Source organism: Sphingomonas sp. BT-65 (genome assembly GCF_026107375.2).
In the GTDB taxonomy this organism is placed as follows: domain Bacteria; phylum Pseudomonadota; class Alphaproteobacteria; order Sphingomonadales; family Sphingomonadaceae; genus Sphingomonas.
Genome location: NZ_JAPCIA010000003.1, coordinates 56,100 through 164,932, shown reverse-complemented (window position 1 = coordinate 164,932; position 108,833 = coordinate 56,100). Strand labels below are relative to the sequence as shown.

The 108,833-nt window shown below is 67.0% G+C and carries 122 protein-coding genes, 1 tRNA gene and 1 other RNA gene (1 of these 124 only partly in view); 36 read left to right on the top strand and 88 right to left on the bottom strand.

Annotation, left to right across the window (positions count from 1 at the left end; all coding sequences use genetic code 11):
- The 5 genes from OK349_RS18930 to OK349_RS18910 form a co-directional block, all read right to left on the bottom strand.
- On the bottom strand, positions 1-702 hold the 5' portion of the coding sequence (locus OK349_RS18930; protein ID WP_265119475.1) for a flagellar hook-basal body protein. It extends 69 nt beyond the left edge of the window; only the first 702 of its 771 coding nucleotides appear in the window; it begins with the start codon at positions 700-702; the stop codon falls past the left edge of the window.
- Complete coding sequence (locus tag OK349_RS18925) at positions 702-1,409, bottom strand: flagellar hook basal-body protein (protein ID WP_265119474.1); 708 nt, start codon at positions 1,407-1,409, stop codon at positions 702-704. Before OK349_RS18925 ends, OK349_RS18930 begins: the two co-directional genes overlap by 1 nt.
- 759 nt (positions 1,410-2,168) lie before the next feature.
- The gene (locus OK349_RS18920; protein ID WP_265119473.1) at positions 2,169-2,405 is read right to left on the bottom strand and encodes a hypothetical protein; all 237 of its coding nucleotides are present in this window, start codon (positions 2,403-2,405) and stop codon (positions 2,169-2,171) included.
- Positions 2,374-2,448 (bottom strand) — tRNA-Gln (locus OK349_RS18915). Before OK349_RS18915 ends, OK349_RS18920 begins: the two co-directional genes overlap by 32 nt.
- Positions 2,449-2,500: 52 nt before the next feature.
- Positions 2,501-3,619 (bottom strand): branched-chain amino acid aminotransferase, encoded by a 1,119-nt coding sequence (locus tag OK349_RS18910; RefSeq protein WP_372340586.1) that lies wholly within the window; start codon positions 3,617-3,619, stop codon positions 2,501-2,503.
- 42 nt (positions 3,620-3,661) lie between these two features.
- On the opposite strand from OK349_RS18910, the gene OK349_RS18905 reads away from it, so the two are divergent.
- The gene (locus tag OK349_RS18905; RefSeq protein WP_265119471.1) at positions 3,662-4,144 is read left to right on the top strand and encodes a MarR family winged helix-turn-helix transcriptional regulator; all 483 of its coding nucleotides are present in this window, start codon (positions 3,662-3,664) and stop codon (positions 4,142-4,144) included.
- Positions 4,145-4,283: 139 nt separating this feature from the next.
- On the opposite strand, the gene OK349_RS18900 is transcribed toward OK349_RS18905, so the two are convergent.
- Together OK349_RS18900 and OK349_RS18895 are read right to left on the bottom strand one after the other, a co-directional pair.
- Positions 4,284-4,889 (bottom strand): hemerythrin domain-containing protein, encoded by a 606-nt coding sequence (locus tag OK349_RS18900; protein ID WP_265119470.1) that lies wholly within the window; start codon positions 4,887-4,889, stop codon positions 4,284-4,286.
- A gap of 58 nt (positions 4,890-4,947) precedes the next feature.
- Positions 4,948-5,751: a pyrroline-5-carboxylate reductase family protein gene (locus OK349_RS18895; protein ID WP_265119469.1), complete on the bottom strand. Its 804-nt coding sequence runs from the start codon at positions 5,749-5,751 to the stop codon at positions 4,948-4,950.
- Between the two features lie 166 nt (positions 5,752-5,917).
- On the opposite strand from OK349_RS18895, the gene OK349_RS18890 reads away from it, so the two are divergent.
- Positions 5,918-6,577, top strand: a complete 660-nt coding sequence (locus OK349_RS18890) for an FMN-binding negative transcriptional regulator (RefSeq protein WP_306310672.1) — start codon at positions 5,918-5,920, stop codon at positions 6,575-6,577.
- Positions 6,578-6,582: 5 nt separating this feature from the next.
- Here OK349_RS18890 and OK349_RS18885 read toward each other — a convergent pair whose 3' ends face one another.
- From OK349_RS18885 to OK349_RS18865, 5 genes are all read right to left on the bottom strand, one after another.
- The gene (locus OK349_RS18885) at positions 6,583-7,086 is read right to left on the bottom strand and encodes a type III secretion system chaperone family protein (RefSeq protein ID WP_265119577.1); all 504 of its coding nucleotides are present in this window, start codon (positions 7,084-7,086) and stop codon (positions 6,583-6,585) included.
- A gap of 112 nt (positions 7,087-7,198) precedes the next feature.
- Positions 7,199-7,543 (bottom strand): accessory factor UbiK family protein, encoded by a 345-nt coding sequence (locus OK349_RS18880; protein WP_265119467.1) that lies wholly within the window; start codon positions 7,541-7,543, stop codon positions 7,199-7,201.
- A 27-nt stretch (positions 7,544-7,570) separates the two neighbouring features.
- Positions 7,571-8,122, bottom strand: coding sequence for a TspO/MBR family protein (locus OK349_RS18875; protein WP_265119466.1), 552 nt, complete (start codon positions 8,120-8,122; stop codon positions 7,571-7,573).
- Between the two features lie 62 nt (positions 8,123-8,184).
- On the bottom strand, positions 8,185-11,292 hold the full coding sequence (locus tag OK349_RS18870; protein ID WP_265119465.1) for an efflux RND transporter permease subunit: 3,108 nt from the start codon (positions 11,290-11,292) through the stop codon (positions 8,185-8,187).
- The gene (locus OK349_RS18865) at positions 11,292-12,392 is read right to left on the bottom strand and encodes an efflux RND transporter periplasmic adaptor subunit (protein WP_265119464.1); all 1,101 of its coding nucleotides are present in this window, start codon (positions 12,390-12,392) and stop codon (positions 11,292-11,294) included. Before OK349_RS18865 ends, OK349_RS18870 begins: the two co-directional genes overlap by 1 nt.
- 180 nt (positions 12,393-12,572) lie before the next feature.
- Between OK349_RS18865 and OK349_RS18860 the strand changes: the two genes are divergently transcribed.
- Positions 12,573-13,790: a GGDEF domain-containing protein gene (locus OK349_RS18860; protein WP_265119463.1), complete on the top strand. Its 1,218-nt coding sequence runs from the start codon at positions 12,573-12,575 to the stop codon at positions 13,788-13,790.
- A 3-nt stretch (positions 13,791-13,793) separates the two neighbouring features.
- On the opposite strand, the gene OK349_RS18855 is transcribed toward OK349_RS18860, so the two are convergent.
- Genes OK349_RS18855 through OK349_RS18845 form a run of 3 tightly spaced genes read right to left on the bottom strand, consistent with a single transcriptional unit; the run spans position 13,794 to position 16,918 of the window.
- Positions 13,794-14,942 (bottom strand): lipase family protein, encoded by a 1,149-nt coding sequence (locus OK349_RS18855; RefSeq protein WP_265119462.1) that lies wholly within the window; start codon positions 14,940-14,942, stop codon positions 13,794-13,796.
- A gap of 44 nt (positions 14,943-14,986) precedes the next feature.
- Entirely contained in the window at positions 14,987-15,532 is a 546-nt protein-coding gene (locus tag OK349_RS18850; protein ID WP_265119461.1) for a pseudouridine synthase, read from the bottom strand.
- A 3-nt stretch (positions 15,533-15,535) separates the two neighbouring features.
- Positions 15,536-16,918, bottom strand: coding sequence for a helix-turn-helix domain-containing protein (locus OK349_RS18845; RefSeq protein ID WP_265119460.1), 1,383 nt, complete (start codon positions 16,916-16,918; stop codon positions 15,536-15,538).
- A gap of 190 nt (positions 16,919-17,108) precedes the next feature.
- On the opposite strand from OK349_RS18845, the gene OK349_RS18840 reads away from it, so the two are divergent.
- Entirely contained in the window at positions 17,109-17,267 is a 159-nt protein-coding gene (locus tag OK349_RS18840) for a hypothetical protein (RefSeq protein WP_164513740.1), read from the top strand.
- 56 nt (positions 17,268-17,323) lie between these two features.
- On the opposite strand, the gene OK349_RS18835 is transcribed toward OK349_RS18840, so the two are convergent.
- From OK349_RS18835 to OK349_RS18825, 3 genes are read right to left on the bottom strand one after another with little or no spacing between them, the layout of a single operon-like run.
- Positions 17,324-17,710 carry a type II toxin-antitoxin system death-on-curing family toxin gene (locus tag OK349_RS18835; protein WP_265119459.1) on the bottom strand — a complete coding sequence of 129 codons (387 nt, stop codon included), beginning with the start codon at positions 17,708-17,710 and terminating at the stop codon, positions 17,324-17,326.
- 6 nt (positions 17,711-17,716) lie between these two features.
- Entirely contained in the window at positions 17,717-17,944 is a 228-nt protein-coding gene (locus OK349_RS18830) for an AbrB/MazE/SpoVT family DNA-binding domain-containing protein (protein WP_265119458.1), read from the bottom strand.
- 45 nt (positions 17,945-17,989) lie between these two features.
- The gene (locus OK349_RS18825) at positions 17,990-19,435 is read right to left on the bottom strand and encodes an MFS transporter (RefSeq protein ID WP_265119457.1); all 1,446 of its coding nucleotides are present in this window, start codon (positions 19,433-19,435) and stop codon (positions 17,990-17,992) included.
- A 168-nt stretch (positions 19,436-19,603) separates the two neighbouring features.
- On the opposite strand from OK349_RS18825, the gene OK349_RS18820 reads away from it, so the two are divergent.
- Together OK349_RS18820 and OK349_RS18815 are read left to right on the top strand one after the other, a co-directional pair.
- The gene (locus OK349_RS18820; RefSeq protein WP_265119456.1) at positions 19,604-20,749 is read left to right on the top strand and encodes an acyl-CoA dehydrogenase family protein; all 1,146 of its coding nucleotides are present in this window, start codon (positions 19,604-19,606) and stop codon (positions 20,747-20,749) included.
- 17 nt (positions 20,750-20,766) lie between these two features.
- Entirely contained in the window at positions 20,767-21,555 is a 789-nt protein-coding gene (locus OK349_RS18815; protein WP_265119455.1) for an SDR family oxidoreductase, read from the top strand.
- Here the strand turns inward: OK349_RS18815 and OK349_RS18810 are convergent.
- From OK349_RS18810 to OK349_RS18795, 4 genes are all read right to left on the bottom strand, one after another.
- A complete protein-coding gene (locus OK349_RS18810; RefSeq protein ID WP_265119454.1) occupies positions 21,552-21,878 on the bottom strand; it encodes a UrcA family protein in 327 nt (108 codons plus the stop codon). The two genes, OK349_RS18815 and OK349_RS18810, sit on opposite strands and share 4 nt — an antisense overlap.
- A gap of 99 nt (positions 21,879-21,977) precedes the next feature.
- The gene (locus OK349_RS18805) at positions 21,978-23,522 is read right to left on the bottom strand and encodes a M56 family metallopeptidase (RefSeq protein WP_265119453.1); all 1,545 of its coding nucleotides are present in this window, start codon (positions 23,520-23,522) and stop codon (positions 21,978-21,980) included.
- The gene (locus OK349_RS18800; protein ID WP_265119452.1) at positions 23,519-23,893 is read right to left on the bottom strand and encodes a BlaI/MecI/CopY family transcriptional regulator; all 375 of its coding nucleotides are present in this window, start codon (positions 23,891-23,893) and stop codon (positions 23,519-23,521) included. Before OK349_RS18800 ends, OK349_RS18805 begins: the two co-directional genes overlap by 4 nt.
- A 58-nt stretch (positions 23,894-23,951) precedes the next feature.
- Positions 23,952-24,389 carry a helix-turn-helix domain-containing protein gene (locus tag OK349_RS18795; protein WP_265119451.1) on the bottom strand — a complete coding sequence of 146 codons (438 nt, stop codon included), beginning with the start codon at positions 24,387-24,389 and terminating at the stop codon, positions 23,952-23,954.
- 74 nt (positions 24,390-24,463) lie between these two features.
- On the opposite strand from OK349_RS18795, the gene OK349_RS18790 reads away from it, so the two are divergent.
- Positions 24,464-25,309: a class I SAM-dependent methyltransferase gene (locus OK349_RS18790; protein WP_265119450.1), complete on the top strand. Its 846-nt coding sequence runs from the start codon at positions 24,464-24,466 to the stop codon at positions 25,307-25,309.
- A 10-nt stretch (positions 25,310-25,319) separates the two neighbouring features.
- Here OK349_RS18790 and OK349_RS18785 read toward each other — a convergent pair whose 3' ends face one another.
- On the bottom strand, positions 25,320-27,578 hold the full coding sequence (locus OK349_RS18785) for an NADP-dependent malic enzyme (protein ID WP_265119449.1): 2,259 nt from the start codon (positions 27,576-27,578) through the stop codon (positions 25,320-25,322).
- A 187-nt stretch (positions 27,579-27,765) separates the two neighbouring features.
- Between OK349_RS18785 and OK349_RS18780 the strand changes: the two genes are divergently transcribed.
- The 3 genes from OK349_RS18780 (at position 27,766) to OK349_RS18770 (ending at position 31,409) form a co-directional block, all read left to right on the top strand.
- Positions 27,766-28,443, top strand: a complete 678-nt coding sequence (locus tag OK349_RS18780) for a hypothetical protein (protein WP_265119448.1) — start codon at positions 27,766-27,768, stop codon at positions 28,441-28,443.
- A gap of 234 nt (positions 28,444-28,677) precedes the next feature.
- Positions 28,678-31,251: a DNA mismatch repair protein MutS gene (mutS, locus tag OK349_RS18775; RefSeq protein WP_265119576.1), complete on the top strand. Its 2,574-nt coding sequence runs from the start codon at positions 28,678-28,680 to the stop codon at positions 31,249-31,251.
- A complete protein-coding gene (locus OK349_RS18770; protein WP_265119447.1) occupies positions 31,251-31,409 on the top strand; it encodes a hypothetical protein in 159 nt (52 codons plus the stop codon). Before mutS ends, OK349_RS18770 begins: the two co-directional genes overlap by 1 nt.
- A 476-nt stretch (positions 31,410-31,885) precedes the next feature.
- On the opposite strand, the gene OK349_RS18765 is transcribed toward OK349_RS18770, so the two are convergent.
- The 4 genes from OK349_RS18765 to OK349_RS18750 all read right to left on the bottom strand — a co-directional run bounded on the left by OK349_RS18765 (position 31,886) and on the right by OK349_RS18750 (position 36,346).
- Positions 31,886-32,476, bottom strand: coding sequence for an NADPH-dependent FMN reductase (locus OK349_RS18765; RefSeq protein WP_265119446.1), 591 nt, complete (start codon positions 32,474-32,476; stop codon positions 31,886-31,888).
- 418 nt (positions 32,477-32,894) lie between these two features.
- Positions 32,895-33,413, bottom strand: coding sequence for a hypothetical protein (locus OK349_RS18760; protein ID WP_265119445.1), 519 nt, complete (start codon positions 33,411-33,413; stop codon positions 32,895-32,897).
- A gap of 49 nt (positions 33,414-33,462) precedes the next feature.
- Complete coding sequence (uvrB, locus tag OK349_RS18755; RefSeq protein ID WP_265119444.1) at positions 33,463-35,652, bottom strand: excinuclease ABC subunit UvrB; 2,190 nt, start codon at positions 35,650-35,652, stop codon at positions 33,463-33,465.
- A gap of 148 nt (positions 35,653-35,800) precedes the next feature.
- Positions 35,801-36,346, bottom strand: a complete 546-nt coding sequence (locus tag OK349_RS18750; RefSeq protein ID WP_265119443.1) for a DNA/RNA non-specific endonuclease — start codon at positions 36,344-36,346, stop codon at positions 35,801-35,803.
- Positions 36,347-36,527: 181 nt separating this feature from the next.
- Here OK349_RS18750 and OK349_RS18745 point away from each other — a divergent pair, with 181 nt between their 5' ends.
- Entirely contained in the window at positions 36,528-37,094 is a 567-nt protein-coding gene (locus tag OK349_RS18745) for a DUF3617 domain-containing protein (RefSeq protein WP_265119442.1), read from the top strand.
- A 2-nt stretch (positions 37,095-37,096) separates the two neighbouring features.
- On the opposite strand, the gene OK349_RS18740 is transcribed toward OK349_RS18745, so the two are convergent.
- Complete coding sequence (locus OK349_RS18740; protein WP_265119441.1) at positions 37,097-37,561, bottom strand: hypothetical protein; 465 nt, start codon at positions 37,559-37,561, stop codon at positions 37,097-37,099.
- A 137-nt stretch (positions 37,562-37,698) separates the two neighbouring features.
- Here OK349_RS18740 and OK349_RS18735 point away from each other — a divergent pair, with 137 nt between their 5' ends.
- From OK349_RS18735 to OK349_RS18720, 4 genes are all read left to right on the top strand, one after another.
- Positions 37,699-39,816, top strand: a complete 2,118-nt coding sequence (locus OK349_RS18735; protein ID WP_265119440.1) for a S9 family peptidase — start codon at positions 37,699-37,701, stop codon at positions 39,814-39,816.
- A gap of 20 nt (positions 39,817-39,836) precedes the next feature.
- Positions 39,837-41,981 carry an NAD-dependent DNA ligase LigA gene (ligA, locus tag OK349_RS18730; protein WP_265119439.1) on the top strand — a complete coding sequence of 715 codons (2,145 nt, stop codon included), beginning with the start codon at positions 39,837-39,839 and terminating at the stop codon, positions 41,979-41,981.
- Positions 41,982-42,114: 133 nt separating this feature from the next.
- Complete coding sequence (locus OK349_RS18725; RefSeq protein WP_265119438.1) at positions 42,115-45,597, top strand: TonB-dependent receptor; 3,483 nt, start codon at positions 42,115-42,117, stop codon at positions 45,595-45,597.
- A 135-nt stretch (positions 45,598-45,732) separates the two neighbouring features.
- Positions 45,733-46,137: an NIPSNAP family protein gene (locus OK349_RS18720; protein WP_265119437.1), complete on the top strand. Its 405-nt coding sequence runs from the start codon at positions 45,733-45,735 to the stop codon at positions 46,135-46,137.
- On the opposite strand, the gene ffs is transcribed toward OK349_RS18720, so the two are convergent.
- The 5 genes from ffs to OK349_RS18695 form a co-directional block, all read right to left on the bottom strand.
- Positions 46,138-46,236, bottom strand: an RNA gene (ffs, locus tag OK349_RS18715) — signal recognition particle sRNA small type.
- A 52-nt stretch (positions 46,237-46,288) separates the two neighbouring features.
- Positions 46,289-47,152 carry a class A beta-lactamase gene (gene bla, locus OK349_RS18710; RefSeq protein WP_265119436.1) on the bottom strand — a complete coding sequence of 288 codons (864 nt, stop codon included), beginning with the start codon at positions 47,150-47,152 and terminating at the stop codon, positions 46,289-46,291.
- Positions 47,149-47,484, bottom strand: coding sequence for a 2Fe-2S iron-sulfur cluster-binding protein (locus tag OK349_RS18705; protein WP_265119435.1), 336 nt, complete (start codon positions 47,482-47,484; stop codon positions 47,149-47,151). Before OK349_RS18705 ends, bla begins: the two co-directional genes overlap by 4 nt.
- Positions 47,481-48,575 carry a cysteine desulfurase family protein gene (locus OK349_RS18700; protein WP_265119434.1) on the bottom strand — a complete coding sequence of 365 codons (1,095 nt, stop codon included), beginning with the start codon at positions 48,573-48,575 and terminating at the stop codon, positions 47,481-47,483. Before OK349_RS18700 ends, OK349_RS18705 begins: the two co-directional genes overlap by 4 nt.
- The gene (locus tag OK349_RS18695) at positions 48,572-49,639 is read right to left on the bottom strand and encodes a cysteine desulfurase family protein (RefSeq protein WP_306310673.1); all 1,068 of its coding nucleotides are present in this window, start codon (positions 49,637-49,639) and stop codon (positions 48,572-48,574) included. Before OK349_RS18695 ends, OK349_RS18700 begins: the two co-directional genes overlap by 4 nt.
- Before the next feature lie 117 nt (positions 49,640-49,756).
- Here OK349_RS18695 and OK349_RS18690 point away from each other — a divergent pair, with 117 nt between their 5' ends.
- A complete protein-coding gene (locus OK349_RS18690) occupies positions 49,757-50,413 on the top strand; it encodes an alpha/beta hydrolase (protein ID WP_265119433.1) in 657 nt (218 codons plus the stop codon).
- 77 nt (positions 50,414-50,490) lie between these two features.
- Positions 50,491-50,763, top strand: a complete 273-nt coding sequence (locus tag OK349_RS18685) for a hypothetical protein (RefSeq protein WP_265119583.1) — start codon at positions 50,491-50,493, stop codon at positions 50,761-50,763.
- Between the two features lie 74 nt (positions 50,764-50,837).
- Here the strand turns inward: OK349_RS18685 and OK349_RS18680 are convergent, their stop codons facing one another.
- The gene (locus OK349_RS18680; protein WP_306310671.1) at positions 50,838-51,095 is read right to left on the bottom strand and encodes a hypothetical protein; all 258 of its coding nucleotides are present in this window, start codon (positions 51,093-51,095) and stop codon (positions 50,838-50,840) included.
- 20 nt (positions 51,096-51,115) lie between these two features.
- On the opposite strand from OK349_RS18680, the gene OK349_RS18675 reads away from it, so the two are divergent.
- Together OK349_RS18675 and OK349_RS18670 are read left to right on the top strand one after the other, a co-directional pair.
- Positions 51,116-51,583 (top strand): GFA family protein, encoded by a 468-nt coding sequence (locus tag OK349_RS18675; RefSeq protein WP_265119432.1) that lies wholly within the window; start codon positions 51,116-51,118, stop codon positions 51,581-51,583.
- Between the two features lie 105 nt (positions 51,584-51,688).
- Positions 51,689-52,144, top strand: coding sequence for a hypothetical protein (locus tag OK349_RS18670; RefSeq protein WP_265119431.1), 456 nt, complete (start codon positions 51,689-51,691; stop codon positions 52,142-52,144).
- A gap of 24 nt (positions 52,145-52,168) precedes the next feature.
- On the opposite strand, the gene OK349_RS18665 is transcribed toward OK349_RS18670, so the two are convergent.
- The gene (locus OK349_RS18665) at positions 52,169-52,342 is read right to left on the bottom strand and encodes a hypothetical protein (protein ID WP_265119430.1); all 174 of its coding nucleotides are present in this window, start codon (positions 52,340-52,342) and stop codon (positions 52,169-52,171) included.
- Positions 52,343-52,443: 101 nt separating this feature from the next.
- Between OK349_RS18665 and OK349_RS18660 the strand changes: the two genes are divergently transcribed.
- Together OK349_RS18660 and OK349_RS18655 are read left to right on the top strand one after the other, a co-directional pair.
- Positions 52,444-52,875: a hypothetical protein gene (locus OK349_RS18660; protein WP_265119429.1), complete on the top strand. Its 432-nt coding sequence runs from the start codon at positions 52,444-52,446 to the stop codon at positions 52,873-52,875.
- 4 nt (positions 52,876-52,879) lie between these two features.
- The gene (locus OK349_RS18655) at positions 52,880-53,689 is read left to right on the top strand and encodes a ferredoxin--NADP reductase (RefSeq protein ID WP_265119428.1); all 810 of its coding nucleotides are present in this window, start codon (positions 52,880-52,882) and stop codon (positions 53,687-53,689) included.
- Positions 53,690-53,896: 207 nt separating this feature from the next.
- Here OK349_RS18655 and OK349_RS18650 read toward each other — a convergent pair whose 3' ends face one another.
- Together OK349_RS18650 and OK349_RS18645 are read right to left on the bottom strand one after the other, a co-directional pair.
- On the bottom strand, positions 53,897-55,537 hold the full coding sequence (locus OK349_RS18650) for a PQQ-dependent sugar dehydrogenase (protein ID WP_265119427.1): 1,641 nt from the start codon (positions 55,535-55,537) through the stop codon (positions 53,897-53,899).
- Between the two features lie 473 nt (positions 55,538-56,010).
- Positions 56,011-56,979: a threonine ammonia-lyase gene (locus OK349_RS18645; protein ID WP_265119426.1), complete on the bottom strand. Its 969-nt coding sequence runs from the start codon at positions 56,977-56,979 to the stop codon at positions 56,011-56,013.
- Between the two features lie 149 nt (positions 56,980-57,128).
- Between OK349_RS18645 and OK349_RS18640 the strand changes: the two genes are divergently transcribed.
- Positions 57,129-58,337, top strand: coding sequence for a type III PLP-dependent enzyme (locus OK349_RS18640; RefSeq protein ID WP_265119425.1), 1,209 nt, complete (start codon positions 57,129-57,131; stop codon positions 58,335-58,337).
- 166 nt (positions 58,338-58,503) lie between these two features.
- Positions 58,504-58,947: a VOC family protein gene (locus OK349_RS18635; RefSeq protein WP_265119424.1), complete on the top strand. Its 444-nt coding sequence runs from the start codon at positions 58,504-58,506 to the stop codon at positions 58,945-58,947.
- Positions 58,948-58,978: 31 nt separating this feature from the next.
- Here OK349_RS18635 and OK349_RS18630 read toward each other — a convergent pair whose 3' ends face one another.
- The 28 genes from OK349_RS18630 to OK349_RS18495 all read right to left on the bottom strand — a co-directional run bounded on the left by OK349_RS18630 (position 58,979) and on the right by OK349_RS18495 (position 76,722).
- Positions 58,979-59,629 carry an adenylate kinase gene (locus tag OK349_RS18630; protein ID WP_265119423.1) on the bottom strand — a complete coding sequence of 217 codons (651 nt, stop codon included), beginning with the start codon at positions 59,627-59,629 and terminating at the stop codon, positions 58,979-58,981.
- Between the two features lie 27 nt (positions 59,630-59,656).
- On the bottom strand, positions 59,657-61,021 hold the full coding sequence (gene secY / locus OK349_RS18625) for a preprotein translocase subunit SecY (RefSeq protein WP_265119422.1): 1,365 nt from the start codon (positions 61,019-61,021) through the stop codon (positions 59,657-59,659).
- Positions 61,022-61,137: 116 nt separating this feature from the next.
- Complete coding sequence (gene rplO, locus OK349_RS18620) at positions 61,138-61,674, bottom strand: 50S ribosomal protein L15 (protein ID WP_265119421.1); 537 nt, start codon at positions 61,672-61,674, stop codon at positions 61,138-61,140.
- A gap of 178 nt (positions 61,675-61,852) precedes the next feature.
- On the bottom strand, positions 61,853-62,056 hold the full coding sequence (gene rpmD, locus OK349_RS18615) for a 50S ribosomal protein L30 (RefSeq protein ID WP_265119420.1): 204 nt from the start codon (positions 62,054-62,056) through the stop codon (positions 61,853-61,855).
- Between the two features lie 5 nt (positions 62,057-62,061).
- A complete protein-coding gene (gene rpsE / locus OK349_RS18610) occupies positions 62,062-62,781 on the bottom strand; it encodes a 30S ribosomal protein S5 (RefSeq protein ID WP_265119419.1) in 720 nt (239 codons plus the stop codon).
- Between the two features lies 1 nt (position 62,782).
- Positions 62,783-63,139, bottom strand: a complete 357-nt coding sequence (rplR, locus tag OK349_RS18605) for a 50S ribosomal protein L18 (protein WP_265119418.1) — start codon at positions 63,137-63,139, stop codon at positions 62,783-62,785.
- Entirely contained in the window at positions 63,139-63,672 is a 534-nt protein-coding gene (gene rplF, locus OK349_RS18600) for a 50S ribosomal protein L6 (RefSeq protein ID WP_265119417.1), read from the bottom strand. The genes rplR and rplF overlap by 1 nt, the downstream gene beginning before the upstream one ends.
- Complete coding sequence (rpsH, locus tag OK349_RS18595; RefSeq protein WP_265119416.1) at positions 63,672-64,067, bottom strand: 30S ribosomal protein S8; 396 nt, start codon at positions 64,065-64,067, stop codon at positions 63,672-63,674. The genes rplF and rpsH overlap by 1 nt, the downstream gene beginning before the upstream one ends.
- Before the next feature lie 10 nt (positions 64,068-64,077).
- Positions 64,078-64,383 (bottom strand): 30S ribosomal protein S14, encoded by a 306-nt coding sequence (rpsN, locus tag OK349_RS18590; RefSeq protein WP_265119415.1) that lies wholly within the window; start codon positions 64,381-64,383, stop codon positions 64,078-64,080.
- A gap of 19 nt (positions 64,384-64,402) precedes the next feature.
- Positions 64,403-64,987, bottom strand: a complete 585-nt coding sequence (gene rplE / locus OK349_RS18585) for a 50S ribosomal protein L5 (protein ID WP_265119414.1) — start codon at positions 64,985-64,987, stop codon at positions 64,403-64,405.
- The gene (gene rplX, locus OK349_RS18580; protein WP_265119413.1) at positions 64,980-65,297 is read right to left on the bottom strand and encodes a 50S ribosomal protein L24; all 318 of its coding nucleotides are present in this window, start codon (positions 65,295-65,297) and stop codon (positions 64,980-64,982) included. The genes rplE and rplX overlap by 8 nt, the downstream gene beginning before the upstream one ends.
- The gene (rplN, locus tag OK349_RS18575; RefSeq protein ID WP_066574426.1) at positions 65,297-65,665 is read right to left on the bottom strand and encodes a 50S ribosomal protein L14; all 369 of its coding nucleotides are present in this window, start codon (positions 65,663-65,665) and stop codon (positions 65,297-65,299) included. The genes rplX and rplN overlap by 1 nt, the downstream gene beginning before the upstream one ends.
- Before the next feature lie 76 nt (positions 65,666-65,741).
- Positions 65,742-66,011, bottom strand: a complete 270-nt coding sequence (gene rpsQ, locus OK349_RS18570) for a 30S ribosomal protein S17 (protein WP_265119412.1) — start codon at positions 66,009-66,011, stop codon at positions 65,742-65,744.
- A 13-nt stretch (positions 66,012-66,024) separates the two neighbouring features.
- Positions 66,025-66,228 (bottom strand): 50S ribosomal protein L29, encoded by a 204-nt coding sequence (gene rpmC, locus OK349_RS18565; protein ID WP_265119411.1) that lies wholly within the window; start codon positions 66,226-66,228, stop codon positions 66,025-66,027.
- Positions 66,229-66,233: 5 nt separating this feature from the next.
- Positions 66,234-66,665, bottom strand: a complete 432-nt coding sequence (rplP, locus tag OK349_RS18560; protein WP_265119410.1) for a 50S ribosomal protein L16 — start codon at positions 66,663-66,665, stop codon at positions 66,234-66,236.
- A gap of 12 nt (positions 66,666-66,677) precedes the next feature.
- Positions 66,678-67,385, bottom strand: a complete 708-nt coding sequence (gene rpsC, locus OK349_RS18555) for a 30S ribosomal protein S3 (protein WP_265119409.1) — start codon at positions 67,383-67,385, stop codon at positions 66,678-66,680.
- Positions 67,385-67,765, bottom strand: coding sequence for a 50S ribosomal protein L22 (gene rplV / locus OK349_RS18550; RefSeq protein ID WP_265119408.1), 381 nt, complete (start codon positions 67,763-67,765; stop codon positions 67,385-67,387). Before rplV ends, rpsC begins: the two co-directional genes overlap by 1 nt.
- 1 nt (position 67,766) lies before the next feature.
- The gene (rpsS, locus tag OK349_RS18545; RefSeq protein ID WP_265119407.1) at positions 67,767-68,045 is read right to left on the bottom strand and encodes a 30S ribosomal protein S19; all 279 of its coding nucleotides are present in this window, start codon (positions 68,043-68,045) and stop codon (positions 67,767-67,769) included.
- 3 nt (positions 68,046-68,048) lie between these two features.
- Positions 68,049-68,900, bottom strand: a complete 852-nt coding sequence (gene rplB / locus OK349_RS18540) for a 50S ribosomal protein L2 (protein ID WP_265119406.1) — start codon at positions 68,898-68,900, stop codon at positions 68,049-68,051.
- A gap of 2 nt (positions 68,901-68,902) precedes the next feature.
- The gene (locus OK349_RS18535; protein WP_265119405.1) at positions 68,903-69,217 is read right to left on the bottom strand and encodes a 50S ribosomal protein L23; all 315 of its coding nucleotides are present in this window, start codon (positions 69,215-69,217) and stop codon (positions 68,903-68,905) included.
- A complete protein-coding gene (gene rplD, locus OK349_RS18530; RefSeq protein ID WP_265119404.1) occupies positions 69,210-69,824 on the bottom strand; it encodes a 50S ribosomal protein L4 in 615 nt (204 codons plus the stop codon). The genes OK349_RS18535 and rplD overlap by 8 nt, the downstream gene beginning before the upstream one ends.
- A gap of 2 nt (positions 69,825-69,826) precedes the next feature.
- Positions 69,827-70,585: a 50S ribosomal protein L3 gene (gene rplC, locus OK349_RS18525; protein WP_265119403.1), complete on the bottom strand. Its 759-nt coding sequence runs from the start codon at positions 70,583-70,585 to the stop codon at positions 69,827-69,829.
- 419 nt (positions 70,586-71,004) lie between these two features.
- Positions 71,005-71,313 carry a 30S ribosomal protein S10 gene (rpsJ, locus tag OK349_RS18520; RefSeq protein ID WP_066574470.1) on the bottom strand — a complete coding sequence of 103 codons (309 nt, stop codon included), beginning with the start codon at positions 71,311-71,313 and terminating at the stop codon, positions 71,005-71,007.
- A 146-nt stretch (positions 71,314-71,459) separates the two neighbouring features.
- Entirely contained in the window at positions 71,460-72,653 is a 1,194-nt protein-coding gene (gene tuf / locus OK349_RS18515) for an elongation factor Tu (RefSeq protein WP_265119402.1), read from the bottom strand.
- Between the two features lie 100 nt (positions 72,654-72,753).
- On the bottom strand, positions 72,754-74,850 hold the full coding sequence (gene fusA, locus OK349_RS18510; protein ID WP_265119401.1) for an elongation factor G: 2,097 nt from the start codon (positions 74,848-74,850) through the stop codon (positions 72,754-72,756).
- 106 nt (positions 74,851-74,956) lie between these two features.
- Positions 74,957-75,427, bottom strand: coding sequence for a 30S ribosomal protein S7 (gene rpsG / locus OK349_RS18505; RefSeq protein WP_265119400.1), 471 nt, complete (start codon positions 75,425-75,427; stop codon positions 74,957-74,959).
- A gap of 63 nt (positions 75,428-75,490) precedes the next feature.
- Positions 75,491-75,862, bottom strand: a complete 372-nt coding sequence (gene rpsL / locus OK349_RS18500) for a 30S ribosomal protein S12 (protein WP_022691828.1) — start codon at positions 75,860-75,862, stop codon at positions 75,491-75,493.
- Between the two features lie 227 nt (positions 75,863-76,089).
- Positions 76,090-76,722: an SAM-dependent methyltransferase gene (locus OK349_RS18495; RefSeq protein ID WP_265119399.1), complete on the bottom strand. Its 633-nt coding sequence runs from the start codon at positions 76,720-76,722 to the stop codon at positions 76,090-76,092.
- A gap of 86 nt (positions 76,723-76,808) precedes the next feature.
- On the opposite strand from OK349_RS18495, the gene OK349_RS18490 reads away from it, so the two are divergent.
- Both OK349_RS18490 and OK349_RS18485 read left to right on the top strand, forming a co-directional pair.
- Positions 76,809-78,047: an MptA/MptB family glycosyltransferase gene (locus tag OK349_RS18490; RefSeq protein ID WP_265119398.1), complete on the top strand. Its 1,239-nt coding sequence runs from the start codon at positions 76,809-76,811 to the stop codon at positions 78,045-78,047.
- 6 nt (positions 78,048-78,053) lie between these two features.
- A complete protein-coding gene (locus OK349_RS18485; RefSeq protein ID WP_265119397.1) occupies positions 78,054-78,536 on the top strand; it encodes a bactofilin family protein in 483 nt (160 codons plus the stop codon).
- A 6-nt stretch (positions 78,537-78,542) separates the two neighbouring features.
- Here the strand turns inward: OK349_RS18485 and OK349_RS18480 are convergent, their stop codons facing one another.
- From OK349_RS18480 to OK349_RS18445, 8 genes are all read right to left on the bottom strand, one after another.
- Positions 78,543-79,823: a Xaa-Pro dipeptidase gene (locus OK349_RS18480; RefSeq protein WP_265119396.1), complete on the bottom strand. Its 1,281-nt coding sequence runs from the start codon at positions 79,821-79,823 to the stop codon at positions 78,543-78,545.
- An 80-nt stretch (positions 79,824-79,903) separates the two neighbouring features.
- Entirely contained in the window at positions 79,904-80,287 is a 384-nt protein-coding gene (locus OK349_RS18475; RefSeq protein ID WP_265119395.1) for a hypothetical protein, read from the bottom strand.
- Between the two features lie 79 nt (positions 80,288-80,366).
- The gene (locus OK349_RS18470; protein ID WP_265119394.1) at positions 80,367-80,759 is read right to left on the bottom strand and encodes a hypothetical protein; all 393 of its coding nucleotides are present in this window, start codon (positions 80,757-80,759) and stop codon (positions 80,367-80,369) included.
- A gap of 26 nt (positions 80,760-80,785) precedes the next feature.
- Positions 80,786-82,186: a dihydrolipoyl dehydrogenase gene (gene lpdA, locus OK349_RS18465; protein WP_265119393.1), complete on the bottom strand. Its 1,401-nt coding sequence runs from the start codon at positions 82,184-82,186 to the stop codon at positions 80,786-80,788.
- On the bottom strand, positions 82,179-82,601 hold the full coding sequence (locus OK349_RS18460; RefSeq protein WP_265119392.1) for a hypothetical protein: 423 nt from the start codon (positions 82,599-82,601) through the stop codon (positions 82,179-82,181). Before OK349_RS18460 ends, lpdA begins: the two co-directional genes overlap by 8 nt.
- Entirely contained in the window at positions 82,598-82,987 is a 390-nt protein-coding gene (locus tag OK349_RS18455) for an acyl-CoA thioesterase (RefSeq protein WP_265119391.1), read from the bottom strand. The genes OK349_RS18460 and OK349_RS18455 overlap by 4 nt, the downstream gene beginning before the upstream one ends.
- The gene (locus OK349_RS18450; protein WP_265119390.1) at positions 82,980-83,192 is read right to left on the bottom strand and encodes a hypothetical protein; all 213 of its coding nucleotides are present in this window, start codon (positions 83,190-83,192) and stop codon (positions 82,980-82,982) included. Before OK349_RS18450 ends, OK349_RS18455 begins: the two co-directional genes overlap by 8 nt.
- A 16-nt stretch (positions 83,193-83,208) precedes the next feature.
- Positions 83,209-84,504 carry a pyruvate dehydrogenase complex dihydrolipoamide acetyltransferase gene (locus OK349_RS18445; protein WP_265119389.1) on the bottom strand — a complete coding sequence of 432 codons (1,296 nt, stop codon included), beginning with the start codon at positions 84,502-84,504 and terminating at the stop codon, positions 83,209-83,211.
- 156 nt (positions 84,505-84,660) lie between these two features.
- On the opposite strand from OK349_RS18445, the gene OK349_RS18440 reads away from it, so the two are divergent.
- A complete protein-coding gene (locus OK349_RS18440; protein ID WP_265119388.1) occupies positions 84,661-85,116 on the top strand; it encodes a universal stress protein in 456 nt (151 codons plus the stop codon).
- A gap of 5 nt (positions 85,117-85,121) precedes the next feature.
- Positions 85,122-86,420 carry a M20/M25/M40 family metallo-hydrolase gene (locus OK349_RS18435; protein WP_265119387.1) on the top strand — a complete coding sequence of 433 codons (1,299 nt, stop codon included), beginning with the start codon at positions 85,122-85,124 and terminating at the stop codon, positions 86,418-86,420.
- A gap of 52 nt (positions 86,421-86,472) precedes the next feature.
- Here the strand turns inward: OK349_RS18435 and OK349_RS18430 are convergent, their stop codons facing one another.
- From OK349_RS18430 to OK349_RS18380, 11 genes are all read right to left on the bottom strand, one after another.
- Entirely contained in the window at positions 86,473-87,495 is a 1,023-nt protein-coding gene (locus OK349_RS18430) for an RcnB family protein (protein ID WP_265119386.1), read from the bottom strand.
- Positions 87,496-87,687: 192 nt separating this feature from the next.
- On the bottom strand, positions 87,688-88,173 hold the full coding sequence (locus OK349_RS18425) for a GAF domain-containing protein (RefSeq protein ID WP_265119385.1): 486 nt from the start codon (positions 88,171-88,173) through the stop codon (positions 87,688-87,690).
- Positions 88,174-88,213: 40 nt separating this feature from the next.
- Complete coding sequence (locus OK349_RS18420) at positions 88,214-88,642, bottom strand: hypothetical protein (RefSeq protein ID WP_265119384.1); 429 nt, start codon at positions 88,640-88,642, stop codon at positions 88,214-88,216.
- A gap of 19 nt (positions 88,643-88,661) precedes the next feature.
- Complete coding sequence (locus tag OK349_RS18415; protein ID WP_265119383.1) at positions 88,662-89,342, bottom strand: DNA alkylation repair protein; 681 nt, start codon at positions 89,340-89,342, stop codon at positions 88,662-88,664.
- A complete protein-coding gene (gene arfB / locus OK349_RS18410) occupies positions 89,339-89,743 on the bottom strand; it encodes an alternative ribosome rescue aminoacyl-tRNA hydrolase ArfB (RefSeq protein WP_265119382.1) in 405 nt (134 codons plus the stop codon). The genes OK349_RS18415 and arfB overlap by 4 nt, the downstream gene beginning before the upstream one ends.
- On the bottom strand, positions 89,733-90,407 hold the full coding sequence (locus OK349_RS18405) for an RluA family pseudouridine synthase (protein WP_265119381.1): 675 nt from the start codon (positions 90,405-90,407) through the stop codon (positions 89,733-89,735). Before OK349_RS18405 ends, arfB begins: the two co-directional genes overlap by 11 nt.
- 35 nt (positions 90,408-90,442) lie before the next feature.
- Positions 90,443-91,354 (bottom strand): CHAD domain-containing protein, encoded by a 912-nt coding sequence (locus OK349_RS18400; RefSeq protein WP_265119380.1) that lies wholly within the window; start codon positions 91,352-91,354, stop codon positions 90,443-90,445.
- 140 nt (positions 91,355-91,494) lie between these two features.
- Complete coding sequence (locus tag OK349_RS18395; protein WP_265119379.1) at positions 91,495-92,526, bottom strand: glycoside hydrolase family protein; 1,032 nt, start codon at positions 92,524-92,526, stop codon at positions 91,495-91,497.
- A gap of 59 nt (positions 92,527-92,585) precedes the next feature.
- The gene (locus OK349_RS18390; protein WP_265119378.1) at positions 92,586-93,380 is read right to left on the bottom strand and encodes a DODA-type extradiol aromatic ring-opening family dioxygenase; all 795 of its coding nucleotides are present in this window, start codon (positions 93,378-93,380) and stop codon (positions 92,586-92,588) included.
- 7 nt (positions 93,381-93,387) lie between these two features.
- Complete coding sequence (wrbA, locus tag OK349_RS18385) at positions 93,388-93,990, bottom strand: NAD(P)H:quinone oxidoreductase (RefSeq protein ID WP_265119377.1); 603 nt, start codon at positions 93,988-93,990, stop codon at positions 93,388-93,390.
- A 78-nt stretch (positions 93,991-94,068) separates the two neighbouring features.
- On the bottom strand, positions 94,069-94,767 hold the full coding sequence (locus OK349_RS18380) for a pirin family protein (protein WP_265119376.1): 699 nt from the start codon (positions 94,765-94,767) through the stop codon (positions 94,069-94,071).
- Between the two features lie 124 nt (positions 94,768-94,891).
- On the opposite strand from OK349_RS18380, the gene OK349_RS18375 reads away from it, so the two are divergent.
- Together OK349_RS18375 and OK349_RS18370 are read left to right on the top strand one after the other, a co-directional pair.
- Positions 94,892-95,473: a hypothetical protein gene (locus OK349_RS18375; RefSeq protein WP_265119375.1), complete on the top strand. Its 582-nt coding sequence runs from the start codon at positions 94,892-94,894 to the stop codon at positions 95,471-95,473.
- A complete protein-coding gene (locus tag OK349_RS18370) occupies positions 95,473-96,390 on the top strand; it encodes a LysR family transcriptional regulator (RefSeq protein ID WP_265119374.1) in 918 nt (305 codons plus the stop codon). The genes OK349_RS18375 and OK349_RS18370 overlap by 1 nt, the downstream gene beginning before the upstream one ends.
- Before the next feature lie 51 nt (positions 96,391-96,441).
- Here OK349_RS18370 and OK349_RS18365 read toward each other — a convergent pair whose 3' ends face one another.
- Positions 96,442-99,450, bottom strand: a complete 3,009-nt coding sequence (locus OK349_RS18365) for a TonB-dependent receptor plug domain-containing protein (protein WP_265119373.1) — start codon at positions 99,448-99,450, stop codon at positions 96,442-96,444.
- A 330-nt stretch (positions 99,451-99,780) separates the two neighbouring features.
- Between OK349_RS18365 and ctrA the strand changes: the two genes are divergently transcribed.
- The 5 genes from ctrA (at position 99,781) to OK349_RS18340 (ending at position 102,484) form a co-directional block, all read left to right on the top strand.
- Positions 99,781-100,488 (top strand): response regulator transcription factor CtrA, encoded by a 708-nt coding sequence (gene ctrA, locus OK349_RS18360; RefSeq protein WP_265119372.1) that lies wholly within the window; start codon positions 99,781-99,783, stop codon positions 100,486-100,488.
- 146 nt (positions 100,489-100,634) lie between these two features.
- A complete protein-coding gene (locus tag OK349_RS18355) occupies positions 100,635-101,075 on the top strand; it encodes an ArsI/CadI family heavy metal resistance metalloenzyme (RefSeq protein WP_265119371.1) in 441 nt (146 codons plus the stop codon).
- Entirely contained in the window at positions 101,075-101,416 is a 342-nt protein-coding gene (locus OK349_RS18350) for an ArsR/SmtB family transcription factor (RefSeq protein ID WP_265119370.1), read from the top strand. The genes OK349_RS18355 and OK349_RS18350 overlap by 1 nt, the downstream gene beginning before the upstream one ends.
- A gap of 2 nt (positions 101,417-101,418) precedes the next feature.
- Positions 101,419-102,114 (top strand): MIP/aquaporin family protein, encoded by a 696-nt coding sequence (locus tag OK349_RS18345; RefSeq protein WP_372340589.1) that lies wholly within the window; start codon positions 101,419-101,421, stop codon positions 102,112-102,114.
- Positions 102,115-102,142: 28 nt separating this feature from the next.
- On the top strand, positions 102,143-102,484 hold the full coding sequence (locus OK349_RS18340) for an arsenate reductase family protein (protein WP_265119574.1): 342 nt from the start codon (positions 102,143-102,145) through the stop codon (positions 102,482-102,484).
- A gap of 7 nt (positions 102,485-102,491) precedes the next feature.
- Here OK349_RS18340 and OK349_RS18335 read toward each other — a convergent pair whose 3' ends face one another.
- Positions 102,492-104,186, bottom strand: coding sequence for an amidohydrolase (locus OK349_RS18335; protein WP_265119368.1), 1,695 nt, complete (start codon positions 104,184-104,186; stop codon positions 102,492-102,494).
- Between the two features lie 350 nt (positions 104,187-104,536).
- On the opposite strand from OK349_RS18335, the gene OK349_RS18330 reads away from it, so the two are divergent.
- Entirely contained in the window at positions 104,537-105,781 is a 1,245-nt protein-coding gene (locus OK349_RS18330; RefSeq protein ID WP_265119367.1) for a threonine ammonia-lyase, read from the top strand.
- Positions 105,782-106,051: 270 nt separating this feature from the next.
- Complete coding sequence (locus OK349_RS18325) at positions 106,052-106,828, top strand: arginyltransferase (RefSeq protein WP_265119366.1); 777 nt, start codon at positions 106,052-106,054, stop codon at positions 106,826-106,828.
- Positions 106,829-106,981: 153 nt separating this feature from the next.
- Here OK349_RS18325 and OK349_RS18320 read toward each other — a convergent pair whose 3' ends face one another.
- Positions 106,982-107,791, bottom strand: coding sequence for a transglutaminase family protein (locus OK349_RS18320; RefSeq protein WP_265119365.1), 810 nt, complete (start codon positions 107,789-107,791; stop codon positions 106,982-106,984).
- 9 nt (positions 107,792-107,800) lie between these two features.
- Positions 107,801-108,736, bottom strand: a complete 936-nt coding sequence (locus OK349_RS18315) for an alpha-E domain-containing protein (RefSeq protein ID WP_265119573.1) — start codon at positions 108,734-108,736, stop codon at positions 107,801-107,803.
- Positions 108,737-108,833: the final 97 nt, after the last annotated feature.

Sequence of the window (108,833 nt, the reverse complement as noted above, 5' to 3'; positions counted from 1 at the left end):
ATAGGCGCGCTGGACCATGATCAGCTGGACCATCTCGTCGGTAAGCTGGACGTTGGAGCGCTCGAGCGCACCCTGCACGAGCAGCCCCGCACCGTCGTCGCCAGGCTCCGCCTCGGTCAGCACATGCGCCTCGTCGACCCGATAGAGGCCGCCATCGAGCCGCGTGACCCCGCTCACATCTTCGAGCCGGACCAGTCGGATCTGACCGATCTCGACTGCATCGGCCTCGTCTCCCAGCTTGGCGCTGACCGTGCCGTTCTTGTCGATCGAAAGCTCGGTGGCATCGCGCGGGAGCGAGATCGCCGCCTTGAGCGCAAGACCGCCCTCGGTCGCCAGCATCCCATCGTCGAGGATCTTTAGCCCGCCGCCGCGCCAGAGCAGCGTCTGCCCGGCCGGCCCCATCAGCTCGATGAAGCCGGCGCCCTCGATCGCCAGGTCCATCGCGCGGCCGGTGCGCTGGATCTCGCCTTGCGTATCGAGCGCGAGCCGGACGTCCATCGTCACGCCCGCAACGCTCGGGTCGTCGATGGGGACATTAGTGAGAGGCTGCGCGTCGGTCCGGTTTGACACTAGGTCCGCATAACGCACTTGCGCGCGCTTGAATCCCTGGGTGTTGACGTTGGCGATGTTGCTCGCGAGCACTTCGAGCGCCCGCTGTTGCGCGCGCATCGCGATCGCGCCGACTTCGAAAGCCTCGCTCATCAGCCGCGCTGTCCCAGCGTAGTGAAGGCGCGGCCCATGAGCTCGTCATAGACCTGGACGAGGCGCGCCCCGGCTTCGGCCTGGCGGGTCGCGGTCATCAAGCTCAGCATCTCGTCTCCCAGGGATGTGTTGGCACCCTCGAGCATCCCTTGCCGGACGCTCGCCACGGCGGTCTCGTTCATGCCGCTCGGCGGCGCGGCAAAGGTGCTGCCGCTGACCGGCACGAGCTCGACGCCCGCCTCCGGCACTGCGAGCGCCACCTGCCCGATCGGCTGGCCCGCATCGAGGGCGGTCCCGTCCTGCGTGATCTCGATCCGGTCGTGCGCGACGACAAGGTCGCCGCCGCCTGCCTGCTGAAGGGTATAGCCGCCGGGGCTCAGGAGCCGCCCGTCCTCGGCGCGATCGAACTGTCCCTGCCGCGTATAGTAGAGTTCGCCATTTGGCGCGGCGACCACGAAGAAGCCCTCGCCCTGCAGCGCGAGATCGTATTTGTTACCGGTCGCGCGCAACGGGCCCTGGGCGAAATCGAGCTGCGGCGCGGCCGGCTCAGCTTCGCCGCCGCCCACCGTCCGTTCGACGATGGCGGCCTGGAAGCGCCGTGCCTTGTAGCCCGGCGTCGTCATATTACCGATATTTTCCGAGGCCAGACGGGTACGATCCCCCGCGCCCGCAAGAATGGCCAACGCCGACTCGACTAACCCCGACATCCCGAACCCCCCGGACTGTGCCATTATGGGACACAACCTTCGGGCTACGTCAACGGGGTCTCTGCAGGGCCTCGCAATTATTAGGGGGGGAATTGAAATTATATATGAATATCAAAATCTTACGACGCCAGCATCCGACAGACCTCGGCCGAGTCGGGTCGATGTCTTTGTATTTGACATAAATGTCAAGTGATTCTCTTGGGGTAATCCATTAACTCATTCCACCTGCCCTTTCGGCCAGGGCCGCTAATGAGAAAGATTCGGGGCGCCAGCACCACACCGGGCCGTAAGAGCCTCACGCGCAGCATATTTAGTAAATATACCCGTACTATGAAGTCAGTTAGTAAAAAAACTCCATAGCTTGTCTGAAATTACATTTCTACGAACAACTTCGGTCATCGAATCATTTCGATCGCTGATCCACAGGAATTTATCGTTCTTCTTTGAAAGTAAATTCTACGACGTGACCCCTATAGTTAATCACCTCAATGAATCCGTTGATGACACCGGATAGATTACCTACCTTGTTCAAAACTTGTTCAAATCTAGCAAATACGTATCCGTCGCCGGTGCCACCGCCCGTTGCCCCATTGTCGAATCTCAAAGAAATCTTCGGTATTATTTCACGATTCCAAGAATATGTTTGTATGATTTTCCTTCTTAGTTCGATAAATTCCTCAGGAGATTCCGATCCGGAAATTCAGAATTATATTGGGATACAGAGGATGGTGCTTGATCTGTCCGAGTCGGGCCTTCCTTTCAGTTCTGAATGATACTGGTACGGAACATAGAGCAGATGCGTGAACCCGCGGCGCTGTCGGCGTTGAACGCATGAGTAACCAGTGCCTCGCTCCCGTCATGACCAGTGCCCGCCAGAAGAGCGCGCGCCAGTGTATTGCCGTTGGCATCGACGGTCTTCGATACAGTTTTCAACGCGTTAGAGCCGAATCCCGAGGGATTCGATTGGCTGGGGCGGCTGGATTCGAACCAGCGCATGGCGGTACCAAAAACCGCTGCCTTACCGCTTGGCTACGCCCCAGCATTCGCGGAAGGCACGCCCTTAGTGTGCCCTTCCGCGGATTGGAAGAGGTTCAGGCGAAGCGGTGGACCCAAGCGTGCGGGTCGGGTGCCTGGCCGCGCTGGATCGCGGTGAGCTTGGCCTTGAGCGCCTGCGTCACCTGCCCCGGGCCGCCGCCGCCGATCGTGAATTCGCCGTCGCGGCCCTTCACCTTGCCCACCGGGGTCACCACCGCCGCGGTGCCGCAGGCGAAGGTCTCAACCAGCCTGCCGCTCGCCGCATCCGCCCGCCACTGGTCGATCGCATAGGGCGCCTCGCGCACCGCGATGCCCTGGTCGCGCGCCAGCGTCAGGATCGATTCGCGGGTGATGCCGGGCAGGATCGTGCCGCCGAGCGGCGGGGTGGCGATGCTGCCGTCGTCGAACACGAAGAACAGGTTCATGCCGCCCAGCTCCTCGACCCAGCGGCGCTCGGCCGCGTCGAGGAACACCACCTGGTCGCAACCCTCGCGGATCGCCTCGGCCTGCGCCACCAGGCTCGCGGCATAGTTGCCGCCGCACTTGGCCGCGCCAGTGCCGCCGGGTGCGGCGCGGGTATAGTGATCCGAAACCCAGATCGACACCGCCGGCGCGCCGCTCTTGAAATAGGCGCCCGCGGGCGATGCGATGACGAGATAGAGATATTCCGCCGCGGGCTTCACCCCCAGGAACACCTCGCTCGCGAACATGAAGGGGCGCAGGTAGAGCGAGCCGCCCTCAAGTCTCGGGATCCACTCGCGATCGGCCTTCACCAGCGCCTCGATCGAGCCGAGGAAGAGGTCGTCGGGCAGCTCGGGCATCGCCATGCGCTGCGCGGATTCGCGGAAGCGGCGCGCATTCTCGAGCGGGCGGAACAGCGCGATGCCGCCATTCTCCAAGCGATAGGCCTTGAGCCCCTCGAAGATCTCCTGCGCATAGTGCAGCACCGCGGTCGCCGGATCGAGCGTCAGCGGCCCGCGCGCGGTGATCTTCGCATCGTGCCAGCCCTTCGCGTCCGACCAGCGCACCATCGCCATGTGATCGGTGAACAGCTTGCCGAAACCGGGATTCTCCAGCAATGCCGCGCGCTCGCTGGCGGCGACCGGGCTGGGATTGGCTTCGAACTGGAACGTCGCGCTGCTCACTCCACTCTCCTGCTTTTCAGGCTCGAACATGCCGGTTGCGCACGCCTAAGCCCGATGGCAAAACAGGTCAACATGGCTGTCCCAACTGCCTCTCCCCTGTTCCTGCGCGAAGCCGAGATACGGCGCGGGGTCGAATTGCTCTATTTCGGCTACAGCCATCTGACGCGCTCGATCGACGAGCGGCTGGCGGCGCAGGGCCTCGGCCGCGCACACCATCGCGCGCTCTATTTCATCGCGCGTCAGCCCGATCTGACGGTGGGCGAGCTGATCGCGCTGCTCGCGATCACCAAGCAGTCGCTCGGCCGCGTGCTGGGCGACCTCGCCGAGCGCAGCCTGATCGAGACGCGCCCGGGCCGCGAGGACCGACGCCAGCGCCTGCTGCGGCTCACCGATGAAGGGACGAGGCTCGAGGCCGAGCTGTTCGATGCGCTGCGCGACAAGATGTCGGCCGCCTATTCGAGCGCCGGCCAAGGCGCGGTCGGCGGCTTCTGGGCCGTGCTGGAGGGCCTGATCCCCGAGGCCGAGCGCAAGCGGGTCTCGGCGCTGGGGCGGTAGGCGCGCCCTCCCCACTTACCTCCGTATGCTGAACTTGTTTCAGCATCCATCGTGCCACCAGCGGCTTGGTCGCCTGTGGAGAGATGGACCCTGAAACAAGTTCAGGGTGACGGCAGTGGAAGGAGAGCGCTCTACTCGCTCACGCCACCTTGAACCCTTCCTTGTTCATCGCGGTCGTCAGCGTCTTGTTCTTCTCCTCCGACAGCTGCGTGCGCAGCGCCGGGAACAGCCGCTCCTCTTCCTCGTCGATATGCTCCTCGAGGTCGGCGCGGAACTTGCGCACCTTCTCCAGGAACCCAGGGCCGGTATTGGGCATGTTCTCCAGCTCGTAGAGATACTGTTTCACATAGCCATGCTCGCGGGTGAGCTCGTCGGCCTCCTCGATCTTCCCCGCCTCGCGCAGCGCGGGGTAGATCACATTCTCCTCCTCGATCGCATGCTTGGCGAGCGCGTGCTTGATCTGCATCAGCAGCATCGCGCGCCGGCCCGAGGCCTTGTCCTCGGTCGCCTCGATCGCGTCGAACAGCTTGAGCACCGCCTGATGCTCGGCGATCAGCCCGTCCATCCAGTCGCCCGCCAGCGCGGTCGCCGACTGCACCGCGGCCTTGCGCCCGAGCATCGCCAGCACGCCCAGCGCAGCGCCGCCGGCCACCGCCCCGGCGATCGCGCCGAAGCCGCCGATGCGGCTGCCATTCTCTTCCTTGAAGCGGCCCTTGCTGTCGCGGGCCTGAGTCGTCGTCGCCATCGCCTGCCTCCGTCAAAAGCGTGTGGCGCTTCAACCAATCGGCGGCGACGACGTTCCGCTAACCCCGCGCTGCGGCAGCCATTTCCGCGTCGCGCCGCACCGACGCCGCGAGCGTCTCGGCCAGCAGCCGCTTGATCGCATCCTCCGCGTCGAGCACGTTCAACCCCGCGCGCGTCGAGCCGCCCGGGCTCGCGACCTTGTCCGCCAGCGCAGCGGGCGTGTCGCTCGATGCGGCCGCGAGCAGCGCCCCGCCCTCGACCGTCGCCAGCGCCAGCCGCAGCGCCTGATCGGCTGGAAGTCCGAGCTGCACCCCCGCCGCCGCGAGCGCATCGATGAAGCGATAGGCATAAGCCGGCCCGCATCCGCTAAGGCAGCCCATGACGTTGAATTGCTCGGCCCCGGCCCATTCGACCAGCCCGAGCGGCGCCATCAGCGCCTCGACCGATGCGCGTGCGTCGGGCCCGGCACTGTCCGATTGCAGGATCACCACGCCCTTGCCGAGCTCGACCGGCAGATTGGGCATCGCCCGCACGATCGCCCGCGCGTCGAACCGCGCCGCGACCGCCGCCTCGTCCGCCCCGGCGAGGATCGACACCAGCAGCGGCACGCCGGCGATCCGGTCAGCCACCTGCTCCGCCACCTCGTCGATCTGCTGCGGCTTCACCCCCAGCATCACCGCATCGGGCAACGGCCCCTCGGGCAGCACCCGTCCCTGCCGCACGCCGTCGGGCAGCTCCTGCTCCCGCCGGTTGAGCACGAACACCTCCGCGCCCAGCACCGTCCCCGCCGCGATCCACCGCCGCAGCATCGCCCCGGCCATATTGCCGCAGCCGATCAGCCAGAGGGTCTTGGGAACTGCCACCTCTCACTCCCAACCGTCACCCCAGCCCTGTGCCGGGGTCCACCGCGCGGTCGGCAATGCCGCCGGAACCGCAAGCAAAGCCCTTGCGGCAAGCTGGAGCCCGGCACAAGGCCGGGGACGAGTGCGGCGGTTTGTAACCCGGTAGCCGAACGACGGCTTTCCAAATATGAGACCCGACCAGGGAGTCAGCGAAGCCATGTACCGTCCTCCAGCTTTCCGCGAAGACCGCTTGGACATCCTGCATGATGCCATCCGGGCACACCCGCTCGGCACGCTCATCACTGGCGGCCCATCGGGCCTGATCGCCAATGTCCTGCCGTTCAGCCTTCGCGCCGACCCCGGCGGCGACGTGCTGCGCGCCCATCTCGCCAAGGCGAACGAGCAGATCGTGGACTTGCGAGCCGGGACGCCCGCGCTGGTGATGTTCCAGGGCCCCCAAGCCTATGTCAGTCCTTCATGGTACCCGACCAAGCAGGACCATGGGAAAGTCGTACCAACCTGGAACTACGTCATCGTGCAGGCTTGGGGTACGCCGGCCATCATCGATGATTCGAAATGGGTGCTGGACCAGATTGGCGAGCTTACGGCCGCGCATGAAAGCGAACGGCCTGAACCATGGAACGTCACCGACGCGCCCGAGACCTTCATTGCCGCGCAGTTAAAGGGGATCGTCGGCCTGGAGCTGCCGATCGAACGCATCAAAGGCAAATGGAAGACCAGCCAGAACCAGCCGGAGCCGAACCGGCTTGGCGTTATCGACGGGCTGCGCCGTGACGGCCACCACGCGCTTGCGGATGCGGTGTCGGCGCAAGCAACCGGCCGCTAGCCGCCCTACGCCTCGCCCTGTGTCTCGATCAGCGCCGCCGCCAGCGCTTCCTTGGGCGACTTCCCGCCCCACAGCACGAACTGGAATACGGGGTAGAAGCGCTCGCACTCGTCGATCGCGCTCTCGATCAGCAGCTCGGCTTGGGCGAGCGTCATCGATCCGCCGTCCTCGCCCGCGATCATCGCGGCGTGGCGGAACAGCAGGATGCCGCTCGACGACCACAGCTCGAAATGACCGATCCACAGCTGCTCGTTGACCAGCCCGATCGCCTCGTAGATGTCGCTGCGCCGCTCATCGGGCACGCGCACGTCGGGGAACGCCAGGAACTGGAGCACCCCGTCGTCCTCGCGCCAGATCGCACGCAGCTCATATTCGGTCCAGCTGCCCTTTACGCGGGCGACGATCTCGTCGTCCTCGCGCTCATGGCTCCAGCCATGCGCCGCGTAATAGTTTTCCAGCATGTCGATCGGCGCGGCATCGTCGCGCTCATATTCGCTCTCGTCGAGCATCCGGTCGTCCTCCGCCCGGCCCTTGCCTGAGCGCATGGGTGCCTTGCCTCGTTGCGCTGCACAAGCGCTGATGGTGAACAAAGCGTAAATAGGTGTGGAAAAATGCGGGCCGTTACAGCGCCGGATCGGCATCGCCCTTCTTGGTCCGCACCTTCTTCGGCGCCGCGGCCTTGGGGGCTTTCGCCGCCTTGGCAGCGGGCGCCGCAGCCGCGCCGCCCAGCTTCGCTTCGAGCGCCTCGATCCGCGCCTTGAGCACTTCATTCTCGTCGCGCGCCGCCGCGGCCATCGCCTTCACCGCCTCGAACTCGTCGCGCGCGACGAAGTCCATGCCGCCGACAAAGCCCTTGAAGCGCTCGCGTGCCGCCGCCTCGCCCTCGCGCGCCATCCCCGCAAAGGTTCCGGCCGCGCCGTTGATGACCTTCACGAAGTCGTCGAAAATGCGGTTATCGCTCTGCATGTAACTCGAACCTAATACTGGAATATTTCAAATTGCCATTTGGGGTGCGGATTGGCCCGGCACAAGAGTTTCGGCGTTGGGGTTCAGCTGGTCGATCTTGTAGTTGAGCACGCCCGCGAAGCACAGCCACGCCAGATAAGGCACCATCAGCCACGCTGCGCCCTTGCGGATCCGCGCGAACAGGATCGTGGTGGCGAGCGCCAACACGAAGATCACACCAAGCAGCACCTGCGCCGCCGACACCTGGTGAAAGCCGAAGAACAACGGCGACCAGGCAAGGTTCGCCGCCAGCTGCACCGCGAACAGCGCCAGCGCCGGCCCGCGCAGCCGCGATCCGCGCGCGTTGACGATCATCGCCAGCGCGAGGCCGAGCAGCACGTAGAGCGTGGTCCACGCCACCGGGAACACCCAGCCCGGCGGGGTCTCGGCGGGCTTCTGCAGCATCTGGTACCATAGATTCGCCTCCCCGCTCGGGAACAGCCGTCCCGAGGCGAAGCCGAGCAGCAGGATGAACGGTACCGTGACGATCGCCCAGCGCAGAAAGGCGAGGCGCAACTGACCCTTGGACGCAATCTCCATCGAACCTCTCTTCAGGGCGATGCTTACGCGGGCATTACTCGGCCGCCATTACTCTGCCACCATTACTCCGCCGGCTGCGGCGCCCCCATCGCCGCGTCCAGCTCACGGCTCACTGCTTGGGGCGAACCGGTCCACTTCGCAAGCCTGCTGTAGAGGATCGGGATCAGGAACAATGTGATCAGCGTCGCCAGGATCACGCCGAACACGATCACCACGCCGATCGCCTGGCGCGCGGCGGCGCCCGCGCCGCTCGCGATCATCAGCGGCACGGCGCCGGCCGCGGTCGCGATCGAGGTCATCAGGATCGCGCGCAGGCGGCGGGCGGAGGCCATGCGGATCGCCTCGGCGATCGACTTGCCCTCGTCGCGCAGCTGGTTGGCGAATTCGACGATCAGGATGCCGTTCTTCGCCGCCAGCCCCACCAGCATGACGATGCCCACCTGGCTGTAGAGGTTGAGCGTCTTGCCCATCAGCGCGAGCCCGAGCATGCCGCCCGCCACCGCCAGCGGCACGGTCATGATGATCACCCCGGGATGCACGAAGCTCTCGAACTGCGCGGCGAGCACCAGATAGACGATCACGATGGTCAGCGCGAAGACGAGCAGGATCGATCCGCCGGTCTCGACGAACGCCTGGCTCTCGCCGCGATAGCCCACCGCGATCACCTCGGGCGACGCCGCCGCCTGGTTCTGCAGGAAGGTCAGCGCCTCGCCCAGCGAATAGCCTGGCGCCAGGCCGCCCGACAGCGTGATCGCGCGCAGCTTGTTGAACCGGCCAAGGTCGCGCGGGCCGGACATTTCGCGCGTCGTCACCAGATTGGACAGCGGCACCAACCCGCCGTCGCGCGCGCGGACATAGATGCTGGCGAGGTTGGCGAGCGTCGAGCGCCCTGCCGCATCCGCCTGCACGATCACGCGATATTCCTCGCCGCGATCGACATAGGTCGAGACGCGGCGCGAGCCGAGCAGCGTCTGCAGCGCCTGGCTGACGTCGTTGACCGATACGCCCAGGTCGCCCGCGCGCGTCGTGTCGACCTCGACGCGCAGCTGCGGCTTGGTTTCCTTGTAGTCGGAATCGAGGTTGACGATCCCCGGATTGTTCGCCGCCGCCGCCAGGATGCGGTCGCGCGCGACGGCCAGGTCCTCATAGGTGTTGCCCGCGATCACGAAGCCGATCGGCTGGCCGCGTCCGCGGCCCAGCGCCGAGCGCACCTGCGCGTTGCCGCGCACCGCCGGCTCGTCGGCGAGGATGCGGTTGATTTGCTGCGCCACTTGCTGGGTGGTCGTCTCGCGATCCTCCCAGGGCTTCAGGAACACGACGAACGCGCCGTTGTTGAAATCGTCGCTCGCGCCGAACCCGCCCGGGGTGCGCGTGATGATCGACCGCACCGCGCCGTTGCCGCCATCGATCATCGGCAGCAGCTTGGCCTGCGTGTCGGTCATGTAGCGGTCCATCTGGTCGAAGCCGGTGCCCTCGGGCGCGGTCAGCTGGACTTGTGCGACGCCCTGGTCCTCGGCCGGCACCAGCTCGGCCTGGAGCGTCAGGAATCCCGCCACCGCGACACCCAGGAACAGCACGACGCCGATCAGCGGGATCAGCGGCCGGTTGATCGCCCTGTCGAGCCAGCGCCCGTAGAATCGCTCCAGTTTCTGGAACTGGTCATCGATCCAACCGGTGAAGCGCCCGCGCTCCTGCTTCTTGAGCATCTTCGAGCACAGCATCGGCGTCAGGCTCAGCGCGAGAAAGCCGGAGAAGGCGACCGCGCCGATCATCGCCACCGCCAGTTCGCGGAACAACAGGCCGGTCTGGCCGGCGAGGAAGCAGATCGGCACGAACACCGCGCAAACCACCAACGTGGTCGAGATCACGGCAAAGCCCACCTGCCGCGTGCCCTTGAACGCGGCGACGAGCGGCGGCTCGCCTTCCTCGATGCGGTGATAGACATTCTCGAGCACCACGATCGCGTCGTCGACGACCAGGCCGATCGCCAGCACCAGCGCGAGCAAGGTCAGCAGGTTGATCGAGAAGCCGAACAGCCACAGCACCGCGAACGCGCCGAGCAGGCAGATCGGCACCGTCACCGCCGGGATCAACGTCGCGCGCCACGATCCCAGGAACAGGAAGATCACCGCGACCACCAGCACCGCCGCCTCGATCAGCGTGTGCCACACGCCGTCGATCGCACGGCCGATGAACTGCGAATCGTCCGATCCGACGGTGATCGTCATCCCCTCGGGCAGGCTCGGGCGAATCTCCTCGGCGGTCCTTTTCGCCGCGTCGGCCACTGCCAGCGTGTTGGCGCCCGACTGGCGCACCACGCCCAGGCCCACCGCCGGCTGCCCGTTGAGTCGGAACGAGCTGTACGGATTCTCCGCCTCCTGCTCGACCTTCGCGACGTCGCCCAGCCGCACCAGATAACCATCGGGCCCGCGCCCGACGACCAGCCCGGTGAAGCTCTCGGGCGATCCGAACGGCCGGTCGACGCGTAGCGTCACATTCTGCTGCTGCGATTCGATCCGCCCGGCGGGCAGCTCGACATTCTGGTTGCGCAGCGCAGTCTCGACGTCGGCCGGGGTCAGCGCGAATGCCGCGAGCTTGGTGGCGTCGAGCCACACGCGCATCGAGGGCCGCGCCTCGCCGCCCACGAACACCCGCGCCACGCCGTCGATCGTGCTGAACCGGTCGACCAGGTTGCGGTCGACATAGTCGGACAGCTGGAGCCGGGTCCAGCCCGGCCGCGAGATGACGAGGAACAGGATCGGGTTCGAATCCGCATCGACCTTGCGCACCTCGGGCGCCAGCGCCTCCTCGGGCAGGTCCTCGGTCACGCTGCCGATGCGGTCGCGCACGTCGTTGGCGGCGGAATCGATGTCGCGGCCCGGGCGGAACTCGATCGAGATGTCCGATGAGCCGTCGCGCGAGCGCGAGGTGATCGTCTCGATCCCCTCGATGCCCGACAGCACTTCCTCGATCGGCTGGGTGATGCGCGCCTCGACCACGCTCGCCGCGGCGCCGGTATAGACGGTCTCGACCGACACCACCGGCGGGTCGGTGTCCGGATATTCGCGCACCGACAGGCTCATGAACCCGACCGCGCCGACGATCGTCAGCAGGATCGCCAGCACCGCCGCGAAGACGGGCCGCCGGACCGAGACGTCGGAAAGCTGCATCAGCCGGCCTTGCCCGTTGCCGCCGGCTTGGGCGCGGCCCGCGTCGTACCAGTGGCGACCGCCTTGGGCTGCGCATCACCCGCGCCGCCGGTGCGCACGTCCTGGCCCTCGGCGATCTTGACCACGCCCTCGGTCACCACGCGCTGCCCGGCGCGCAGGCCTTCGACGATCTCGACCACGCCGTTCTGTCGCAGCCCGGTGCGCACCTTGAGGCGCTTGGCCTTGCCGTTCTCGACGGTGAAGACATAGCTCTGCTCGCCCTCGCCGACGATCGCCAGCTCGGGCACCGCGGGCGAGGTGCGCGCCTGCGCCTCGATCGCCACCGTCAGCAGCATCCCAGGCTTGAGCCGGCGGTCGCCATTGGGCAGCACCGCGCGCACCGTCGCCGCGCGCGTCTGCGGGTTGAGCACCGGGTCGACCGTGTCGATCGTGCCGCGGAAGGGCTGGTCGGGATAGGCGGCGGCGACCGCCACGATCGGCTGGCCCGGCCGCACCTGCGCCAGCAGCGTCTCGGGCACCGCAAAGTCGAGCTTGATGCGGCTGACGTCGCTCACCGTGACGATCTCGGTGCCCGCGGTCACCACCGCGCCAGCGGAGATGTTGCGCAGCGACACCCAGCCGCCGAACGGCGCGCGCACAACGCGGTCGGCGATCCCCGCGCGCGCCTCGGCCGCCTCGCCACGCGCCGCGCCCGCCAGCGCGACCTGCGCGTCGACCGCGCTGCGCGTCGCGAAGCCGCGCGCCTTCAGCTCTTCGAGCCGCTCGAGCTGCTGATGTGCCTCGCGCGCCCGAGCCTGCGCCTGGGCGAGCTGCGCATTCTGCGTGCCCGCTTCGAGCACCGCGATCACTTGGCCCTTGCTGACATAGGCGCCGTCGTCGAAATTGAGCCGCACGATGCGCTGCGTCACCGGCGCGGTCAGCGTCACCTGCTCGTTCGCGCGCGCCGTCCCCACCGCATCGATCCGCTCGACGAAGCGCGCCGGCTGCACCGGTGCCACGGTCACCAGCGGCGCCGTGCGCCCCTTCTTCTCGGCGGCGTCGCCACCACCACAAGCTGAAAGCATCGCCGCAGCGGCGAAGAGGGTGAGGATCGTTCGCATGAACCCAGTGCGCTATGGACACCAAAGGAGGAAGGCAAGCTTGTCACACGTATTTGTCGCAAAAGTGTGTCAGTTGTTTCGCAGTGCAGCATGAAACCGGGGACACCGTTATACCCGTTCCGGTGACTCGTTGACACAATCCCAACCTTTGCCTGCGATCGGCGCTTTACGGCGCACGCGATGCTGCCGCCGGATTCAGGGGCAGGAAGCGCGGCACTCGGCATGTTCCACCGCAACGATTTCGCCAGCACGCCCGACGACCGCTACGCGCGCCAGCTGCGCCGCGGCTTCCGGCGGCTGCGCTTCGAGCCGGTGGTCGAGGCCGAGTATCGCCGCACGCTGATCGAGACGGAGCGGCTCTCCGCGGCGATCTGCGCAGGCGTCGGGGCATGCGTGTGGTTCGCCTTCGCGCTGCTCGATCTCCACCGCATCTCGGCGCTCGGCCTGTGGCAGCGCATGGATCCCGCGGTGTGGTTCTGGCTCGGCGCGCGCTGGTCGGTGCTGGTCATCCTGATCGGCGGCGCGCTGATCATCCGCAACCGCCGCGGCGACTATGGCTGGCTGTCCTGGACGATGTACACCGCGATGGGTCTGGCCATCTCCTTCACTGCATGGATCATCCACGCCGAGGGCGGGTTCGCCGCGGACAGCGCGCAGATCGTCGTGGTGATGGCGGCCTTCCTGCCGCTCGGCCTCACCTTCCGCCGCGCGCTCGCCGCGGCATTGGTCGTGGCGGCGGTCTCGATCCTGGTCCTGCTCGTGCTCGATGCGCACCACGAGCTCCCGCATCGCGTGCAGATCGCCGCGATATTGGTGCTGGCGGTGCCGGTCGCGGCAATGGGCGGCTATCTGCGCGAACATTCGCAGCGCCGGCAGTTCCTGCTCACCGCGATCCTCGACCGTCAGGCGCATACCGATCCGCTCACCGACCTCGCCAATCGCCGCAGTCTGTTCGCGCATGCCGAGCGCGTCGCGCAGCTCGCCGCGCGCGATGGCTGCGGCGTCGCGCTGGCGATCATCGACGTCGATCACTTCAAGCATTTCAACGACAGCTATGGCCATGGCGCCGGCGACCTCGCGCTCCAGCGCGTCGCCGAGGCGCTGGGCGCGGACCTGCGCACCCCGTTCGACACGGCCGCGCGGCTCGGCGGCGAGGAGTTCTGCGTCCTGCTCTATGGCGTCACGCGCGACGCGGCGCAGGCGCGATTCGACGATCTGCTCGAACGTGTCCGGCAGCTCGGCATCCCGCACGTCGGATCGCCCGCCGGTTTCCTGACGCTGAGCGGAGGCGCAGCGATGCTCGGCCCCCACGGGCGTTTCGACGTCCTCGCCAACCGCGCCGACGCCGCGCTCTACCGCGCCAAGCGCGAGGGACGCGACCGGCTGCGCTGGGCCTAACCCCTAGAAATCCCGGCAGTTGCTCGGCGCTGGCCGTCCGGCGAAGCGCGCGTCGATCCAGTCGAGCGCCGCGGTCGCTTCGGTCCGCGCGACTGTGGCGTGCTCGCCGCCCTGGATCGACTGGAAGCGCACCGTCTTGCCTTGTCTGCAGGCGCGCTGCGCGAAATCGCGCACCACTGCGGGTGCCACGATCACGTCGCCGGTGCCGGTCGCGATGAAGGCCGGGACCGGAATCGCGGCGGGCGACGGGCTGTTCTCGCGCATCAGCCGGCCCCATGGCTGCTTCTTGCTGAGGTCGAGGTTACGGATCGCCCGCTGCGCGACGGCGATGCCGATGATCGTGCCGAGCTTGGGTTTGGCATTGAACTGAACGCAGTTGTTGTCGGCCAGCCGGGTCATCACATTCTGCACCGAGCGCGAGCCCAGGTCCGACATCGGCGCGCCATAGTGACGCGACCAGCTCGTCGCGGTGTAGGCGGTGAGCATCGCCCGCACGCGCAAATCGCTGCCCTCGGCGAAGTTGCGGGCAAGATCGGTCGGCGGGACGATCGCGACGATCCCGGTGAGCTGAAGGTCGGGGGCATAATTCGACCAGATCTGGCCGGTCCACAGCGCGGCATGCCCGCCCTGCGATTCACCCCACACCGCGAAGCGCGTCCCGGCATTGGCTTGCGGGATGCCGCGCGCCGATCGCACCGCGTCGAGCGCCGAGCGGCCCTCGCTCTGTCCGACCAGCGCGGGGTGCACGCCTTCCGAGCCCAGTCCCGGATAATCGGGCGCGACCACGGTGTAGCCGCGCCGGATCGCGTCCTGCAGCCCGGGGATGACGGTGAAGTTGCCGTCGCCGATCGACGGCGCGCAACGGTCCGAGATGCCGACCAGGCCGTGCGTCCAGGCAATGACCCGGCGCGGCGGATCTCCCCGGCGGCCGTCGGGCGCGATCACCATGCCGGTCACCTGGATCGGCTGGTTGCGGTCGCTCGTCGTCCAATAGGTCACGCGCCACGCGCGCATGCCTGCGGGCGCAGTGCTCACCGGCTGGGCGGAAATCAGCGTTCCAGGACGCGGCGCGCGCTGCGCCGACCCGATGCCCGGCACGACCAACAATGCCGCCGCCGATACGTGCGTCAGGATACCGAACCTACCACGCATGCCGCCCCTCCTGTCAGATTTCGCGAGCGAAACGGTCAGAAGCCCTAGTCGGTTCCGCGCCACGTCCCCGGCGCCAGCCCGTCGAGCGTCCACTCCCCCACCCGCCAGCGCACCAGCCGCAATGTCGGATGCCCCACCGCCGCGGTCATCCGCCGCACCTGGCGGTTGCGCCCCTCGCGCAGCGTCAGCGCGATCCAGCAGTCGGGCACGCTCTTGCGGAAGCGCACCGGCGGATCGCGCGGCCATAGCTCGGGCGGATCGATCCGCTCGGCCTGCGCCGGCCGCGTCATCCCGTCGTTGAGCTTCACCCCGCGCCGCAACGCCTCCAGCGCCGCCGCATCGGGCTCGCCCTCGACCTGCACCCAATAGGTCTTGTCGAGCTTGAAGCGCGGGTCGGCGATCCGCGCCTGCAGCCGCCCGTCATCGGTCAGCAACACCAGCCCCTCGCTGTCGCGGTCGAGCCGTCCGGCCGGATACACCCCTGGCACATCGATGAAATCCGACAGCGTCGCGCGTGGCGTCTCCGCGCCCTTGTCGGTGAACTGGCACAGCACATCATAGGGCTTGTTGAACAGGATCAGCCGGGCCACGCGCTAGTCCCCCGCGAACCCAAACGGCGACACCCCCGCCTCGCGCTCATTGACCAGCATCGCCCGGCCCACCGGCGCCGCACTGCGCTGCGGACATTCCCGCATGCACGCCCGGCACCCCAGCCCCACCGGGGTCGCCTCGCCGCCGAAGTCGAGCCCGCGCGCCGCCGCTAGCCCCTTGGCCGCCTCAGCTGCGAGCCCCAACGTCACCACGAACCGCGCCTTGACCGCCCCGGCCCAGCCGCCCGGCGGCGACACGCAGCGCGAGCTCGTGAACCAGCGCGACCCATCCTCCAGCTCGACCAGCTGCACCACCCGCTCGTCGGCGCGCTGGAACGCGGCATAGGCGTCGAGCAACGGGCACGGTACCAGCGATTCCACCAACGGCGATCCGCTCGCCCCGGCGAAGCGCTTCGACACCTGCCCCGCCCGGTCGATGCGCAGCATGAAGAAGGGCAGCCCGCGCGCGCCGACCCGCTGCAGCGTGGTCAGCCGATGCGCGACCTGCTCCGCGCTCGCCCCGAAGCGGCGGCGGAGCAGCTCGAGGTCGTATCCGGTCGCCTCGCACGCGCGCAGAAACCGCGCATAGGGCATCATCACCGCCGCTGCGAAATAGCTTACCAGGTGCCGGCGATAGAGCCGCTCGGCCACGCGGTCGGCGAATCCCGCGCCGCGCACCAGCGCATCGATCTCCGCCCGCGCCTCGACCGCCAGCTGCCGCGCCAGCGCGAACACCCGGCTCGGCGGATCGAGCGCCTCGCTCAACTGCAACTGCCGCGCATGCAGGTCGAGCCGCGTACGCAGCCCGGAGAGCACCTCGATCGGCAGCACCCGGATCGACAGCTGGTGCTTGACCCGCAGCCGCTCGGCCATCGCCCCGAAGCCGTCGCTCGATGCGATGCGCAGCTCGTCGGCCAGCGCCTCGGCCGCGGCGTCGAGGTCGGCGAAATGGTTGCGCCAGCGCTCGACCTCGCGCCGCACCGCCGCGCCGGGATCCTCGCCCTCGCCCGGCAGCGCCACACCGCCGCCCGCGCCGCGGTCATAGGCGCGCGCAAACGCCTCCGCCCCGCCCGGCGCGCCCGCCAGCCATTCGGTCAGCTCGGTGCGGTCGATCTCGATATCGGCGAACAGCGGATCGGCCAGCCGCCGCCGCATCGCCTCCTCGCCCCCGCCCGGCTCGCCCGCCGCCAGCGCGCGCGGATCGAAGTCGAAGGTCTGCGCGAGGCCCAGCAGAAGCGTCGCCGACAGCGGCCGCTGGTTGCGTTCGACCAGGTTGAGATAGCTCGCCGAGACCCCCAGCATCTCGGCCATCGCCGCCTGCGTCAGCCCCTGCGCGCGCCGCAATCGCCGCACCGCATGCCCCGCGAACAGCTTGCGCTCCGCCATTTTCCTACACGCCCCGTTCTTGCTATGTTCGACGCATGATGCCAACGAACCAATCTGTCAATTATTTACAATGTTTCGGAATAGCTGTCGCGTGTCAACCACAGCGTGACCGCGTTTGAGACCCATCTAGTCTGTCAAGCTTGTCAATCACGAGTCACACAGGATGCACGAACTTTACAGGAGTGTACCGATGAAGACCCCCGAACCCGCCAGCGCCCGCCCGGTCTTCTCGACCGCCGATTTCGCGCTGCTCAAGGAAGCCGTCGCGGATTACACGCGCAAGATCGCCGACGATCCGCGCTCGGTCCAGTTCGCGAACCTCTACCATCGCCTCGGCCGCCTCGGCTGACGCCAATAGTCCTGGGGAGGACGATGCCCGCCGGGGAAACCCGGCGGGCATTTGCGTCATTGGGGATTATGATGATCGCGAAGCCAGACCGCGAATGCGTCCTCGGTCATCTCGCCCGCCGCCAATGCGAGCATGGTGCGGATCGCATCCGCCTTGTCGAAGGCGATCGGGATGTCGTTCAGTCGAAGGAACAGGCGCCCCAACACCCATACCGTGCGCTTGTTACCGTCCGCGAACGGGTGGTTGCGGGCAACGCCATAGGCATATGCGGCAGCCAGCACGAATGGATCGTCCTCGCCATAGGCCAGCTTGTTCAGGGGCCGCGCCAACGCGGATTCGAGCAGCCCGGCATCCTTGACGCCGGCCAGTCCGCCATGCTCGGCGAGCTGGCGGTCATGGATCGCCATCGCGATCTCCGCATCGAGGAATCTGTACTCGGCCACAAAAGCTCAGCGAGCCAGAACAGCCAGAATATCGCGGTCCTCGCGCATGATCTCTTCCGCCGCCGCCATCGCCGCGGCAAAATCGGCATTATGCGCCGAGAGCGTGAACCCGCTCGGAGATTCCGAAAGGAACACCTCATCCCCCTGCCCCACCCGCAGGCGCGCGAGCACCTCCTTGGGCAGGATGACTCCGGTGGAATTCCCGATCTTGATGAGCTTCAGCGGCTTGTTCATACGAATGTTATAACGCGATTTGCGTCATTCGTCCAAGCCAATCCGTCATCCAGCCGCGCCGGCGCCCGCCGCGATCCGCGCGTCATGCTCGGCCTTGCCGAACGGGAAGCGCGAATAGAACCACGCCGCACCCCAGGCGAGCGCGAGGTAGCAGAGCGTGAAGATGATCGTCAGCCGGTCCACCGTCGCCTCGGGCACCTGCCCCGGCGTCGCCCCATCGGGGAAGCCCGCGATCCACAGGACCAGCCCGGCGAGCCCGATGCCGATCCCGCTGGTGCATTTCTGAACGAAGAAGGATCCGGCGAAGAACACCCCTTCGGACCGCCGCCCGGTCTGGGCTTCGGACTGCTCCACCACGTCGGCCATCATCGAGGCGCCGAGCATGAAGACCGAGACGCTGCACGCGGTGTTGACGGCATAGATGCTGAACAGCACCGGCAGCATCGCCGGGTCGCCCGGCGCGGGGAACATGCCCGCGAGCCGCAGCCAATAGGGCAGCCCGAGCAGCACCGGCGCCGCGATCATGAACATCGCCGCCGCCTTGCGCTTGCCCAGGCGCACGGCGACCCGCGGCGCGATGAAGAACGCCGCGAGCACCCCGGCGAACAGCACCCCGCCCAGCGCCATGAAGGCCGAGGTCGGGAACAGCCACACGAAGGTGTAGAGATAGTTGGACAGCGCGAACCCGATACCCTGCGCCGAATAGGCGCACAGCCCGGCGAGCATCAGCACCGCGAAGGCGCGGTTGCGCACCGTCTCGACCAGCTCGCGGAACGCCTGCCCGACCGTCGTCTTCTCGATCGCGGGGCGCGGCAGCCGCGCAATCTCATGGTGCGTGCCCAGCGCCGAGATCAGGATCGCCCCCGCCATCGCCGCCGCGCCCACCGCTGCAAACAACCCATAGCCCTCGCGGTTGAGCAGTCCGTTGGGCTGCCCCTCCCCCGGCACCAGGAACAGCGTATAGGCCGCGACCAGCATCGCCAGCCCGCCGGCCCAGCCGAACAGGTAGCGATACGCCATGATCCGCGTCCGCTCATTGTAATCGGCGGTCAGCTCCGGCGTCAGCGCGACCGAGGGCACCTCATAGGCCGACACCGCGGTGCGCACGATCACTGCGGTCGCGAACACCCAGCCGAGCATCGCCGCGTTCGGCAGCTCCGGCGGGTTCCACAGCAGCAGCCAGCCGACCGCGATCGGGATCGCCGATGCGTACATCCACGGGTGCCGCCGTCCCCAGCGGCTGCGCGTGCGGTCCGATGCGGCGCCGATCGCCGGGTCGATCATCGCGTCGAGGATCAACGCGGCCATGATCGCCGCCCCCACCTGCACCGCGGGCAGCCCGATCACTTGGTTGTAGAACAGCAGCAGGAAGGTCTGGAATCCGGCGTCCTTGACGCCATAGGCGACCGCCCCGAAGCCATAGGCGAGCATCGACTGCTTGCCGATCCGCCGCGCCTGCGGGGTCGCCGCGCCTTGCGCCATGCCGCTCATCGATTGCTCTCCCCCGCTGCCGGTTCGCATCGTGCACGCCGTATTTTGCGGTTTCGGGTCAGCATATGGCGGCCCGCCGCTGCGTCAATCCGTCGATTTTCAAAATCAGGGTATGTTGCGAACCCGCGTCCACCCGCTATAGCTGCGCCATATTCAGGGGAGGATCGCATGGCGCTCGACGCCGAAACCTTCGACGCTTTGATCGATACGGTACGCCGCTTCGTGACCGAGCGCCTGCGCCCGCTCGAGGCCGAGGTGGAGGCCGCCGACGCGATCCCCGAGCATATCGTCGAGGAGATGAAGGCGCTCGGCCTGTTCGGCCTGTCGATCGCGGAGGACTATGGCGGGCTTGGCCTGACGATGCTCGAGGAGTGCCGCGTGGCGATCGAGATGGGGCGCACCACCCCCGCCTTCCGCTCGACCTTCGGCACCAATGTCGGCATCGGGTCGCAGGGCCTGGTCATGGCCGGCACCCCCGAGCAGAAGGCGGCCTGGCTCCCGCGCATCGCCAGCGGCGAGATCATCACCAGCTTTGCGCTAACCGAGCCCGACGTCGGATCGGACAGCGGCGCGGTGAAGGCCCGCGCGGTGAAGGATGGCGACGTCTACCGCCTCTCGGGCACCAAGCGCTTCATCACCAATGCCGACAAGGCGCAGCTGTTCACCGTGATGGCCCGCACCGGCGACGAACCCGGCGCGCGCGGCGTCTCCGCCTTCCTCGTTCCCCGCGACCTGCCGGGCGTGTCGATCGGCGAGCCCGAGAAGAAGATGGGGCAGAGGGGCGCCAAGGTCGCCGACGTGATCTTCGACGACGTCCCCGTCCCCGCCGCCAACCGGCTCGGCGAAGAGGGCGAAGGCTTCAAGATCGCGATGCGCGTGCTCGATCGCGGCCGGCTCCATATCAGCGCGGTCAGCGTCGGCGTCGCCGAGCGCCTCATCGCCGATTGCGTCGCCTACGCATCCGAACGCAAGCAGTTCGGCAAGCCGATCGCCGAGCACCAGCTGATCCAGGCGATGCTCGCCGACAGCAAGACCGAAAGCCTCGCCGCCCGCGCGCTCGTCCTCGAGACCGCCACGGCCAAAGACGCCGGCAAGGACGTCGTCATGGAGAGCGCCGCCGCCAAGCTGTTCGCGACCGAGATGGTCGGCCGCGTCGCCGATCGCGCGGTGCAGATCTTCGGCGGCGCGGGCTATATCGCCGACTACGGAATCGAGCGGCTCTATCGCGACGTCCGCCTGTTCCGCATCTACGAAGGCACCAGCCAGATCCAGCAACTCATCATCGCCCGCGAGACGCTCAAGCGCGGCGGCTGAAGACACGGGAGAGAGACATGGACACCAGCAACTTCTTCAGCCTCGCGGGCCGCACCGCGCTCGTCACCGGCGGCAGCCGCGGCATCGGCAAGATGATCGCCGCCGGCTTCATCGCGCAGGGCGCCAAGGTCTATATCTCCTCGCGCAAGGCCCCGGCGTGCGAAGAGACCGCCGCCGAGCTCGGCCCGAACTGCATCCCGCTCCCGATGGATGTCTCGACGGTCGAGGGCTGCAAGGCGCTCGCCGCCGAGCTCGCCACCCGCGAGGACCATCTCGACATCCTCGTCAACAATGCCGGCGCCGCCTGGGGCGTGGCGTTCGAGGAATTCCCCGAGAGCGGCTGGGACAAGGTCATGGACTTGAACGTCAAGTCACCCTTCTTCCTGACGCAGGCGCTGCACGGCCTGCTCAAGGCGCGCGCCAGCTTCGACGCGCCGTCGAAGGTGATCAACATCACCTCGATCGATGGGCTGCGGCTCAATCCGTGGGAGACGTACAGCTACCACGCGTCCAAGGCCGCGTTGATCTACCTGACCAAGCGCATGGCCGCGCGGCTGATCCGCGACGGCATCATCGTCACCAGCCTCGCCCCCGGCGCCTTCGCCAGCGAGATGAACAAGGCCGCGCGCGACCATGGCGACGAAGTGGCCAAGCGCATCCCGATGCGCCGCATCGGCACGCCCGAGGACATGGCCGGCGCCGCGATCTTCCTCGCCAGCCGCGCCTCGGACTATGTCGTCGGCGACACGCTGGTGGTCGACGGCGGGCTGGTCAACGCCGCGCTGGGGAGCAGCATCGACGCCTAGAGCCGCCGCCCCTTCACCCCAGCCTCGTGCCGCGCGAGGAAATAGGCGCGGCGGATCTCGGGCCGCATCTCGCCGATGATCCAGGAGCGCAGCATGTCGGTGCAGTAATAGGGGTCGGCGCGCGAGGCATGCGGCGTCATCTCGGCGCCATATACCGCGCAATAGCTCCGCGCCGCGCCGGCCACGCGCTGGCGCAGCATCGCCCGCCCCTCGCGGCTGTCGAGGCTGAGGTCGCCATAAGCCACTCGCGCGGTCACCGCCTCGGCTCGCCCGTCGACGCAGCCAATGAGCAGCAGGGCCGGGATCAGGATCATCAGTCGCATCGTCGCTCTCCCTTTCGAAGTCGCCGGACAAGCCGGTCCCGTGGCGCGGAACCCGCGCTTTTTTGACGGTCTTGATGAAGTCCCTGGGCTAGCGGGCGATCAGCCGCCCCGCCCTCTCAATGCGCGCGCCCGCGCGTCGAATTCGTCCGCGGTGGCGCGCATTTGCTGGACCCGGCCGCGAATCTCCGCGCGCTTCGCCGCGGTCACACCAGGCAATTCCGCGGTCAGCTCGACGTCCCTCGCGCCTTTTCGCATCTCGACGGCCGCTTGGCTGATCTCGTCGGCGGCGTGCTTCGCCCATTGGGGAGTCTCCTCCGCCACGGGTGCTGGCGGCGGGACGCGGGCTGCGGTGATCGTCACGCTGTCCGCGGTTCGCACCACCTCCGCACCACCCTGCCCGACGATGCGCATCTCTTGCTGCACGGGCTGCGGTGCGCTCACCACCTGGGGTTGGGGAACTGCCACTTGCACCGGCGTGGAGATCGATCCCGGCAACACGCGCACCGGACCGCGATCGGACGCGCCCGGCGGGGTGACCGCTTGGGGCGCCACCACAGGTGCGGTCGTCACCTCGCTGTCCGCAACGCCGGCCGCCACCGGGCGTCCGGCCGTGGGCGTGCGGGCCGGAGACGTAACCGCGGGACGCGATACGGGTGCGGCCTGAGCTGGCGAAACCGCGCCGCTTGGCGCAGCAGCAGGCATCGCCGGCACCAGCCTGGCGGCCGCCAGCGGCGGCGCGGAGAGCGCCACACAAACGAGCGACGCCACGGGAACGATACGGCTCCCGCGCCGCTGCCGGTGCATCGCGATGTGCGCGATCCGCTCGGCCAGTGCGTTGGGCCACAGCGCCATGCCGGTCGCCGCAGTACGCGTCGTCCGCGCCGCGGCGAAGGTCAGCAGCGCCTCGGCATAGTCGGCGCGCTCGATCCCGCGCACCGCGGCTTCGTCCGCGGCGGTCTCGCCACGGCGGGCGAGCACCCGGCCGAGCAGCCACACCAGCGGGTTGAACCAGAACAGCGCAACCGCGATCCGCGCCGCGACCAGCATCGGCCAGTCGAACCGGCGGATATGCGCCGCCTCGTGCGCCAGCACCGCATCGGCCTGGCCCGTCCGCTCGAGCGTCGCCGGGTCGATCAGGATCCACGCCGGCAGGATGCCCCAACTGATCGGTGTCACGACGTCGGGCGAGACCAGCAGCCGCACCGGCCGCCGCAGGCGCGCCGTGGCCCGCCCAAGCGCAGCATGCCACTCGGGGCCAGCGACCGGGGTGCCGTGCCGCGTCCACCGCATCAGGATCACGAGTCCCATCGCCAGATGCAGCACCACCGCACCGGCACCCGCCGCATAGAACAGCCCGGCAAGGTCGATTTCGCTCTGCGGCGGCAAGGCAACGGCCGGCGCGGCGCTCACCGCAACGGCCCGCGCCGCTTCGGCCGGCGCTTCCGGTGCCGGAAGCCAGGCCAGGTCGAGCGGCGGCAGCAGCAATACCGCAGCGGGCAACGCCAGCAGCAACAGGACCGCCATGCGCAGCACGAACACGCGCTCCGCCGCCGGCCTCCCGCGCAGCATCCGGTCGGCGAGCAGCGCGGCTCCCGCGATCAGCGTCGATTTCCAGCCGAGTTCAATCAGCAATGGCAGCATCATTCCGCCTCCCTGCGCGCCTGGTCGATCACACGTTGCAACGCTTCGATCTCGTCGGGCTTGAGCCGCGGCTGCATGCCGAGCAGCGCCGTGGCGGCGCTTGCCGCGGAGCCCTGGAAGAAAGTCTGCACCAGCTTCTGCAGCGCAGTCTCCGCCACCGCTTCGGTGCGCGGGGCGGGCGAATAGACATAGGCCTGGTTGACCGCCTTGTGCGCGACCAGTCCCTTGGCGACCAGCCGGGCGAGCAAGGTGCGCACCGCCGAATCCGACGGCGCATCGCTCATCGCGTTGCGCACCGCCGCAGCGGTCGCTTCCTCCAGCCCGCACAGGATCTCGAACACCTCGCGCTCGCGGCGCGGCAACGACTCGATCATCTCGGCCTCCTGCTACGTTTGTAGCATGTTACAAATGTAGCAGCAACCGGTTACATGATCACGATCGAGCGAGGCGCGGGACCGCTCGCGCCCGCCGCGCCAGCACGCCGCTCGCCGCAGCACGGACGATGCGCTGGAAGGTCGGGCACTCCATATGGCTGGGCGCCGGGCACGCCGCCGCGTGCCGCAGCCCGTCGCGCATCGCACTCAGCCGCCGGATCAGCGTGTCGAGCTCGTCCGCCTTGGCGCGCAGCATGCCGCGGTCGATCACCGCCATGCCGCGCGCGTCGAACATCGCGGCGATCTCATCGAGCGAGAATCCGGCCTGCCGCCCCAGCGCGATCAGCGCCAGCCGCTCGATTATCCCCGGCTCGAACACGCGCTTGAGCCCGCGCCGCCCGATCGAGGCGATCAGCCCCCGCTCCTCATAATAGCGCAGCGTCGAGGCCGGGATTCCGGAGCGCTGCGCCACGGTGGTAATATCGAGCGCACCCATGGGCTTGACCTCAAGTCGACTTGAAGTGGCACGGTGCCGTTCCAGCACCCCCGAATCAAGCGAAAGGACGATCGATGACAGAGACGAAGATCGAGGCGATGGATCAGGCCCAATTGTGGAACGGCCCGGCGGGCGATGCCTGGACGGCGCTACAACCGCAGCTCGACGAGTTGTACGCGCCGTTCGAGGCGCTGCTCGTCAGCGCCGTGCGCTGGCACCAGCCCGCTCGTGTGCTCGACATCGGCTGCGGCACCGGCGCGACCACGCTCGCCATCGCGCGCGAGCTGGCCGGGCGCGGAAGCTGCACCGGCGCCGACCTGTCGCAGATCATGATCGACCGCGCCCGCGAACGCGCCGCCGCCGAGCCCGCGGGCGTCGAGGCGCGTTTCGTCCGCGGCGACGCCTCGCGGATCGATGCCGCGACACCTTTCGACATGGCAGTCTCGCGCTTCGGCGTGATGTTCTTCGACGACCCGGCCGCAGCCTTCGCCCGCCTGCACGGCGCGATGTCGCCCGGCGCGCCGCTGGCCGCGATCGCCTGGCGCGCGCCGGCCGAGAACGCGTTCATGACCGCAGCCGAGCGCGCCGCCGCGCCGCTGCTGCCGCCGCTCCCGCCGATGGCGCCCGGCGCGCCCGGCCAGTTCGCCTTCGCCGACGCCGACCACGTCCGCGCGATCCTCGGCGACAGCGACTGGCAGGGTATCGAGCTCAATCCCGTGGACGTCGAATGCACGATGCCCGAAAGCGACCTGCTCCCCTACCTCTCGCATCTCGGCCGGATCGGCATCTTCCTGCGCCAGTTCGATGCGGACACGCGCAATCGCGTGCTCGCCACGGTCCGCGCCGCGTTCGAGCCCTTCGTCGACGGCAACACCGTCCGCTTCACCGCCGCCTGCTGGATGATCGAAGCGAAAGCCTGAACGCTAGGACCTAGCGCGCGATCCCGCCCGCGGCGAGCACCGCCAGCGTCACCAGCTCGCTCGCCGTGCTCGTCATCGGCGCGACCTGCACCGGCTTCTCCATCCCCACCAGCATCGGCCCGATCATCGAATCCCCGCCCAGCTCGCGCAGCAGCTTCGCCGAGATATGCGCCGACTGGAGCCCCGGCATGATCAGAATGTTCGCCGGCCCCGAAAGCCGCGCGAACGGATAGTTCGCCAGCTGGCGCGGGTTGAGCGCGACGTCGGGCGCCATCTCGCCCTCATACTCGAAGCTCACCTTGCGCGCGTCGAGCACCTTCACCGCTTCGCGGATATTCTCGAGGAACGCGCCCTTGGGATTGCCGAAGTTGGAATAGCTCAGGAACGCGACGCGCGGCTCGTGGCCCATGCGCCGCGCGACCTGCGCGGTCTCCTCGGCGATGTCGGCCAGCTCCTCGGCATCGGGGCGCTCGTTCACCGTGGTGTCGGCGATGAACACGGTGTGGCTCTGCCCGACCATGATGTGCACGCCGAACGCGGTCTTGCCATCGGCGACGTCGATCACGCGCCGCACCTCGCGCAGGCTCTGCGCATAGGTGCGCGTGATGCCGGTGATCATCGCATCGCCCTCGCCCAGCTGGAGCAGCAGCGAGCCGAAGATGTTGCGATCCTGGTTGACCATCCGCTCGCAGTCGCGGCGCAGATAGCCGCGGCGCTGCAGCCGCGCGTAGAGGAAGTCGACCATCGCCGGCACCAGCGGCGAGTGGCGGCTGTTGTGCAGCTCGAAGCTCTCGGGATCGGTCACCCCCAGCGCCTTGAGCCGGTCGACCACATCGTCGCGCCCGACCAGCACCGGCGTGCCATAGCCGCCCTCGCGGAACGCGATCGCCGCGCGCAGCACCACTTCCTCCTCGCCCTCGGCGAAGATCACGCGCTTGGGATGCGCACGCGCGCCCTCATAGGCGAGCGTCAGCACCGAGGTGGTCGGGTTGAGGCGCCCACGCAGCGTGTGGCGATAAGCCGCCATGTCGAGGATCGGCTTGGTCGCCACCCCCGAATCCATCGCCGCCTTGGCCACCGCCGCGGGGACGTTCTCCATCAGCCGCGGGTCGAACGGCGCCGGGATGATATAGTCGGGGCCGAAGCTGTGCGCGCGGCCATAGGCCAGCGCTACTTCCTCGGGCACCTGCTCGCGCGCCAGCTCGGCGATCGCCTGCGCCGCGGCGATCTTCATCTCCTCGTTGATCCCCGTCGCGCGCACGTCGAGCGCGCCGCGGAAGATGAACGGGAAGCCGAGCACGTTGTTGACCTGGTTGGGATAGTCCGAGCGCCCGGTCGCGACGATCGCGTCGGGGCGCACGTTCTTGGCCAGCTCGGGGCGGATCTCGGGCTCGGGATTGGCCATCGCGAAGATGATCGGCGCGGGCGCCATGTCCTTGACCATCTCGGGCTTGAGCGCCCCCGCCGCCGACAGGCCGAGGAACACGTCGGCCCCCACCAGCGCCTCGGTCAGCGTGGTGCGGTCGGTGGCGACGGCGTGCGCCGACTGCCACTGATTGACGCCCTCGCGGTCGGGCGTGATCACGCCCTTGCGGTCGCACATCAGCACATGGTCGTGCCGCACGCCCAGCGCCTTGATCAGCTCGGTGCAGGCGATCGCCGCCGCGCCCGCGCCGTTCACCACCACCTTGATCTCGCTCAGCCGGCGGCCGGTGAGCAGGCAGGCGTTGATCAGCCCGGCCGCGGTGATGATCGCGGTGCCGTGCTGGTCGTCATGGAAGACCGGGATGTTCATCCGCTCGCGCAGCGTCTGCTCGATGATGAAGCATTCGGGCGCCTTGATGTCCTCGAGGTTGATCCCGCCGAAGCTCGGCTCGAGCAGCTCGACGCAGTTGATGAAGGCGTCGACATCCTCGGTCTTCACTTCGAGATCGATCGAATCGACATCGGCGAAGCGCTTGAACAGCACCGCCTTGCCTTCCATCACCGGCTTGGAGGCGAGCGCGCCGAGATTGCCCATGCCCAGGATCGCGGTGCCGTTGGAGATCACCGCGACCAGATTGCCCTTGGCGGTATAGTCGTAGGCGGTGGCGGGATCGTCGGCGATCGCCTGCACCGGCACCGCGACGCCGGGCGAATAGGCCAGCGCCAGGTCGCGCTGCGTGGTCAGCGGCTTGGAGGCGATGATCTCGATCTTGCCGGGCCGGCCTTCCGAGTGGAACAGCAGCGCCTCGCGCTCGGAGAACTGGACATTGGCTTCTTCTGACATTCTTCTCTCCCGGTTCCGCTCCCTTTAGGCACCGCTCCGCGGCACCGCAATCTGGCGCTTTGCAAGGGATTGGCGGCAATGCCGTTACGGCACGCACGATCACCGCCGTCATTCTGTGCGAAAATCCGCACAAGTTGCGCGTATCGGCGCGATTGTCGGCACCCGGCGCCTTCGCTATCCAGCTGAAATGACCTCGCCACAGCCTGAGCAGGACCGGATCGCCCAACTCGAAGCGAAGGTCGCCGAGCTTTCCACACGCGACGGCGGGGTCGGCTCACGGCTGACCAGGCTGCTGAAGCTGATGCCCTGGCTGATGGCGAGCCATTTCCTGATCGGCGCGCCCGCTTTGCTCATCTCGCTCGGCGTCGCCTACGCCACCTTCGTCCAGGCCGAGGCGACCAAGAAGATGCAGCAGGCCGATGCCTGGCCGTTCGTCTCCTACGGTACCAGCAATGTGAACGAGAAGGGCGAGCGGGTGATCTCGCTCGTGCTGTCCAACAACGGCGTCGGCCCTGCGCTGCTCGGTCCGATCGAGATCAGCTATCAGGGGAAACCGGTGCGCGATCCGCGCGACCTGCTGCTCAAATGCTGCGGGCCGGATGGACTGCGCGGGCTCAGCCTTTCCACCTCGCCTTCGTCCGATATCGTTGCCCGCCCCGGCGAGTCGATCAACTTCATGCAGATCGTCGAAACGCCCGAAAACAAGGCGGTGTGGGATCGGTTCGAGAAGGAGCGGTGGAAGCTGCAGGTCCGCTCCTGCTACTGCTCGATCTTCGACGAATGCTGGACGATCGAGGGCGCGCAGTCCAAGCCAAAGGCGGTGGCGCAATGCCCGGCGGACTGGGTGCGGTTCCGCGAGCGCTGATCCATCCATTCTTCCAAAGTCCCGTCATGCTGAACTTGTTTCAGCATCCATGGTGCCACCAGCGGCTGCGTCGCCTGGGGAGAAATGGACCCTGAAACAAGTTCAGGGTGACGGAAGTGGAGGATAGGGCGTCCGCAACCGACACCCTTCCACAATTTTACGCCGCCCAGCCCCTTGCCGCCCGCGCGTGAAACCCTATCGAGAGCCGTGATGGCCGACGCCGCCCCCACTCCGATGATGGCGCAGTACCACGCCCTGAAGGCGGAGGCGGACGACTGCCTGCTCTTCTATCGCATGGGCGATTTCTACGAGCTGTTCTTCGACGATGCCAAGCTCGCCAGCGGCGTGCTCGATATCGCGCTGACGGCACGCGGCGAGCATGGCGGCGAGCGCATCCCGATGTGCGGCGTGCCCGCGCATGCGATGGACGGCTATCTCGCGCGGCTGATCAAGGCGGGGCACCGTGTCGCGATCGCCGACCAGATCGAGACGCCCGAGCAGGCCAAGAAGCGCGGCGGCTCCAAGGCGCTGGTCGCGCGCGCGATCATCCGCGTCGTCACCGCAGGAACGCTGACCGAGGAAACCTTGCTCGACAGCCGCAGCGCCAACTGGTGCGCCGCGGTCGGCGAGGCCGCGGGCGAGACCGCGATCGCCGCCGCCGACATCTCGACCGGCCGCTTCGAGATCCTCGAATGCGCTGCCGACGCCGTGGGCGCCGCACTCGCCCGGCTCAACGCGGCCGAAGTGATCGCCGCCGAGGGCAGCGACAGCTTCGACGCAACCAGCTTCCGCCCCCGCGCCGAGTTCGACAGCAGCCGGGGCGAGGCGCGCCTCAAGCAGCTCTACGGGGTCGCCACGCTCGACGGTTTCGGCCAGCTCGGCCGCGCCGCTTTGTCCGCCGCGGGCGGGCTCGTCGCCTATCTCGAGCACACCGCCAAGGGGTCGCTTCCCTTCCTCCGCCCGCCGCGCGTCACCCGCTCCGACGCGTGCATGGCGATCGACGCGGCAACGCGCGAGAGCCTCGAACTCACGCAGAGCCAGGCGGGCACGCGCAAGGGCAGCCTGCTTGACGCAATCGACCGCACCGTCACCGGCGCCGGGGCGCGCCTGCTCGGCGCCGATATCGCTGCGCCGCTGATGGACCGCGCGGCGATCGAGGCGCGGCTCGACCTCGTCCAGCGCTTCCATGACGAGCCCGGCCTGCGCGAGGATCTCCGCGCCTCGCTCCGCGCGCTCCCCGATATCGGCCGCGCGATCGGCCGCCTCGCCGCGGGCCGCGGCTCCCCGCGCGATCTCGGCCAGCTGCGCGACGGGCTCGACGGCGCGTGGCGGCTCGGCGAGCAGCTCGGCAAGCTCAACGATCCGCCCGCGCTGCTGGAAACCCTCGCGCCCGACCTGCGCGGCCATGGCGCCCTCATCGACCTGCTCCAGCGCGCGCTCGTCCCCGCCCCGCCGATCGACGCCGCGAACGGCGGCTATATCGCCGAGGGCTATGACGCCGCGCTCGATGATCTGCGCGACGCAGGCGCGGGCGGCCGCCGCGCCATCGCCGCGCTCGAGGCCGATTTCAAACAGCGCACCGGCATCGCCGCACTCAAGATCAAGCACAACGGCGTGCTCGGCTATCATATCGAAGTCGCCGCCAAGCATGCCGACGAGCTGATGCGCCCCGACAGCGGCTTCACCCATCGCCAGACGCTGGCGGGCGTCGTCCGCTTCAACGCGCCCGAGCTGCACGAGATCGCGGTCAAGGTGACCCAGGCCGGCGCCCACGCCCTCGCCGCCGAGGCCGCGCATCTCGAGGACTTGACCGCCGCCGCGCTCGACCGGCGCGAGGCCATCGCCGCCACCGCCGACGCCCTCGCCCGGCTCGACGTCGCGAGCGCGCTCGCCGAGCGCGCGGCCGAGGGCGGCTGGACTCGCCCCGCGCTGGTCGACCACGCCTGTTTCGAGGTGGAGGGCGGCCGCCATCCCGTGGTCGAGGCCGCGCTGGGCCGCAGCGGCGAGCGCTTCGTCGCCAACGACTGCGTGCTGTCCGAGAGCGACCGGCTGTGGCTCGTCACCGGCCCCAACATGGGCGGCAAGTCGACCTTCCTGCGCCAGAACGCGCTGATCGCCGTCCTCGCCCAGGCCGGCGCCTATGTCCCCGCGGTTCGCGCGAAGCTCGGCCTCGTCGACCGCCTGTTCAGCCGCGTCGGCGCGTCGGACAATCTCGCGCGCGGCCGCTCGACCTTCATGGTCGAGATGGTCGAGACCGCCGCGATCCTGGCGCAGGCGACCGCGCGCAGCTTCGTGATCCTCGACGAGGTCGGGCGCGGCACCTCGACCTATGACGGCCTCGCCATCGCCTGGGCGGTGGTCGAGGCGATCCACGAGGACAATCGCTGCCGCTGCCTGTTCGCAACGCATTATCACGAGCTGACCCGCCTCGCCGAGCGCTGCGATGCGCTGTCGCTCCACCACGTCCGCGCGCGCGAGTGGAAGGGCGACCTCGTCCTGCTCCACGAGGTGACCGAGGGCCCGGCCGACCGCAGCTACGGCCTCGCCGTCGCCCGCCTTGCCGGCCTACCCCCCGTCACCATCTCGCGCGCCAAAGCGGTGCTTGCCAAGCTCGAAGCCGGGCGCGAGAAGACCGGCGGGATCGCCGCCGGGCTCGACGACCTGCCGCTGTTCGCCGCGGCGGCCGAGCAGGAAGAAGAAGCCGTCGACGCGCTGCGCGCCGAGCTCGCCGGACTCGACATCGACAGCCTGACTCCGCGTGAGGCGCTCGACACGCTATATCGGCTCAAGGGATTGATGGACGGCTGATGCGCGAATCCGGTTTTGTCGGCCTGCTGCAGGTCATTTTCGGTTGCGTCCGCGACGGCTTCGGCGCGCGTCGCGCCTGGGCGTTCATACTCGTCGTCGCCTTGCTCTTCGCCATCCCCGTCGCGCTGGTCGCCCTGCTTGTGACGCTGCTCGTCTAGCGCGGGCGGATCGGCATTCGAGTTTCCGGGCGTCGCTGGTTTTTCCCACCATCACCGCTTCCATCCCGTCACCCCGGCCCTGTGCCGGGGCCCACCGGGAGGCAAGCGCTGGAAAAGAGGCTCAAGCTCAGCTGGGCGGCTCGGTGGACCCCGGCACAGGGCCGGGGTGACGAAAAACCTGAACGTCCATCCGCCAGCCCGTTCTGCTTTGGAACTCGCCTTCGTCTCAAAGCCATGGAAGGGCATCGCACGACCCGCCGCCTTGCGCGTCGCAATATTCGACATTCCTTCACCGCAAAGGTGAAAACTCCCAAAGCCGAAAACCAAACATCGGCATCGACTTGTTCTCCATCCCCACCTTGCCACGCCCTCCTCGCCGTCACCTGACAGGGGCGACAACCCGCGCATTTCCGCGCTTCTTCGTGCGTTCCACGTGAAACCCATTTGGTTATAAATGACGGACAGCGCGGTCCAATTCAGAACGGCGGCGCCACCCGCGCACGATGCGCCTTCGCCGCCTCGACCCACCACAGCAAGTCGTCCGCGAACCGCTCGAACCCGCGCTCCAGCGCCGCGCCGCTCTCGCTCTGCGGCACATCGTCGGCGTCGAGCGTCTGGCCGATCTGCGCGACGGTCAGCGTCGAGGGTACGACCACCATCCCCATCTCGGTCAGCGTCGGGTGCCACATCGAATTGCTCCGAGCCCCGCCCAGCCGCCCGCCCGAATAGCTCGCGATCGCCGCGGGCCGCCAGAACCATTCATGGAAGAAGTGATCGGTCAGGTTCTTGAGCCCCGGCTGCATGCCCCAATTATATTCGCCCGCGACGAACACGAACCCGTCCGCCGCGCGCAGCTTGCCCGCCAGATCCTCGATCACCGCCGGCGCCTCGCCCGGCGCATAATCCATGTAGCGCCTGTCGAGCATCGGCAGCCCGACCTCCCTGGCGTCGATCAGCTCGACGTCGCACCCGCGCCCGGCCAGCCGCGCGGTCAGCCAGCGCGCCAGCCGGATCCCCATCCGCGCCTCGCGATACGAGCCGTAGAAGACAAGAATCCTGTGCGACATGACGATATCCTCACCGCGCTCCGACAGCGCTCAAAATGAAAGAGGCCACCGGGGCCATCTCTGGCACCCGGTGACCTCCGACATGGTCAGCGGCCGGAAGCTCCAGCCCGGGAGACCATGCGGGCCGCTTGTCCGCTGCTGGCGCCGTTGGTTGGGGGAGGATACCCCCCGTGCGCCGTGCCGGTGGAGGGCTTCCACCGGGTGCAGTTGGACTTAGCGGCGCGTCTCCCGAACGAACTGAACCGACCCCATTGCTGAACCATGAGACATCGGATCACCTCCTTTCGCTTGTTAAGACGTTGCGCCCGGCCTGGGCACGACTCACTTTTGAATCATCCTGAATCGCAGAACAAGTCTTGTATTGCATTGCGAAATCGGCGATTCATGGAGGTCTGGGCGTCGCGGATCGGGCCGCGCCTCAGCCCCGGCAATCCTCAGCGACGCGCAGCACCTCGGCCCAGGCCGGCACCACCAGCGGCGGCAGCGGCGCGGTCTCGACGATGAAGCGCCCGCGGCTGTAACCCATCGCATCGACCAGCGGATCGCTGGCGGGCAGCGACGCCGATGCGCCGTCGGTGGTGCCGCCCGCCGTCAGGCTGCGAGCGGTCGAGCTCGTCCGTACCGTCATCGTGCCACTCGCGGCCCCCCGCCGGGTCAGCTGCAATTGGCGCGCCGAACGGTCGCAGCGCAGCGTGAACGCCGGATCGCCCTCCCGCCCGAACAGCGCGACCGAGCCGCGCGAATCCTGGCGATAGCTCCACCCTCCCGGCGCCAGCGGCCAGTCGCGCCAGTCGCTGCTCGCGGCAGGCGGCGGAGGGGCAGGAGCCGGTGCGGGCGCCGGAACCGGTGCCGGCGGAGCGGGCCGCGGCGGGGGGGCCGAAGGCGCTACGCAACCAGCGAGGATGGCGAGCGAAGCGAAAGCAAGGATTACACGCATGCCGAGCCTTATGGGCGAAGGATTCCGGCGGCTCAACCGCGTGTTCCGGTCAACGCCGTCCTCCACTCCATTTGCGCTGTACCTTGCCGAACCTTCCCTTGCGCGTCCCCGGCTTGCCCTCGTTGCTGCGGCCCATCACCGGCGCGCGGCGCTGCTCGTGGGGGAGGCCCAGCTCTTCAGCCTCCAGAGATCTAATCTCATCGCGCAGGCGTCCGGCCTCTTCGAATTCGAGGTTGGCGGCGGCGTCGCGCATCTTCTTCTCGAGCTCCTCGATGTACGCGCGCAGGTTGTGCCCGACCATGTGTGCCGGACCATCCTCGATCTCGACCGTCACCTGATCCTTGCTCGCGACATGCGCGATGATGTCGCCGATGTTGCGCTTGATCGTGGTCGGCGTGATGCCGTGCTCGATATTGTATGCGGTCTGCTTCTCACGCCGCCGGCTGGTCTCGTTGAGCGCGCGCTCCATGCTGCCGGTGATGCGGTCGGCATAGAGGATCACGCGGCCCTCCACGTTGCGCGCCGCGCGGCCGATCGTCTGGATCAGCGAAGTCTCCGAACGCAGAAAGCCCTCTTTGTCCGCGTCGAGGATCGCGACCAGCCCGCACTCAGGGATATCAAGGCCTTCGCGCAGCAAGTTGATCCCGATCAGCACGTCGTACACGCCGAGCCGCAGGTCGCGGATCAGCTCGATACGCTCGAGCGTCTCGACGTCCGAATGCATGTAGCGGACCTTGATCCCCGCCTCGTGCATATATTCGGTCAAGTCCTCTGCCATGCGCTTGGTCAGCGTGGTGACGAGCGTGCGATAGCCCATCTCGGCGGTCTTGCGGCATTCGACGATCAGGTCCTGCACCTGCTCCTCGACCGGCTTGATCTCGACCGGCGGGTCGATCAGGCCGGTGGGGCGGATCACCTGCTCGCTGAACACGCCGCCGGTCTGCTCCATCTCCCACCCGCCCGGCGTCGCCGAGACGCAGACGGTCTGCGGGCGCATCGCATCCCATTCGTTGAAACGCAGCGGGCGGTTGTCGATGCAGCTCGGCAGGCGGAAGCCGTATTCGGCGAGCGTGATCTTGCGTCGGTGGTCGCCCCGCGCCATCGCGCCGATCTGCGGCACGGTCTGGTGGCTCTCGTCGACGAACAGCAGCGCGTTCTCGGGCAGATATTCGAACAAGGTCGGCGGCGGCTCGCCGGGCAGGCGTCCGGTGAGGAAGCGGCTGTAATTCTCGATCCCCGCGCAACTGCCGGTCGCGGCGATCATCTCGAGGTCGAAATGGGTGCGCTGTTCGAGCCGCTGATGCTCGATCAGCTTGCCCTCGGCCTGCAGCTCCTTGAGCCGCTCGGCGAGCTCATGCTTGATCGCCTCCATCGCCTGCTTGAGCGTCGGCCCCGGCGTGACGTGGTGCGAATTGGCGTAGACGCGGATGTAATCGAGGTTCGCGACCTTGGCCCCGGTCAGGGGGTCGAACTCGGTGATCTCCTCGATATCGTCGCCGAAGAAGCTGATCCGCCAAGCGGTATCCTCATAGTGCGACGGGAAGATCTCCAGGCTGTCGCCGCGCACCCGGAAATTGCCGCGGGCGAAGGCGGCGTCGTTGCGCTTGTACTGAAGCGCGACGAGCTTGCGGATGATCTCGCGCTGGTCGGCGACCTGACCTTTTTTGAGGTCGAAGATCATCGCCGAATAGGTCTCGACCGAACCGATGCCGTAGAGGCACGAGACCGAGGCGACGATGATGACGTCGTCGCGCTCGAGCAGCGAGCGGGTCGCGGAGTGGCGCATCCGGTCGATCGCCTCGTTCACCGAGCTTTCCTTCTCGATGTAGGTGTCCGACCGCGGCACATAGGCTTCGGGCTGGTAATAGTCGTAATAGCTGACGAAATACTCGACCGCGTTCTCCGGGAAGAAGCTCTTGAACTCGCCATAGAGCTGCGCGGCGAGGATCTTGTTGGGCGCGAGGATCAGCGCGGGGCGCTGCAGCGCCTCGATCACCTTGGCCATGGTGAAGGTCTTGCCCGATCCGGTGACGCCGAGCAGCACCTGGTCGCGCTCGCCCGCCAGCGCCGCCTCGGTCAGCTCGGCGATCGCAGTCGGCTGGTCGCCCGAGGGCGTATATTCGCTGACCAGCTTGAACGCCTTGCCGCCCTCGCTCTTCTCGGGGCGATTGGGGCGGTGCGGGACGAAGCCGGGACCGGTCTCAGGCTCGGCAAGGCTGGTGCGGATCTGGATGGCCATGGCGGGAATATGGGGCCTTCAGGCTGCGAGGCAATCGGGGTTGGTTGACGGGTCGGTTGACAAAGCTGACGGAAATGAGGGGTTCTTCACGGCCCGTCAGCCTTTCCACTCGTGCATCCCTTCCATAGGCGGATAGACGACCTGCTTGTCACCGATAAGGGCGCTTGGAAGTGCCGCGATAGAACAGCTTGATGCTGCCAAAAACCTTTCGCCCTGCAAGCAGGTCTTTATCCCACTCTTGCTCCATGGCACGATAGGCGCCGCGGTTGAAATTTGCGTCCTGAGCGAAGTGATTGAAGCTGTCGAGGGGACCGTTAAACCGAGCAGCCCAAAGATGGCCGCCATCGTCAGTCGGCCGACGATCCGCCCCACCCGCACGCGCCTGATTGCGCCCGGATCGCTGTGGTTTCGACGTTCTGGATAGATAGCCATCGCTATATCGCGTTCGATCGATGATATCGATATGATAGCTATAGCCATTCGCCTTCAGCCGCCTCCAATTAGTGTCGAGAATCTGGCTCTGCAGCGATGGCGGATTCGCCGGGTCTGGCGGCAGCCGCCCACCATGCGTCCACATATAGTAGTCGAGCGCCAGGAACTTGTTCTTGGCCTCACGCCCAGCATCCAGGAATCGCTGGTGCGGCAGTTTGATCTGCTGCCCGATCCGAAGGGGTTGTCGCTGTAGATTTGCCATGCCCCGCTCCCGCGGATCATATAGCAAAATATTTTGGAACATATCAAGAACAAATGACCGAGCGCACAAGAATGAATACGGCAAAAATATGGCACACATCGCCACATTCTTGACAAAATCTGTTCCGCATGCGTTATGCGCAACGGGCCGTGCCCGATGCGTAACGAAACAGGAGCCATTTATGTCCCGTTTTACTCCGCTGATGCTGCTTTCACCTCTCGCCCTCGCCGCGTGCGGCGGATCCGAGCCCGCCGTGAAGGCGGAGAATGCGTCGATCGATCAGGTCGCCAAGGCCACCCAGGATGCCGTGAAGATGGAGCCCGGCCAGTGGCAGACCCAGATCAAGTTCGTCTCGGTCGACGTGCCCGGCATGCCCAAGGCGCAGGCCGACATGATGGGCCAGCAGATGGCGAAGATGTCGGAGCAGACCGCCGAGACCTGTGTCACGCCCGAGATGGTCAGCAAGCCGCCCAGCGAGATGTTCGGCGGCAAGGCCGGCAACGGCTGCACCTATGAGAAGTTCGAGCTGGCCGGCGGCAAGGTGGACGCGGTGATGACCTGCAAGCCGCAGACCGGCGGCGAGATGAAGGCGACCACCACCGGCACGCTCAGCAGCACCTCCTACGAGCTCGCCAGCGACACGACGATGTCGGGCATGCCGGGGATGCCCGGCAATGGCGGCATGACGATGAAGACCCAGATCATCGGCAAGCGCATCGGCGACTGCCCGGCCGCGACGAAGGGCTGAGATCAGCGCGCCGGGCGATAGGCCACGCGCCACATCGCCACGGCGATCCCGGCCGCGACCAGCGCGATCAGCGCGCTGGTCGCGGCCGCGCTGAGCCAGCGGAACAGCGCGGTGCGGGCGTCGCTAGGTGGCGCGTCGAGCAGGCCGAAACCATAGGTCTGGCCGGCGACGAACACGATCATCGCCAGCCCGGCGCCAAGCGCCGCGGCGTGCCACGCCTGTCGCCGGCCGAGAAGATGAAGCACGAACCACAACGGCGCGGCCACGGTGGCGATCCCCAGCGTCACGAACAATGCGCCAAGCGCCCAGGCTGCGAGCAAGGATGCGGGATCGGATTGCCCGCCGGCGAGGACGAGCAGGAGGACCAGGACTCCGCCGAGCCCGCCGCCCGTCGCGAACGCGAAGCCGGCGCGGTCGAGCGTCGTTTCATAATGGCGCGGCGGCGCACGCATCGCGGTATCGTCCACGAATCCCCTCCCCAGGAGGCGCGCTGCATATCACCGGCGCGCGGCGGTGCTCAAGCGGAACCCGGTATCCCCAGTAACCGCTTGCACCGTGTATCAGCTTTGCGCCACACCTCCCGCCATATTACTGGGAGAATCGCATGTCCCGCTGGCTCCGCCGCGCGTTGATCTTGAGCCTCACCACCACCGGTCCCGCGTTCGCCCAAGAAACTCCCAAGCCTCCGGTCGCCGCCAAGAAGCCGCACCAGGTGAAGGCGCCGTTCGGCGCGAGCCGGGAGGACGAATATTACTGGCTGCGCGACGACACGCGGAAGAACGCGGAGATGCTGGCCTATCTCAAGGCCGAGAACGCCTATGCCGACGCAGTGATGGCGCCGACCAAGCCGGTGCAGGAGGCGCTGTACAAGGAGATTGTCGGCCGCATCAAACAGGACGACAGCACCGTCCCCTATCTCGACAATGGCTACTGGTACTACACGCGCTTCGAGACCGGCGGAAACTACCCGATCGTCGCGCGGCGCAAGGGCCAGATGGACGCGGCGGAGGAGATCATCCTCAACCAGCCGGAGATGGCCAAGGGCGCGAACTTCTTCTCGATCGGCGGGCGCCAGGTCAGCCGCGACAACCGCCTGCTCGCCTATGCCGAGGACAAGATCGGCCGCCGCCAGTACGTGCTCAAGATCAAGGACCTGACCAGCGGCCAGGCGCTGGCCGACGAGATCCCCAATGCACAGCCCGGCTTCGCCTGGGCGGGCGACAACAAGACGATCTTCTACATCGAGAAGGACCCGGTGACTTTGCTCGGCAAGCGGGTGAAGGCGCATGTGCTGGGCACGCCGGTGAGCCAGGACCGGCTGGTCTATGAGGAGAAGGACGACACCTTCTCGCTCGGCATCGGCACGACGAGCTCGGAGAAATTCGTTTGCATCTACATCGGCAAGACCGTCAGCGATGAGCAGCGCTGTGCCCCGGTGGACAATCCCGCGACCTTCACCGTGCTCGCGCCGCGCGAACGCGACTTCCTCTATGGCGCGGACCATGTCGGCGACCGCTGGGTGATCCGCACCAACTGGCAGGCGCCCAACTACCGGCTGATGACCGTGCCCGACAGTGCGACGGGCGCGGGCAAAGGTGCGTGGAAGGATCTGGTGCCGCATAGCGCGGAGACGTTCATCGAAGGGTTCCAGCCCTTCGCCTCCTACCTCGCGATCGAGGAGCGCTCGGGCGGCAACAAGCGCCTGCGGCTGCTCGGCAATGACGGCAAGTCGAACTTCGTCGAAGCCGACGAGCCGGCCTATTCGATGGCGCTGAGCACCAATGCCGAGACCGCGACCGACTGGGTCCGCTACACCTACAACTCGCTCACCACCCCTGCGACGGTGATCGAGGCGAATATGAAGACCGGCGAGCGCAAGACGCTCAAGGTCACGCCGGTGCCCGGCTACGACAAGGCCAAATATGTGACCGAACGCGTATGGGCGACCGCGCGCGACGGGACCAAGGTTCCGGTGAGCCTGGTCTATGCCAAGGGCTTCAGGAAGGACGGCAGCGCCGCGCTGTTCCAGTACGCCTATGGCAGCTACGGCTATTCGACCGATCCGGGCTTCTCGCCGATGCTGCCGAGCCTGCTCGACCGCGGCATGGTCTATGCCATCGCGCATATCCGCGGCGGGCAGGAAATGGGCCGCAAATGGTATGACGACGGGCGGATGTTCAACAAGAAGAACAGCTTCACCGACTTCATCGACGTCACCGAATATCTGGTGAAGGCGGGCTATGCCAAGCAGGGCCGAGTCGCCGCGATGGGCGGCAGCGCGGGCGGGCTGCTGATGGGCGGCGTCACCAACATGGCGCCGCAGGATTATGGCGCGATCATCAGCCTGGTCCCGTTCGTCGACGTCGTGACGACGATGCTCGATCCGACCATCCCGCTCACCACCGGCGAGTATGACGAGTGGGGCAATCCGGAGAACAAGGCGAGCTACGACTATATGCTCAGCTACTCGCCCTACGACCAGCTGGCGCGGAAGGCCTATCCGCCGATCTTCGTCGGCACCGGGCTGTGGGACAGCCAGGTGCAATATTACGAGCCGGCCAAGTACGTCGCGCGGCTGCGCACGCTGAAGACCGATACCCACCCGCTGCTGTTCCGCGTCAATATGGAAGCAGGGCATGGCGGCAAGTCGGGGCGCTTCGAGCGCTTCCGCGAGCAGGCCGAATATCTCGCCTTCGCGCTGGACCAGTTGAAGGTGCAGTGACGGCGCGGTAGCGGGGAGCGATGAGCACGCTCCCCGCCCCTGAAGAAATGGGCCCGGCCGAAGCCGCCGCCGAACTCGAAATGCTGGCGAGCGAGATCGCGCGCCACAACCGGCTCTACCATACCGACGACGCGCCCGAGATCAGCGACGCCGACTATGACGCGCTGATGCGGCGCAATGCGGCGATCGAGGCGGCCTTTCCCGACCTCGTCCGCGACGACTCGCCCTCGAAGCTGGTCGGCGCCACCCCCGCCGGACATCTCGCCAAGGTGCGGCATGCCCAGGCGATGATGAGCCTCGACAACGCATTCTCCGACGACGAGGTGGTCGAGTTCGTCGCGCGCGCGCGGCGCTTCCTCAAGCTCGGCGAGGAGGACCGCGTCGCGCTCACCGCCGAGCCCAAGATCGACGGCCTGTCCTGCTCGCTGCGCTACGAGAAGCGCAAGCTGGTGCTCGCCGCGACGCGTGGCGACGGACAGACCGGCGAGAATGTCACGCCCAACGCGCTGACGATCGACGATATCCCGACCGAGCTGCCCGCCGATGCCCCGGACGTGTTCGAGGTGCGCGGCGAGGTCTATATGGCGAAGGACGACTTCCTCGCGCTCAACGCCCGGCTGCTCGCCGAGGCCGAGGAAGCGGGCAAGGAAGCACGCCAGTTCGCCAACCCGCGTAACGCCGCCGCCGGATCACTGCGCCAGAAGGACGCCGCGGTTACCGAGTCGCGCCCGTTGCGTTTTCTCGCGCATGGCTGGGGCGAGGCTTCGGCGGTGCCAGGCGCCACCCAATATGAAGTGATGAAGACGATCGAGCGCTGGGGCTTCCCGGTCCACCCGCTGCTCGTCCATTGCGCGCAGGTCGAACCCGCGCTGGCGCAGTACCGCAAGATCGAAAAGCAGCGCGCCGATCTGCCCTTCGACATCGACGGCGTGGTCTACAAGGTCGACCGGCTCGACTGGCAGGCGCGGCTGGGCAGTGTCGGGCGCGCGCCGCGCTGGGCGATCGCGCACAAATTCCCGGCCGAGCGGGCCGAGACCACGCTCAACGCGATCGACATCCAGGTCGGCCGCACCGGCAAGCTCACCCCTGTCGCGCGGCTCGAACCGGTGACGGTGGGCGGCGTCACCGTCACCAACGCGACGCTGCACAATGCCGACGAGATCGCCCGCCTAGGCGTGCGCCCCGGCGACCGCGTCGTGCTGCAGCGCGCCGGCGACGTGATCCCGCAGATCGTCGATAACCTCACGCGGGAGGAGGCGCGCGACGCCTGGCTGTTCCCGACTCACTGCCCGATCTGTGAGTCCGAGGCGACGCGCGAGGAGGGCGAGGTCGACTATCGCTGCACCGGCGGGCTGATCTGCCCCGCCCAACGCCACGAGCGCCTGCGCCACTTCGTCAGCCGCGGCGCGCTCGACATCGAGGGGCTGGGCGACAAGACGATCGCCGAGTTCCTCGAGCTCGGCTGGATCGCCGAGCCGGCCGACATCTTCCGCCTCGCCGCGCATCGCGATGAGCTGCTCGGGCGCGAGGGATGGAAGGACAAGTCGGTCGACAACCTGCTCGCCGCGATCGAGGCCAAGCGGTCGCCCGATGCCGTGCGGCTGCTGTTCGGCCTGGGCATCCGTCATATCGGGTCGGTCACCGCGCGCGACCTGCTCAAGCGCTATTCCACCCTGCCCGCGATCCAGGCGCTGGCCGACGAGGTGATCGCGCTGCGCGACGCGATGGCACCGAACGAAGGCGAGGAGCCGGGCAAGTTCCAGGGCCGGCTCGACAAGGCGATCGCCGAGCATATCGGGGTCGAGAATGTCGGCGCCGCGGTGGGCCATGCGCTCGCCGATTTCTTCCACGAGCCGCACAATCGCGCAGTGTGGGACGATCTGCTCGCCGAGGTTACCCCCCCGCCCTTCGTGATCGAGGCGCGCGACTCGGAAGTGAGCGGCCAGACGATCGTGTTCACCGGCAGCCTCGAGACGCTGAGTCGCGACGAGGCGAAGGCGCAGGCTGAGTCGCTCGGCGCACGAGTCGCCGGATCGGTGTCGGCGAAAACCGATCTCGTCGTCGCCGGACCGGGGGCCGGATCGAAGCTCAAAAAGGCCGCGGAACTGGGGATTCGCGTGATCGACGAGGCGCAATGGGGGGCGATTGTCGCCGCCGCCAGGTGATGCTTTTTTGCAACGCACAACGGGCTTGAATCAATTGTAACAATCCCGCAAAGAATCCTCCCCATGGGCGGGCGCAAGACGGCGAATATCGCCGCATGCGCAGGCTTTCAGAGCCGATCCTAAGGGGACAATAATGCGAAACCATCTGCTTTTCGGTGCGGCCGTCGCCGCGCTCGTGATTCCTGCCGCCGCGAGCGCGCAACAGATCACCTCGGGCATCGTCGGCACCGTGACCGACGAGAACGGCGCACCGCTCGCCGGCGCGAACGTGACGATCACCGACACCCGCACCGGCGCCGAGCGCACGCTGACCACGGGCAGCGAAGGCACCTTCGCCGCGACCGGCCTGGTCACCGGCGGTCCCTACACCGTCGTGGCGGCCGCCGCCGGCCATGAAGGCCAGACGGTCAACGACATCACCACCACCCTGCAGGGTAACACCAGCCTGACCTTCGCGCTCGCCTCGGGCGGCGGCGAGATCGTCGTGACCGGCAGTCGCGTTCGCGCGACCACGCTCGCGGTCGGCCCCGGCACCTCGTTCGGCGCCGAAGTCCTTGCGGCGGCGCCCAGCTTCAACCGCGACGTACGCGACGTGATCCGCATCGATCCGCGCGTCAGCCTCGACCGCGACGACGGCGGCTCGGGCCAGGACCGCATCTCGTGCCTCGGCGGCAACGACCGCGGCAACACCTTCACCGTCGACGGCATTCCGCAGAGCGACATCTACGGCCTCAACGACACCGGCTTCTCGTCGCGTTCGTCGACCCCGTTGCCCTATGACGCGATCCGCGAGACCCAGGTCCAGTTCGCGCCGTTCGACGTCGACTATGGCCAGTTCACCGGCTGCGCGATCAACGTGATCACCAAGTCGGGCACCAACGAATATACCGCCAGCGCCTTCTACGAATATTCGGACTCGGACCTGCGCGGCACTACCGTCGACGGCCGTCCGGTCGCCAGGATCAACCCGGAGCGGCGCTGGGGCGTGGCGCTCGGCGGCCCGATCATCAAGGACCGCCTGTTCATCTACGGCGCCTATGAGCATCACGAGGCCGGCCAGTCGCAGGACGACGGCCCCACCGGCGCAGGCTATGCCAACCAGCAGAACGGCATCAGCCTGGCGCAGTTCAACGAGATCCGCCAAGTGCTGCAGAGCACCTACGGCATCGACACCGGCGACCTGGTCTACAGCCGCGACTATACCAACGACCGCTACTTCGTCCGCGCCGACCTCCAGATCAACGACCAGCATCGTCTCGAGGCGACCTATCAGCGCCTTGAGGAATCGACGGTGCGTCCGGACGACCTGTTCACCGGCAACTCGCCCCAGGCGATCGGCGCGAACACCTTCTACAAGAGCGGCACGGTCTCCGATTATTATTCGGGCCGTCTCTACTCGCAGTGGACCGACCAGTTCTCGACCGAGCTGCGCTATTCGCGTTCGGAGATCCAGGATCTGCAGGATCCGATCGGCGGCGGCGAGGCGCAGTCGGGCAACCCGATCCCGCGCATCATCGTCGGCATCGACAACGCCACCGGCAACGACGGCGCGGTGCTCGCCGGCCCGGGCATCTCGCGCTCGGCCAACGACCTGCGCACCACGGTCGAGCAGTATCGCGCGGTCGCCAAGCTCTCGGCTGGCAACCACAACTTCAAGCTCGGCTTCGAGCTGAACAAGGCCGACCTGTTCAACCTGTTCGTGCAGAACGCGACGGGCACGCTGGTCTTCCGCAACATCAACGACCTGCGCGCCGGCCTGCTCTCGCCGGGCCTGGGCAACAACCAGACCAGCACCACGCCGGCCAACGTCGTATCGGGCCAGACCGAGGGCGCGTTCGGCAACTTCACCTCGACCGGCGACGTCACCAGCGCGGCGGCGGCGTTCGACCGCAGCATCTACTCGGCCTATCTGCAGGACGAGTGGCGCGCGACCGACGCGCTGAAGGTCACCGGCGGCGTTCGCATCGACTGGTATGACGGCGGCGCGCCCCGGCACAATCCGGTGTTCGCGCAGCGTTACGGCTTCAGCAACGGCAACGGCTTCAGCAAGCTCGAGCCGATGGTCCTGCCGCGCGTGGGCTTCACCTATGACTTCAACAACGAGGGGCTGTTCAGCCGCTCGCAGCTGGTCGGCGGCGTCGGCATCTTCTCGGGCGGCGACCCGCTGGTGTGGTTCGGCAACGCGTTCCAGAACGACGGCCGCGGCTTCGCCACCGGCAACAGCCAGGCGGCGGGCTGCCCGGCGGGCCAGATCTCGGTGCTCTCGGGCGGCCAGTTCACCGGCGTGCCGACCTGCATCCGGCAAAATGCGATCGATCTGGCCGCTGCCGGCCGCGGCAACACCCAGTCGATCGACCCGGATCTCAAGATGTCGACGGTGATCCGCGCCAACCTCGGCTTCCGCACCCAGCTGAACTTCGGCGAGAGCGGGTTCTTCAGCCGCTGGAACGCGAACCTCGACTATATCTACTCGGAGTATCGCAACCCGTTCACGCTGGTTGACCTCGCCCAGACGATCGATACCCGCAAGGGCCTGAACGGCTACACGATCGACGGCCGTCCGATCTACTCGGCGGTGGACCTGCTGCAGACGGGCTGCACCGGCCGCCTGGTCAATCCGGGCTCGCCGCCGGTCTATGCGAACGTCAACGCGGCGTGCTTCACCAACACCGCGAACCGCTTCGACGAGCTGATGCTCACCAACTCGAAGGGCTTCCGCAGCCATGTCGCGTCGTTCCTGCTTTCGAAGAACTTCGAGGGTGGCCTGATCGTCGAGAACGGCTCGACCTGGGTGTCGTTCGGCTATGCGTACACCAACTCGCATGACCGCCGGAACATGTACAACTCGACCGCCGGCTCGAACTACGACCAGACTGCGGCGTTCGACCGTCAGAACCCCGACTCCTCGCCGGGCTTCTACCAGAGCAAGCACAACTTCACCTTCGCGACGAACTTCAAGAACGAGTTCGTGGCGGACCTGGCGACCTCGTTCGGCTTCACCTTCGTGGCGCGTTCGGGCCGTCCGTACAGCCTGACTTGGACCGGCGGCGGCGCGTTCAACAACACCAACTCGGGCAACGACAACGCACTTGTCTACATCCCGACCGGTGCGAACGACCCGAACATCTCGCCGCTGTCGAACGCGACGGCGGTGGCGGACCTGGTGAAGTTCGCGAACAGCCTGGATTGCGCGAAGAAGTTCATCGGCCGCACGGTGACGCGCAACAGCTGCACCAATGACTGGTACTTCGATCTTGATCTCACGATCTCGCAGGAGCTGCCCGGACCGGGCCGCCTCTTCGGGCGCAACGACAAGATCAAGCTCTACGGGATGTTCGACAACTTCCTGAACTTCATTGACGACAGCTGGAACGTCCAGCGCCGCCGCAACTTCTACGGCGTGCAGGACATCGCCTCGCTCGGCACCACCACGGTGAACGGCGTGTCGAGCGTGGTCGATGCGCAGGGCCGCTACATCATCAACGGCTTCACCGGCGGCAGCTACCCCAACAACGGGGACACCTTGGCTGCCAACTCGTCGTTCATCACGGACAACGCGATCAACGTCTCCTCGTCGGTGTGGCGCTTCAAGATCGGCGTCAGCTACGAGTTCTGATCCCCGCGATCAGGATCGAAACGAAGCCGCCGCTCCGGAAACGGGGCGGCGGTTTTCGTTTGGGGCCGACCGATTGGCTGGCCGTTGACGGCTCATCCCGCGCCCACCACCTTCGCGGCAGCTAAGGAGAGCAGGATGCCGCGAGAAATCATCGTGCTTGCCGCACTCGCAGTTGCAGCGCCGGCCCCGGCGCAGAACCACGTTGTCCCTGCGCCGGTCTATCAGCTGCGCATCTACGAGCTTTATCCGCAGACCAAGGCGGCATTCCACGACCGCTTCCGCGACCACGCCATGCGGATCATGAAGCGGCACGGGTTCAAGATCGTGTCGATGTGGGAGACGGGCACGGCGGACAAGCCGCAATTCGCCTATCTGCTGCGCTGGCCGAGCGAAGACCGGATGAAGGCGGCCTGGGCCGCGTTCATGGCAGACGAGGAATGGGCACGGATCAAGCGCGAGACCCCGGCCGCGCACCGCCCGATCGTCGGCGAGATCCAGGATCGCACGATGCGCCTGACCGACTATTCCCCGCCGATGTGAGAAGGTGGGAGCCGGGACGACCCGACACGAAAATCGTTACGGCTGCTTCCTTCCGGACCTGACCGGGTTGGCGACGGCATCGTCCGCCCGACTCCCGCGGCGCATATGGGGGAAACCTCCCCCGATTGCAACGTTCGGGCAAATGCAGGTGTCAGGCGAACAGCAGCCCCACCAGCTCGCCAACCTTGACATGCGCCGCGTTGGCCTGGGCCAGCGGCAGCATCGGCGCGTCCATGTAGCAGGTGATCAGGATCGGCTTGCGCCCCGGCGGCACGGCGATCGCGACGTCGTTGACATAGCCCTCGCCGCTGGTGCCGGTCTTGTCGCCGACGCGCCAACTCTTGGGCAGGCCCGCGCGAAGGCGCTCCTTGCCGGTGGGCGAGGCTTCCATCCAGCCGATGAGCTTGGTGCGGGAAGCGGGCGACAGCGTCTCGCCGAGCAGCAGCGCGTTGAGCAGCCACAGCATCGCCTGCGGCGTGGTGGTGTCGCGCACCTCGCCGTTGCGGACGATGTTGAGCGTCGGCTCGTCGCGGTCGGAACGCGTGATCACATCGCCTGTCGAGCGGATGAACTTGGTGAGCCCGCGCGGGCCCGAGATCTGGCCGAAGACGAGGTTCGCCGCGCTGTTGTCGCTCACCTCGACCGCCGCCTGGAGCAGCGTCTCGATCGGCAGCGCGCCCTTGGCGAGGTTCGCCTTCACCACCGGCGCATGACTGAGCACGTCCGCCTCGCTGAAGCGAATCTCGCGCGCGAGGTCGATCTCGCCGCGGTCGGCGCGCGCCAGCACCGCCGCGGCGAGCGGCACCTTGAAGGTCGAGCACATCGCGTATCGCGCTTCCGCACCGTCGAAGAAGCGCCGCCCGGTACCGCTGTCATAGACCGCGAGGCCGAGCCGCCCGCCGGTCTCCTCGCGGATGCGCTCCAGCGCGCTCTTCTTCTGCGCGAGCGCGGTGGCGGGGAAAGCAGCGAGCGCGGCGGCGCCCGCGATCATGTCGCGGCGAGTCGGTGTCATCATCGTCCCTGCATATCGCGATGTTCTGACGGGAGCCTGACCGTCAATCCGTCGAGCGACGGATCGAGCACGATCTGGCACGAAAGCCGGCTGGTGCGCGTCGCGCCCACCGCGAGGTCGAGCATGTCTTCTTCCTCCTCGCTGGCGCGCGGCAGCCGGTCGAAATCTTCCGGGTCGACGATGACGTGGCAGGTCGAACAGGCCATCTGCCCCTCGCACGTCCCCTCGAGCGGCATGCCCTTGGCCTGCCCCAACTCGAGCAGCCGGTCACCCGGCGCCGCCTCGGCCTCGCAGGCGAGGTCGCCGTCGGGGGTGAGGAAGCGCACGCGGATCATGCGGCGAACCTCTGCTCGCGCGCCGCGGCGTCGATCCGTTCGACCGCGCCGAGCAGTTCCTCCTCGGTGGTGTAGCGGCCGAAGCCGAGCCGGATGCTCGACCGCGCGTCGGCGTCGGACAGGCCGATCGCCTTGAGCACATGGCTCGGCCGCCCCGATCCGCTGGCGCAGGCCGAGCCGGCCGAGAAGGCGATGTCGCGCAAATCGGACATCAGCCGCGCGACGTCGAGGCCGGGGTAACGCATGTTGAGATTGCCGGGGTAACGCTCGCCCTGCGAGCCGTTGAGCGCCCAGCCAGCCCCGCCCAGCGCCTGATAGGCCTTGCGATGCAGCTGCGCGACATGCCCGCGGTCGGCGCCGAAGCGCTGCTTGGCGAGCGTGGCGGCCGCGCCGAACCCCGCGCACAGCGCCGGCGAGAGCGTGCCCGAACGCCCGCCCGGCTCCTGTCCGCCGCCGTGGAGCAATGGCTCCAGCGTCACGCCGTCGCGGACCCACAACGCGCCGACGCCCTTGGGTCCGTGGATCTTGTGCGCCGATACCGCGACCAGATCGCATGTCTCGGGGATGATCTCGCGGCCATAGCCCTGCACCGCGTCGCACAGCAGCAGCGCGCCGGCCTGCTTGGCCAGCGTCGCCAGTTCCTCGAGCGGCTGGATCGTGCCGATCTCGTTGTTGACCAGCATCACCGCGACGAGGCCCGTGCCCGGCCTGATCGCGGTGCGCGCCGCGGTCAGATCGACCAGCCCGTCGCTGCCCACCGACAGCACCGTCACCTCGCGCCCGCGCCACGCTTCGGCCGCGACGGTATCGAGCACCGCGGCATGCTCGGTGGCGATCGTCACGATCGGGCCGGTGCTGCCCTTGATCGCCCAGTTCAATGCCTCGGTCGCGCCGCTGGTGAAGCTGACGGTGCCATTGTCGGGCATCAGGTCGGCGACCGCCTCGCGCGCAACCTCGACCGCGGCCTTGGCCTTGCGCCCGGGCGCGTGCGCCGAATGCGGGTTGGCGAAGTCGTCGCTCAGCCAGCTGCGCATCGCCTCCAGCGCCTCGGGCGCGAGCGGGGTGGTTGCCTGATAGTCGAGATAGGTCATCCTGCCTTCGCCGCTGCCCCCATAGCGATGTCGATCCACGTATCGGTGAACCGCCTAATCTCCTCAGCCGTGGTCGACCAGCCGGTGCTCACCCGGATCGTCCGCGCCGCCACCTCGGGCTCTACCCCGAATGCCTCGAGCACCCGGCTCTGCTTGAGCGTGCCGGAGGCACAGGCGCTGCCCGCCGACACGGCGAAGCCCTTCAAGTCGAAGCGCACCAGCTGCGCCGCGGCGCTAAGATTCGGCATCGCGATCGCGCTGATCGCGCTCACCGTTTCGCCATAGCCGGTTAGACGCTGCGCGCCATAGGTTTCGAGCGTGCGGAACATGTCCATCAGCGCCTGGTGCCGGTCCGCATCAGCCGCGTCGCACTTCGCCGCCCATGCCTCGACCGCCGCGGCGAAGCCGAGCACCGCCGGAAGGTTCTCGGTGCCACCGCGATAGCCGAACTCCTGACCGCCCGACGGCTCGAGCAGCCCGAGATCGCCGACCAGCAGCGCGCCGACGCCGATCGGCCCGCCGAGCTTGTGCGCGGAGATCACGAGCATCTGCCCCCGCCGCGGGAAGCGGTTCAGCCCCCAGAGCTGCGAGGCATCGGTCACGAACACCCCTCCGCCCGCCTCGATCATCGGGGCATAAAGCTCGATCGGCTGGACCTTGCCCGTCTCGGGATTGACCCACTGGATCGCGATCACCGGCCGGTCTTCCGCGGCCAGCGCATCCTCGATCGCATCGGGATCGACATCCCATTCGCGGTTGACCGGCAGCACCCCGGCACCCGGCGCCGCGCGCAGCACCGCGTCATGCTCGACCGAGCTGTGCCAGCGCCGTCCCCCCTTCGCGCGCCGCAGCGCGATCCGCAGCGCCTCGCTCGCCCCGCTGGTGAAGATGACGTGTCCTTCCCAGCCCAGCGCCGCCTTGATCCGCTCGCGCGCCTCCTCCAGCGCGGCGCGCGCGGCGCGCCCCTCGGCATGCGGCGAGGACGGATTGGCCCAGCGCAGCATGCCCTCGATCATCGCCTCTCGCGCCTCCGGGCGCATCTGCGAAGTCGCGGCATGGTCCAGATAAATGCGCTCGGTCAGGGCGGGACTCGTTTGAAATTGCGTGCGGGGGCTTCCCGACTATATAGCCAGCATCACTTTCCGCGCCACCGCGCGTCCCACATTCTAAGCAGGTAGCTCTTGCCCGAAGTCATCATCCCCGGTCCCGAAGGCCGTCTCGAAGGCCGTTTCTCCCCCGCACCGCGCCCGCGCGCGCCCGTCGCGATGATCCTCCACCCGCATCCCAATGCGGGCGGGACGATGAACAACCGCATGGTGCAGGAGCTCTACAAGACCTTTCAGCGCCGCGGCTTCGCGACGCTGCGCTTCAACTTCCGTGGCGTCGGCAAGAGCCAGGGCACGTTCGACAACGGCATCGGCGAGCTGTCCGACGCCGCGAGCGCGCTCGACTGGGTACAGAGCTTCCATCCCGAGGCCTCGACCACCTGGATCGCGGGCGTCAGCTTCGGCGCATGGATCGGCATGCAGCTGCTGATGCGCCGCCCGGAGATCCGCGGTTTCATCTCGGTCGCACCGCCAGCGAACATGTACGACTTCACCTTCCTCGCCCCCTGCCCCTCCTCGGGCATCATCATTCAGGGCGAGGCGGACGAGGTGGTGACGCCGAGCGCGGTCCAGAAGCTGGTCGACAAGCTGCGCACCCAGAAGCACATCACCATCCATCACGACACCATCCCGGGCGCGAACCATTTCTTCGAGCACGAGATGGATCAGCTGATGGGCAGCGTGGACAAGTATCTGGACATGCGGCTCGACCCCAACTCGCCGATTCGGTGAGGGCGTTCCGCGCTAGGACCAAATGTTTGAAGGCCGGAGCCGATTGCTCCGGCCTTTTGCTTTCCGGGGTTTGATCCATGAGCCATGAAGCGACCGACATCATCGTCACCTGGGGCCGGGAATTCTGCCAGGCGATCGCGGAGATCGTTCCCGCAACCGGCCAGGATGCGCTGGAAGTCTATGATTCGGTATTCGACGAGGATCCGACCCTCGAACGGCTCCGGCGGATCGGGCCGGACCAGATCACGCAACTCCGTGATGCGGCCAACGAATTGTTCGAGTTCGATCAGATCGAGGACCGGCACATTGCCGACGCGGTACGAAACACCGCCTGGCATTGGGCCGACTGACCCGTTGATCCCCGGCCCTTCCCCCGATTGCGCGGGCACCTCATAGGCTGCGCTGTCGAGCAGGATGACGCCTTTCAGCTGCGCCATGCCGACCCCTGCACGCGCGAGATATATGGATCGGTGCCGATCAGCGCGGCGAGATGCGCCCCCGCGCTATGCTCGGCGAGCACGATCCGCGAGGGATCGACGCCCAGCACGCGGGCGTCGCGGATCAGCCGTGCGGCGAGATCAGCGGCGGCAGGATCGATCGGATACGCACAGCTCGCACCTGTCGGTTGGTCGAAAAAAGCTACCCCGCGCCGCGCCGTGCGGCCATCAAAACAGTGTATCAATTTGTCGCGAGGGAAGACCCATGAAGCGCATCGACGTCACGGTAACGGGCGGCTGCCAGTGCGGCGCGGTCCGCTACCGGGCGAGCGCGATGCTCGACAATGCGCATCTCTGCCATTGCCGGATGTGCCAGAAGGCGGTGGGCAACCTCTTCGCCGCGCTAGTCGCCGCACCCAACGATGCGCTTGAATGGACCCGCGGCACGCCCGCCGCATTCCGCAGCTCCGAACATGTCGATCGCGGCTTCTGCGCAGCGTGCGGGACCCCGCTCTATTATCGCAACCTCAAGGGCAGCCGCACCAACCTCACCATCGGCTCGCTCGACGATCCCGCCGCCTTCCCGCCCAAGACGCAGATGGGCACCGAGGCGCGGATGCCGTGGTTCGGCGACTTGCCCGCGCTGGAGGATATCGGCGCAACCGAGGCGCAGGATGCGGACTGGGCCGCGGCCATCGCCGCGAGCAACCGGCAGGCGCCGGATCTGGATTGATCGGTCGAACCGGGCGACTTGCACGGTGACGCGTGTGGCAGGCGTTGGCTTCCGCAATGCCCCTGTCGCATCATTCCGGCAGCTCATGCTCCAGGGAGCGCGCGCATGGCGTACGCCACATCGAAGATGATCCTGTTCGCCGGCTTGGCGAGTCTGGCGCTGGAGGCGCAGGCTGGGGCGCCGGGCATGGGCGGTGCCGCGCAGCCGGTGGCTCAGAAAACCTCCCGCCCCTGCTCCCCGGACAGCCTTTCGCAGGCCGAGCAGCAGCGGCTGATGAACGGATATCGCCAGCGGCTGCGGACCAGCGGCAAGGCAGCGGCGCAGGCCTGGGCAAGAGTCGAGTCGGACCGCGCATATCGGCAGCTCGTCGCCGAGGGCGTCTGCCCGGGACCAAGCCCCCAGAACCGGCAGACCGCCCAGGCGACCCGCCGTGCCGCACCCAAACGCCTCCTCAACAAGCAGGGCAAGCCGTGCAAGCGGATCGAAGTGGAGAACCAGGTCTTTCCGAATTTCGGCGGGGCGCCAATGACGATGGGGCTGGTGAGCGTCTGCAAGGACTAAGGTCCCGTCACGATCGGCGCCGCCCTAAATCGTCCAGATCAGCACATTCCCCAGCGCCACCAGCGCGCAGACGATCATCAGCACACCCTTTTGCCGCTCACCCTTACGGATGAACCACACACCGCCCCACGCCAACGCGAAGGCGGCGAGCATGAGCAGCGCGAGGACGGTGGCGCCGGCGGTGGGAAGTTCCTGCATGGCCAAACCCATGCCCAAAGCGGGCCTTCGCGTCGAGCCAAGATATAATTGCGATTGACTCGCAATAGCCGATCGTTAGGAAGGCGCGGAAGGGAGCGCCCGTGTATCATTATCTCGACCGCAGCGTCTCGTCGCTCGATCTCGGCGGACGGTTCCTCGTCTGGGCGCTGCGCGGTTGGGTGCAGGCGGTCGGCCATCGCATCTGCCCGTGCAACGCATTGATCGAGGGGTTCACGCGCTGGAGCGCGGCGGAGGCATTGCAGCCCTTTTCGATGGCCATGGCAATTCTTCATTGCGAAGCGCGCGAACCGCTCTATTTCCGCGCCCCGGGCCATAGCCGCGTCAGCGACGACGAGGCGCTGCTGCTCGACCTGTTCGAGCAGGCGCCGCGCCGGCCCCAAGGCGAGATGCGGGAGATGCTGGGGATGATCGTGCCCCCGGAGAGTGCGCCCGCGCTCCACCTCGCGATCGAAACCGCGGCGGCGGCGCTGGAGGCAATCGGCCTCAGCCCGTCGGCGCAAACTGGAACCTGAAGTGATGAGTGACCGCAACCACATCCCCCTCGCCCCCTCGGCGGCGCTGACGGTCGAGACCGTGACCAGCGTGCGTCACTGGAACGAGCATCTGTTCAGCTTCACCATCACGCGCCCGCAGAGCTTCCGCTTCCGTTCGGGCGAGTTCGTCATGCTCGGCCTGCCGGGTGAGGGCCGCCCGCTGCTGCGCGCCTATTCGATCTCGAGCCCTGCCTATGCCGAGGAACTCGAATTCCTGTCGATCAAGGTGCCCGACGGCCCGCTGACCTCGCGGCTCCAGCTCGTCCAGCCCGGCGACCAGGTCTTCCTCGGCCGCAAGCCCACCGGCACGCTCGTCACCGACGCGCTGCTGCCCGGCAAGCGGCTGTTCTTCCTGTCGACCGGCACCGGCCTCGCACCGTTCCTGAGCCTCGCGCGCGATCCCGACGTGTACGACCTGTTCGGCCAGGTGCTGCTGGTCCATTCGGTGCGCCGCGTCAGCGACCTCGCTTTCCGCACCGAGCTCGAGGCGCAACTCGCCGGCGACCCGCTGGTGCAGGACCAGGCGCTGCTCCAGTTCGGCTATCTCCCCACCGTGACGCGCGAGCCCTTCCCGACCAACCAGCGCATCGGCACGCTGATCGAGAATGGCGCGCTGTTCGGCCCGCAGATGGGCGGCCCCAAACATCTCGACCCGGAGACCGACCGCATCATGCTGTGCGGCAGCATGGAGATGATCAAGGACCTCTCCGCGATGCTCGATGGCCTCGGGTTCGAGGAGGGCTCGAACGCCAAGCCGGGCCACTATGTGATCGAGCGCGCGTTCGTGGGGTGAGGACGGCATGCCGTCGTCGATTTCCGCTATTGGGTGGGAAGCGGACGTTAAACGTCCGCAAGTGTGCACCGGACGTCATTCAGATCATGAGAGGGAACGGGTAGCGCGCCCCGCCCGCGCGTGTGACTTGCTTGCAAAAAAAGCCCGTGTTCCTTCGCCGTGCGGGCTTTTGCGTCTGGACCAGAAGATTTTCTCTGGGCCTTGCCGTCAAGGCGCGGCGGCTACCCGGTGGATTTCCCCGAAGGGCCCATCGCCGGCGCGTGCCTTGAAATCCAGCAGGTAGAGATCGCCGCTGAGTGTCAGCCCGAAGCTGGAAATCTCCTCGAGGAAATAGGGAGCTTCCGTGCTTTGCTGTGGAATTGCAAAGTCCAACGTGCGGTTCTCCACGCTGGTGAACGGCAAAGTCTGACCCAGCACCAATTGGCTTGCCGGAATGCTGTAGACGTTTCCGAGCAGATAGTCGGCGAACACGTAATGCCCGTTCAACGAGGCGATGGGCCCGCGATAGACGACGCCGCCCAAGATTGAACCTAGGATCGAATTGGCGCGGCGGCCGGCGGTGTGGGGATACAGCAGGACGGGTGCCGTCAGGCCGGTGGGAGCGACGCCCTTGTAAGGGGTGGTCCCTTGCAGAAAGGGCCAGCCGAAATTCATGCCCGGCTGGTCGATCGGCATGACATTGATCTCATCAGCTACGCTTTCGCTGACTTCGGCGATAATCAGCCGGTTGCCATCGAAGCTGGCGCGGCGTGGGTTGCGGAGCCCCATGGCGAAGACATAGGGATTGCCGCCCCCGCCGATGAACGGATTGCCGGGCGCGGGCGCGAAGACCGTGGTCCCGCTCGACCTATCGACCTGGATACGCAGGATCTTGCCCAGCAGACTGTTCGGATTCTGGGCGTTGTCGAAGGGATCGCCGGTGCCGCCGCCGTCGCCCGTCCCGACATAGAGATATCCGTCAGGTCCGAACGCCATCCAGCCGGCGTAATTGATCGGGCTTTGCAACTGGCGCGGGATCAGCATCAGCCGGCGAGGCGCACGGCCATCCCGGTTGACCTCGACGATCTCGGACGAATGGTCCGGCAGCGTTCTGTGCTGGAGCGCGAAGCCCGACGTTGCATAGTTGAAAAGCGGGACGAACCCCAGCTGACCCATCTCCTCCTCGCCGTCACCAGACCCGCCGGCAGGCAGGAAGCTGCCGCCACCTTCATCGCTATTAGTGCGGTGCTGCCAGACCGTGCCGTCCTTTCCGCCGATAAAAAATGCGTTGTTGGCAGCGGGATGCGAGACAAGCAGAAGTGGCTTTCGGTGGAAAAATGCCCAGTTATTGTTGACGACGACGATACCCTCGGTGCTGTTGGCGACGGCGATCCGCACGTCCAGCGTACTCGCGAGCGTGCCGTCGCTGGCGCGGACCTGCACTTCGTAGATATTGTCGCGATTGGAATCGCCTGGCAGGTCGTAATTAGGCGCGGCGACGAAGTTGACACCGCCCCCCGGCGTGATGCTGAAGCGCGCCGCATCGTTGCCGCCGGAAATCGTATAGGTGATCGGATCGCCATTCGGGTCGGTTGCGACGGCCGCGTAGGTACCGGTGTTGTTCTCGAGAATGCTGGCGGTCGTCGCGGAAGTGAAAATGGGCGCTGAATTGGGTGTGGGGGTCGGTGTCGGGGTGGGCGTGCCACCGCCGCCACCGCTTCCGGGGCTGTCGCAGGCCGCGAGGCTGAGGAGCGTGGCGAGAGCAAATATGGATGTCCGCAACTGAACCGCCCCTAATCTTTGTAGCGCACACGACCACCCGGTCTTGTCAGAGCAGAGCGCAGAATATTTTTCAGCATGCGGGGTCATCCAAATGGCGCGGCACAATGCTCTCCCTCAATTAGAGGATGCGACCTGTTTCAGGAAGTCCAGGCGTGATCGCGAATGTCCGCTGTTGGGCGCTAGCTGCCGCTTCTCTTCTCCGTTATCCCGGCCTCGTGCCGGGATCCACGGTGCCACGAATGGTGCGATGGAGCCTCTTGCTTCCAACTCGCCTCCCGGTGGATCCCGGCACAAAGCCCGGATGACCACTGAATTGCCAAGCTCTGCAACCGCCTCGTTACCTAACCAGCCGCAAAACCCACCTGCCTCTTCCAATGTTGGAATTCATCTGATCTATCCTGATCGGTGGAACACCGGCCAGTATCTCCCTATTCCGACACCCGCACCGCTGCCGCGCGCTCGGCGCTTGCCCACCGAGTCGCAGGCGCGAACCTGCCGCGGTCCCGGCGCATCTCCCACGAACACCGCGTTTTCCGTCACTTCGACAACCGGTCGAACGCTCAGTCCGTCCCCGCCAGCACCTTCGCGTACGCCTTCGGATCGGCGTTCCCGCCCGACAGCACCACGAGCGTGTCCGGTGTCGGATCGACCTTCCCGGCCAGCAACGCGGCGAGCGCTACCGATCCGCCCGGCTCGACCACCAGCCGCAGCCGCCGCGCCGCCCAGCGCTGCGCATCGCGTACCTCGGCCTCGCTCACCGTCACCCCGCTCGCATCGCGCCGCGACAGCACGTCGAAGGTGAGTTGCGCGGGCTGGAAGGTCTGCAGCGCGTCACACGCGGTCGGCGGCGGCGAATCGCCGACCGATTCGATCCAGCCATTGGCGAGGCTGCGGCACATATCGTCCCAGCCCTCGGGCTCGACGATGATGGTCTGCGCCTCGGGCAGCGCCAGCGTCACGCCCGCGGCGAGCCCGCCGCCGCCGCACGGCACCACCACCTGGCCGGGATCGGGCAGCCGCATCTCCGCCGCCTGGGTCAGCACCTCGATGCCGATGCTCCCCTGCCCCTCGATGATCCACGGATCATCGAACGGCGGCACCAGAGTCGCGCCGCGGGCATGGGCGAGATGCGCGGCGATCTTGATGCGATCCTCCTTCATCCGGTCATAGGCGACGACCTCGGCGCCCAGCGCCAGCGTCGCCTCGCGCTTCGCCGCCGGCGCATCGGCGGGCATCACGATCACCGCGGGCATGCCGAGCCGCCGCGCCGCCCAGGCCACGCCCTGCGCGTGATTGCCCGAGGAGAAGGCGACCACGCCCTTGTCCTTGTGCTCGGGCGCAATCGCGGTGAGCCGGTGCCACGCGCCACGGATCTTGAACGCGCCGATCGGCTGCAGGCATTCGGCCTTGAACATCACGGGAATCCCGCGGATGTCCGCCACCAGCAGCGGGGTCGGCGGGAGAATCGCCGCCACCTTCGCCGCCGCGTCGCGTACCCCGGCCCGGGTCGGCTGTCGCAAAATCGTCACAAATCACCCCGCATCGCAGATTTGACCCCCGAATCGCTTTACAAGGGGGGGTCTCGACCCTATGTGAGCGCTCCGCTGCCCCATGGGACTTCCACCGCAAGGCAGTGTTTTTCACCGTATGCCGGCAAGGCAATTGGAGGTCCCTTGAGTTGCACAAGCATCATAGCGCGCTCGGGCTAGCGAAAGCCCTTCGTCCCGTCGAGCCGGTAACGCTCGTTCGTCCGCACGCAGCAAAGCGAGCCGCCCGATTCTTCGTCGAGAAGTTTCCGGGAACGGTTCTCTATGCCGTGAAGGCGAATCCCTCCCCCGAATTGCTGCAGATCCTGTGGGACAGCGGCGTGACGCATTACGACGTCGCGTCGATCGGCGAGGTGCGCATGACGCGCCGGACCCTGCCCAAGGCGACGCTGTGCTTCATGCACCCGGTCAAGGCCGAGGAAGCGATCGAGGAAGCGTATTTCGTCCACGGCGTGCGCACCTTCAGCCTCGACACGATGGACGAGCTCGAGAAGATCGTGCGCGCCACCCGCGGCGCGCAGGACCTGAACCTGTGCGTGCGCATCCGCGTCTCGTCGGATCACGCGAAGCTCAGCCTCGCCGCCAAGTTCGGCGCGGAGCCCGAGGACGTGAAGGAGCTGCTCGTCGCGACCCGCCAGGTGGCAGACGCGCTCGGCATCTGCTTCCATGTCGGATCGCAGGCGATGACCCCGGCGGCCTATGCCGAGGCGATGGAGCGCGTGCGCGCCGCCATCGTCGCCTCGTCGGTCACGGTCGACATCGTCGATGTCGGCGGGGGCTTCCCCTCGACCTATCCGGGGATGGAGCCGCCACCGCTCGAGGCTTATTTCGGCGTGATCCACAACGCGTTCGAGAACCTCCCGATTTCGTACAGCGCCGAGCTGTGGTGCGAGCCGGGCCGGGCCCTCTGCGCCGAGTACAGCAGCCTGATCGTCCGCGTCGAGAAGCGCCGCGGCGACGAGCTCTACATCAACGACGGCGCCTATGGCGCGCTGTTCGATGCGGCGCATGTCGGCTGGCGTTTCCCGGTCACGCTGCTGCGTGAGGGCGTCGATGCCGAGACGGCGGAGTTCAGCTTCTACGGCCCCACCTGTGACGATCTCGATCACATGGCGGGTCCGTTCGAGCTTCCGGCTGACGTGCAGGCGGGCGACTATATCGAGGTGGGCATGCTCGGCGCGTACGGCGCGGCGATGCGCACCGCGTTCAACGGCTTCGGCTCGGACGTGGTGCACGAAGTGACCGACGAGCCGATGGCGACGCTCTATTCGGGCATCGCGATCGAGCGCCCGAGCAACGTCGTCCGCATGGACCAGTTCAAGCGCCGCGCACGCCGCTGAGGCTGCCAGCCGGACCAGAGAAACAGGGCCGTCGTCCCCCGGGGCGGCGGCCCTTTTCTTTGCACGGGCGAACGGCCTGCTGACACCAAAACGCAGCTTGAGCGTCTATAGTGCCTTGGGATCGCGCGCCGCGCGGCCCGATCGAATCACCGAAGGAGAGGCTACAATGAAAATCGTGACCAGCCTGAGTTTCCAGGGCCAGTGCCGCGAGGCCTTCGAGTTCTACGCCGGTGTGCTCGGCGGCAAGGTCAGCGCCGCCATCCCCTATGGCGACGGTCCTCCGGACATGCCGGTGGGCGAGCAATACAAGGACTGGCTGATGCATGCCTGGCTCGACGTCGGCGATCAGGCGATCATGGGTGCGGACATGGACACCGACTGGGCGCCCAATGTCGACAAGCCCAAGAACGGCTTCGACGTCACCCTGCACACCGAGGACAAGGCCGAGGCCCAGCGCTGGTTCGAAGCGCTGTCGGAGGGCGGCCGCGTGGTGATGCCGTTCGCCGAGACCTTCTGGTCGCCGGGCTATGGCTCGCTGGTCGACAAGTTCGGCGTGCCGTGGATGGTCAACACCAACCCGTCGGAAGGCTGGACCCCGTCGCAGTCCTGACCGTGAAGGGCGGGGGCCACGGCCCCTGCCCTCACTTTCCGTCGAGGATCGCCTCGATCGCGTCGGTCACCTCGGCGATGTCGGCCATGCCGTCCACGCGCTTCACCAAGCCGCGCGCTTCGTAGATCGGCAGGATCGGCGCGGTCTTGGCGCGATACTCGGCCATGCGCGTGCGCACGGTTTCCTCATTGTCGTCGGGACGGCGCTTGAACTCGGTGCCGCCGCACTGGTCGCATTTGCCCTCGACCTTTGGCAGCTTGAACTTGTCGTGATAGCCCTCGCCGCAGGTCGCGCAGGTGAAGCGGCCGGTGATGCGCTCGACCAGCGCGTCCTCGTCCACCACCAGCTCGATCACATGGTCGAGCTCGCGCCCGCGTGCGGCCATCAGCTCGTCGAGCAGTTCGGCCTGGCGGGCGGTGCGCGGATAGCCGTCGAAGATGATCCCCGTCTCGGCGCCGAGCTTGTCCATATGCTCGCCCAGGATCTGCGCCATCAGCTCGTCCGGGAAGAACTTGCCGGCCTTCATGATCTCGTCGGCGAGCTTGCCGACCTCTGTGCCTTCCTTGACCGCGGCGCGCAGGATGTCGCCGGTCGAGAGCTGAACCATGCCGCGCTCGTCCTCAAGCCGTGACGCCTGGGTGCCCTTGCCGGCCCCCGGAGGCCCCAACAGGATGATGTTCACGCCAATTCCCCTCTGTTGCCGCTCCGCTTAGCGGAGTCGGCCGCCCTTCAGCTTCGCCTTCTTGATCAGGTCGCCATATTGGTGCGCCAGCAAATGCGACTGGATCTGGGTCACCGTATCCATCGTCACGTTGACCACGATCAGCAGGCTGGTGCCGCCCAGATAGAAGGGGATCGCGAGCGCCGACACAAGATATTCCGGCAACAGGCAGATCACGGTGAGATAGGCCGCGCCGATCACGGTGATGCGGGTCAGCACGTAATCGAAATAGGCCTCGGTGTTCTTGCCCGGGCGGATGCCGGGGATGAACCCGCCATATTTCTTGAGGTTCTCGGCCGTCTCCTCGGGGTTGAACACCACCGCGGTGTAGAAGAACGAGAAGAAGATGATGCCTGCGCCGTAGAGCAGCATGTACACCAGGCTGCCGTGCTGCAGATACTGGTTGAGGCTGATGATGAAGTCGCCCCACCAGCCCTGACCCGCCTGCTGCTGGCCGGCGAACTGGCTGATCGTCAGCGGCATCAGCAGCAGCGACGACGCGAAGATCGGCGGGATCACGCCCGCGGTGTTGATCTTGAGCGGCAGATGGCTGCGCTCCGACTGCACGCCGCGCTGCGTCTGGCGCTTGGGATACTGGATCAGGATACGGCGCTGGGCGCGCTCCATGAAGCAGATGAAGAGCACGAGACCGGCGACTGCGGCGATGATCCCGACCAGCGCGATCGGGTTCATCGATCCGGTGCGGCCACCTTCGAACAGCTGGACCAGCGTGGTCGGCAGGTGCGCGACGATGCCGGCCATGATGATGAGGCTGATGCCATTGCCGACACCGCGGCTGGTGATCTGCTCACCCAGCCACATCAGGAACATGGTGCCACCGATGAGGCTGACCACCGCGGCGATGCGGAACAGCATGCCAGGATCGACCACGGGAGCGAGACCCTGGTTGGCGCCGAGCGTCTCGAGCCCGACCGCGATGACATAGCCCTGCACCGCGGTCAGCGCGACGGTGCCGTAGCGGGTGTACTGGTTGAGCTTCTTGCGCCCGCTCTCACCTTCCTTCTTGATCGCGGCGAGCGCCGGCGACAGCGAGGTGGCGAGCTGCACCACGATCGAGGCGGTGATGTACGGCATCACGCCGAGCGCGATGACCGACATGCGCTCCAGCGCGCCGCCCGAGAAGGTGTTGAAGAAATCGAGCACGCCGCCCTGGGTGCGCTGCGCGAGCAGGCCGAGCTGGGTCGGGTCGACGCCCGGCAGCGGCACGAAGCTCAGCATCCGGAAGATGATCAGCGCGCCGAGCGTAAACCACAGGCGCTTCTTGAGTTCGGTGGCCTGGCCGAATTTGGACAGGTTCAGGCCGGAGGCGAGTTGATCGGCTGCGGATGCCATGTGCGCGATATTCCTGGAAACCAAAGCGGCGGGAAAGCGTTAACCGCCGCCCCGCCGCTCATATAGGTCACTGTCGGAGGAGGGCAATGCGTTGCATCGCCCCGTCCACAGCTAGATCAGGCCTTGCCGGCCTTCTTGGCGGCGATGACCTTCTGCACCGAGCGATGCTTCGCGGCATGCTTCTCGGCCGCCGGCACGATCACGGGGATGGTCACCTTGCCGCCCGCCTTCTCGACCGCCTCGATCGCGCCCTTCGACGCGCCGGCGACGGTGAAGTTGAGCTTGGCCTTGAGCTCGCCCTTGCCGAGCAGGCGCACGCCGTCCTTGCCGCCGCGCGCCAGGCCGACGGCCTTCAGCGCCTCGTGGTCGATGTCGGTCGCGGTCAGCTTGCCGGCGTCGACCAGCTTCTGGATCGCGCCGAGATTGACCTCGGCATAGTCCTTGCCGAACGGATTGTTGAAACCGCGCTTCGGGATGCGCATGTGGAGCGGCATCTGGCCGCCCTCGAAGCCGTTGATCGCGACGCCCGAGCGCGCCTTGGCGCCCTTCTGGCCGCGGCCCGCGGTCTTGCCCTTGCCCGAGCCGATGCCGCGTCCGACGCGCATCCGGCCCTTGCGGGCGCCGTCATTGTCCTTGATGTCGTTCAGTTTCATCGTCTGCACTCGCTTTCGCTTTTGTCGCGCTTATTCCCTCTCCCGCTTGCGGGAGAGGGAGGGAGCCGTCCGTCAGGACGGCGGAAGGGTGAGGGCCTGTAAGAGCCGCAGACCATGCGCCTGCCGATCTTACAGGCCCTCACCCCGACCCTCTCCCGCAAGCGGGAGAGAGAGAAGATCAGTCCACCACCTCAACCATGTGCGCCACCTTACGGATCATGCCGCGCACCTCGGGGGTGTCCTGCAGCTCGACCGTGCGGTGCATCTTGTTGAGGCCCAGGCCGATCAGCGTCGCGCGCTGATCCTTGGTGCGGCGGATCGGCGACCCGGTCTGGGTCACCTTCACCGTGCCGGCCTTCGCCGCTGCTTCCTTCTTGGCCATCACGATTACTCCACGATCGCCGCGGCATCAGCCTCGGCGGTCTGCGAACCGCCGCGGCCGAGCAGGTCGGCGATCTTCTTGCCGCGCCGCTGGGCGACCGACTTCGGCGAAGACTGGTCGTTCAGCGCCTCGAAGGTGGCGCGGATCATGTTGTAGGGGTTCGAAGTGCCGACCGACTTGGTCACCACGTCGTGCACGCCCAGGCTCTCGAAAACGGCGCGCATCGGACCACCCGCGATGATGCCGGTGCCCGCAGGCGCCGAACGAACGGTCACCTGGCCGGCGCCGAAATGGCCCTTGCCGTCGTGATGCAGCGTCCGGCCCTCGCGCAGCGGCACGCGGACCATCTTCTTCTTGGCAGCGGCGGTCGCCTTCGAAATGGCTTCCGGCACTTCGCGCGCCTTGCCATGGCCGAAGCCGACGCGGCCCTTGCCGTCGCCCACGACGACCAGCGCCGCGAAACCGAAGCGCTTGCCGCCCTTCACCGTCTTGCTGACGCGGTTGATGTGGACCAGCTTCTCGATCAGCTCCTCGCCGCCGTCCTCGGCATTGCCGCCACGACGGTCGTCACGACGGCCACGGCCGCCGCGATCACCGCCGCCACGGCCACGATTGTCGCCACCGGGACCCCGGCCGCGACCGCCACGGCCACCACGCGGAGCGCCCGCATCGGGAGCGGCGGCGCCTTCGACCGGCGTTTCGGTCGTGTTGATTTCATCCGCCATCTTAGAACTCCAATCCGCCTTCACGGGCGGCATCCGCCAGCGCCTTGACGCGTCCGTGGAACAGGAAGCCGCCACGGTCGAACACCACCTGCGTCACGCCGGCCTTCTTGGCCGCTTCCGCAATGCGAGTGCCGACGGCCTTGGCCGCGTCGATATTCGCGCCGGTCGAGCCGCGCACGTCCTTCTCCAGCGTCGAAGCGGCGGCGAGGGTCTTGCCCTGCGCGTCGTCGATCACCTGGACATAGATGTGCTTGCCCGAGCGGTGCACGGAAAGCCGCGGACGGCTGCCCGAGCGCGCCTTGAGCGCGGTGCGATTGCGGCGGCGCCGCTTCTCGAAGAGCGAGAGACCCTTGCTCATTACTTCTTCTTCCCTTCCTTGCGGAAGATGAACTCGCCCTCGTACTTGATGCCCTTGCCCTTATAGGGCTCCGGCTTCCGCCAGCGGCGAATCTCGGCCGCGAACTGGCCGACCTTCTGCTTGTCGTTGCCCGAGATCTCGACCGTGGTCTGATCCGGCGTCTTGACCTCGACGCCTTCCGGCACCTCGAGATCGACGTCGTGCGAATAGCCGAGCTGTAGCTTGAGCTTGCGGCCCTGTGCGTTCGCGCGATAGCCGACGCCGGTGATCAGCAGCTTCTTCGAGAAGCCGTCGGTCACGCCGGTCACCAGGTTCTGAACCAGCGTGCGCTGCATGCCCCAAAAGGCCTTGGCGCGCTTGGTGTCGTTCGCCGGCTTCACGGTGATCGTGCCGTCGCCCACCTCGTACGAGATGTCGTCGGCCGCCGGCATCGTCAGGGTGCCCTTCGGCCCCTTGACGCTGATCACGCCGCCCTCGACGCTGGCGGTGACGCCGGCGGGGACGGTGATCGGCTTCTTACCGGTGCGGCTCATCAGAACACCTCCGCCAGCACTTCGCCGCCGACATTCTGGTCGCGCGCCTCGGCGTCCGACAGAACGCCGCGAGGCGTCGAAACGATCGTGATGCCGAGGCCGTTGCGGACGCGCGGCAGCTCCTTGCTGCCCGAATAGACGCGGCGGCCCGGCTTCGAGACGCGAGCGATCGACTTGATCGCCGGCTGGCCCTCGAAATACTTCAGCTCGATGCGGATGCCGGCCGCGGGGCCCATCTGCTCTTCGCTGTAGCCACGGATGTAGCCCTCGCGCTGAAGCACGTCGAGCACGCGGGTGCGCAGCTTCGACGCGGGCGTCAGGACGCTGTCCTTGCGCGCGCGCTGGCCGTTGCGGATGCGGGTGAGCATATCACCCAGGGGATCGGTCAATGCCATCTTCTAACCCTTACCAGCTCGACTTGGTGACGCCGGGGATCAGGCCCTTGTTGGCCAGATCGCGCAGCATCACGCGCGCCAGACGGAACTTGCGGTAGTAGCCGCGCGGACGGCCGGTCAGCTCGCACCGGTTGCGGATGCGAGTCGGATTCCCGTTGCGGGGGATCTCGGCCATCTTGAGACGAGCGATCAGGCGCTCGGTCTCGTCGAGCGACTGGTCCTTCGCCATCGCCTTCAGCTTCGCATAACGGCCGGCATATTTCTTCACCAGCTTCTTGCGACGCTCATTCTTGTTCACGGAACTCAGTTTCGCCATGACTTAAGTTCTCTTTCCCTTACGCAGCCTGCTTCGCTTCGCCGTCCGCATCGCGCGGGAACGGGAAACCGAAGAGACGGAGAAGCTCGCGAGCCTCCTCGTCGGTCTTGGCGGTGGTGGTCACGATCACGTCCATGCCGCGCACCTTCTCGATGCGGTCATAGTTGATCTCGGGGAACACGATCTGTTCCTTGATGCCGCAGGCATAATTGCCACGGCCGTCGAACGACTTGTCGTTGAGGCCACGGAAATCGCGAACGCGCGGCAGCGCGATCGTGATGAAGCGGTCGAGGAACTCGTACATCCGCTCGCGGCGCAGCGTGACCTTGCAGCCGATCGCCATGCCCTCGCGCAGCTTGAACTGCGCGATCGACTTCTTCGCCTTGGTGACGACCGGCTTCTGGCCAGCAATCAGCTCCATCTCGGCAGCCGCGGACTCGACCTTCTTCTTGTCCTGGGTCGCTTCGCCGACGCCCATGTTGAGCACGATCTTCTCGATCCGCGGCACTTCCATGACGTTCTTGTAACCGAACTTCTCGGTCATCGCCTTGGCGATAATCTCGTCATACATCTTGCGCATGCGCGGCGTGTAGGTGTCAGCCATTGATGACCTCCCCGGTCTTGACCGCAACGCGCACCTTCTTGCCGTCGCGCTCCTCGAAGCGGACGCGGGTCGCCTTGCCGTCCTTGGTCACGTGCGCGACCTTGGAGACGTGCAGCGGCGCTTCCGAACGCTCCAGGCCACCCTGCGGGTTGGTCTGGGTCGGCTTGCGGTGGCGCACCGCGATGTTGACGCCCGACACGACGACCTTGCCGTCCTTGGGCATCGCCTTGGTGACCTCACCGGTCTTGCCCTTGTCCTTGCCGGACAGGACGACGACCTGGTCACCCTTCTTGATCTTCGCAGCAGCCATCACAGCACCTCGGGGGCGAGCGAAATGATCTTCATGAAGCCCTTCGAGCGCAGCTCGCGGACCACCGGGCCAAAGATACGGGTGCCGATCGGCTCCTCGTTCTTGTTGACCAGGACGGCGGCATTGCCGTCGAAGCGGATCACCGAGCCATCGGCGCGGCGGACGTCCTTGGCGGTGCGGACGATGACGGCGCGGTGCACGTCACCCTTCTTCACCTTGCCGCGGGGCTGCGCTTCCTTGATGCTGACGACGATGACGTCGCCCACGCCGGCGAAGCGACGCTTCGACCCGCCCAGCACCTTGATGCACTGCACCCGCTTCGCGCCGCTGTTGTCGGCGACGTCGAGATTGGACTGCATCTGGATCATCGATCCGGTTCCTTCTCTCTTGGCCTACCGGGACATGTCCCGGGGGTTCCAGTTAAACTCTCGAGTCCCGAAGGACTTAAGCGATGTCGGCCCGCTCGGGCGTCGCGTGGGTGTCAACCCGCTCGATCACCTTCCAGGTCTTGAGCTTGCTGATCGGCGCGGTCTCTTCGATGCGCACGGTCTCGCCAGCCTTGTACTCGTTGCCCTCGTCATGGGCGTGATACTTCTTCGAGCGGCGGATGATCTTGCCGTAGAGCGGGTGCTTGACCTTGCGCTCCACATTCACGACCACCGTCTTGTCGCCCTTGTCGGACACGATCTGCCCGGTCAGCACGCGCTTCGGCATGTTCGTTGTCCTCTTACTTCGCAGCCGAGCGCGAGCGCTCGTTCTGCAGCGTCTTGATGCGCGCGATGTCCTTGCGGACCTCCTTGACGCGGCTCGACTTCTCGAGCTGGCTGGTCGCTGCCTGGAAACGGAGGTTGAACGCCTCGCGCTTCAGGTTGCCCAGCTCCTCGCCAAGCTGATCGTCGCTCTTCGCGCGCAGATCGGTTGCCTTGGTCATGTTACTCAACCCTCCAGGTGCGACGTGTCGCCGAGGCGGGCCACGACCTTGGTCTTGATCGGCAGCTTCATCGCCGCACGCTCGAACGCTTCCGCCGCGAGCGGGCCGGGCACGCCGTCCAGCTCGAACAGGATGCGGCCGGGCTTGACGCGGGCGGCCCAATATTCAGGCGCGCCCTTGCCCGAGCCCATGCGGACTTCGGCCGGCTTGCTCGACACGGGCAGGTCCGGGAACACGCGGATCCACAGACGGCCCTGACGCTTGATGTGACGCGTGATCGCGCGGCGGGCCGCCTCGATCTGGCGTGCGGTGATCCGCTCCGGCTCCATCGCCTTCAGGCCGTATGACCCGAAGTTCAGCGTCGCGCCGCCCTTGGCCTCGCCTTTGATGCGGCCCTTGAAGGCCTTGCGGAACTTGGTGCGCTTCGGTTGCAGCATTGTCCTTAACCCTTAGCGACGGTCGTCGCGGGCCGGGCGCACGCCCGACGTCTGCGATTCCATGTTCAGGCGATCGGTCGCCATCGGATCATGGCCCAGGATCTCGCCCTTGAAGATCCAGACCTTAACGCCGCACACGCCATAAGCGGTGTGCGCTTCGGCGGTGGCGTGATCGACATTGGCGCGCAGCGTGTGCAGCGGCACTCGGCCTTCACGATACCATTCCGACCGCGCAATCTCGGCGCCGCCCAGGCGGCCACCGCAGTTGATGCGGATGCCCTCGGCGCCCAGACGCATCGCCGACTGCACGGCGCGCTTCATGGCGCGGCGGAACGCGATACGGCGCTCCAGCTGATCGGCGATGCCCTGCGCGACGAGCTTGGCGTCGACTTCGGGCTTGCGGATCTCGACGATGTTCAGCGACACGTCCGAGCTGGTCATCGCGCCGAGCGTCTTGCGCAGCTTCTCGATGTCCGTGCCCTTCTTGCCGATGATCACGCCGGGACGCGCGGCAAAGATGCTCACGCGGCACAGCTTCGCCGGACGCTCGATCACCACCTTCGAGATCGCGGCCTGGGGCAGCGTCTTCATGATGTACTGGCGGATCTTGAGATCCTCCAACAGCAGGCGGCCATAATCCTGGCCCTCGGCGAACCAGCGGCTGTCCCAGGTGCGGTTGATCTGCAGGCGCAGACCGATCGGGTTGCTCTTGTGACCCATTATGCTTCTTCCTGCACTTCGCGCACCACGATGCGGAGCCGGCTGAACGGCTTCAGGATGCGCGTGGACTTGCCGCGGCCACGGGTGTGGAACCGCTTCATGGTGATCGACTTGCCGACCGACGCCTCGGCGACAACGAGCGCGTCGACGTCGAGATTGTGGTTGTTCTCGGCATTGGCGATGGCCGAGGCCAGCACCTTGCGCGCGTCGACCGCCATCGCCTTCTTCGAGAAGGCGAGGATGTTCATCGCGTCGCCGGCACGCTTGCCGCGGATCAGGCCCGCGACCAGGTTCAGCTTCTGCGCCGAACCGCGGATCTGCGTGCCGACCGACAGCGCCTCATTGTCGCTCACGCGACGGGGAGCCTTGGGCTTCGACATCTTAGCGCTTACCCTTCTTGTCGGCGGCGTGGCCCGGGAAGTACCGGGTCGGCGCGAACTCGCCGAGCTTCATGCCGACCATGTCCTCGTTCACCGACACCGGCACGAACTTGCGGCCGTTGTAGACGTTGAAGGTCAGGCCGACGAACTGCGGCAGGATGGTCGAGCGGCGCGACCAGGTCTTGATCGGACCGCCACGGCCCGAATTCTCCTGCGCGGTCTCTGCCTTCTTGAGCAGATGAAGGTCCACGAACGGACCCTTCCAGACTGAGCGAGCCATCGGTTAGCCCTTCTTCTTCGCGTGGCGGCTACGGATGATGAACTTGTCCGTCGCCTTGTTGTGACGGGTGCGCGCACCCTTGGTCGGCTTGCCCCACGGGGTGACCGGATGACGGCCGCCCGAGGTCCGGCCCTCGCCACCGCCGTGCGGGTGGTCGACCGGGTTCTTGGCGACGCCGCGGGTCAGCGGGCGGATACCCTTCCAGCGGTTGCGGCCAGCCTTGGCGAGGTTGGTGTTGCCGTTGTCGGGGTTCGACACGGCGCCAACGGTGCACATGCACTCGCCGCGGACGTAGCGCTGCTCGCCCGAGTTGAGGCGCACGATCACCATGCCGCGGTCACGGCCGACGACCTGCACATAGGTGCCCGCCGAACGTGCGATCTGACCACCCTTGCCGGGCTTCATCTCGACATTGTGGACGATCGTGCCGACCGGCGCCTGGCCGATCTCCATCGCGTTGCCCGGCTTCACGTCGGTCTTCTTGGCCGCAATCACCTTGTCGCCGGCCTGAAGCCGCTGCGGCGCGATGATATAGGCCAGGCGATCCTTGCCGTTCTCGTCCGCGCCATAATTGACCAGCGCGATGAAGGCGGTGCGGTTGGGATCATATTCGATCCGCTCCACATTGCCCTCGACGTCCCACAGACGGCGCTTGAAATCGACGATGCGATAGCGCTGCTTGTGGCCGCCCGCGATGCCGCGCGAGGTCACGTGGCCCTTGTTGTTGCGGCCGCCCGTCTTGCGCTTGCCCTCGGTCAGCGCCTTGACGGGGCCGCCCTTGTGCAGACCCGAACGGTCCACCAGGATCAGGCCGCGCCGCGCCGGCGAGGTCGGGTTGTAGTTCTTGAGCGCCATGGTCAGTTGACCCCCTGCGTCACGTCGATCGAGTCACCATCCTTGAGGGTGACGATCGCCTTCTTGATGTCGGAGCGCGTGTAGGGCTTGCCCTTCCAGCGCTTGGTCTTGCCCTTCTGGACGATGGTGTTCACCGCGGTGACACCGACGCCGAAGATCGCCTCGACCGCCGCCTTGATCTGCGGCTTGGTCGCGTCGTTGGCGACCTTGAAGACCACCGCGTTCGCCTCGGAGACGAGCGTCGACTTCTCGGTGATGTGCGGCGCGACGATCACGTCATAGTGACGCACGTCGATCTGCTCCTGCTTCTTAGCCATTGAAGCGCGCCTCCAGCTTTTCGACGGCAGCGCGGGTCAGGACCAGCGTGTCGTGCTTCAGGATGTCGTAGACGTTGGCGCCCACCGCCGGCAGGACGTTGACGCCCACCAGGTTGCGCGCCGCGAGGAAGCCGTTGCCGGCCTCGGCGTCGATCACCAGCGCGCTCTTGCCGACCTTCAGGCCAGCGAACTGGCCCTTGAGCGCCGCGGTCTTGCTCGCGTCGAACCCGTCGAGGACGATCAGCGAGCCCGCCTTGGCGTGGCTCGAGAGCGCCATCTTGAGGCCGAGCGCGCGGACCTTCTTGTTCAGCGAGATGTTGAAGTCCCGCTTGCGCGCGCCGTGCGCCTTGCCGCCGCCGATGAAGATCGGGGCCGCACGATCGCCGTGACGGGCGGTGCCGCCGCCCTTCTGGCGGCCGAACTTCTTGCCGGTGCGCGACACTTCCGAACGCTCGCGCGTCGGGCGGGCCGTCTCGCGACGGTTCCACAGCTGCCAGGTGACGACGCGGTGCAGGATGTCGGCGCGCGGCTCAACGCCGAACACGGCGTCGTTGAGCTCGATGTCGCCCGATGCCTTGGCGTCGAGGGTTTGAACCTTGACCTTCACGTTCAGCCCTCCTGGCCTTCGGTCGCCTCGGGAGCCTCGACCACTTCGGCCGGGGTTTCCGCGGGGGCGGTGTCATTGGTGTTGGCAGCAGCCTTGAGGCCGGCGGGGAACGGCGCGTCCTTGTGGCGCGCGATCTTCACCGAGTCCTTGACGAGCAGCCAGCCGCCCTTCGAGCCAGGGACCGAGCCCTTGACGAAGATCAGGCCGCGCTCGGCGTCGGTACCGACGATCTCGAGGTTCTGCTGGGTGCGGTTCTTGTCGCCCATGTGGCCGGCCATCTTCTTGTTCTTGAAGACGCGGCCCGGATCCTGACGGTTACCCGTCGAACCCAGCGAGCGGTGCGAGATCGAGACGCCGTGGGTCGCGCGCAGACCGCCGAAACCCCAGCGCTTCATGCCGCCCGCAAAGCCCTTGCCCTGCGTACGGCCCTGGATGTCGACGAACTGGCCCGCGACATAATGGTCAGCCGAAATCTCGGCGCCCACGTCGAGCAGGCCGTCCGCGTCCACGCGGAACTCGGCCAGGATCGCCTTCGGCTCCACTTCGGCCTTGCCGAACTGGCCGCGCTGCGGCTTGGCGACATTCTTCGCCTTGGCGCTGCCCGCGCCAAGCTGAACGGCGGTGTAGCCGTCCTTGTCCATTTCGCGACGGGCGACGACCTGCACGCCTTCGAGCGCCAGAACGGTGACCGGCACGTGGCGGCCGTCGTCCTGGAACAGGCGGGTCATCCCCATTTTCTTCGCGATCACGCCAGTGCGCATGATCCATTCACTCCATAACAGAGGCACCCCATGGACCATTCCACAGGGTGCGTGATGGGCGCCCATCGAAGTATTACTTCGATGGGAACCCGCTTCAGCCCCAATATGCGATGCGAGCCCCCGTCCGGGCTGAATTCCATGCCTTGCGGCTAGGAAAGACGGGGGACGCAGACCCGGGCCAAATGTTTAACCACCGGCCCGGCGGTATCCCTATGTCGTTTTGAGCTTCACGCTCTGGCTGGAACTTCGGATCGGGATCGATCCGGCCGGCCCTGCGCGATCCCGATGGAATCGCGAATCTCGTTTGGGAAGCGGCGCCTCTACGTCAGCTTCGCTTCCCTGTCCACCCCTCACCCGCCTTTTCAGCGAATGAGGAACGGAAACAGCCCCGGCGGATCACCAGGGCTGCTTCAGCTCACTTACGCGAGCTTGATTTCGACGTCGACGCCGGCGGCGAGGTCGAGCTTCATCAGCGCGTCGACCGTCTGCGGGGTCGGCTGCACGATGTCGAGCATGCGCTTGTAGGTGCGCACTTCGAACTGCTCGCGGCTCTTCTTGTCGATGTGGGGGCCACGGTTGACCGTGAACTTCTCGATCTTCGTCGGAAGCGGGATCGGGCCACGGATGAGCGCACCGGTGCGGCGCGCAGTGTCGGCGATGTCGCCGGTCGCCTGGTCGAGCACGCGATGGTCGAACGCCTTCAGGCGGATGCGGATGTTGTTGTCCATGTCCCTACCGATGTGAAAGAGCGGGGCCGGTGACCGGCCTCTTGCTGTTCAAACTAAAACTGGAGGCGCGCCATTACAGGCAGCCCCATCAAAAAGCAACCGCCCGGCCCCGATTTTTCGGGGCCGGGCGGCGCTTGCTTTTCAGCTTACTTGTCGATGCTGCTGACGACGCCGGCGCCGACGGTGCGGCCGCCCTCGCGGATCGTGAAGCGCTGACCGACGTCCATGGCGATCGGCGCGATGAGCTTGACGCCCAGCGCGACGTTGTCGCCCGGCATCACCATCTCGGTGCCCGAGGGCAGCTCGATCGTGCCGGTCACGTCGGTCGTGCGGAAGTAGAACTGCGGACGATAGTTCGCGAAGAACGGCGTATGACGGCCACCCTCGTCCTTCGACAGGACGTACACTTCCGACTGGAAGTCGGTGTGCGGGGTGATCGAACCCGGCTTCGCGAGCACCTGGCCGCGCTCCACCTCTTCACGGCCGACGCCGCGGATCAGCGCGCCGATGTTGTCGCCGGCCTGGCCCTGGTCGAGCAGCTTGCGGAACATCTCGACGCCCGTGACGGTGGTCTTGCGGACGGTCGGGTGAATGCCGACGATCTCGACTTCCTCGCCAACCTTGACGACGCCGGTCTCGACGCGGCCGGTCACCACGGTGCCGCGGCCCGAGATCGAGAACACGTCCTCGATCGGCATCATGAACGGCTTGTCGAGCGGACGATCCGGCTGCGGGATCGACTCGTCGACCGCGGCCATCAGCGCCAGGATCGCCTGCTTGCCGATCTCCTCATCGCGGCTCTCGAGCGCGGCGAGCGCCGAACCGCGGATGATCGGAATGTTGTCGCCGTCGAAGTCGCGCTTCGAGAGCTCCTCACGGACCTCCATCTCGACGAGCTCGAGGATTTCCTCGTCGTCGACCTGGTCGACCTTGTTGAGGAACACGACCATGGTCGGCACGCCGACCTGCTTGGCGAGCAGGATGTGCTCCTTGGTCTGCGGCATCGGGCCGTCGCTGGCGGACACGACCAGGATCGCGCCGTCCATCTGCGCGGCGCCGGTGATCATGTTCTTCACATAATCGGCGTGGCCCGGGCAGTCGACGTGCGCATAGTGGCGGTTCTTGGTCTCGTACTCGACATGCGCGGTCGAGATGGTGATGCCGCGCTCACGCTCTTCCGGCGCCTTGTCGATGTTCTCGAAATCGACCTTCTCCGACAGGCCCTCTTCAGCGAGGACCTTGGTGATCGCCGCGGTCAGCGAGGTCTTGCCATGGTCGACGTGACCGATGGTGCCGATGTTGAGGTGCGGCTTGTTCCGCTCGAATTTTGCCTTCGCCATTGTTTCCTACCTTCTGAGTCTATTTCCCGGACCGCCATGGGACTCACGAGAACGCGGCCCCATAGCGGTTCAATTCCGATTGCGCCAGTCCGGCGCGACGTTACGCCATCTTCGCCTTGATTTCCTCGGCGACGTTCGACGGCACCTCGTCATAGTGCGAGAACTGCATGCTGTACTGCGCGCGGCCCTGCGTGAACGAGCGGAGCTGGTTCACGTAACCGAACATGTTCGCCAGCGGCACCAGTGCCTCGACCGTTTGCGCGTTGCCGCGGCTGTCGGTGCCCTGGATCTGGCCGCGGCGGCTGTTCATGTCGCCGATCACATCGCCCAGATAATCCTCCGGGGTGACGACCTCGACCTTCATGATTGGCTCGAGCAGCTTGATGCCCGACTTCTGCGCCGCTTCGCGCATCGCGCCGCGGGCGCAGATTTCGAACGCCAGCGCCGACGAGTCGACGTCATGGTACGCACCGTCGGTGAGGTGGACCTCGAAATCGATGATCGGGAAGCCGATCAGCGATCCGGTTTCCGCCGTCTCGCGCATGCCCTTCTCGACCGAGGGGATATATTCCTTGGGAATATTGCCGCCCTTGATCTCGTCGAAGAACTGGAAGCCCGAACCGCGCTCGCCAGGCACCACGGTCACCTTGACGCGGCCGAACTGGCCCGAGCCGCCCGACTGCTTCTTGTGCGTGTAGTCGATATCGACCTTCTTCGCGAGATACTCGCGATACGCCACCTGCGGCGCGCCGACATTCGCCTCGACCTTGAACTCGCGCTTCATGCGATCGACGATGATTTCGAGGTGGAGTTCGCCCATCCCCTTGATGATCGTCTGGCCGCTCTCGGCGTCCGAGCTCACGCGGAACGACGGGTCCTCGCGGGCGAGGCGGTTGAGTGCGACACCCATCTTCTCCTGATCGGCCTTGGTCTTGGGCTCCACCGACAGCTCGATCACCGGCTCGGGAAACTCCATCCGCTCCAGGATGATGGGGGCGTTCGCCGCGCACAGTGTATCGCCAGTGGTGGTGTCCTTGAGACCGGCCAGTGCGACGATGTCGCCGGCATAGGCTTCCTGGATGTCCTCGCGGCTGTTCGCATGCATCAGCAGCATGCGGCCAACCTTTTCCTTCTTGTCCTTGACCGAGTTGGTGACCTGCGACGCGGCCTCCAGCTTGCCCGAATAGATGCGCGCGAAAGTCAGTGTGCCGACGAACGGATCATTCATGATCTTGAACGCCAGCGCCGAGAACGGCGCATTATCGTCCGAGGGGCGCTCGTCCGGAGTCTCGCCGTCGAGCTTCACGCCCTTGATGGCGGGAACGTCGAGCGGGCTCGGCAGGAAATCGACCACCGCGTCGAGCAGCGGCTGAACGCCCTTGTTCTTGAACGCCGAGCCACACACCACCGGCACGAACGTCATGCTGAGCGTACCCTTGCGGATCAGCTTCTTTAGGTCGGCGACGCTCGGCTCATTGCCTTCGAGATACGCCTCCATCAGGGCGTCGTCCAACTCGACGGCCATTTCGATCAGGTCGCTGCGATACTTTGCGGCCTTTTCGACCATATCCTCGGGGATGTCCTGATATTCGAACTTCGCGCCCAGGCTCTCTTCGAGCCAGATGATCGCGCGGTTCTCAACCAGATCGACCAGGCCCTTGAAGCCGCCTTCGATGCCGATCGGGAGATACAACACGGCCGGACGCGCACCCAAGCGCTCGATGATCGAGTTGACGCAGAAGTAGAAATCCGCGCCCGTGCGGTCGAGCTTGTTGACGAAGCACATCCGCGGCACGCCGTACTTGTCGGCCTGGCGCCACACCGTCTCCGACTGCGGCTCCACGCCGGCAACGCCGTCGAAGCACGCAACCGCGCCGTCGAGCACGCGCAGCGAACGCTCGACTTCAATGGTGAAGTCAACGTGGCCGGGGGTGTCGATGATGTTGATCAGGTGCTCTTCACCCTTGCCCTCTTCGGCACGCCACTTGCAAGTGGTCGCCGCGGACGTGATCGTGATCCCGCGCTCCTGCTCCTGCTCCATCCAGTCCATCGTCGCGGTGCCTTCGTGCACTTCGCCGATCTTGTAGGACTTGCCGGTGTAATAGAGGATGCGCTCGGTCGTCGTCGTCTTGCCGGCGTCGATGTGCGCCATGATGCCGATATTGCGATAACGCTCGAGCGGATGGCTGCGGGCCATGATCGGGGTTCCTTAGCGATGTGGGGAGCCGGACGATCCGGCTCCCCAGAATATAGGTAATGGTTTTACCAGTGCCACCCGCCGGCCGCAGCCGGCGGAGAAGCGATTACCAGCGGTAGTGGCTGAACGCGCGGTTCGCTTCCGCCATGCGGTGCGTGTCCTCGCGCTTCTTCACCGCGTTGCCGCGGTTGTTCGAAGCGTCCAGCAGTTCGCCCGACAGGCGCGCCGACATGGTGTTCTCGCTGCGGTTGCGGGCCGAGGCGATCAGCCAGCGGATCGCCAGCGCCTGGGCGCGCTCAGGGCGCACCTCGACCGGGACCTGGTAGGTCGCGCCGCCGACGCGACGGCTGCGGACCTCGATGCCCGGCGCGATGTTGTTCAGCGCTTCGTGGAACACGCCCAGCGGGTCCTTCTTGGCGCGCTGCTCGACAACCTCGAGCGCCGAATAGACGATGCCTTCCGCGACGGACTTCTTGCCGTCCAGCATTACGCTGTTCATGAACTTCGACAGGACCTGATCACCATAGACGGGATCGGGCAGGATTTCCCGCTTCTCGGGACGACGACGACGAGCCATCTCAGATTTCCTTCTTGATCTTCAGCCGGTCCGGAACACGTCCGGGGCTTACTCTGGCTAAAATTACTTCGGACGCTTGGCGCCGTACTTCGAACGGCTCTGCTTGCGGTCCTTGACGCCCTGGGTGTCGAGCACGCCGCGCAGCACATGGTAGCGCACGCCGGGAAGGTCGCGCACACGGCCGCCGCGGATCAGGACCACCGAGTGCTCCTGCAAATTGTGCCCCTCGCCGGGGATGTACGAAATGACCTCGCGCTGGTTGGTCAGGCGAACCTTGGCCACCTTGCGCAGCGCCGAGTTCGGCTTCTTCGGCGTCGTGGTATAGACACGGGTGCAGACGCCGCGCTTCTGCGGGTTCTGCTCCATCGCAGGGACCTTGCTCTTGGCCTTCTGCGGGTCGCGGCCCTTGCGGACCAGCTGGTTGATCGTCGGCATGAAGCCCTTCACCTTTTAAGTTACCGGTTGCCCGGCGGTTACTGTGCGGGAGCCCTGGTAGTGCAATACAAAAGGGCCTGGCGGGCGAACCCCCCGGCCCCAAGTCTCCGACACCGTTCAGCTCTTGTGCCGCATGGAACGCCGAAAAGCCGACAGAATCGACTCTCTGCCCCGGTGCGGAACGCGCGGCCTATACGCGCGCGGCCCATGACGGTCAATGCCGCGCCTCAGCGCCGCTCCGCGCGCTCGGGCACGCGCCAGAGATGGACCACCGCGCCGCCCACGCGGCGGGTCTCGTCCGGCCGCCAGTCGCCCATATCGAAGGCGTGGCTGACGACCCGCGTCCCGGGCTTGAGCTGCGCAAGCAGGCGCGGGCGCAGCCGCAGATTGACCTCGGGCAGCAGGAACATGGTCACCACGTCCGCTTCGGCAAGATCGGTCTTGAACAAGTCGGCGGTCTCGAACCGCACCCGGTCCGCGACCCCGGCACGCTCGGCATTGGCCTGCGCCTTGCGGACCATCACCGGATCGATGTCGATCCCGAGGCCCCGCGCGCCGCGCTCGCGGGCGGCGGCGATCAGGATGCGCCCGTCGCCGGTGCCGAGATCGATCACATGGTCGCCGGGGCCGACCTGGGCCATCTCCAGCATCTGCGCCACCACCGCCGGCCGCGTGCCGAGATAGGGCACGTCGAGCTTGGGCCCGCCGGTGAGCAGGGTGGCGGCCGAGCAGCTCGCCATGGTCGGCGACATGCACCGCCCGCCGAGCGCGATCAGCCCCAGGACGATCACCGCCGCCAGCGCCCCGGCGATCCGGATGCGCGCAGCCGACGAGGGCAGCGCCCATCGCGCCAGCCGCATCCCCCGTTCCTCCCCCGCTCCGCCTTGCCCTGCTTCCATATCGCTCCTTAACTCGATCTTTAGAGCGGCCGCGCCAATGCCGCGCCATGCCGCCGCTGCCGCTCCGCCCGCAGATCCCCGCGCCCGCCGCGTGGCTGGTCGCGCTGGTCGCCGCGGCGCAGGCCTGGGCGTTCTGGCCGCTCTTCACCGCCGACATGACCGCCTATCTCATCCCCTGGCTCGAGACGATCCGCGAGCGCGGGATGCTGTCGGCCTTCGCCCAGCCCTTCTCCAACTATATGCCGAGCTATCTCTACCTGCTCGCGCTGTTCAGCCCGCTGGTGAGCTTGCTCGATCCGGTGAGCGTCATCAAGCTGCTCTCGGTCGCCGGTACCGCGGCGCTCGCGCTCGCCTTCCATCGCCTGCTCGCCGCGCTCGGCGCGAGCGAGCGCGCGCGCTGGGCGATGCTGCTCGTCGTCCTGCCCTCGGTCGCGCTCAACGCGCTGCTGCTCGGCCAGTGCGACGCGATCTATGTCGCCGCCTGCGTGATGGCGGTGGCGGCGGCACTCGAGCGGCGTCACCTCGCGATGTTCGCCTGGTGCGGCATCGCGATCGCGTTCAAGGCCCAGGCGGTGCTGGTCGCGCCCTTCTTCCTCGCGCTCGCCATCCAGCGCCGCGTGCCGCTGCGCCTGTGGCTCGCCGCGCCTGCCGCGCTGCTCGGGATGATGCTGCCGGCGCTGCTCGCCGGCTGGCCGCCCGCGGATCTCGCCACCGTCTATTTCCGCCAGGCCGGAACCTTCAGCAACGAGATCGCGCGCAACGCGCCCAATATCTGGTCGCTCGTCGGCGCGATCGCGCCTGTCGAGGCGCCGCAGCTGTTCGCCCTCGCCCTCGCCACGGCGCTCGGCGCGGGCGCCGCTTATGTCGCGCGGATGCAGGCCGCCCGCTTAGACCGCGCCGGGCTGGTCGGCATGGCCGCGCTCGCCGTGCTGCTGATGACCGGACTGCTGCCGCGCATGCACGAGCGCTATTTCCTGCTCGCCGACGTCCTGATTCTCGCCTTCGCCGTCGCGCGCGGCACGCGCGCCGCCTTCCTGCTCGCCGCGCTCGTCCAGCTCGGCTCGACCGCCGCGATCCTCGGCTATCTCGGACTCGGAATCCCGCTGGTCGCAGCCGGTGCGCTGTGCATGATCGCCGCCACCTGGATCGCCGCGCGGCCGCTGATTGTCCCTCACGCGAATGATAATCGCGACGGACCGCATGGAATCCCTCCACCCCACGGGCTGCGCGGACAGCTGAGCTTTGATATGTTGCGACCGCCGGTCGCTCCGGTGCCGGGGGAGTAAGCTTAGATGTTCGGAAACAAGCCGCGTGACGATCGTCCTGTCATGGTCCCCTCCAACGGGACTCCCGGCGGCGCGCGCCGCGGCATGTTCTCCGTGATCGGCGCCGACGTCGTGATCTCGGGCAACGTCCACGCCAGCGCCGAGCTGCATATCGAGGGCCGGATCGAGGGTGACGTCGACTGCGCCGCCCTCATCCAGGGCGCCGAGAGCCAAATCGTCGGCGGCGTCACCGCCGAAAGCGCGCGCATCGCCGGCGCGATCGAGGGCACCGTCCGCGTCCGTCAGCTCACCGTCGAGCGCAGCGCGCGGATCACCGGCGACGTCGAATATGAGAACATCACGATGGAGAATGGCGGCCATATCGACGGGCGGATGCGGCGCATCGGCGCGACCACCGTCACGGCGACACCGCTGATCACGGCCAGCGCCCCGCGCGCACCGCTCGCCACTACGGTCGAGATCCTCGAGGCGGACCAGAGCGCCGCCTGACCGCCGTCAGTCCGCAACCAGCGCCCCGCCCTTGATCACCGCTTTGACCGCGGTGAGCACGCGCACGTCCTGGAGCGGGTTGCCCTCCACCGCGACGATATCGCCATAGCGGCCGACCGCGATCGCGCCGACATCCTTGCTGCGGCCCAGCGCTTCCGCCGCATTCACCGTCGCGGCGCGGATCGCCTCCAGCGGGGTCATCCCATACTCGACCATCACGCGGAACTGCCCCGCTGCGGTGCCGTGCGGCACCACCCCGGCATCGGTGCCAAACACCATCTTCACGCCCGCGGCATGCGCCTTGCGGAAATTGTCGCGTTGGATCTGCGCCACCTCGCGGTCCTTGCGCAAATTGTCCTCGAGCACGCCGTTCTTCTTCCCCTCCGCCTGGGTATAGTCGGTGTTGAAGATATCCATCGAGAACCACACCGGCTGCTTGCGCGCGACGGCGAGCCTGATGCCCTCGTCATCGACCAGGCTGGCATGCTCGATCGTGTCGATCCCGGCGCGGATCGCCGCCTTGATCCCGGCCGCGCCATGCGCATGCGCCGCGACCTTGAGGCCCCATTGATGCGCCTCGTCGACGATCGCACGCATCTCCTCCTCGGACAGCTGCTGCTGCCCCGGCTCGGTGTTGCGCGAGAAGACCCCGCCGGTGGCGCAGATCTTGATCACCTCGGCGCCGTACTTGCGCTGCTCGCGCACCTTGACGCGCAGTTCCTGCGGCCCGTCGCCCACCGCCACGCCCTTGGCCTTGTATGAGGGCGGCAGATAGGTCTGGTCGCAATGCCCACCGGTCGCGCCCAGCGCATGCGCTGCGGGCACGATCCGCGGTCCCTCCATCAGCCCTTCCTCGATCGCCTGCTTGTAGCCGACATCCGCATAGTTCTCGGACCCGACGTTGCGGACCGTCGTGAAGCCGGCCTTGAGCATCGCGCGGGCGTTGGCCACCCCCTGGATCGCCCAGAAGCTGTCGGTGAACTGAAACCCGGTATAGCCGCCATAACGCGGGTTGGTGTCGAGATGGACGTGCATGTCGATCAGCCCGGGCAGGATCGTCTTGCCCGGCAGGTCGATCCGTTTCGCGCCCTCGGGGATGTTCGGCCGCCCGCCATTGCGCCCGGTCACCGCCGCGATTCGCCCGTCGGTGATGACCACCACGGGCTCTTCGACGATGGTCCCGGCCACGACGTCGACCATGCGGTCCGCGGTAACGACGACGGTCTCGGCGGAGGCAGGCGCAGCCGTCAGCGCGGCCACGACCGCAACGAAGATTTCGCGTTTCATGAGTCCCCCGCTCGCTGTCGGCGGAAGCTCGCCGCACGCGCGCCAAAGGTCAACTCACCGGCGCGATTATTTCAGGGGGATCAGACCTTGCGGCCGAAGGTCGGCCGCGGCGCAGCGTTGTCGGGCACCTCGAACGACGCCTCACCGGCCGCCTTCTTCTCCAGATAGCGCGCGATCACGGCGTCGGCATCGAAATCGCTCGCCGCCGCGTCATCCGCAGCAACCGGCGCCTTCAGCTCCTTCGGTTTGGTCGCGGATCCGCTCACCAGCCGCACCAGCTGGATCAGGATCGGAATGGTGAACAGCAGCCCGAGCCCGCCAAGCCCGACGATCGTCGGCATCAGCTCGCGCGACGCGAACCCGCCCATCGCCTCGTTGACCCGATAGAAATGGATCGCCAGCCCACCGAACCACACGACCGGGACGAGCCCTGCGATCAAACCCCATAGCGTCTTCAACGACATGCCATGCTCCCGCAAATCGCGCGCGAGCATGGCAGGGTTTCCCCAAAAAAGACTGAACGCCGCGGGGCGGAGCATCCGTCTAGATGCAGTCGCCCCATTCGAGCGGCCGGGGCTTGGACACGATGTGATCGGTCACGATCGCGAGACCCTCGGTCTCATCCTTACTGTCGGGATAGAACGATGCCATCTCCCCCTTGCAAAACAGGCCCTTGGGATCGGGAGCACCGACATGAGCCTGCTCGCGCTTGAACTCGGCGATCTGCGCTGCCGTCCAGCCGCCACGCGCGAAATAGGCGTCGAGCTTCTGCACGTTCGCAGACAATATGGTCTGAACGCGGGCATCGTGCAGCTTCGGACAATTTTTGCCGATCTCCTCGGCCAGGCTGACGAGGCCATAGAGGCATACAGGCCCGATGGTCGGCTCCTGCACTCGCCGCATCGCCGATGCTCCCGGCGACATCGCCGCGAGCACGCAGCAGAGGATCGCCGGGGCTCGCATCAGATGTGCAACACGCGGCCATAGGCGGAGAGCACCGCCTCGTGCATCGTCTCGCTGATCGTCGGATGCGGGAACACCGTCTCGATCAGCTCGGCCTCGGTGGTCTCCAGCGTCTTGCCGACGGCATAGCCCTGGATCATCTCGGTCACCTCGGCGCCGATCATGTGTGCGCCGAGCAGCTCGCCGGTCTTGGCGTCGAACACGGTTTTCACGAAGCCTTCCGGCTCGCCGAGGGCAATCGCCTTGCCATTGCCGATGAAGGGGAAGTTGCCGACCTTGACCTCGTAACCCGCTTCCTTGGCCTTCGCCTCGGTCAGCCCGACGCTGGCGATCTGCGGGTGGCAGTAAGTGCAGCCCGGGATGTTGAGCGGATCCATCGCGTGCGGATGCTTGCCCGCGATCGCCTCGGCCGCGATCACGCCCTCGTGGCTCGCCTTGTGCGCCAACCACGGCGGCGCGGTGATGTCGCCGATCGCGTAGAGGCCGTCGATGTTGGTCTTGCACGCGCCGTCAGTCTTGAGGAAGCCGCGGTCGTCGACATCGACGCCCTGCTCCTTGAGCCCGATGTCGCTGGTGTTGGGCACGATGCCGATCGCGACGATAACGTGGCTAAAGTCGCCCACAGCGGGCTTGCCGTCCTTGGCGATGATGGTGGCCTTCACGCCATTGGCGTCGGCGGCGATCTTGTCGACCTTGGCGCCGGTCATGATCGTCATGCCCTGCTTCTTGAGCGCCTTTTCGAGATGCGCCGAGATGTCGGCATCCTCGACCGGCACGATGCGGTCGAGCATCTCGACCACCGTCACCTCGGCGCCCATGTCGTTGTAAAAGCTCGCGAACTCGATCCCGATCGCGCCCGATCCGATGACCAGCAGCCTCTTCGGCATCTCGGGCGGGGTCATCGCATGGCGATAGGTCCACACGCGCTTGCCGTCCGTCGGCAGGCCCGGGAGGTCGCGGGCGCGCGCGCCGGTGGCGAGAATGATGTTCTTCGCGGCCAGCTCGGTCGTCTTGCCGTCCTCGGCGGTGACCGAGAGCTTGCCCTTCCCGGTCAGCTTGCCGGTGCCCATGTGCACCGCGATCTTGTTCTTCTTCATCAAGTGCGTGACGCCCTGGTTGAGCTGCTTCGCCACCCCGCGCGAGCGCTTGACGACGGCTTCTAGGTCCGCGCTGATCTTCTCCGCGGCGAGGCCGTAATCCTTGGCGTGCTGCATGAAATGGAAAATCTCCGCCGAGCGCAGCAGCGCCTTGGTCGGGATGCAGCCCCAATTCAAACAGATGCCGCCCAGCAGCTCACGCTCGACGATCGCGGTCTTGAGGCCAAGCTGGCTCGCGCGGATCGCCGCGACATAGCCGCCGGGGCCCGAGCCAAGCACGATCACGTCATAGGATTCAGCCACGTCGATCTCCAAATTGCCCCGCCCGCCGGGGGCGCAGTACGTCGAAATTGAGGATGAGCCAGAACAAAGCCGCCACCGGCCCGACCACCAGGCCGAATCGGATATATTCCCCCGCGGTATCGGGAACGAGCTGCATGGCGATGAGATAGGCAGCCAGCGCGCCGATCCCAGTCCCCAGCACCAGCAGCAACACCCCCGTCACCAGCGCGGGCAGCGCCAGCCGCCGCAACAGCACATAGGCCGGCCACGCCACGATCAGCCCGGCGAGAATGATCGCGAACAGCACGCCGACGCTCTTCCAGTCGGTCGCGCCGCCCTCGCTCTCCAGCATCCAGTAGACCGCAAGGTTCGCCAGATAGGCGCCGATAAAGGCGGGCAAGAGGAACCGCCGCACGAACGCTACGATCCACGTCACGCCTCGCCGTCCACCGGGCGCGGCTTGCGGTCCTCGCCCACGGCGACGAAGGTGAACACCGCCTGCGTCACCAGCTGGTGCTCCTCGGCATGCCGGTTGCGCCGCCAGGCCTCGACGTCGATCTGCATCGAGGTGCGGCCGACCTTGACCAGGCTGGCATAGACCGACACCTCGTCGCCGACGAATACCGGCGCGTGGAACTGCATGCCGTCCATCGCCACGGTCACCGCGCGGCCGCGCGCGCGGCGCGCCGCGACCAGCCCCGCCGCCATGTCCATCTGCCCGACCAGCCAGCCGCCGAAAATGTCGCCATAGGCGTTGGCATCCGCGGGCATGGTGCTCACGCGAGTCGTCGGTTCGGTGATCGGGGGTGCGCGGTCAGGCATCGCGCGTGTCCTTGCCCGCCGGCTCCGGCGCCATCGCGCGACTCATCGGCTCGATCCCCATCAGGATCACGCACACGATCGCCACGCCTGTCACCAGCCAGATGTCGCGCTCGGCGAGCGGATAGGCCCAGCTCGCCACCGCGCCGATCATCAGCGCGACCGCGATGCCGGCGGCGATGTGCAAAGCTTCGACCAGGACGCGCATCGCGGCGCCCCCGCCCTCAGGCCAGCAGGCCGAACGGCGACTCGACGAGCGCCTTGAACACCTTCATCAGCTCGGCGCCGTCGGCCCCGTCCACCGCGCGGTGATCGAAGCTGCCGGTCGCCGACATGACGGTCGCCACGCCCAGCGCATCGTCGACGATGTAGGGCCGCTTCTCGCCCGCGCCGACCGCCAGGATCGTCGCCTGGGGCGGGTTGATCACTGCGTCGAACTGCTTGATGCCGTACATGCCCATGTTCGAGATGCTGGCAGTGCCGCCCTGATATTCCTCGGGCTTGAGCTTGCCTTCCTTCGCGCGCTCGGCGAGTTCCTTCATCTGGGTCGAGATCGACGCCAGGCCGATGTTCGCCGCATCGCGGATGATCGGGGTGATCAGGCCGGTGGGTGTCGACACCGCGACCGAGATGTCGGTGCGGCTGTACTTGATCAGCTTGTCGCCGGCATAGGTGACGTTGCACTTGGGCACCTGCATCAGCGCCACCGCGAGCGCCTTGATCAGCATGTCGTTGACCGACAGCTTGACCCCACGGCCCTCCAGGCTCTTGTTGAGCTGGCCGCGCAGCTTGAGCAGCGCGTCGAGCTGAACGTCGACGGTCAGATAGATGTGCGGAATCGTCTGCTTCGCCTCGGTCAGGCGGCGCGCGATCGTCTTGCGGATGTTGCTGAGCTTCTCTTCCTCGTGCGGGATGCTCTCGTCATACCACACCGAGGCTGGCGCCGCCGCCGGAGCCGGGGCCCCAGCAGCAGCCGCTGGCGCTTCCGCCGCCTTGGGCGCGGGTGCCGCGCCGGGCTTGGCATCCTCGACGTCCGCCTTGACGATGCGGCCACCGGGTCCGGAGCCCTGCACCGCCGACAGTTCGACGCCCTTCTCGGCGGCAATGCGACGCGCCAGCGGGCTCGCCTTTACGCGATCGCCGCTCGCAGCGGGGGCCGGCGCAGGCTTCGCAGGCTCGGCCGGAGCCGGAGCCGGCGCCGCAGCCTTGGGTTCTTCCTTCGGCGCCTCCGCCTTGGGCGCTTCCACCTTGGGCGCTTCGACCGCCGAGGCATCCTCGCCCTCGCCCGCCAGGATCGCGATCGCCGTGCCGACCTTCACCCCGTCAGTGCCCTCGGCCACCAGGATCTTGGCGATCGTGCCTTCGTCGACCGCCTCGAACTCCATCGTCGCCTTGTCGGTCTCGATCTCGGCCATCAGGTCGCCAGCCTTGACCGTGTCGCCCTCCTTCACCAGCCATTTGGCGAGGGTGCCCTCCTCCATCGTCGGGGAAAGGGCAGGCATCTTGATCTCGATCGACATGGGGGAGGAGGATCCTGTCGCAGGCTGTTGGTTTCGGCCCTCCCTTGCGCGATGCACGGCGCGGGTCAAGCCTGCCGCGCCCGTAAGGCCCCACTCCGGTCTTGCGCAGCGCGGCTTCCCGCGTCACCACCATGCGAAACCGGAGGGGATGGTTTCATGCGCACCTATCTTGTGGTGATTGACGAAAGTCCGGAGGCGCAGATCGCGCTCCGCTTCGCCGCCCGCCGCGCCGTCAAGACGGGCGGCGGGGTCGAGATCCTGGTGATGATTCCCAAGCCCGATTTCGTGCAGTGGGGCGGCGTGATGGCGACGATCGAGGAAGAGGCGCGCCAGCGTGCCGAGGCGCTGGTCGCGGGCGCGGCGGGCACGCTGATCCAGGAATCGGGCCTCAAGCCCACCATCACCGTGCGCGAGGGCGACGGCCCCAAGATCATCCGCGAGCTGATCGCCGCCAACCCCGAGATCGCCGCGCTCGTGCTCGGCGCGGCGACCGGCGGCAAGCCCGGCGCGCTGGTCACCCATTTCACCGGCGGCGACATGGCCGCGCTGCCGATCCCGTTGATGATCATCCCGGGAAGCCTCGACCGCGAAGCGATCGACCGGCTAAGCTGATCGCCATGCGAACCCTCCCCTTGCTCGCGCTGCTCGCCGCAGCCCCTGCCGCCGCTCAGGACCAGCCCAGCCCCGAACGCCTCAAGGCCGATGTCGAGAAGCTGGTGAGCTTCGGCACGCGCCACACCCTCTCCTCCGCCACCGACCCCGTCCGCGGCATCGGCGCCGCGCGCAAATGGGCGGCGGACGAACTCAACCGCATCGGCGCAGCGTGCAAGTGCATCGAGGTCGCCAACATCGCGCGCACTTTCACCGGCCCGCGCGCGCCGAACGGGGTCGAGGTGGTCAACGTACTCGGCTTCCAGGCGGGCGCGGACCCCAAGCGAGTCGTCATCGTCCAGGGCCATATCGACAGCCGCGTCACCGACGTCATGAACTTCACCGCCGACGCACCCGGCGCCAACGACGACGCCTCGGGTGTGGCGCTGGTGATCGAGGCGGCGCGCATCCTCTCGAAGGAAAAGCACAAGGCAACGATCATCTATGCCGCTCTCTCGGGCGAGGAGCAGGGCCTGATGGGCGGCACCCTGCTCGCCGAGACTGCCAAGGAGCGCGGCTGGACCGTGGTCGCGGTGCTCAACAACGACATCGTCGGCAATACCATGGGCCAGAATGGCGTCCGCGTCGCCGATCGCGTGCGCGTCTTCTCCGAGGGCATCCGCGCGTCGGAGACGCTCGAGGAGCAGATCAAGCGCCGCGGCGACGGCGGCGAGGATGACGGCCCCAGCCGTGCGCTCGCCAAGGCGATCGACAAGGTGGCGGACGGCATGCGCGAGAAGGACCGCGACGCGCTCGACGCCTTCATCGTGCGCCGTCCCGACCGCTTCGGCCGCGGCGGCGATCATGAGCCGTTCCTGCGCCTCGGCTACCCCGCAGTGCGCTTCTCGGTCGGCGCCGAGAATTACGACCAGCAGCACCAGGACCTGCGCACCGAGAATGACCGCGTCTATGGCGACACGGTCGACAAGATGGATTTCCCCTATCTCGCCAAGGTGACAGCGCTCAACGTCGCGACGCTCCGCCGCCTCGCCAACGCACCCGATGCGCCGTCAGGCGTGGTGCTCGACGGCGCGGTCTCGACCGACATCAAGGTCAAGTGGAACCCGGTGCCGGGTGCCAAGGGCTATCGCGTCTATTGGCGCCGCAACGACACGCAGGACTGGAGCGACGTCCGCGGCGTCGCCGGCCGCACCGAGACGGTGCTCAAGGACGTGGTGGTCGACGATCATTTCGTCGGCGTCTCGGCGGTCGCCGAAGACGGCAGCGAGAGCATCGTCACCTTCGGCACGCGCCCGCCGCGTTAGTCAATAAACCCGCCGCCGTCCTCCCCCCAGACGGACGGCGGCGGGCAGCGCTTCAACGGCAATAGCAGGTCTTGCTCTTGACCTTCACCGGCGCGCGATAGAGCTTCTTGGACGGAGCGCGGCGCACCACCCTGCCGCCGCCATAGGTGACTTCCTCGACCGTCTCGGTCACCGTCGTGGTCACCACCGGCGCCGACTGGATCACCACCGTGGTGGTCGTCGGCGCACCGTAATAATAGCCACCGCCATAGGTATAGCCGCCATGGCAGTTCGCGACGCAGCGCAGCGGCCGCGCCGGTACCGCATGGACCCGCCGCGTCTCGCTATAGCCATAGTCGTCGTCGCGATAGTCGGGCGCGTCATAGTCGGCACCGGGGCCGGGATAGCCCTCCTCGCCCTCGTAATAGCCATCGCCTTCGTAGGCGTATTCGTCGCCTTCGTAGTCGTAATCGTCGCGGTCCCAGTCGAGCCCGCTCACCGAATCCCACACGCGGCCGCCATTGTCGACCAGCACCGCGTCGTCATAATAGCGCACCCAGTTATAGCCATAAGGCGGGCTGCTCAGCCCCCAGCTCGACCAGTCGCTGATCCAGAAGCCGCCGGTGACCCAGAAGCTCGGCAGCGTCCAGCCGCGCACCGGCCGGCGATAGGCGCCCCAGCCGCCGGGCGCCTTCCACCCCGCATGCCAACGCCCGCGAATCTTCTCGCCCCAGCGCCAGCCCGGGCGGTGCGTGCCGGGCTTCCAGTTGCCCGGCTTGCCCGGGTTCCAATGACCGGGAGTGCCCGGCTTCCATCCGCCGGGCCTGCCCGGTTTCCAGCCACCCTGCGGAGGCTTGCCGTGCTGCCACCCGCCCGGACGCGGCGTCCCGGGATTGGGCTTCCAGCCGCCGGGACGCTGCCCGCCGTGCTGCCAGCTGCCGCCGCGCGGCGGGCTCATCCGGGGGATCGCCGTCGATGGCATCCGCGGCGCCTGCATCGACGGGCGCGCGCCCTGCATACTGCGCTGCTGCGCCACCGCCGGCGCGGCCAGCGACAGGCTGCTCACCGCAGCGACGATCAGAGTAGCGGTACGCATGGCGATGACAGCTCCTTTGCTGCGCGCTTCCCTGGGGTGAGGCGCACGAATCTTCACCATTTCTTAACACCTCCACCGGGAGGCGACCACGAAGCCCTGTGGTTAAGGAAGTCCCGAATCGGGTCAAGAATTTAATATCAAACGGTGAAGACGGCCACCGATCGTGCCGATTCGGAACAGCCGCGCCAGCCGTTAACGCGCGATTCGCGGTCCCAACAGCGCCATCAGCGCCTCGCAGCCCGCTGCATCCTCGGCATCGAACCGCCCCTGCGTCGGGCTGTCGAGGTCGAGCACCCCGATCAGCCGGCCTTCGTGCGAAATCGGCACGACCAGCTCGGCGTTGCTCGCCGCGTCGCACGCGATGTGGCCGGGAAAGGCATGGACGTCTTCGACCAGCTGGGTCTCGCCGGTCGCCGCCGCCGCGCCGCACACGCCCTTGCCAAAGGGAATGCGGATGCACGCTGCCTTGCCCTGGAAGGGCCCCAGCACCAGCTCGCCCTCGACATTGCGATAGAACCCCGCCCAGTTGAGGTCGGGCAGATACTGCCAGATCAGCGACGCGGCGTTCGCCATGTTGGCGATCGCGTCCGCCTCTCCCGCGGTCAGCGCGTCGAGCGCGGCGTGGAGGTCGCGATAGAGCTCGGCCTTGGATCCGGCGGCGATGTCGAAGCTGTACATAACCCGCAGGTGGCGCGGCGCGCCGCCCGGCGCAAGAGGGTCAGGTGCAGCGCGTCCGCTCGATCCCGTCCGCGCTCAGCGTGTTGCCGTCCGCCGACAAGGTGAAGCTGCGCGCATCCTCCCAGGTCTCGCCTTCGCCCGAATAGCGTGCGCGCACCGTGATCGTGCGCCCCTCGCCGTGCACCGCTATCACGTCGCCGCTGCTCTCGTGGAAGCGCAGGCGCTTGGCCTCGATCCGCAGGCGGCTGTCGTTGTTGCCGGTGCCGCAATCGGCGGCCGTACGGTTCCACTCGCCGCGAAAGGCCGCGGGGATGGTCCCCGCGTCCACGGTCTTTGGTGTTGGCGGTGGCGCCTCAGGTCCGGGCGCGGTCGGGCGTTCGACGCTCTCATTGCCGGCGGGCGGCGCTGCCGGCTCCTCCGAGCAGGCGGCGAGGATCAACGGCAAGGCGAGCAGGAAACGGCGCATCATGCGCCTCCCAACGCGCCAGTCACGCCGCGGTGCCCTTGGCATCGGCCTTGGCGAAGGCGCGCAGCGCATCCTTGCCGTTCCAGCGCGCGGTCTTGTCGTCCGACTCCGCCAGCCGCGCCGCCACCTCGCGCGCCGCCTTGCGCAAGGCCGGATCCTTCTTCCCGCCGATCGCGCGCAGCGCCCAGTTGACGCCCTTCTTCACGAAGTTGCGTTCGTCGCTCGCCGCACCCTCGATCAGCGCCAGCCCGGCAATATAGTCCGCTTGGCGCCCGTGCAGCGCCAGGCAAGCGAGCAGCACGAACCCCGCGCGCCGCCCCATCTCGTCGTTCAGCCGCGTCCACGGCTCGACCATCGCGTCCGCGCCCGCCACCCGGTCGAACAGCTTGAAGCACACCGTGTCAGTCACCGCCCAATTGTCAAAATCGGCACGCCAGGCGTCCATCTGCGCCACCGTCACCAGCCTGGGATCGTCGATCAGGCACGCCAGCATCCGCGCCTCGTACACCCGCGTTGCCCACAGCGCGGCGGCGAGGTCGTGGTGCTTGCCGATGCCCTTCGCGATCTTCTGGATCGCCGCCATCGGTACCCCGATCACGCGGTCGGCGGTGACGATCCCGAAGCTCGGGCCGAGCTTGTCGCGATGCGCTGCCGAACCCTGCGCCTCGAGCGCCGCCAACGCCGTCTCGACCCGCGCCTTCACTCGACCCGCACCCTGCCGCGGCCCGCCTTGACCGCGGACCGCCCCTTCTTCTCGTCCACCCGCCGCGCCTTCGCGGCTCTGCTCGGCTTGGTCTTGATCCGCCGCGCATCGCGCTCGAGCGCCTTCTCGATCAGCTCGGCCACGCGCTCGCGCGCATCCTGGCGGTTCGCCTCCTGCGTGCGGAATTTCCGCGCGGTGATCACCAGCTCGCCCCCGGCGGTCATGCGGCTGCCCGCCAGCTCCTTGAGCTTGGCATAGGCATAGGGCGGCAGCCCCAGCCGGAACACGTCGACGCGCAGCTGCACCGCGGTCGCGACCTTGTTGACGTTTTGCCCGCCCGGTCCCGACGCGGCGAGGAACTTCTCCTCGACGATCGCTTCCTCGGGCAGCTCAGCCGGCATCGTCCACCTCGGCGAACCCGCCGAACCCCATCGCCTTGAAGCGCACCGGCGTCGGCGCCTCGCCATGCACGTCGGGCTTGCCCGGCCGCGGTACCGTCAGCTGCGCCGCGTGCAGCATCAGCGCCCGCCCACCGGCGACCCCATAGACCGGATCGCCGGTGATCGGGATGCCGAGCCCCTCGGCGGCATGGACGCGGATCTGATGCGTGCGCCCGGTCTCGGGATAGAAGGCGACGAACGCCCGTCCGTCCTTCGCATCGAGCACGCGCCAGCGCGTCCGCGCCGCCTTGCCTTTCGGGTCGCCGGTCATCCGCCACCCGCGCTCGGCGCTCGACACCTTGAGCAGCGGCAGGTCGATCAGCCCCGAATGCTCCTCCGGCACCCCGTCGATCACTGCAAGGTAGCGCTTGGTCACCGCCCCCGCCTCGAACGCCTGCTGGAAGCGCGCATGCGCCTTGGGGTTGCGCGCGAGCAACAGGCAGCCGCTGGTATCGCGGTCGAGCCGGTGCACAGGTGTCGGCCAGCGCTGGAAGCCGAAGGTCAGATTGCCGAGATGGTTCTCCAGGCTGATCGATCCGTCGCGCGGGGGATCGACCGGCAAGCCGGCGGGCTTGTCGAGGATGATCGCCTCACCGTCGATGAACAGCACATGGTCCTGGATCATGCCCCCGCAATGGGGAAAGCAACGGCCGGTTGCAACTAGGCCTGTGCGTCCGGCTCCCCGTGCCGCATCGCGGCGAGGCGCCGCCGCACGCCGTGCGCCATCGCCTTCGGCTTCCGGTGGAACAGCCGCGCACCCACGTCGAAAGATCGCGCGGTCAAGGCACGTTCCCGCCGGTCGATCGCAGCAACCAGGCGCGTCCGCGCGGCGCGCGGCGGGGCGTCGCCGGCTGCGTAAACACGCTCGCGCAGCATCGCCAGATCATGGAGATCGCCCAGCAACTCGGCCAGTTCGTCGAGCTGTGCCAGGCCCGCGTGCAGCTTATGGGGTAGCGCGCGGCGCAGCAGGCGGCGGTGAAAGCCGTGGTCCTTCACCCGCTTGCGCCATTCGTGAAGCCGTCCCGCCACCGGCTTCGCCTCAGCCGCCGCCATCGCCTTGCGGGCGCGCCGGTAGGATTTTGTCAGGCCGTCCGCGAGCGCGTCCAGCCCTTCGGAGTCCAGCGCCCAGCCCGTCACGCGCTCGCGCGCCGCGCCAAGCCGTTCGCGCACCGTCGAGAGCGCGGCCCCGACATTCTCAGCCGTCTCCGCATGTCCGCCGTCACTGACGAGCGGCCGCAAGCGGGCGACATCCCCCGGCAGTGCCCGGGAATCCCATGCGCGCAGCAGCCTCTCGAGCGTGTGCCGTATCACCGTTGCGTCGCGGCTTGTCGACAGCAGCCGCGCCATGTCGCGAAACCCGGCGCTCTCCGGCGCATAACGGTCGAAATGGGGCCGCACGAGCCGCAGCAGCGCGCGCAGCTTCTTCGTGCGGCGACGGAGCCGGTGCACGACTTCACCGCGTGACAATTCGGGCGCGTTGATCTCGGCAATGGCGCGATCGATCTGGCTGCAAGCGATGCGCCGCAGCGCTGCCTGCGCGGTCCGGTCGCCGGGCTTGACGCTATAGGCCATGCATCGCTTCCCTCTTGGGGGAAGCTAGGCGGACCGCCTGCCAAATGCCAGCGACGCGCCAGCTGAGCCGCAACCATGGGCTTCCACGGAAAACCGCGCGGGGTTGCAATGGGGACTGCGCGCGCGGCTATCCGAACTGATCAGCGCCCCTCGGGAAAGGCCGCGACGAGCGCGTCATGCTCTTTGCGGCTGATCGCGATCATCGATCCGTGCCGGACGCCGGCAGGCATCTCGTAGCGGTTCCACGCCGCGACGCCGGTGTTGCCTGATACCTGGTACCACGGCCCTTCCAGCCGCAGCGCCTTGGACAGGCCATAGCCGGTCCCGGCATATTGCTCGTAATAGAGCAGCCATTCGCGGCCTTCGGGCGAGCGGATCAGCGTCGGTGCCTCGCGGAAATTGGGGCTGACCGGCGGACCGGGCTCGGGATAGGGGCCGAGCAGCGATGGGGCGCAGCTGACCCGGATCGTCTTGCCCGTGATCCAGTCGTAGGACGGATAACGCTCGTCCTTCACGATAACGCAATAGCCGCCTGCCGGGTTGGGCTGGATGATGGTGTCGATCGTCGCCATGTCCCAATCAAACAAGCGGCGCGGCGCGGCATCGAAGGTCTTGAGATCCTTCGATTGCACATAGAGCGTGCGCTGGCTCGCCCAATAGCGTTCGGGGTCTTTGTCCGATCCCGGCACGTTGGGCGTATGCCAGGTCAGCAGGAACTGCCCCGAAGGCGCGTCGAAATAGAGCTTGGGCGCGCCGATCCGCTGCAGCGCACCGGGCAGTCCCGCAATGCCCTTCAGTTCGGGGCGGTAGGTGCCATAGGGCGTCCAGCGGATCAGGTCTGCCGAGACCCAGAAACGGATCAGCGGATCGTCATCGCTTTTATTGCCGACGAGGAAATAGCGCCCGTCCGGCCCGCGCGCGATCGAAGCATGGCCGTGATAGTCCGCCGATACCGGCCTGCCGCCGTTGAGCTGCTTCCAGTGCAGCCCGTCGAGGCTCACTGAATAATAGAGAACGCCGTAGCGCGCCTTGGTCATGTGCGCGAACAGATAGGCCCGCGCAGGATCGACCGGCGGCGTCTCGGGCGCGCCCGGCGGCACGTCCTGACCCACCGATACGGGCGCCGCCGCCAGCGTGGCGATCGCAACGAGACCCGCGAGAAAACGCCGCATCGCCTTCACCTCTGCATTCAGCAGATATAATCATACAAGTATGATTATATGGCAAGCGCTTATGAGAAGGCATAGGCGTCCATCGCGAGCACGCCATAGGTGTAGCTGTGGTGCAACCGTTCGCAGTGCAGATCGCCATCTCCGCTCCCCGCGCCCATCGCGGTGAACAGCGGCAGGATATGGTCGGGCGTCGGGTGGTTCTGCCGGCCGAACGGCGCGCGCGCGACCGCGTGCAGCACCGCATCGGTATCGCCCGCGTCAAACCGCGCCTTCATCCAGTCCGCGAATGCCGACACCCAGTCGGGCACCGCCGCATGATGATCGCGCCCTTCGACGAAGATCGCGCGCAGATTATGCGTTAGGCTGCCCGATCCGATGATCAGGATGTTGCGGTCGCGCAGCGGCGCCAGCGCCTGCCCGATCCGGTAATGCCATTCGGGCGCATGCGTGCTGCTGATCGACAGCTGCACCACCGGCACGTCCGCCTCGGGCCAGGCCAGCATCAGCGGCACCCAGGCGCCATGATCGAGCCCGCGCGCCGGATCGAGGAACGCGGGAATCCCTGCCCCCTCGACCAGCACCGCAACCTCCGCCGCCAGCCCCGGATCGCCCTTGGCCGGATAGCGCAGGTCGAACAATTTCTGCGGGAAGCCACCGAAATCGTGGATCGTCGCCGGCGCCTCGACCGAGGTCACCACCGCTTCCGCCATGTCGTGATGCGCGGAGACCATCACGACCGCATCGGGCCGCTCGACCTGCCCGGCCAGCCCGGCGAGGAACTCCCGCGCCGGGCTGGGCTCGAACATGATCATCGGCGAGCCATGCGAGACGAACAAGGCGGGCTGGCGCGCCATGACGGCCTCAGCCGAACAGCTTCGCCGCAGTCTCGGCGATCCGCTTGCCCTGATAGCGGGCGCCGTTCAGGTCGGCCTCGCTCGGTTGGCGGCTGCCATTGCCGTCGGCGACCGTGCTCGCGCCATAGGGGCTGCCGCCTTTCACTTCTTCCACGCCCATCTGCCCGGCATAGCCATAGTCGAGCCCGACGATGGTGAGGCCGTGGTGGAGCAGGTTGGTGATGATGCTGAACTGCGTCGTCTCCTGCCCGCCATGCTGGGTCGCGGTCGAGGTGAACGCGCCGCCGACCTTGCCGACCAGCGCGCCGCGCATCCAGATGCCGCCGGTCGTGTCCCAGAACGCCGCCATCTGGCTCGCCATGCGGCCATAGCGGGTCGGCGCGCCGACGATGATCGCGTCGTAATTCGCCAGCGCCTCGGGTCCCTCGATCAGCGGATGCGAGTGGTCGGCCTGGAAGCCCGCCGCCGCGGCCACTTCGGGCGGCGCGGTCTCAGGCACGCGGCGGACATCCACTTCGGCGCCCACCGAACGCGCGCCCTCGGCGACGGCGTCGGCCATCGTCGCCAGATGTCCATAGGACGAGTAATAGAGGACCAGAACCTTGGCCATTACGTGTCTCCTGATGTGATGAGGGTGGAGCGGCCCGCCTGGGGAGGGGGAGGTCGCGGACCGCTCCGGGGGATCTTGTCAGTCGGCGTCGACCAGGACGATCTCGGCGTCCTCGATCGCGGTGATCGTCACGGTCTGCCCGCCGGTGAGGGCAGCGCCGTCACGCGCGTCGAAGGGCTGTCCGTCGATCTCGATCTTGCCCACCGCGGGAACGAGATAGGCGTAGCGCCCCTCGCCCACCGAGTGAGTCAGGCTCTCGCCCGCCTTGATCGTCGCGCCCAGCACCCGCGCATCGGCACGGATCGGCAGCGCGTCGGTGTCTTCCTCGAAGCCCGAGGCCAAAGTCACGAACTTGCCCGAGCGCTCGCCCTTGGGGAACGGCTTGGCGCCCCAGCTCGGCGCGCCGCCCTCGGCCCGCGGCATGATCCAGATCTGGAACAAGGTCGTCGTCTCGGTCTCGAGATTATACTCGGCGTGCCGCACCCCGGTGCCCGCACTCATCACCTGGACGTCGCCGGCGCCGGTCTTGCCGGTGTTGCCCATCGAGTCCTGGTGCGTGATCGCTCCCTTCCGGACATAGGTGATGATCTCCATGTCCTTGTGCGGGTGCGGCGGGAAGCCGCTATTGGGCGCGATCTCGTCGTCGTTCCACACGCGGATCGCTCCCCAGCCCATCCGGTCGGGGTCATAATAGTTGGCGAAGCTGAAATGGTGTCGGGCGTTGAGCCACCCGTGATCGGCATGGCCCAGGCTGTCGAACGAGCGTTTCTCGATCATGTGTGCCTCCTTGGTTGACGCCCAAGATAGGCTCTGCGATCAGTGCGTAAATGGAAACGTCTGAAACGGATCGTTTCGCAAATCCGTCGAAGCAGAGCCAAAGACTAACGCGAGAGTCTGGACCATGCCGCATCGTCTCAGCCTTCTGCTCTGCGCCGCCGCGCTCGTCCTGTCCTCGCCTGCGCTGGCCCAGAAGGCCACGCCAACGACCTGCCCCACAACGCCGGCCACTGAGCGCGACGGACAGAAGGATTTCGATTGGGAGATCGGATCCTGGACGACGCATCTCAAGCGCCTGAAAAGCCCGCTGTCCGGCTCGACCGAGTGGGTCGAATATCAGGGCACGACCGATGTCCGTCCCGTGATGGGCGGCCGCGCCAATCTGGTCGAGCTCAAGGTCGAGGGAGCGGCAGGGAAGATCGAGGGCGCGTCGCTGCGGCTCTACAATCCGCAGGCCCGCCAATGGTCGCTGCATTTCGCCAGCGCCTCCGGCGGCGTGCTGACCCCGCCGACGATCGGCAGCTTCCAGGACGGCTGCGGCGAATTCTATGCACAGGACAGCTGGAGCGGCCGGACGATTCTAGTCCGCTTCGTCATTTCCGATGTCACCCCCAACTCCGCCCGGTTCGAGCAGGCCTTCTCCGCCGATGGCGGCAAGAGCTGGGAAGTGAACTGGATCGCCACCGACACGCGAAAAGAACCTTGATGAGACTTCCCGATTTCGAGGCCTGGGCGATCTTCGCCTGCGTGGTCGAGCACCGCTCGTTCAGCGGCGCGGCGGAGGCGATCGGCGTCTCCAAGGCGACCGTGTCCAAGGCGATCGCCCGGCTCGAGGCGCAGCTCGGCACCGCGCTGTTCCACCGCACCTCGCGCCGCCTGACGCTCACCGACAGCGGCAACGCGCTGGCCGAGCGCGCCGGGCGCATCCTCGCCGAGGCGCAGCAGGCCGAGGAAGCCGCGCTCGACGCCGCCAAGGCGCCTTCGGGCCTCGTCCGCATCGCCGCGCCGATCACCTTTGGCATTCGCTTCGTGTCGGACGCGATCGCCGACCTGCTGACCGAGCATCCGGGGATCGAGATCGACCTGCGCCTGTCCGATGCGCGCGTCGATATCGTCGCCGACGGGTTCGACATCGCGCTGCGCATCGCCGACCTGCCCGACAGCTCGCTACGCGCGCGCCGCCTCGCCCCGATCGCCGCGCGCGTCGTCGCCGCGCCGAGCTATCTGGAGAAGCACGGCACCCCGCGCCACCCCGCCGACCTCGCGCATCACGCCTGCTTCCTCTACGCCAACGCGATCGGCGCCTGGCATTTCCGCAAGGCCGATGGCGAGGAAGCCGCGGTGCGCCCCGCCGGCCCGTTGATTACCGACAATGGCGACGCGATGCTCCCAGCGCTCCGCGCCGGTCTCGGCATCGCACGCCTGCCCGATTTCATCATCGACGAGGATATAGCGGCGGGCCGGCTGGTCGAGATCCTCACCGGCTGGTCGCCGATGAATATCGCGCTCCACCTGCTCACTCCGCCGAGCACGCTGCGCCCGGCGCGGGTCGAGCTGGTGATCGACTATCTCTCGCGGCGCTTCCGCAACATCTGCTCGAAGGTGGAAGCGGCGCGCGCATAGAAAAGGGCCGATCCTCGCGGACCGGCCCTCAGTCGGAGATGGGTATGGCAATCAGTTCGTCTTGAAGCGCACGCCGATGCGGAACCGGCGGCCCAGCAGATCCGAATAGGTGCTGTTCGCCGCCAGCCCGGTCTCGGGAAGCAATAGCGGCCAGCGATTGAACAGGTTGGTGACGTTGAAGAAGACCTCTCCCACGCCTTCGCCCTTGATCTCGATCTTCTTCGTCAGGTTGAGGTCGACATAGAAGGTGCCCGAGACATTGATGTCATCGTAGGTCTGGTAGGTTGAAGTCGTGGTCGTCACCGGGCAACCGGTCTGGCATTCGATCGCATTGGCCAGATACTTGCCCGCGCTCACCCCGCGCGCGACGGTGGTGATCGAGAAGTCCGGCGTGTCGTAGCTGAGGCTTCCGCGGAAGATCCAGGTCGGCGTGGTGTACTGGCCGCCGTTCGAGCCTACGCTGTCGAGCGGCACGACGCCGGGGATTCCGGTATCGACGATGTTCTCAATATAGCGCGTCGCCAGGCCACGCAGCGTCAGACTGCCTTCGGCATTGGTGAAGATGTTGCTCAACGGCAGACGGTACGAAGCATCGAAGTCGATACCGCGCGCCACTCTGCGCGCAAAGTTGAACGGCTGGTTGCGAATCAGGATGCGTGCCGAGCTGTTCGGATCCGTCGTGATCGCAGCGCAATACTCGGCCCGCCCGTCAAAGCAGCGATTGACGATGTCCTGCGCAGTGAGCGTGTCGATCGCGTCGTTCAGATCGATGCGGAAATAGTCCACCGCCAGATTGAAGCCGGGCAGGAAGCGCGGCGAGAAGATGCCGCCGATATTCCACGAATCGGCCTTTTCCGCGCGCAGGTTCGGGTTGCCCAGGCTCAGCTGCGAATAGGAGATGCTCGAGCCAAAATTGCCGCCATTGGGACCGCTGCCCGCGCCCCAGGGATTGCTGACCGCGTCCGTGTTCGACGACCCCGCCTGATACAGCTCGTTCAGGTTGGGCGCGCGGATATCGCGCGACCGCGTGACGCGGAGGCGGATATCCTCGATCGGCTGCCAGGTCGCCCCGGCCTTCCAGGTCGTGACATAGCCCGAGGTCGAATAATCGGTCGCACGCACCGCGCCGTTGAGCTCTAGGCCAAAGCCGACCGGAACGACCGCCTCGAGATAGGCTTCCTTGACGTTGTAGCTGCCGTTGCTCGGTAGATAGTTGCCCACCGACCAAGTATTGAGCGTCGTGATACCTCCGCCCGGGTTGGGCGTGACGGTCGGCTGGAATTCAGCCGGCACGAAGCCGCTGATCTTCTCTTCGCGATACTCGGCGCCCACGGCAAGGCTGACATCGCCCGCCCAGGTCGCGAACGGAGTCAGCGACAGGTTCGCGCCCACCACGAACTGCTCCGCGACCTCGTCGCGATAGGGATTGCCCAGAACATAGCGGATCGCCGCCGGATCGGCGACGCCGATGCCCAGGCGGTTGAGCGGCCGGCAATTGGGATCGTTGTTGCTCGCGTCCGCATCGACGTTGATCCGGCACTGGATCGACCCGACCGCATAGCCACCCGGATTGCCCGCTTGTGCGAACACCGCATCCACAGCGCTCGCGATGCGCTGGGTATGCATGATGTTGGTCAGCTCTTCGTGCATTTCGGCACGGCCATATTGCCCGAAAATGTCCCAGCGCGCGTCCTTGCCGAACGCCTCGAACTGGCCCTCCGCGCCCAGCAGGTAGCGCTGCACCTCGCGCTTGTTGTTGACACCGCGGAACGGCAGGTCCGCCGCCGTCGTGCCGATCGTCACACCGGTGATCCCGGCGAGCTGCGCGGCGCCGAGCGCCTGGATCAGGTACGCGTTGTCCGCCGCCAGCGTGCTGGCGCCTGCAGCTCCCCGGCCGACATTGGCAGCGCTGAACGCGGTCGTCGTGGACGCCAGGTTCGGGCCGGCGTTGAACACGATCCTCTGCCGGTTGTACGATCCTTCGGCGAACAGCTCGACGCCGTCGGCGATCTCATAGCTTAGGCGCGCGAACACGCCGTAACGCCGGTCTTGCGGATCAAGGCCGATGCGCCGGCCCGAATCGTTGACCTGCCAGCTTCCGCCCTGGTTCAGCGTCGGCGGCGAGCTGCCGGTCGCCGAGGGGAAGGTCAGCGCACCATACTGATATTGCAACACCTGCCCGCCCTGGCCGAAATAGATGCCGCGCAGCCGGTTGGCCGTGCCGCCCGACGAGTTGAGGATCATGCTGCCCGGCGTCGAGTTCGACGCGCCGACCTGGCGGCGGATCAGATAGCGCGGCGTGGTGCTGACGCCCGAGACCCAGTTCGGATCCTGGATTCGCACATAGCCGGTGTGGTTCCACTCGCGATCGACCGAGAAGATGCCGTCGCGATGCGCAACCTCGCCACTGACCAGCAAGTGGCCGCGCCCGCCTGCGAACGACCAGCCGCCCGCAACGCCGATCGAATAGTTGTTCCCATCACCTTCTTCGGTGACGCCGATATCGGCGTTGACTTTGATCCCCTCATATTTGTTGTCGAGGATGAAGTTGACCACGCCCGCGACCGCGTCCGAGCCATAGGCGGCCGATGCGCCGCCGGTCACGACCTCGACCTGCTTCACCAACGCCTGCGGGATCGTGTTGACATCCACCAGACCGGTGATCGTCGAGGCCACCGAACGCCGGCCGTTGACCAGCACCAGTGTGCGCGTCTCACCCAGATTGCGCAGGTTCAGCGCGTTGATGCCCGCCTGCCCGCTCGACAGGTTGAGGCGCGAGTTGGACGGCTGCGTCGATCCGGCAAGCGCCGGCATCTGGTTGACGAAATCGGCGATGTTGTTCGAGGGGGAGGTGTTCTGAATGTCCTCGATGTTTAGCACCGTGACCGGAGTTGGCGCCTGGTACCCGTCCCGGCGGATGCGCGTGCCGGTGACGACCACCTCGCCCTCGCGCTCCGGTTCCTGTGCCGTGGCGGTCGTTGGTGCCGGCGCGGTGTCCTGCGCGAATGCCGGGTGGGCAAGAGCGCAGACCGTAACAAGAAGCGCTGCTTTCATCTTCATCGTGAGACCCCCTGAAAATGTCCCGGTGCGCGTTATCGCGTCACAAACCCTGAGAATCGGAAGCTAATCACGCAACATCCTTGTGAGCAAACGCAAAATAAGGAGGAATCCCATAGACTGGGGATATGGGACGATAACCGCACCGGGCCGGGCCGAAAGGCTTCCGCTGCGTTACCCATTTCGCAAAGCGCGAATCGCGAATCGCCCGCGACTCGTGGATTCAGGCCGGTTAGAACAAAATTAACCTTTTGCCTTCAGACCTGCTTAGGTTAATGAATCAGTCGCGTTGCAGCCACAGGGGGCAGGCAACCGCACAGGGGGATCTCGCACATGCGCGTGCTTCTGATCGAAGACGAGCCGACGACTGCGAAGGCGATCGAGCTCATGCTCACGACCGAAGGCTTCAACGTCTATACGACGGATCTGGGCGAGGAAGGCCTCGATCTCGGCAAGCTCTATGATTACGACATCATCCTGCTCGACCTCAACCTGCCCGACATGCATGGTTACGACGTGCTCAAGAAATTGCGCGTCGCCCGGGTGCAGACCCCCGTGCTGATCCTGTCGGGCATCAGCGAGATGGACAGCAAGGTGCGTTCGTTCGGCTTCGGCGCCGACGACTATGTCACCAAGCCGTTCCACCGCGAGGAGCTGGTCGCCCGCATCCACGCCGTGGTCCGCCGCTCGAAGGGCCATTCGCAGTCGGTCATCCGCACCGGCAAGCTGGCGGTGAACCTGGACGCCAAGACCGTCGAGGTCGATGGCGCCCGCGTCCACCTGACCGGCAAGGAATATGCGATGCTGGAGCTGCTCTCGCTCCGCAAGGGCACGACGCTCACCAAGGAAATGTTCCTCAACCACCTTTATGGCGGGATGGACGAGCCCGAGCTCAAGATCATCGACGTCTTCATCTGCAAGCTGCGCAAGAAGCTCAGCATGGCGTGCGACGGCGAGAACTACATCGAAACCGTCTGGGGCCGCGGCTATGTGCTGCGCGAGGCGGACGAGGTCGCGGTGCCGATCAGCGCCGTCGCCTGACACCAGTCAAATTACCCGAAGATGGCCGCGGCTCCGACAGGGCGCCGCGGCCATTCTTTTTTCCGACTACGGAAATGCGGCCACTCCCGTTGACGAATCGATATTTCGAGAATAATCGAACTATCGAAGCAACGGAGTTAGCGGCCATGAAGCGCCTTCACTTGCACGTCAGCGTGCCGGACCTCGAGCCGGCAATCGCCTTCTACAGCACTTTGTTCGACGCCCCGCCCTCGGTCGTGAAGGACGACTATGCGAAGTGGATGCTCGAGGACCCGCGCGTCAATCTCGCCATATCCTCGCGTGCCCGCGCGACGGGGATCGATCACGTCGGCGTCCAGGTGGATAGCGCGGATGAGCTCGGCGAGCTTGCAGACCGGTTGAAGGCTGCGGGCGCGGCGACGTTCGATCAGGAGGCGACTTCCTGCTGTTACGCGGTGTCGGACAAGTCGTGGGTGACGGATACCGCCAGCGTGCGCTGGGAAACCTTCTACACGCACGGCGAGGCGACCAGCTACGGCGAAGACGAGGTCATCCCTGCCCCGGCCGGCACCAGCTGCGCGTCCAGCACCAAAAACGCGTGCTGCTGATGCAGATCCCGACCGCCGTCGAGGCGCTGTCCGCGCTCGCGCATCCAAGCCGTCTCGCCGTGTTCCGCTTGCTGGTGCGCGCGGGTACCGACGGCATGGCGGCGGGCGATATCGCGCGCGAGGTCGGGGCCCTCCCCAACACGCTTTCGACGCATCTGGCGATTCTGGGCAATGCGGGGCTGGTCCGGTCGCGGCGCGAAGGCCGGTCGGTGATCTATTCGGCCGACTATGACGGGATGCGCGATCTGCTCGGCTTCCTCGTCGCCGACTGTTGTGCCGGGCGGCCCGAGATCTGCGGTTCGCTCGGCGATCTCGCCAGCAACGCAGGCTGCTGTTCGTGACGCTGTCGCGCCGCCTCGCGGCCGAATTCATCGGCACGGCGATGCTGCTCGCGATCGTCGTCGGCTCGGGTATCATGGGCGAGCGCCTCGCCGCAGGAAATGACGCGATCGCGCTGCTCGGGAACACGATCGCGACCGGCGCGGGACTGATCGTGCTCATCCATATGTTCGGGCCGAGCTCCGGCGCACACTTCAACCCGGCCGTGACCTTGGCCGTCTGGCTGAAGCGCGAGACGACCGCGCGGTTCGCGGCCTGCTACGTGATCGCGCAGTCGGCCGGGGCGATCCTCGGCGTGTGGGTAGCGCACGCCATGTTCGCCGAGCCGATCCTTCAGCTGTCGGAAAAAGCGCGCGACGGACTTCCGCAGGGCTTTGCCGAAGGCGTCGCCACCTTCGGCCTGATCGGAGCTATCTTGAGCACGCAGCGGCATCGCCCGGAATTCACGCCGGTCGCGGTCGGGCTCTACGTCACCGCCGCCTATTGGTTCACGGCTTCGACCTCGTTCGCGAACCCCGCGGTGACGATCGCGCGCAGCCTGACGGACAGCTTTGCCGGGATCGCGCCGCACTCCGCCCCGCTGTTCATCGCCGGACAGCTCGGGGGAACGATCGCGGCGACCGTCATATTCACCTGGCTATTGAGAGAGGGGGTCGAACGTGACCGAAGCGTTCCCGATCACGATCTATCACAATCCTGACTGCGGCACCTCGCGCAACACGCTCGCGATGATCGAGGCGGCAGGATATGCGCCGACGATCGTCGAATACCGCAAGACCGGCTGGACGCGCGACAAGCTTGGCGACCTGCTGGCCGCGATGGATGCGAAGCCGCGCGACGTGCTGCGCGAGAAGGGCACGCCGGCGGCCGAGCTCGGCCTGCTGGATCCGTCGGTGCCGGATGAAGCGATCTTGGAAGCCATGGTCGAACATCCGATCCTGGTGAACCGGCCGATCGTGGTGACGCCGAAGGGAACCAAGCTGTGCCGCCCGTCCGAAGCCGTGCTCGACCTTCTGGATCGACAACCCGACCAGTTCACGAAGGAAGATGGCGAGGTCGTACGCCTTTAATAGGCAGTCAGCGCCCCTCCCCCTCCCGACGTTCCCCCTGGCCGCGCCGGAACATGCGCTGCCCGCCGACCCAGGTCTCCAGCACCACGGTGCCGCGCAATTCGGTCGGCGATGCGAGCAGCGGGTCGCGGTCCACCACCAGGAAATCCGCCAGCATCCCCGGCGCCAGCCGCCCGAACAGTTTCTCGCCGAACCCGGCATAGGCGGCATCGAGCGTGAAGGCGCGCCACGCCTGCTCGCGGCTCACCGCCTCCTCCGGCCGCCAGCCGCCGAAGGGCTGACCCTGCGCATCCTGCCGCGTGAACGCCGCCGCCCAGCCTGCGAACGGGTTGGGGCTTTCGACCGGATAGTCCGATCCGAACGCCAGCTTCGCGCCATTGGCCAGCATCGACTTCCACGCATAGGCGCCCGCGAGCCGCGCCTGCCCGAGCCGCGCCTCGGCCATCACGCGGTCGCTGGTCTGATGGACGGGCTGCATCGAGGCGATGATGCCGTGCTTGCCGAAGCGCGGCAGATCGGCGGGGTCGACGATCTGGGCATGCTCGATCCGCCAGCGCCGGTCGCCATTATAGGTGTCGGACACTTCGTCGATCGCGTCGAGCACCTGCTGGTTGGCGCGGTCGCCGATCGCATGGATCGCGAGCTGGAACTTGTCCATCGAACCGCGCGCGATCGAATTGAGCAGCTGCGCATCGGACAGGAAGGGCAGCCCGCTATTACCCGGCGCATCAGCATAGGGCGCCTTGAGCCACGCCCCGCGCGAGCCCAGCGCGCCGTCGAGGTAGAGCTTGATCCCGCCCATGCGCAGCTTGTCGCCATAGAGCCACGGCGTCGGCCCGGTCCCGGCCGCCTGCAGCGCGACGTCCACGCCCGCCGAATAGCTCATGATCCGCACGCGCAGCGCGCCCTGGTCGCCCATCGAGCGATAGGTCATCCAGTCATCGAGGCTGGTGCCCATGTCCGCCGTCGCGGTGATGCCGGTCGCGAGCAATATGTCCTGCGCCTTGATGAAGGCGGCGTTGCGGTCGCGCGGGGTCGGCTTGGGCAGCGCCTTCTCGATCAGCGCCATCGCGGCGTCGACGAACACGCCGCCGGGCTTGCCCGCGACCAGCTCGATCCGCCCGCCCGGCGGCGACTTGGTCGCGGCGGTGATGCCCGCAGCCTTCATCGCCGCGCTGTTCGCCCAGCCGGCATGGCCGTCGGCGCGCGTCAGCCAGGTCGGCTTGTCGCCGGTCGCCGCGTCGAGCTCGGCCGCGGTCGGGAAGCGGCCGAGATTCCACGTCTCCTGGTTCCATCCGCCGCCGATCAGCCAGGGTCGCGTCGCATTCTCGAGCGCATAGCGGTGGATCGCCGCCTGCGCGTCCGCAAGCGAAGTCGTCGCCGACAGGTCCAGCGCCAGCGCGCGGAATCCCAGCTCCATGAAGTGGCCATGCGCGTCGATCATCCCGGGAATGACCGTGCGGCCCTTCAAATCCTCCTTCCATTCCGGGCGCTCGGGCCGCTTGTCGCCGCGCTTCAGCAGCTTCACGACCTTGCCGTCGGCGCCGATGACGATGCCGTTGAAGCGGACCACATCGCCCTTCTCGTCGAGCGTCATGCCGTCGATATTCTCGACCAGCGCATCGGCGAAGGCGGGGGAAGGCAGCAGCAGGGCGGCGATCAGGGCAAGCGAAACGGGAAGGCGCACACGGGTCTCCGGCATGGCGGCGCCGGAAGCCCCGCTTCATTGGCCATTCGAATAGGCGGTGTTCCCCCGCCGCGCCAGATGGGCTAGGGCCTGAACTCACTTAGAACAAGGATCGAGATCGCCCGTGGAAGGCCGCCGACAAGGAGCGCAGCGCAGACGCGTAGCTGAAGCTACGCGCAAGCAAGCGACGCTGCTCGGCGGCCTTCCACGGGCGACCGCGCAGCGGCGGGCCGAATTTGGCGCCAGGCGTCGTCGCGCGTCGGTCACGATGGAACCCCATCGCTCCCTCCTTGCTCCTAGCCTGGCGCCAAATTCGACTCCGTCTCGACCTTGTTCTAAGTGAGTTCAGGCCCTACGGCCCGCCAATGGCAACCCAACCAGCATCCGCCGCGCAATCGCTCCCCGTCACCCTTGCCGACGTCCAGGCGGCGGAGGCGCGGATCGCGGGCGCCGTGGTGCGCACGCCGACGCTGCACAGCAAGACGCTGTCGGATCTCACCGGCGCGCAGGTCTGGCTCAAGTTCGAGAATCTCCAGTTCACCGCCGCCTACAAGGAGCGCGGCGCGCTCAACACGCTGCTCCAGCTGGACGATGCGGCGCGCGCCAAGGGCGTGATCGCGGCCTCGGCCGGCAACCACGCCCAGGGCCTCGCCTATCACGGCAACCGTCTCGGCATCCCGGTCACGATCGTGATGCCCAAGCCGACCCCGACGGTGAAGGTCATGCAGACCGAAAGCCATGGCGCCTCGGTCATCCTCGAGGGCGAGAGCTTCGACGAGGCCTATACCCATGCCCGCCAGCTCGAGGCGTCGAACGGCTACACCTTCGTCCATCCCTTCGATGACCCACGTATCATTGCTGGCCAGGGCACCGTCGCGCTCGAGATGCTGGCCGATGCGCCGGCGATCGACACGTTGGTGGTGCCGATCGGCGGCGGCGGGCTGATCTCGGGCGTCGCCACCGTCGCCAAGGCCGCAGGCCATCCGATCGAAGTGGTCGGCGTGCAGGCCGAGCTCTTCCCCTCGATGTACAACCGCGTCACCGGCGCGCACGAGCCGGTCGGCGGCGACACGCTGGCCGAGGGCATTGCGGTCAAGGAGCCGGGCGGCCTCACCGCGCAGATCGTCGAGGCGCTGGTCGACGAAATCCTGCTGGTCAGCGAGCGCAGCCTCGAGGAAGCGGTCAGCCTGATCCTCCAGATCGAGAAGACCGTGGTCGAGGGCGCCGGCGCCGCCGGGCTCGCCGCGCTGATGACTCAGCCCGATCGGTTCAGCGGCAAGACCGTCGGCATCATCCTGACGGGCGGCAATATCGACACGCGGCTGCTCGCCAACGTGCTGCTGCGCGACCTCGCCCGCTCGGGCCGCCTCGCCCGGCTGCGCATCCGCCTCCAGGACCGCCCGGGCGCGCTCTACCAGGTCGCGCGCATCTTCCAGGAGCAGGCGGTCAACATCCTCGAGCTGTCGCACCAGCGCATCTTCACCAACCTCCCCGCCAAGGGCCTCAGCCTCGACGTCGAGTGCGAGACGCGCGACCGCGCGCATCTCGAACGTCTCAACGCCGCGCTGCAGGATGCGGGCTATGAAGTGCGGCTGATCGAGCTCGCCTAGGACCCAGGCCCAGCACTTATCCACGTTTTCCACAGCTTGTGGACGAATGGAATCACACGCGCGACGAACCGAGTCTCCGACTCTTCGACTGAGTCGTAACCTCGCCTATGATTCACCACAGATGCGCCCGAACTGGCCTTGCGCGTCGTCCACAATTCCTTGCATCCGTTAACTCTCTTTCGTGGTGAATCGACTTTTCATCACGATTCGCCTGATTCATAAGAGTGCCAGAGCAACGGCAATTCGCGTTCGGCAAGGGGCACGAAAAGGGTGACCGCACTTACCCGCTTTCCACGGTTCTTCGTGACCAGCCCGTCGCCGTGCCCGTATCTTCCGGGCCGGCAGGAACGGAAGATCTTCACCGAATTGTCGGGGCCGCATGCGGGCGAGCTCAACGACGCGCTCGGCCGCATCGGCTTCCGCCGCAGCCAGTCGGTCGCCTATCGCCCCAGCTGCGTCGGCTGCAACGCCTGCCTCTCGGTCCGCGTCGTCGCGAGCGAGTTCCGGCCCAATGCGACGCAGCGCAAGCTGATCCGCCGCCACGGCGATCTCGAGATCACCGCCTGCCGCCCCTGGGCGACGGAGGAGCAGTTCCAGCTGCTTCGCAGCTATCTCGCCAGCCGCCATCCCGGCGGCGGCATGGCCCAGATGGACGAGAGCGACTATTCCGACATGGTCGAGCAATCGCCGGTCGGCACCTATGTCATCGAATATCGCGAGCCGGCCGCGCGCGGCGGCGCGCTGGTCGCAGCGTGCATCACCGATCACCAGGTCGATGGCCTGTCGATGATCTATAGCTTCTTCGATGCGGACAATGCAGATCGCCCGGGCCTCGGCAACCTCGTCATCATGGATCACATCATCCGCGCGCGAAACGCGGGGCTGCCCTATGTCTATCTCGGCTATTGGGTGAAGGGCAGCGCACGCATGGCCTACAAGACGCGCTACCAGCCGATGGAAGTGCTCGGCCCCAATGGCTGGCGCCGCTTCGACGCGGAAGAACCCGCGGTCGCGCCCGTGCGGATGCCAGTGCGCGAACTCGCCTGAGAGCTTGTTTGGAAATGCGCGAGAGTGCGCATTTCGAGACGGCACCAGCCCGCTCCCCCACCCGGCCGCCCGACGCCAGTATCCTATGGGTGGCCGGGTGAGGGAGCGGGCTGGTGCCGCAATGCGCCGAAAGGCGCATTCCCAAACAGGCCTTCAGGCGTCGCTGCCCAGCTGGTCGACATGCAGGTCGACCTTCATCTCCTCGCCGCCCTGCCCCAGCCGCGATCCCGCGATCGAGGCCGCGCCCGACGCGTCCAGGCCGACCGCCACGCGCACATATTGCTCGTCGGGGCTGATCCCGGCGGAGGGATCGAAGCCGACCCAGCCCAGGCCGTCGACCCACGCCTCGGCCCAGCCATGCGGCGCGCAGCTCCCGCACGCGCTCTGGCGATAGCCCGAAACGTAGCGCGCCGGCACGTCGAACGCGCGCGTGCCGGCGACGAAGATCTGCGCCACGTCGCGTGAGCTCGGCCGTGGCGCCGCGAAGGCCTGCGCCGCGGGCACGCCGCTGTCGGGCAGGTCCGGCGCACCGGGGAAACGCTTCGCCAGGGCACGGTTCCAGCGATGCAACCGCTCGAGCGCCGCGCCGTCGCCGCCGAGCGCCGGCCTGGCGAAGGCGGCGAGCGCATCGCTCGCCTCGGTCCGCGGCGTCGTGCGCAGGAACACATCCTCGGGCAACGGCTCATGGCTGCCGCGCACCACGCCGTTGGATTCGGTCGTGAGCACCTGCCCCGCCACGGTGATCGCGATGCCGGCGATCGGCCCCTCGGCGTAGAGCATCGTCACCTTGTTGCCGAACCCGTCGACCGCGTCGCGCAGGCGCACGTCGCAATCGACGTCGATCCGCCACGACAGCACCGTCTGGTCGATCGTGTCGCCCGGAGTCAGTCGCAGCATCTGGACGAGGCGCGACTGCGGTTCGCTGAATAGATAGCGGGTGTGATGTTCGATCGCGAGGCGCATTGGGACGCCCTAGATAAACCGGAATTGCCGGGCAATCGCCGCGTCGAGCATCGCATTCTCACGAATGAACGCTTCGAGATATTCGTGCAGCCCGCTCACGATCACCTCATGGCTGCGCGTCTTCTGCATTCGCGCGATGCGCCCGCGCGCCATGCGATCGGCCTCGCCCTGCAGTCCGGTGCGCTTGGCGAGCGCGTTGAGCAGCTCGACCACCTCCTCGACGCACGACGCCAGGCTGCGCGGCAGCTCGGCATGGCACACCAGCAGGTCGATCACGTTGGCGGGCTTGAGGCCCTCGGAGTAGAGCCAGCGATAGGCGGTCACCGCCGACACGGTCTGGAGGATCGTCGTCCACTGGTCGCGGTCGACCACGCCGCCGACCTGCTCGCCCTCGGGCAGCAGCAGGTGATATTTGACGTCGAGCAGTCGCGCGGTGTTGTCCGCCCGCTCGATCGCGGCGCCGAGCTGGATCAGCAAGGTCGCCTCGTTGCGCATCATGCGGTGGACCGCGCCCTCGAAGCCCCGCGCCTCGGCCATCACGCCCTCGACCAGGTTCAGCGTCGATGCAGCCCCACCCGGGCTGGTGCGGTGGGCGAACAGCAGCCACAGCCGGTTGATCGCGGTCCACGCCTCACGGGTCAGCGCGGTGCGCACCGCCCGTGCATTGTTGCGCGCCTGTTCGAGGTAGCGGATGATCGAGCCCGGATGCGTCATGTCGAGCGTCAGGAAGCGGGCGACCGGCTGCTGGCTCACCGACTGGCCGGTCGCCGCGAACGCCTCCTCGTTATAGGTCACGCTGAGCGCGCTCGCCCACGCCGCCTCGCCCGCCGGACTTGCCGACAGCGCGTCGAGCCGCACCGTCGCCTCCACCAGCCGCGCCGTGAAGTCCGCCCGTTCAACATAGCGGCCGAGCCAGTAAAGCGCCGCCGCGGTGCGCGAGAGCATGCGCATCCTAATTCCTCCCCCGCCGGGGGAGGTGGCATCGCGAAGCGATGACGGAGGGGCCGCCGGGCGCAGCACGGCGGGCTACGCCCGCCACCCC

Excerpts from the sequence above, each read along its gene's own strand:
- rplV (WP_265119408.1), bottom strand. The coding sequence starts at position 67,765 with ATGTCGAAGCCCAAGGCTCCCCGTCGCGTGAGCGACAATGAGGCGCTG.
- OK349_RS18420 (WP_265119384.1), bottom strand. The coding sequence starts at position 88,642 with ATGATGCGCCGTTTCCTGCTCGCCTTGCCGTTGATCCTCGCCGCCTGC.
- OK349_RS18860 (WP_265119463.1), top strand. The coding sequence starts at position 12,573 with ATGCTGCCGCCGGATTCAGGGGCAGGAAGCGCGGCACTCGGCATGTTC.
- OK349_RS18405 (WP_265119381.1), bottom strand. The coding sequence starts at position 90,407 with ATGATCCAGGACCATGTGCTGTTCATCGACGGTGAGGCGATCATCCTC.
- rpsL (WP_022691828.1), bottom strand. The coding sequence starts at position 75,862 with ATGCCGACGATCAACCAGCTGGTCCGCAAGGGCCGCGACCCGCAGAAG.
- OK349_RS18815 (WP_265119455.1), top strand. The coding sequence starts at position 20,767 with ATGGACACCAGCAACTTCTTCAGCCTCGCGGGCCGCACCGCGCTCGTC.
- OK349_RS18455 (WP_265119391.1), bottom strand. The coding sequence starts at position 82,987 with ATGCCTGACCGCGCACCCCCGATCACCGAACCGACGACTCGCGTGAGC.
- rpsH (WP_265119416.1), bottom strand. The coding sequence starts at position 64,067 with ATGGCATTGACCGATCCCCTGGGTGATATGCTCACCCGCATCCGCAAC.
- OK349_RS18830 (WP_265119458.1), bottom strand. The coding sequence starts at position 17,944 with ATGAACAAGCCGCTGAAGCTCATCAAGATCGGGAATTCCACCGGAGTC.
- OK349_RS18885 (WP_265119577.1), bottom strand. The coding sequence starts at position 7,086 with ATGCTCGACGAGAGCGAATATGAGCGCGACGATGCCGCGCCGATCGAC.
- OK349_RS18435 (WP_265119387.1), top strand. The coding sequence starts at position 85,122 with ATGCGAACCCTCCCCTTGCTCGCGCTGCTCGCCGCAGCCCCTGCCGCC.
- OK349_RS18870 (WP_265119465.1), bottom strand. The coding sequence starts at position 11,292 with ATGCAGCTTTCCGACGTCTCGGTCCGGCGGCCCGTCTTCGCGGCGGTG.
- OK349_RS18890 (WP_306310672.1), top strand. The coding sequence starts at position 5,918 with ATGAGACCCGACCAGGGAGTCAGCGAAGCCATGTACCGTCCTCCAGCT.
- rpsJ (WP_066574470.1), bottom strand. The coding sequence starts at position 71,313 with ATGGACAACAACATCCGCATCCGCCTGAAGGCGTTCGACCATCGCGTG.
- OK349_RS18650 (WP_265119427.1), bottom strand. The coding sequence starts at position 55,537 with ATGACCCCGCATGCTGAAAAATATTCTGCGCTCTGCTCTGACAAGACC.
- OK349_RS18840 (WP_164513740.1), top strand. The coding sequence starts at position 17,109 with ATGAAGACCCCCGAACCCGCCAGCGCCCGCCCGGTCTTCTCGACCGCC.
- ligA (WP_265119439.1), top strand. The coding sequence starts at position 39,837 with ATGAGCACGCTCCCCGCCCCTGAAGAAATGGGCCCGGCCGAAGCCGCC.
- OK349_RS18380 (WP_265119376.1), bottom strand. The coding sequence starts at position 94,767 with ATGATCGAGAAACGCTCGTTCGACAGCCTGGGCCATGCCGATCACGGG.
- OK349_RS18785 (WP_265119449.1), bottom strand. The coding sequence starts at position 27,578 with ATGTCAGAAGAAGCCAATGTCCAGTTCTCCGAGCGCGAGGCGCTGCTG.
- arfB (WP_265119382.1), bottom strand. The coding sequence starts at position 89,743 with ATGCCGGCTGAGCTGCCCGAGGAAGCGATCGTCGAGGAGAAGTTCCTC.
- OK349_RS18485 (WP_265119397.1), top strand. The coding sequence starts at position 78,054 with ATGTTCGGAAACAAGCCGCGTGACGATCGTCCTGTCATGGTCCCCTCC.
- OK349_RS18315 (WP_265119573.1), bottom strand. The coding sequence starts at position 108,736 with ATGCTCTCGCGCACCGCGGCGGCGCTTTACTGGCTCGGCCGCTATGTT.
- OK349_RS18825 (WP_265119457.1), bottom strand. The coding sequence starts at position 19,435 with ATGAGCGGCATGGCGCAAGGCGCGGCGACCCCGCAGGCGCGGCGGATC.
- OK349_RS18780 (WP_265119448.1), top strand. The coding sequence starts at position 27,766 with ATGACCTCGCCACAGCCTGAGCAGGACCGGATCGCCCAACTCGAAGCG.
- OK349_RS18805 (WP_265119453.1), bottom strand. The coding sequence starts at position 23,522 with ATGATGCTGCCATTGCTGATTGAACTCGGCTGGAAATCGACGCTGATC.
- OK349_RS18880 (WP_265119467.1), bottom strand. The coding sequence starts at position 7,543 with ATGCAGAGCGATAACCGCATTTTCGACGACTTCGTGAAGGTCATCAAC.
- OK349_RS18700 (WP_265119434.1), bottom strand. The coding sequence starts at position 48,575 with ATGACCTATCTCGACTATCAGGCAACCACCCCGCTCGCGCCCGAGGCG.
- OK349_RS18705 (WP_265119435.1), bottom strand. The coding sequence starts at position 47,484 with ATGATCCGCGTGCGCTTCCTCACCCCCGACGGCGACCTCGCCTGCGAG.
- OK349_RS18750 (WP_265119443.1), bottom strand. The coding sequence starts at position 36,346 with ATGGCAAATCTACAGCGACAACCCCTTCGGATCGGGCAGCAGATCAAA.
- rplB (WP_265119406.1), bottom strand. The coding sequence starts at position 68,900 with ATGGCGCTCAAGAACTACAACCCGACCTCGCCGGCGCGGCGCGGCCTG.
- OK349_RS18480 (WP_265119396.1), bottom strand. The coding sequence starts at position 79,823 with ATGAAACGCGAAATCTTCGTTGCGGTCGTGGCCGCGCTGACGGCTGCG.
- OK349_RS18475 (WP_265119395.1), bottom strand. The coding sequence starts at position 80,287 with ATGTCGTTGAAGACGCTATGGGGTTTGATCGCAGGGCTCGTCCCGGTC.
- OK349_RS18720 (WP_265119437.1), top strand. The coding sequence starts at position 45,733 with ATGCCGCGAGAAATCATCGTGCTTGCCGCACTCGCAGTTGCAGCGCCG.
- OK349_RS18535 (WP_265119405.1), bottom strand. The coding sequence starts at position 69,217 with ATGGCTAAGAAGCAGGAGCAGATCGACGTGCGTCACTATGACGTGATC.
- OK349_RS18765 (WP_265119446.1), bottom strand. The coding sequence starts at position 32,476 with ATGTCGCACAGGATTCTTGTCTTCTACGGCTCGTATCGCGAGGCGCGG.
- OK349_RS18800 (WP_265119452.1), bottom strand. The coding sequence starts at position 23,893 with ATGATCGAGTCGTTGCCGCGCCGCGAGCGCGAGGTGTTCGAGATCCTG.
- OK349_RS18675 (WP_265119432.1), top strand. The coding sequence starts at position 51,116 with ATGAAGCGCATCGACGTCACGGTAACGGGCGGCTGCCAGTGCGGCGCG.
- secY (WP_265119422.1), bottom strand. The coding sequence starts at position 61,021 with ATGGCATCCGCAGCCGATCAACTCGCCTCCGGCCTGAACCTGTCCAAA.
- OK349_RS18445 (WP_265119389.1), bottom strand. The coding sequence starts at position 84,504 with ATGTCGATCGAGATCAAGATGCCTGCCCTTTCCCCGACGATGGAGGAG.
- wrbA (WP_265119377.1), bottom strand. The coding sequence starts at position 93,990 with ATGGCCAAGGTTCTGGTCCTCTATTACTCGTCCTATGGACATCTGGCG.
- OK349_RS18875 (WP_265119466.1), bottom strand. The coding sequence starts at position 8,122 with ATGGAGATTGCGTCCAAGGGTCAGTTGCGCCTCGCCTTTCTGCGCTGG.
- rpsC (WP_265119409.1), bottom strand. The coding sequence starts at position 67,385 with ATGGGTCACAAGAGCAACCCGATCGGTCTGCGCCTGCAGATCAACCGC.
- OK349_RS18745 (WP_265119442.1), top strand. The coding sequence starts at position 36,528 with ATGTCCCGTTTTACTCCGCTGATGCTGCTTTCACCTCTCGCCCTCGCC.
- rpsQ (WP_265119412.1), bottom strand. The coding sequence starts at position 66,011 with ATGCCGAAGCGCGTGCTGACCGGGCAGATCGTGTCCGACAAGGGCGAC.
- OK349_RS18375 (WP_265119375.1), top strand. The coding sequence starts at position 94,892 with ATGCCGCATCGTCTCAGCCTTCTGCTCTGCGCCGCCGCGCTCGTCCTG.
- rplE (WP_265119414.1), bottom strand. The coding sequence starts at position 64,987 with ATGGCTGACACCTACACGCCGCGCATGCGCAAGATGTATGACGAGATT.
- OK349_RS18905 (WP_265119471.1), top strand. The coding sequence starts at position 3,662 with ATGGCTGTCCCAACTGCCTCTCCCCTGTTCCTGCGCGAAGCCGAGATA.
- OK349_RS18770 (WP_265119447.1), top strand. The coding sequence starts at position 31,251 with ATGCGCGAATCCGGTTTTGTCGGCCTGCTGCAGGTCATTTTCGGTTGC.
- OK349_RS18430 (WP_265119386.1), bottom strand. The coding sequence starts at position 87,495 with ATGCGTACCGCTACTCTGATCGTCGCTGCGGTGAGCAGCCTGTCGCTG.
- OK349_RS18395 (WP_265119379.1), bottom strand. The coding sequence starts at position 92,526 with ATGCGGCGTTTTCTCGCGGGTCTCGTTGCGATCGCCACGCTGGCGGCG.
- uvrB (WP_265119444.1), bottom strand. The coding sequence starts at position 35,652 with ATGGCCATCCAGATCCGCACCAGCCTTGCCGAGCCTGAGACCGGTCCC.
- rplX (WP_265119413.1), bottom strand. The coding sequence starts at position 65,297 with ATGGCTGCTGCGAAGATCAAGAAGGGTGACCAGGTCGTCGTCCTGTCC.
- OK349_RS18390 (WP_265119378.1), bottom strand. The coding sequence starts at position 93,380 with ATGGCGCGCCAGCCCGCCTTGTTCGTCTCGCATGGCTCGCCGATGATC.
- rplR (WP_265119418.1), bottom strand. The coding sequence starts at position 63,139 with ATGAGCAAGGGTCTCTCGCTCTTCGAGAAGCGGCGCCGCCGCAATCGC.
- OK349_RS18450 (WP_265119390.1), bottom strand. The coding sequence starts at position 83,192 with ATGCGCGTCCTGGTCGAAGCTTTGCACATCGCCGCCGGCATCGCGGTC.
- OK349_RS18855 (WP_265119462.1), bottom strand. The coding sequence starts at position 14,942 with ATGCGTGGTAGGTTCGGTATCCTGACGCACGTATCGGCGGCGGCATTG.
- rpmD (WP_265119420.1), bottom strand. The coding sequence starts at position 62,056 with ATGGCCAAGAAGGAAGCAGCGGCGAAGGCCGGCACGGTGAAGGTGACC.
- OK349_RS18795 (WP_265119451.1), bottom strand. The coding sequence starts at position 24,389 with ATGGGTGCGCTCGATATTACCACCGTGGCGCAGCGCTCCGGAATCCCG.
- OK349_RS18635 (WP_265119424.1), top strand. The coding sequence starts at position 58,504 with ATGAAAATCGTGACCAGCCTGAGTTTCCAGGGCCAGTGCCGCGAGGCC.
- OK349_RS18920 (WP_265119473.1), bottom strand. The coding sequence starts at position 2,405 with ATGCGCTGGTTCGAATCCAGCCGCCCCAGCCAATCGAATCCCTCGGGA.
- OK349_RS18685 (WP_265119583.1), top strand. The coding sequence starts at position 50,491 with ATGAGCCATGAAGCGACCGACATCATCGTCACCTGGGGCCGGGAATTC.
- OK349_RS18400 (WP_265119380.1), bottom strand. The coding sequence starts at position 91,354 with ATGGCCTATAGCGTCAAGCCCGGCGACCGGACCGCGCAGGCAGCGCTG.
- OK349_RS18355 (WP_265119371.1), top strand. The coding sequence starts at position 100,635 with ATGAAGCGCCTTCACTTGCACGTCAGCGTGCCGGACCTCGAGCCGGCA.
- rpsN (WP_265119415.1), bottom strand. The coding sequence starts at position 64,383 with ATGGCGAAACTGAGTTCCGTGAACAAGAATGAGCGTCGCAAGAAGCTG.
- OK349_RS18330 (WP_265119367.1), top strand. The coding sequence starts at position 104,537 with ATGGCAACCCAACCAGCATCCGCCGCGCAATCGCTCCCCGTCACCCTT.
- OK349_RS18760 (WP_265119445.1), bottom strand. The coding sequence starts at position 33,413 with ATGCGTGTAATCCTTGCTTTCGCTTCGCTCGCCATCCTCGCTGGTTGC.
- OK349_RS18735 (WP_265119440.1), top strand. The coding sequence starts at position 37,699 with ATGTCCCGCTGGCTCCGCCGCGCGTTGATCTTGAGCCTCACCACCACC.
- mutS (WP_265119576.1), top strand. The coding sequence starts at position 28,678 with ATGATGGCGCAGTACCACGCCCTGAAGGCGGAGGCGGACGACTGCCTG.
- OK349_RS18725 (WP_265119438.1), top strand. The coding sequence starts at position 42,115 with ATGCGAAACCATCTGCTTTTCGGTGCGGCCGTCGCCGCGCTCGTGATT.
- OK349_RS18820 (WP_265119456.1), top strand. The coding sequence starts at position 19,604 with ATGGCGCTCGACGCCGAAACCTTCGACGCTTTGATCGATACGGTACGC.
- OK349_RS18845 (WP_265119460.1), bottom strand. The coding sequence starts at position 16,918 with ATGGCGGAGCGCAAGCTGTTCGCGGGGCATGCGGTGCGGCGATTGCGG.
- OK349_RS18655 (WP_265119428.1), top strand. The coding sequence starts at position 52,880 with ATGAGTGACCGCAACCACATCCCCCTCGCCCCCTCGGCGGCGCTGACG.
- rpsE (WP_265119419.1), bottom strand. The coding sequence starts at position 62,781 with ATGGCGGATGAAATCAACACGACCGAAACGCCGGTCGAAGGCGCCGCC.
- OK349_RS18425 (WP_265119385.1), bottom strand. The coding sequence starts at position 88,173 with ATGTACAGCTTCGACATCGCCGCCGGATCCAAGGCCGAGCTCTATCGC.
- bla (WP_265119436.1), bottom strand. The coding sequence starts at position 47,152 with ATGATGACACCGACTCGCCGCGACATGATCGCGGGCGCCGCCGCGCTC.
- ctrA (WP_265119372.1), top strand. The coding sequence starts at position 99,781 with ATGCGCGTGCTTCTGATCGAAGACGAGCCGACGACTGCGAAGGCGATC.
- OK349_RS18910 (WP_372340586.1), bottom strand. The coding sequence starts at position 3,619 with ATGTTCGAGCCTGAAAAGCAGGAGAGTGGAGTGAGCAGCGCGACGTTC.
- rpsS (WP_265119407.1), bottom strand. The coding sequence starts at position 68,045 with ATGGCTCGCTCAGTCTGGAAGGGTCCGTTCGTGGACCTTCATCTGCTC.
- rplO (WP_265119421.1), bottom strand. The coding sequence starts at position 61,674 with ATGAAACTGAACGACATCAAGGACAATGACGGCGCCCGCAAGGGCCGG.
- OK349_RS18900 (WP_265119470.1), bottom strand. The coding sequence starts at position 4,889 with ATGGCGACGACGACTCAGGCCCGCGACAGCAAGGGCCGCTTCAAGGAA.
- rpsG (WP_265119400.1), bottom strand. The coding sequence starts at position 75,427 with ATGGCTCGTCGTCGTCGTCCCGAGAAGCGGGAAATCCTGCCCGATCCC.
- OK349_RS18490 (WP_265119398.1), top strand. The coding sequence starts at position 76,809 with ATGCCGCCGCTGCCGCTCCGCCCGCAGATCCCCGCGCCCGCCGCGTGG.
- OK349_RS18340 (WP_265119574.1), top strand. The coding sequence starts at position 102,143 with ATGATCGAGGCGGCAGGATATGCGCCGACGATCGTCGAATACCGCAAG.
- OK349_RS18790 (WP_265119450.1), top strand. The coding sequence starts at position 24,464 with ATGACAGAGACGAAGATCGAGGCGATGGATCAGGCCCAATTGTGGAAC.
- OK349_RS18865 (WP_265119464.1), bottom strand. The coding sequence starts at position 12,392 with ATGCGAACGATCCTCACCCTCTTCGCCGCTGCGGCGATGCTTTCAGCT.
- OK349_RS18335 (WP_265119368.1), bottom strand. The coding sequence starts at position 104,186 with ATGCCGGAGACCCGTGTGCGCCTTCCCGTTTCGCTTGCCCTGATCGCC.
- rplF (WP_265119417.1), bottom strand. The coding sequence starts at position 63,672 with ATGAGCCGCACCGGTAAGAAGCCGATCACCGTCCCCGCCGGCGTCACC.
- tuf (WP_265119402.1), bottom strand. The coding sequence starts at position 72,653 with ATGGCGAAGGCAAAATTCGAGCGGAACAAGCCGCACCTCAACATCGGC.
- OK349_RS18670 (WP_265119431.1), top strand. The coding sequence starts at position 51,689 with ATGGCGTACGCCACATCGAAGATGATCCTGTTCGCCGGCTTGGCGAGT.
- OK349_RS18810 (WP_265119454.1), bottom strand. The coding sequence starts at position 21,878 with ATGCGACTGATGATCCTGATCCCGGCCCTGCTGCTCATTGGCTGCGTC.
- OK349_RS18350 (WP_265119370.1), top strand. The coding sequence starts at position 101,075 with ATGCAGATCCCGACCGCCGTCGAGGCGCTGTCCGCGCTCGCGCATCCA.
- OK349_RS18370 (WP_265119374.1), top strand. The coding sequence starts at position 95,473 with ATGAGACTTCCCGATTTCGAGGCCTGGGCGATCTTCGCCTGCGTGGTC.
- OK349_RS18320 (WP_265119365.1), bottom strand. The coding sequence starts at position 107,791 with ATGCGCCTCGCGATCGAACATCACACCCGCTATCTATTCAGCGAACCG.
- OK349_RS18440 (WP_265119388.1), top strand. The coding sequence starts at position 84,661 with ATGCGCACCTATCTTGTGGTGATTGACGAAAGTCCGGAGGCGCAGATC.
- OK349_RS18925 (WP_265119474.1), bottom strand. The coding sequence starts at position 1,409 with ATGTCGGGGTTAGTCGAGTCGGCGTTGGCCATTCTTGCGGGCGCGGGG.
- OK349_RS18495 (WP_265119399.1), bottom strand. The coding sequence starts at position 76,722 with ATGCGGCTGGCGCGATGGGCGCTGCCCTCGTCGGCTGCGCGCATCCGG.
- rplN (WP_066574426.1), bottom strand. The coding sequence starts at position 65,665 with ATGATCCAGATGCAGTCCAATCTCGACGTCGCCGACAACAGCGGCGCG.
- rpmC (WP_265119411.1), bottom strand. The coding sequence starts at position 66,228 with ATGACCAAGGCAACCGATCTGCGCGCGAAGAGCGACGATCAGCTTGGC.
- rplP (WP_265119410.1), bottom strand. The coding sequence starts at position 66,665 with ATGCTGCAACCGAAGCGCACCAAGTTCCGCAAGGCCTTCAAGGGCCGC.
- OK349_RS18365 (WP_265119373.1), bottom strand. The coding sequence starts at position 99,450 with ATGAAGATGAAAGCAGCGCTTCTTGTTACGGTCTGCGCTCTTGCCCAC.
- rplC (WP_265119403.1), bottom strand. The coding sequence starts at position 70,585 with ATGCGCACTGGCGTGATCGCGAAGAAAATGGGGATGACCCGCCTGTTC.
- fusA (WP_265119401.1), bottom strand. The coding sequence starts at position 74,850 with ATGGCCCGCAGCCATCCGCTCGAGCGTTATCGCAATATCGGCATCATG.
- OK349_RS18665 (WP_265119430.1), bottom strand. The coding sequence starts at position 52,342 with ATGCAGGAACTTCCCACCGCCGGCGCCACCGTCCTCGCGCTGCTCATG.